General features: G+C 33.3%; 104 protein-coding genes (1 of these 104 running past the window's edge). 48 read left to right on the top strand and 56 right to left on the bottom strand.

Annotated features, from left to right (window positions below):
• Window positions 1-1,190, bottom strand: partial view of a GNAT family N-acyltransferase gene (locus B0A75_RS05935; RefSeq protein ID WP_089053378.1) — the 5' portion only. The gene continues 613 nt to the left of window position 1, outside the view; 1,190 of the gene's 1,803 nt are visible here — the first part of the coding sequence; its start codon is at window positions 1,188-1,190; its stop codon lies off the left edge, out of view.
• A 120-nt stretch (window positions 1,191-1,310) separates the two neighbouring features.
• On the opposite strand from B0A75_RS05935, the gene B0A75_RS05930 reads away from it, so the two are divergent.
• From B0A75_RS05930 to B0A75_RS05920, 3 genes are all read left to right on the top strand, one after another.
• Window positions 1,311-2,072, top strand: a complete 762-nt coding sequence (locus tag B0A75_RS05930; RefSeq protein ID WP_089053377.1) for an exodeoxyribonuclease III — start codon at window positions 1,311-1,313, stop codon at window positions 2,070-2,072.
• 158 nt (window positions 2,073-2,230) lie between these two features.
• A complete protein-coding gene (locus tag B0A75_RS05925) occupies window positions 2,231-3,175 on the top strand; it encodes an OmpA family protein (protein ID WP_089053376.1) in 945 nt (314 codons plus the stop codon).
• Window positions 3,176-3,409: 234 nt separating this feature from the next.
• Window positions 3,410-4,447, top strand: a complete 1,038-nt coding sequence (locus tag B0A75_RS05920) for an aldo/keto reductase (RefSeq protein ID WP_089053375.1) — start codon at window positions 3,410-3,412, stop codon at window positions 4,445-4,447.
• A 96-nt stretch (window positions 4,448-4,543) separates the two neighbouring features.
• Here B0A75_RS05920 and B0A75_RS05915 read toward each other — a convergent pair whose 3' ends face one another.
• The 6 genes from B0A75_RS05915 to panC all read right to left on the bottom strand — a co-directional run bounded on the left by B0A75_RS05915 (window position 4,544) and on the right by panC (window position 11,241).
• Entirely contained in the window at window positions 4,544-4,957 is a 414-nt protein-coding gene (locus B0A75_RS05915; protein ID WP_089053374.1) for an RDD family protein, read from the bottom strand.
• Window positions 4,958-4,959: 2 nt separating this feature from the next.
• Window positions 4,960-6,924 (bottom strand): transglycosylase domain-containing protein, encoded by a 1,965-nt coding sequence (locus B0A75_RS05910; protein ID WP_089053373.1) that lies wholly within the window; start codon window positions 6,922-6,924, stop codon window positions 4,960-4,962.
• A 159-nt stretch (window positions 6,925-7,083) separates the two neighbouring features.
• A complete protein-coding gene (gene radA, locus B0A75_RS05905; protein ID WP_089053372.1) occupies window positions 7,084-8,445 on the bottom strand; it encodes a DNA repair protein RadA in 1,362 nt (453 codons plus the stop codon).
• On the bottom strand, window positions 8,445-9,599 hold the full coding sequence (locus B0A75_RS05900; protein WP_089053371.1) for an alpha/beta hydrolase: 1,155 nt from the start codon (window positions 9,597-9,599) through the stop codon (window positions 8,445-8,447). Before B0A75_RS05900 ends, radA begins: the two co-directional genes overlap by 1 nt.
• Before the next feature lie 398 nt (window positions 9,600-9,997).
• Entirely contained in the window at window positions 9,998-10,348 is a 351-nt protein-coding gene (gene panD / locus B0A75_RS05895; RefSeq protein WP_017495920.1) for an aspartate 1-decarboxylase, read from the bottom strand.
• A 14-nt stretch (window positions 10,349-10,362) separates the two neighbouring features.
• Window positions 10,363-11,241 (bottom strand): pantoate--beta-alanine ligase, encoded by an 879-nt coding sequence (gene panC, locus B0A75_RS05890; protein WP_089053370.1) that lies wholly within the window; start codon window positions 11,239-11,241, stop codon window positions 10,363-10,365.
• A 79-nt stretch (window positions 11,242-11,320) separates the two neighbouring features.
• Between panC and B0A75_RS05885 the strand changes: the two genes are divergently transcribed.
• The 7 genes from B0A75_RS05885 to B0A75_RS05855 all read left to right on the top strand — a co-directional run bounded on the left by B0A75_RS05885 (window position 11,321) and on the right by B0A75_RS05855 (window position 22,506).
• Window positions 11,321-12,127 (top strand): glycogen/starch synthase, encoded by an 807-nt coding sequence (locus B0A75_RS05885; RefSeq protein ID WP_089053369.1) that lies wholly within the window; start codon window positions 11,321-11,323, stop codon window positions 12,125-12,127.
• 21 nt (window positions 12,128-12,148) lie between these two features.
• A complete protein-coding gene (locus B0A75_RS05880; RefSeq protein WP_089053368.1) occupies window positions 12,149-13,750 on the top strand; it encodes a DUF4270 domain-containing protein in 1,602 nt (533 codons plus the stop codon).
• Window positions 13,751-13,759: 9 nt separating this feature from the next.
• Window positions 13,760-15,610, top strand: coding sequence for a glutamine--fructose-6-phosphate transaminase (isomerizing) (gene glmS, locus B0A75_RS05875; protein ID WP_089053367.1), 1,851 nt, complete (start codon window positions 13,760-13,762; stop codon window positions 15,608-15,610).
• A 311-nt stretch (window positions 15,611-15,921) separates the two neighbouring features.
• Window positions 15,922-18,750 carry a TonB-dependent receptor domain-containing protein gene (locus tag B0A75_RS05870; protein ID WP_089053366.1) on the top strand — a complete coding sequence of 943 codons (2,829 nt, stop codon included), beginning with the start codon at window positions 15,922-15,924 and terminating at the stop codon, window positions 18,748-18,750.
• An 85-nt stretch (window positions 18,751-18,835) separates the two neighbouring features.
• Window positions 18,836-20,428 carry an SGNH/GDSL hydrolase family protein gene (locus B0A75_RS05865; protein WP_089053365.1) on the top strand — a complete coding sequence of 531 codons (1,593 nt, stop codon included), beginning with the start codon at window positions 18,836-18,838 and terminating at the stop codon, window positions 20,426-20,428.
• A 233-nt stretch (window positions 20,429-20,661) separates the two neighbouring features.
• Window positions 20,662-22,173 (top strand): F0F1 ATP synthase subunit beta, encoded by a 1,512-nt coding sequence (gene atpD, locus B0A75_RS05860; RefSeq protein WP_089053364.1) that lies wholly within the window; start codon window positions 20,662-20,664, stop codon window positions 22,171-22,173.
• A gap of 51 nt (window positions 22,174-22,224) precedes the next feature.
• Window positions 22,225-22,506 (top strand): F0F1 ATP synthase subunit epsilon, encoded by a 282-nt coding sequence (locus tag B0A75_RS05855; protein WP_089053363.1) that lies wholly within the window; start codon window positions 22,225-22,227, stop codon window positions 22,504-22,506.
• A 281-nt stretch (window positions 22,507-22,787) separates the two neighbouring features.
• Here the strand turns inward: B0A75_RS05855 and B0A75_RS05850 are convergent, their stop codons facing one another.
• Window positions 22,788-23,591: a DUF3667 domain-containing protein gene (locus B0A75_RS05850; RefSeq protein ID WP_089053362.1), complete on the bottom strand. Its 804-nt coding sequence runs from the start codon at window positions 23,589-23,591 to the stop codon at window positions 22,788-22,790.
• 165 nt (window positions 23,592-23,756) lie between these two features.
• Between B0A75_RS05850 and B0A75_RS05845 the strand changes: the two genes are divergently transcribed.
• The 9 genes from B0A75_RS05845 to B0A75_RS05810 all read left to right on the top strand — a co-directional run bounded on the left by B0A75_RS05845 (window position 23,757) and on the right by B0A75_RS05810 (window position 31,046).
• Window positions 23,757-24,893, top strand: a complete 1,137-nt coding sequence (locus B0A75_RS05845; RefSeq protein ID WP_089053361.1) for an aminotransferase class I/II-fold pyridoxal phosphate-dependent enzyme — start codon at window positions 23,757-23,759, stop codon at window positions 24,891-24,893.
• 2 nt (window positions 24,894-24,895) lie between these two features.
• Entirely contained in the window at window positions 24,896-25,303 is a 408-nt protein-coding gene (locus B0A75_RS05840) for a putative signal transducing protein (protein WP_089053360.1), read from the top strand.
• A 134-nt stretch (window positions 25,304-25,437) separates the two neighbouring features.
• Window positions 25,438-25,611, top strand: a complete 174-nt coding sequence (locus tag B0A75_RS20480) for a hypothetical protein (RefSeq protein ID WP_165765095.1) — start codon at window positions 25,438-25,440, stop codon at window positions 25,609-25,611.
• 50 nt (window positions 25,612-25,661) lie between these two features.
• The gene (locus B0A75_RS05835; protein WP_089053359.1) at window positions 25,662-26,525 is read left to right on the top strand and encodes a TraB/GumN family protein; all 864 of its coding nucleotides are present in this window, start codon (window positions 25,662-25,664) and stop codon (window positions 26,523-26,525) included.
• A 7-nt stretch (window positions 26,526-26,532) separates the two neighbouring features.
• A complete protein-coding gene (locus B0A75_RS05830; RefSeq protein ID WP_089053358.1) occupies window positions 26,533-27,036 on the top strand; it encodes an RNA polymerase sigma factor in 504 nt (167 codons plus the stop codon).
• A complete protein-coding gene (locus B0A75_RS05825) occupies window positions 27,026-27,640 on the top strand; it encodes a DUF485 domain-containing protein (protein WP_089053357.1) in 615 nt (204 codons plus the stop codon). The genes B0A75_RS05830 and B0A75_RS05825 overlap by 11 nt, the downstream gene beginning before the upstream one ends.
• Before the next feature lie 118 nt (window positions 27,641-27,758).
• Window positions 27,759-28,376, top strand: a complete 618-nt coding sequence (gene bioD / locus B0A75_RS05820; protein WP_089053356.1) for a dethiobiotin synthase — start codon at window positions 27,759-27,761, stop codon at window positions 28,374-28,376.
• 98 nt (window positions 28,377-28,474) lie between these two features.
• Window positions 28,475-29,746, top strand: coding sequence for an adenosylmethionine--8-amino-7-oxononanoate transaminase (gene bioA, locus B0A75_RS05815; protein ID WP_089053355.1), 1,272 nt, complete (start codon window positions 28,475-28,477; stop codon window positions 29,744-29,746).
• 130 nt (window positions 29,747-29,876) lie between these two features.
• Window positions 29,877-31,046: a beta-ketoacyl synthase N-terminal-like domain-containing protein gene (locus tag B0A75_RS05810; protein WP_089053354.1), complete on the top strand. Its 1,170-nt coding sequence runs from the start codon at window positions 29,877-29,879 to the stop codon at window positions 31,044-31,046.
• An 87-nt stretch (window positions 31,047-31,133) separates the two neighbouring features.
• Here the strand turns inward: B0A75_RS05810 and B0A75_RS05805 are convergent, their stop codons facing one another.
• A complete protein-coding gene (locus B0A75_RS05805; RefSeq protein WP_089053353.1) occupies window positions 31,134-31,604 on the bottom strand; it encodes a regulatory protein RecX in 471 nt (156 codons plus the stop codon).
• Window positions 31,605-31,858: 254 nt separating this feature from the next.
• Here B0A75_RS05805 and B0A75_RS05800 point away from each other — a divergent pair, with 254 nt between their 5' ends.
• Window positions 31,859-35,713: a T9SS sorting signal type C domain-containing protein gene (locus B0A75_RS05800; protein ID WP_244284351.1), complete on the top strand. Its 3,855-nt coding sequence runs from the start codon at window positions 31,859-31,861 to the stop codon at window positions 35,711-35,713.
• A 6-nt stretch (window positions 35,714-35,719) separates the two neighbouring features.
• Here the strand turns inward: B0A75_RS05800 and B0A75_RS05795 are convergent, their stop codons facing one another.
• From B0A75_RS05795 to B0A75_RS05780, 4 genes are all read right to left on the bottom strand, one after another.
• Window positions 35,720-36,586, bottom strand: coding sequence for a cupin-like domain-containing protein (locus tag B0A75_RS05795; RefSeq protein ID WP_089053352.1), 867 nt, complete (start codon window positions 36,584-36,586; stop codon window positions 35,720-35,722).
• 80 nt (window positions 36,587-36,666) lie between these two features.
• On the bottom strand, window positions 36,667-37,755 hold the full coding sequence (gene bioB / locus B0A75_RS05790; RefSeq protein ID WP_089053351.1) for a biotin synthase BioB: 1,089 nt from the start codon (window positions 37,753-37,755) through the stop codon (window positions 36,667-36,669).
• A 175-nt stretch (window positions 37,756-37,930) separates the two neighbouring features.
• Entirely contained in the window at window positions 37,931-38,368 is a 438-nt protein-coding gene (locus tag B0A75_RS05785; protein WP_089053350.1) for a hypothetical protein, read from the bottom strand.
• 119 nt (window positions 38,369-38,487) lie between these two features.
• Complete coding sequence (locus tag B0A75_RS05780) at window positions 38,488-39,417, bottom strand: bifunctional riboflavin kinase/FAD synthetase (protein ID WP_089053349.1); 930 nt, start codon at window positions 39,415-39,417, stop codon at window positions 38,488-38,490.
• A 198-nt stretch (window positions 39,418-39,615) separates the two neighbouring features.
• Between B0A75_RS05780 and B0A75_RS05775 the strand changes: the two genes are divergently transcribed.
• Entirely contained in the window at window positions 39,616-42,291 is a 2,676-nt protein-coding gene (locus tag B0A75_RS05775) for a zinc-dependent metalloprotease (protein ID WP_089053348.1), read from the top strand.
• A 19-nt stretch (window positions 42,292-42,310) separates the two neighbouring features.
• On the opposite strand, the gene B0A75_RS05770 is transcribed toward B0A75_RS05775, so the two are convergent.
• Entirely contained in the window at window positions 42,311-42,931 is a 621-nt protein-coding gene (locus tag B0A75_RS05770; RefSeq protein WP_089053347.1) for a ComF family protein, read from the bottom strand.
• A gap of 161 nt (window positions 42,932-43,092) precedes the next feature.
• Here B0A75_RS05770 and B0A75_RS05765 point away from each other — a divergent pair, with 161 nt between their 5' ends.
• From B0A75_RS05765 to B0A75_RS05745, 5 genes are all read left to right on the top strand, one after another.
• Window positions 43,093-44,634 carry a glycine--tRNA ligase gene (locus tag B0A75_RS05765; protein ID WP_089053346.1) on the top strand — a complete coding sequence of 514 codons (1,542 nt, stop codon included), beginning with the start codon at window positions 43,093-43,095 and terminating at the stop codon, window positions 44,632-44,634.
• Window positions 44,635-44,919: 285 nt separating this feature from the next.
• Window positions 44,920-45,729 (top strand): LytR/AlgR family response regulator transcription factor, encoded by an 810-nt coding sequence (locus B0A75_RS05760; RefSeq protein WP_089053345.1) that lies wholly within the window; start codon window positions 44,920-44,922, stop codon window positions 45,727-45,729.
• A gap of 176 nt (window positions 45,730-45,905) precedes the next feature.
• The gene (locus B0A75_RS05755; RefSeq protein ID WP_089053344.1) at window positions 45,906-46,223 is read left to right on the top strand and encodes a hypothetical protein; all 318 of its coding nucleotides are present in this window, start codon (window positions 45,906-45,908) and stop codon (window positions 46,221-46,223) included.
• Window positions 46,224-46,366: 143 nt separating this feature from the next.
• Window positions 46,367-48,379 (top strand): tetratricopeptide repeat-containing sensor histidine kinase, encoded by a 2,013-nt coding sequence (locus B0A75_RS05750; RefSeq protein ID WP_089053343.1) that lies wholly within the window; start codon window positions 46,367-46,369, stop codon window positions 48,377-48,379.
• Window positions 48,369-49,067, top strand: coding sequence for a response regulator (locus tag B0A75_RS05745; RefSeq protein ID WP_089053342.1), 699 nt, complete (start codon window positions 48,369-48,371; stop codon window positions 49,065-49,067). The genes B0A75_RS05750 and B0A75_RS05745 overlap by 11 nt, the downstream gene beginning before the upstream one ends.
• 87 nt (window positions 49,068-49,154) lie before the next feature.
• Here B0A75_RS05745 and thiL read toward each other — a convergent pair whose 3' ends face one another.
• A complete protein-coding gene (thiL, locus tag B0A75_RS05740; protein ID WP_089053341.1) occupies window positions 49,155-50,201 on the bottom strand; it encodes a thiamine-phosphate kinase in 1,047 nt (348 codons plus the stop codon).
• 273 nt (window positions 50,202-50,474) lie between these two features.
• Here thiL and B0A75_RS05735 point away from each other — a divergent pair, with 273 nt between their 5' ends.
• A complete protein-coding gene (locus tag B0A75_RS05735; protein ID WP_089053340.1) occupies window positions 50,475-50,954 on the top strand; it encodes a DinB family protein in 480 nt (159 codons plus the stop codon).
• 49 nt (window positions 50,955-51,003) lie between these two features.
• Window positions 51,004-51,501 (top strand): DinB family protein, encoded by a 498-nt coding sequence (locus B0A75_RS05730; RefSeq protein ID WP_089053339.1) that lies wholly within the window; start codon window positions 51,004-51,006, stop codon window positions 51,499-51,501.
• 38 nt (window positions 51,502-51,539) lie between these two features.
• On the opposite strand, the gene B0A75_RS05725 is transcribed toward B0A75_RS05730, so the two are convergent.
• From B0A75_RS05725 to B0A75_RS05705, 5 genes are all read right to left on the bottom strand, one after another.
• Window positions 51,540-52,499: a helix-turn-helix transcriptional regulator gene (locus B0A75_RS05725; RefSeq protein ID WP_089053338.1), complete on the bottom strand. Its 960-nt coding sequence runs from the start codon at window positions 52,497-52,499 to the stop codon at window positions 51,540-51,542.
• A gap of 112 nt (window positions 52,500-52,611) precedes the next feature.
• Window positions 52,612-53,226 carry an outer membrane beta-barrel protein gene (locus B0A75_RS05720; RefSeq protein ID WP_089053337.1) on the bottom strand — a complete coding sequence of 205 codons (615 nt, stop codon included), beginning with the start codon at window positions 53,224-53,226 and terminating at the stop codon, window positions 52,612-52,614.
• Between the two features lie 284 nt (window positions 53,227-53,510).
• A complete protein-coding gene (gene lepA, locus B0A75_RS05715) occupies window positions 53,511-55,307 on the bottom strand; it encodes a translation elongation factor 4 (protein WP_089053336.1) in 1,797 nt (598 codons plus the stop codon).
• Between the two features lie 163 nt (window positions 55,308-55,470).
• Window positions 55,471-56,187, bottom strand: a complete 717-nt coding sequence (locus tag B0A75_RS05710) for an NUDIX hydrolase (RefSeq protein ID WP_089053335.1) — start codon at window positions 56,185-56,187, stop codon at window positions 55,471-55,473.
• Window positions 56,188-56,327: 140 nt separating this feature from the next.
• Window positions 56,328-56,873, bottom strand: a complete 546-nt coding sequence (locus B0A75_RS05705; RefSeq protein WP_089053334.1) for a CvpA family protein — start codon at window positions 56,871-56,873, stop codon at window positions 56,328-56,330.
• A gap of 263 nt (window positions 56,874-57,136) precedes the next feature.
• Between B0A75_RS05705 and B0A75_RS05700 the strand changes: the two genes are divergently transcribed.
• The 3 genes from B0A75_RS05700 to B0A75_RS05690 all read left to right on the top strand — a co-directional run bounded on the left by B0A75_RS05700 (window position 57,137) and on the right by B0A75_RS05690 (window position 59,149).
• A complete protein-coding gene (locus B0A75_RS05700) occupies window positions 57,137-57,493 on the top strand; it encodes a hypothetical protein (protein ID WP_089053333.1) in 357 nt (118 codons plus the stop codon).
• 134 nt (window positions 57,494-57,627) lie between these two features.
• Window positions 57,628-58,647 (top strand): phenylalanine--tRNA ligase subunit alpha, encoded by a 1,020-nt coding sequence (locus tag B0A75_RS05695; protein ID WP_089053332.1) that lies wholly within the window; start codon window positions 57,628-57,630, stop codon window positions 58,645-58,647.
• A 94-nt stretch (window positions 58,648-58,741) separates the two neighbouring features.
• Window positions 58,742-59,149, top strand: a complete 408-nt coding sequence (locus tag B0A75_RS05690) for a hypothetical protein (protein ID WP_089053331.1) — start codon at window positions 58,742-58,744, stop codon at window positions 59,147-59,149.
• Window positions 59,150-59,292: 143 nt separating this feature from the next.
• On the opposite strand, the gene B0A75_RS05685 is transcribed toward B0A75_RS05690, so the two are convergent.
• The 3 genes from B0A75_RS05685 to B0A75_RS05675 all read right to left on the bottom strand — a co-directional run bounded on the left by B0A75_RS05685 (window position 59,293) and on the right by B0A75_RS05675 (window position 62,727).
• The gene (locus tag B0A75_RS05685) at window positions 59,293-60,288 is read right to left on the bottom strand and encodes an NAD(P)H-dependent glycerol-3-phosphate dehydrogenase (RefSeq protein WP_089053330.1); all 996 of its coding nucleotides are present in this window, start codon (window positions 60,286-60,288) and stop codon (window positions 59,293-59,295) included.
• A gap of 328 nt (window positions 60,289-60,616) precedes the next feature.
• Window positions 60,617-61,774, bottom strand: a complete 1,158-nt coding sequence (locus B0A75_RS05680) for an iron-containing alcohol dehydrogenase (RefSeq protein ID WP_089053329.1) — start codon at window positions 61,772-61,774, stop codon at window positions 60,617-60,619.
• A 191-nt stretch (window positions 61,775-61,965) separates the two neighbouring features.
• Window positions 61,966-62,727 carry a type 1 glutamine amidotransferase domain-containing protein gene (locus B0A75_RS05675; protein WP_165765094.1) on the bottom strand — a complete coding sequence of 254 codons (762 nt, stop codon included), beginning with the start codon at window positions 62,725-62,727 and terminating at the stop codon, window positions 61,966-61,968.
• A gap of 85 nt (window positions 62,728-62,812) precedes the next feature.
• On the opposite strand from B0A75_RS05675, the gene B0A75_RS05670 reads away from it, so the two are divergent.
• Entirely contained in the window at window positions 62,813-63,718 is a 906-nt protein-coding gene (locus tag B0A75_RS05670) for a LysR family transcriptional regulator (protein ID WP_089053328.1), read from the top strand.
• A 67-nt stretch (window positions 63,719-63,785) separates the two neighbouring features.
• The gene (locus B0A75_RS05665; RefSeq protein ID WP_089053787.1) at window positions 63,786-64,142 is read left to right on the top strand and encodes a PKD domain-containing protein; all 357 of its coding nucleotides are present in this window, start codon (window positions 63,786-63,788) and stop codon (window positions 64,140-64,142) included.
• Window positions 64,143-64,330: 188 nt separating this feature from the next.
• Here B0A75_RS05665 and nadD read toward each other — a convergent pair whose 3' ends face one another.
• The 5 genes from nadD to B0A75_RS05640 all read right to left on the bottom strand — a co-directional run bounded on the left by nadD (window position 64,331) and on the right by B0A75_RS05640 (window position 67,346).
• Window positions 64,331-64,912: a nicotinate (nicotinamide) nucleotide adenylyltransferase gene (gene nadD / locus B0A75_RS05660; RefSeq protein ID WP_089053327.1), complete on the bottom strand. Its 582-nt coding sequence runs from the start codon at window positions 64,910-64,912 to the stop codon at window positions 64,331-64,333.
• 36 nt (window positions 64,913-64,948) lie between these two features.
• Complete coding sequence (locus B0A75_RS05655; RefSeq protein ID WP_089053326.1) at window positions 64,949-65,314, bottom strand: four helix bundle protein; 366 nt, start codon at window positions 65,312-65,314, stop codon at window positions 64,949-64,951.
• 59 nt (window positions 65,315-65,373) lie between these two features.
• On the bottom strand, window positions 65,374-65,946 hold the full coding sequence (gmk, locus tag B0A75_RS05650; protein WP_089053325.1) for a guanylate kinase: 573 nt from the start codon (window positions 65,944-65,946) through the stop codon (window positions 65,374-65,376).
• 94 nt (window positions 65,947-66,040) lie between these two features.
• The gene (locus B0A75_RS05645; RefSeq protein WP_089053324.1) at window positions 66,041-66,901 is read right to left on the bottom strand and encodes a YicC/YloC family endoribonuclease; all 861 of its coding nucleotides are present in this window, start codon (window positions 66,899-66,901) and stop codon (window positions 66,041-66,043) included.
• A gap of 94 nt (window positions 66,902-66,995) precedes the next feature.
• Complete coding sequence (locus B0A75_RS05640) at window positions 66,996-67,346, bottom strand: arsenate reductase family protein (protein ID WP_089053323.1); 351 nt, start codon at window positions 67,344-67,346, stop codon at window positions 66,996-66,998.
• 81 nt (window positions 67,347-67,427) lie between these two features.
• On the opposite strand from B0A75_RS05640, the gene B0A75_RS05635 reads away from it, so the two are divergent.
• Entirely contained in the window at window positions 67,428-67,883 is a 456-nt protein-coding gene (locus B0A75_RS05635; RefSeq protein ID WP_089053322.1) for a DinB family protein, read from the top strand.
• 29 nt (window positions 67,884-67,912) lie between these two features.
• On the opposite strand, the gene B0A75_RS05630 is transcribed toward B0A75_RS05635, so the two are convergent.
• The 14 genes from B0A75_RS05630 to B0A75_RS05565 all read right to left on the bottom strand — a co-directional run bounded on the left by B0A75_RS05630 (window position 67,913) and on the right by B0A75_RS05565 (window position 85,576).
• Window positions 67,913-68,401: a septal ring lytic transglycosylase RlpA family protein gene (locus B0A75_RS05630; RefSeq protein WP_089053321.1), complete on the bottom strand. Its 489-nt coding sequence runs from the start codon at window positions 68,399-68,401 to the stop codon at window positions 67,913-67,915.
• A gap of 91 nt (window positions 68,402-68,492) precedes the next feature.
• Entirely contained in the window at window positions 68,493-68,915 is a 423-nt protein-coding gene (locus tag B0A75_RS05625; RefSeq protein WP_089053320.1) for a hypothetical protein, read from the bottom strand.
• A 103-nt stretch (window positions 68,916-69,018) separates the two neighbouring features.
• On the bottom strand, window positions 69,019-71,673 hold the full coding sequence (locus B0A75_RS05620; protein ID WP_317044184.1) for a TonB-dependent receptor: 2,655 nt from the start codon (window positions 71,671-71,673) through the stop codon (window positions 69,019-69,021).
• A 332-nt stretch (window positions 71,674-72,005) separates the two neighbouring features.
• Window positions 72,006-73,649, bottom strand: coding sequence for a glucose-6-phosphate isomerase (pgi, locus tag B0A75_RS05615; protein WP_089053318.1), 1,644 nt, complete (start codon window positions 73,647-73,649; stop codon window positions 72,006-72,008).
• Window positions 73,650-73,771: 122 nt separating this feature from the next.
• The gene (locus tag B0A75_RS05610; RefSeq protein ID WP_089053317.1) at window positions 73,772-74,104 is read right to left on the bottom strand and encodes a hypothetical protein; all 333 of its coding nucleotides are present in this window, start codon (window positions 74,102-74,104) and stop codon (window positions 73,772-73,774) included.
• 44 nt (window positions 74,105-74,148) lie between these two features.
• Entirely contained in the window at window positions 74,149-74,769 is a 621-nt protein-coding gene (locus B0A75_RS05605; protein ID WP_089053316.1) for a hypothetical protein, read from the bottom strand.
• Window positions 74,770-74,787: 18 nt separating this feature from the next.
• Window positions 74,788-76,008 (bottom strand): M23 family metallopeptidase, encoded by a 1,221-nt coding sequence (locus B0A75_RS05600; protein ID WP_089053315.1) that lies wholly within the window; start codon window positions 76,006-76,008, stop codon window positions 74,788-74,790.
• A gap of 31 nt (window positions 76,009-76,039) precedes the next feature.
• Window positions 76,040-76,972, bottom strand: a complete 933-nt coding sequence (locus tag B0A75_RS05595; protein WP_089053314.1) for a tryptophan 2,3-dioxygenase family protein — start codon at window positions 76,970-76,972, stop codon at window positions 76,040-76,042.
• Entirely contained in the window at window positions 76,969-77,742 is a 774-nt protein-coding gene (locus tag B0A75_RS05590) for a DUF3108 domain-containing protein (RefSeq protein ID WP_089053786.1), read from the bottom strand. Before B0A75_RS05590 ends, B0A75_RS05595 begins: the two co-directional genes overlap by 4 nt.
• Window positions 77,743-78,041: 299 nt before the next feature.
• On the bottom strand, window positions 78,042-79,202 hold the full coding sequence (gene hppD, locus B0A75_RS05585) for a 4-hydroxyphenylpyruvate dioxygenase (protein ID WP_089053313.1): 1,161 nt from the start codon (window positions 79,200-79,202) through the stop codon (window positions 78,042-78,044).
• A gap of 165 nt (window positions 79,203-79,367) precedes the next feature.
• Window positions 79,368-80,525 carry a homogentisate 1,2-dioxygenase gene (locus B0A75_RS05580; protein ID WP_089053312.1) on the bottom strand — a complete coding sequence of 386 codons (1,158 nt, stop codon included), beginning with the start codon at window positions 80,523-80,525 and terminating at the stop codon, window positions 79,368-79,370.
• Window positions 80,526-80,785: 260 nt separating this feature from the next.
• Entirely contained in the window at window positions 80,786-83,140 is a 2,355-nt protein-coding gene (locus B0A75_RS05575; RefSeq protein WP_089053311.1) for a patatin-like phospholipase family protein, read from the bottom strand.
• A 9-nt stretch (window positions 83,141-83,149) separates the two neighbouring features.
• Window positions 83,150-84,940, bottom strand: coding sequence for an excinuclease ABC subunit UvrC (gene uvrC / locus B0A75_RS05570; protein ID WP_089053310.1), 1,791 nt, complete (start codon window positions 84,938-84,940; stop codon window positions 83,150-83,152).
• Between the two features lie 108 nt (window positions 84,941-85,048).
• Entirely contained in the window at window positions 85,049-85,576 is a 528-nt protein-coding gene (locus B0A75_RS05565) for a hypothetical protein (RefSeq protein WP_123872329.1), read from the bottom strand.
• Between the two features lie 105 nt (window positions 85,577-85,681).
• Here B0A75_RS05565 and B0A75_RS05560 point away from each other — a divergent pair, with 105 nt between their 5' ends.
• Window positions 85,682-86,662, top strand: coding sequence for a succinylglutamate desuccinylase/aspartoacylase family protein (locus B0A75_RS05560; protein WP_089053308.1), 981 nt, complete (start codon window positions 85,682-85,684; stop codon window positions 86,660-86,662).
• A complete protein-coding gene (locus B0A75_RS05555; protein ID WP_089053307.1) occupies window positions 86,649-87,218 on the top strand; it encodes a 5-formyltetrahydrofolate cyclo-ligase in 570 nt (189 codons plus the stop codon). The genes B0A75_RS05560 and B0A75_RS05555 overlap by 14 nt, the downstream gene beginning before the upstream one ends.
• A 138-nt stretch (window positions 87,219-87,356) precedes the next feature.
• Here B0A75_RS05555 and B0A75_RS05550 read toward each other — a convergent pair whose 3' ends face one another.
• The 10 genes from B0A75_RS05550 to B0A75_RS05505 form a co-directional block, all read right to left on the bottom strand.
• Complete coding sequence (locus B0A75_RS05550; RefSeq protein ID WP_089053306.1) at window positions 87,357-87,971, bottom strand: hypothetical protein; 615 nt, start codon at window positions 87,969-87,971, stop codon at window positions 87,357-87,359.
• Window positions 87,972-88,018: 47 nt separating this feature from the next.
• Window positions 88,019-88,765 (bottom strand): tetratricopeptide repeat protein, encoded by a 747-nt coding sequence (locus tag B0A75_RS05545; RefSeq protein WP_089053305.1) that lies wholly within the window; start codon window positions 88,763-88,765, stop codon window positions 88,019-88,021.
• Window positions 88,766-88,821: 56 nt separating this feature from the next.
• Window positions 88,822-90,567 (bottom strand): BatD family protein, encoded by a 1,746-nt coding sequence (locus tag B0A75_RS05540; RefSeq protein WP_089053304.1) that lies wholly within the window; start codon window positions 90,565-90,567, stop codon window positions 88,822-88,824.
• 100 nt (window positions 90,568-90,667) lie between these two features.
• Complete coding sequence (locus B0A75_RS05535) at window positions 90,668-91,441, bottom strand: tetratricopeptide repeat protein (protein WP_089053303.1); 774 nt, start codon at window positions 91,439-91,441, stop codon at window positions 90,668-90,670.
• A gap of 42 nt (window positions 91,442-91,483) precedes the next feature.
• The gene (locus B0A75_RS05530; RefSeq protein ID WP_089053302.1) at window positions 91,484-92,518 is read right to left on the bottom strand and encodes a VWA domain-containing protein; all 1,035 of its coding nucleotides are present in this window, start codon (window positions 92,516-92,518) and stop codon (window positions 91,484-91,486) included.
• Between the two features lie 53 nt (window positions 92,519-92,571).
• On the bottom strand, window positions 92,572-93,576 hold the full coding sequence (locus B0A75_RS05525) for a vWA domain-containing protein (protein ID WP_089053301.1): 1,005 nt from the start codon (window positions 93,574-93,576) through the stop codon (window positions 92,572-92,574).
• A complete protein-coding gene (locus tag B0A75_RS05520; RefSeq protein WP_089053300.1) occupies window positions 93,576-95,210 on the bottom strand; it encodes a hypothetical protein in 1,635 nt (544 codons plus the stop codon). Before B0A75_RS05520 ends, B0A75_RS05525 begins: the two co-directional genes overlap by 1 nt.
• Window positions 95,211-95,325: 115 nt before the next feature.
• Window positions 95,326-95,682: a four helix bundle protein gene (locus B0A75_RS05515; protein WP_089053299.1), complete on the bottom strand. Its 357-nt coding sequence runs from the start codon at window positions 95,680-95,682 to the stop codon at window positions 95,326-95,328.
• A gap of 76 nt (window positions 95,683-95,758) precedes the next feature.
• Window positions 95,759-96,622, bottom strand: a complete 864-nt coding sequence (locus B0A75_RS05510; RefSeq protein ID WP_089053298.1) for a DUF58 domain-containing protein — start codon at window positions 96,620-96,622, stop codon at window positions 95,759-95,761.
• A gap of 80 nt (window positions 96,623-96,702) precedes the next feature.
• Entirely contained in the window at window positions 96,703-97,707 is a 1,005-nt protein-coding gene (locus tag B0A75_RS05505; protein ID WP_017497457.1) for an AAA family ATPase, read from the bottom strand.
• A 212-nt stretch (window positions 97,708-97,919) separates the two neighbouring features.
• Between B0A75_RS05505 and B0A75_RS05500 the strand changes: the two genes are divergently transcribed.
• The 4 genes from B0A75_RS05500 (at window position 97,920) to B0A75_RS05485 (ending at window position 101,403) form a co-directional block, all read left to right on the top strand.
• The gene (locus B0A75_RS05500; RefSeq protein ID WP_089053297.1) at window positions 97,920-98,792 is read left to right on the top strand and encodes an aldo/keto reductase; all 873 of its coding nucleotides are present in this window, start codon (window positions 97,920-97,922) and stop codon (window positions 98,790-98,792) included.
• A 15-nt stretch (window positions 98,793-98,807) separates the two neighbouring features.
• Window positions 98,808-99,314, top strand: coding sequence for a GNAT family N-acetyltransferase (locus B0A75_RS05495; protein ID WP_089053296.1), 507 nt, complete (start codon window positions 98,808-98,810; stop codon window positions 99,312-99,314).
• 87 nt (window positions 99,315-99,401) lie between these two features.
• Window positions 99,402-100,154: an SDR family NAD(P)-dependent oxidoreductase gene (locus B0A75_RS05490; protein WP_089053785.1), complete on the top strand. Its 753-nt coding sequence runs from the start codon at window positions 99,402-99,404 to the stop codon at window positions 100,152-100,154.
• A gap of 103 nt (window positions 100,155-100,257) precedes the next feature.
• Window positions 100,258-101,403: an ATP-binding protein gene (locus B0A75_RS05485; protein WP_089053295.1), complete on the top strand. Its 1,146-nt coding sequence runs from the start codon at window positions 100,258-100,260 to the stop codon at window positions 101,401-101,403.
• Window positions 101,404-101,499: 96 nt separating this feature from the next.
• On the opposite strand, the gene B0A75_RS05480 is transcribed toward B0A75_RS05485, so the two are convergent.
• Entirely contained in the window at window positions 101,500-102,243 is a 744-nt protein-coding gene (locus tag B0A75_RS05480) for a DUF3298 and DUF4163 domain-containing protein (RefSeq protein ID WP_089053294.1), read from the bottom strand.
• 104 nt (window positions 102,244-102,347) lie between these two features.
• Here B0A75_RS05480 and B0A75_RS05475 point away from each other — a divergent pair, with 104 nt between their 5' ends.
• Window positions 102,348-103,490 (top strand): cystathionine gamma-synthase, encoded by a 1,143-nt coding sequence (locus B0A75_RS05475; RefSeq protein ID WP_089053293.1) that lies wholly within the window; start codon window positions 102,348-102,350, stop codon window positions 103,488-103,490.
• Window positions 103,491-103,568: 78 nt separating this feature from the next.
• On the opposite strand, the gene B0A75_RS05470 is transcribed toward B0A75_RS05475, so the two are convergent.
• Window positions 103,569-104,360 (bottom strand): THC0290_0291 family protein, encoded by a 792-nt coding sequence (locus B0A75_RS05470; protein ID WP_089053292.1) that lies wholly within the window; start codon window positions 104,358-104,360, stop codon window positions 103,569-103,571.
• A gap of 325 nt (window positions 104,361-104,685) precedes the next feature.
• Here B0A75_RS05470 and gdhA point away from each other — a divergent pair, with 325 nt between their 5' ends.
• The 5 genes from gdhA (at window position 104,686) to B0A75_RS05445 (ending at window position 113,202) form a co-directional block, all read left to right on the top strand.
• A complete protein-coding gene (gene gdhA / locus B0A75_RS05465; RefSeq protein ID WP_089053291.1) occupies window positions 104,686-106,029 on the top strand; it encodes an NADP-specific glutamate dehydrogenase in 1,344 nt (447 codons plus the stop codon).
• Between the two features lie 126 nt (window positions 106,030-106,155).
• The gene (gene porZ, locus B0A75_RS05460; protein WP_089053290.1) at window positions 106,156-108,438 is read left to right on the top strand and encodes a type IX secretion system anionic LPS delivery protein PorZ; all 2,283 of its coding nucleotides are present in this window, start codon (window positions 106,156-106,158) and stop codon (window positions 108,436-108,438) included.
• 127 nt (window positions 108,439-108,565) lie between these two features.
• Window positions 108,566-109,279: a DNA repair protein RecO gene (gene recO / locus B0A75_RS05455; RefSeq protein WP_089053289.1), complete on the top strand. Its 714-nt coding sequence runs from the start codon at window positions 108,566-108,568 to the stop codon at window positions 109,277-109,279.
• Window positions 109,280-109,409: 130 nt separating this feature from the next.
• Entirely contained in the window at window positions 109,410-112,811 is a 3,402-nt protein-coding gene (ileS, locus tag B0A75_RS05450; RefSeq protein WP_089053288.1) for an isoleucine--tRNA ligase, read from the top strand.
• 10 nt (window positions 112,812-112,821) lie between these two features.
• Complete coding sequence (locus B0A75_RS05445; protein WP_089053287.1) at window positions 112,822-113,202, top strand: TraR/DksA family transcriptional regulator; 381 nt, start codon at window positions 112,822-112,824, stop codon at window positions 113,200-113,202.
• A gap of 238 nt (window positions 113,203-113,440) precedes the next feature.
• On the opposite strand, the gene B0A75_RS05440 is transcribed toward B0A75_RS05445, so the two are convergent.
• Together B0A75_RS05440 and B0A75_RS05435 are read right to left on the bottom strand one after the other, a co-directional pair.
• The gene (locus B0A75_RS05440) at window positions 113,441-113,821 is read right to left on the bottom strand and encodes a hypothetical protein (RefSeq protein ID WP_089053286.1); all 381 of its coding nucleotides are present in this window, start codon (window positions 113,819-113,821) and stop codon (window positions 113,441-113,443) included.
• Window positions 113,822-113,852: 31 nt separating this feature from the next.
• Entirely contained in the window at window positions 113,853-114,209 is a 357-nt protein-coding gene (locus B0A75_RS05435; protein WP_089053285.1) for a roadblock/LC7 domain-containing protein, read from the bottom strand.
• A 178-nt stretch (window positions 114,210-114,387) separates the two neighbouring features.
• Between B0A75_RS05435 and B0A75_RS05430 the strand changes: the two genes are divergently transcribed.
• Window positions 114,388-114,588, top strand: coding sequence for a hypothetical protein (locus B0A75_RS05430; RefSeq protein ID WP_089053284.1), 201 nt, complete (start codon window positions 114,388-114,390; stop codon window positions 114,586-114,588).
• A gap of 120 nt (window positions 114,589-114,708) precedes the next feature.
• A complete protein-coding gene (locus B0A75_RS05425) occupies window positions 114,709-115,308 on the top strand; it encodes a lipoprotein signal peptidase (protein ID WP_089053283.1) in 600 nt (199 codons plus the stop codon).
• Window positions 115,309-115,343 lie beyond the last annotated feature (35 nt).

Raw genomic sequence — 115,343 nt, 5'->3', positions numbered from 1 at the left:
CCATATTTCGGATAAATCTCAGAACCTAATCCCATGCGGTATGCACCTGCAATTTTTTTGGTTTCATCGTCCCATAAAAACATATGGTGATAATACTTGTCGTATTCGTCTAAGTCAATAGATTCATTGGTTCCTTCACCAACTTCTCTAAAGGTGATTTCACGCAGACGACCTATTTCATGCAGAATATTCGGGATAGATTTTGCGCGTGCAAAAAATACTTCGTAATTTTTGCTTTGCAGCAGGCGGCAATCGCTATTTCTTAACGCATTAACTTCGTCAATCATTTTTGATTCGTTCGCCGGCGTAACAATTTTTTTAGGTGCCTTTGGTATTTTTAGGCTTGCTGTATCAATCAATTTGGTGTCTTTTTCAAACGGATTAGCCAGCATATAAGTTTTCTTTCTCAAGAACTCAGAATATTCTTCAAACGATTCGATTTCGTTTTGCTCGTTTACTGAAATTGGTTTTCCAATACGAACTTTAATCACGCGATCTTTCTGTGTCAGTAATTCCGAAGGTAATTTTGCAGTACGCAAAGTATCATCAATTTTAGAAAGCCAGTAGAATAATTTACTGTTCTTAGCATGAAAATAAATGGGTACAACTGGAACTTTGGCTTTTCTAATTAATTTTAAAGCGCCTTCTTCCCAAGGTTTGTCAACTACTAATTTTCCGTCTTTATAAGTTGAAACTTCTCCTGCAGGGAAAATCCCTAAAGGTTTTCCGTCGCTTAAATGACGTAAAGTTTCTTTGATTCCGACCACGCTCGATTTGGCGTCCTTATGATTTTCAAAAGGATTAACCGGCATGATATATTTTTTAAGAGGAACAATTCTGTGCAATAAAAAATTAGCGATAATCTTGAAATTTGGTTCTCTTTCGAGCATTAATTTCAAAAGCAAAATACCATCAATTCCTCCAAGCGGATGATTTGAGATGGTAATATAAGCGCCGTCTTTAGGTAAACGTTTTAAATCTTCTTCAGGAATTTCAAATTTGATTTCCATTTCATCCAAAATCCCGTTTAAAAACGCAACATCCTCTAAGTGTTTATTGTGATCGTAAATTTTATTTAGGGTAGAGATCTTAAGGACCTTCATAAGAATCCAGCCTGAAAAAGTACCAAATACTCCGTACTTATCAACATTTATTGCTTTTGCAACTTCTTTCGCGGTAACTAAACCCATGTACTATTTTTAAATTATTAGAGCAGCCAACAAAGATAACAAAAAACTCTACTTTTCGTTTATTCAAACGCAAACTTTCCACTTTTTTATTACATTTGGAATCCTTAAAAATACAATCTGATGAAAATTATTTCTTATAATGTAAACGGAATTCGTGCTGCAATTAACAAAGGTTTTATCGAATGGCTGCAACAGGCAAATCCTGATGTAATCTGCCTTCAAGAAATCAAAGCTACGAAGGATCAAATTCCGGTTGACGATATTACGGCCGCAGGCTATCCGTATCAATATTATTATCCTGCAACAAAAAAAGGTTACAGTGGTGTTGCAATTTTATCCAAAACAAAACCCAATAATGTAGTTTACGGTACAGGAATTCATCATATGGATTTTGAAGGACGTAATCTGCGTGCTGATTTTGATGATGTTTCGGTAATGAGTTTATATCTTCCGTCAGGAACAAATATTGAAAGATTAGATCATAAATTTATGTTTATGGATGATTTTCAAACGTATATTAATGAATTGAAATTAGCTATTCCTAATTTGATTATTTGCGGTGATTATAATATTTGTCACGAAGCGATAGATATTCATGATCCGGTGCGTAATAAAACAGTTTCAGGATTTTTACCTGCTGAACGCGCGTGGCTCGATGGTTTTATGAAATCTGGTTTTATAGACAGTTTCCGTCATTTTAATAAAGATCCGCATCATTATTCGTGGTGGAGCTATCGTGCAGGAGCGAGAGGAAATAACAAAGGCTGGCGTATCGATTATAATTTAGTAAGCGCTCCGATGGAACATCGTTTAAAACGTGCCGTGATTCTTCCAGATGCGGTTCATTCAGATCATTGTCCAGTTTTAGTCGAAATTGAGTAAAATTTGGTATTGTTCTTGTTGAGAGAAATGGGATTCGGAAATTCTGATAAATTGAATTTTGCTTTTATTTTTAAAGAAAAGTTCATTTAGATTTTATTCGAATTATCGTTTAAATCAGGAATTAATAATACGTTTCAAATAAAAAAACAGAAAATAAAATGATTAAGAAAGCTTCGATAGGATTAGTGGTTTTGGCTTTGTCTATGACTTCTTGTGTGTCTAAAAAGATTTATAATGATTTGGAAACAAAGTATTCAGATCTTAAAAAAGAAAATCGTTCGATTGCAGATCAAAATGCCGATTTGCAAAAATCAAAGAATCAGCTGGAATTAGAACGCGATAATTTAACCAAAGATTTAAACAGCACAAAAGATGAATTGGCAAAACAAAAAGCAGATTTAGCTGCTGCGCAAAATAAATATAAAGTTTTACAAGATTCATACAATGCTCTCGAGAAAAACAGCAATGATGCATTGGAGAAAAACATGAATAAAAACCGCGAGTTGTTAGCACAATTAGAAGCGAAATCAAAAAAACTGGCTGAAGAACAAGCAAGTCTTGATAAAACAGCAAGTCGATTAAAAGAGCTTGAAGATATGATTGCTGCAAAAGAGGAATCAATGCGCAAACTGAAAGAAACTTTATCAAAAGCTTTAAATGGTTTTGAAGGTAAAGGTTTGACGGTGGAACAAAAGAACGGAAAAGTGTATGTTTCTATGGAAAACAAACTGCTTTTCAATTCAGGAAGCTGGGCTGTTGGAACAGAGGGAAGAAAAGCTGTTGTAGAATTAGGAAAAGTTCTAGGTGATAATCCTGATCTTTCAGTTCTTATTGAAGGACATACAGATGATGATCCGTATGCTGGTTCTGGACCAATTGCAAATAACTGGGATTTATCTACTAAAAGAGCAACTGCAATTGTGGCTATTTTAAGTGAAAATGCTAAAATCAACAAACAAAAGCTGACTGCGGCTGGAAGAAGTGAATTTTCTCCTTTGGCAAGTAATGCGACTCCAGAAGGAAAGGCTAAAAATCGTAGAATCGAAATTATTTTAACTCCAAGATTAGACGAGATTGCAGAGATGCTTAATAGTATAAATTAAGGAGCTGAGGTTCTGAGGAACTAAGGTGCTAAGATTTTTTAAAAGGTTCAAAGTTTTGCTTTGAGCCTTTTTTATTGCTTTGAATTTAACTTAGCACCTCAGAAAAACTTGTAGTTTTTTTAACTATTCTAAGATTTTCATTTGAAGAATAGCATCGTATCTTTGAAGCTTATTATTCGAAAAAAGAAACCTTAGAATCTTAGTTTCTCAGAACCTTAGTACCTTAGAAAAAAAATGAAATACACTACATTACCCAACACCGATATAAAAGTTAGTAAAATCAATCTTGGAACCATGACTTTTGGCCAACAGAATACAGAGGCAGAAGGTCATGCTCAAATGGATTATGCGCTGGAACAAGGTGTAAACTTTTTTGATACTGCAGAGATGTATTCGGTTCCAGCAAGTGAAGCAACTTACGGAAGTACTGAAAAAATTATTGGAACTTGGTTTAAAAAATCAGGAAACCGTGATAAAGTTGTTTTAGCTTCTAAAATAGCTGGGCCAAATCCGAATTTTGGATATATGCGTGAGAAGTTAGATTTTTCGCCTGCAAGTATTAAATATGCTTTAGAAAACAGTTTAAAGCGTTTGCAGACAGATTATATCGACTTGTATCAAATGCATTGGCCGGAACGAAAAACTAATAACTTTGGGCACCGCGCGTTTACAGGTTTTGAAGATGCATGGGAAGATAACTTCAGAGAAATTTTAGAAACGTTTGATGGATTAATTAAAGAAGGAAAAATTAAACATATTGGTGTTTCAAATGAGAATTCTTGGGGAATGATGCGTCTTTTGGAAGAAAGTAAATATCAAAATCTGCCTAGAATTAAAACCGTTCAAAATCCTTATTCATTATTAAATCGTCTTTTTGAAGTGAATTCAGCCGAAGTTTCAATGCATGAAAATGTTGGATTGCTGGCTTATTCGCCTTTAGCATTTGGAGTTTTAACGGGTAAATTTTTAACAGGAGAAGCGCACCCAAATTCTAGAATAAAACTTTTTCCGCAATACACGCGTTACAATAGTGAGCAATGTACACAAGCAACAAAGTTGTATTTAGAAATTGCTAAAAAACATGGTTTAACTCTGACAGAATTAGCAATGGGATTTGTGTTGCAGCAGCCATTTTTAACTAGTGCAATTATTGGTGCTACAACTTTAGAACAATTAAAAGAAAATATCGCCACAATTGATGTCGTACTTTCAAAAGAAATGATCACTGAAATTAATCAAGTTCAGGCAATAATTCCTGATCCTGCGCCTTAAATTCGATTTTGTAATAAACACAAAAGCCACAAATTAACACAGATTAATCCGTGATAATTTGTGGCTTTTTTTTGAAGTGCGGCTAAAATAGCTGTCTTAATTATTTGGTTTTTGTGTTACCGCTATTTTTGCGATTAAATCACCCAATTTTTGATTCTTCTTTGTCAAAACAATTGGGATTAGGTAAATGAAAGGACAAACTAATTCAAGCAGATCAAAAAGTCGTCTAATAATTATTCTAAAATATTTTTTGTATCCGTTTATTTCCATAGGATTATCAAATGTCATCTGCAGCTTGAAGATGTGCTTTCCAATAGTTTTATTCATAAAAACATCTTGAAAAATAAAAAAGAGATAATAAATTAAAAGACCAATTTCCGTTTTAATGAAGCTCTCGCCACTGCTGTTTTTATAAGAGATATACGGAAATAGTATTTTAACTGTCAGCGCTAAAATGATAAAGTCAATTCCAAAGGCAAAAACTCTTTTAAATAAATAAGTGGGTTTCATAATTACAAATCAAATTCGTCGCTGGTAGATAAAGAGTCCGCAGGAACTGCGGTAGAATCTGGAGCTTTAATTCGTATTAATGAACGCGCATTTCCAGAAATATAAACAGGTAATTGTCCAATTGTATCTTCGGGAACTAAAAGTCCTCTTCTGAACATTAAATTCTTTAAAAATTTCTGGTTTTTAATGGCGAAATCTTTCAGGTTTCCTTCGTCATTAAATTGATACATGAATTTTCTTGGTTTCGGAATAATCGTTGCTAAATATAAACATTCATCTACGCTTAAAGCTGAAGGACTTTTTTGGAAATAAAAATGACTTGCTTCGCCAATTCCGTATACATTTGGTCCCCATTCAATAATGTTGAAATAAACTTCCAGCATTCGTTCCTTACTTACAATTCGGTTATTTTCTAAAATATAAACCAAAAGGATTTCTTCAAGCTTTCGCGAAAGTGTTTTTTCTCTCGTTAAGAATACATTTTTAATCAGTTGCATGCTTATTGTGCTGGCACCGCGCGAGAACTTTTTAGTTCTAATGTTTTTAAGAATAGACTGTTTGAAGGCTTCATTTATAAAACCGCGATGCGAGAAGAAAGAAGGATCTTCAGTTGTTAAAACGCATTTTCGTAAATAAGGCGAAATTTGATCTAATGGCGTATAATTCGGATTTGCATTTCCAACTAAAACAGGTCGCTGCAAGACATTTTGAATAATTGCACGATATACAAATTCACCGTTTAGTTTGTTCAAATCAGCTTCGCCATATTTAGTGATATGTAAATCTTCTTTGTTCATTTTACTGTCAAAAACAAGCGTATTTGGTTTGTTTTTATTGAATTTGAAATCGAGTTTGTAATCGAAATTTCCAGTTGCCTGCATGCCTTGAAAATGCGTGAATAATCCATCTGGAAGCGAAACAATAAAATCTTGCGCTTTCATTTTCGGAATATTCACCTTCAAAGTATAAACGGTATCTTTTTCTGTGCTGTAAGAGATATATGGTTTTACTTTGATCTTATTCAACTGCATTGTTGAAGTGCTGTCAATCGAGATAAAATCATCACCAAGTAAAAATCGGTAATCAAAACGAGCATTTTTTATAATTACATCTTTGCTGGCAATTTTTGGATGATTAATTTTCAGATTAACGATAGAGGTGAAGCCGTCAATGTGCAATTCGCTGCCGCTTTTGTCAATGTTTTGAACATTCAGGCGAATAGAATCAAAGCTTGCTTTTAAATTGTAGCGTTCATCGAGATAAGGAACACGAATGGCTCCAGTATCTAAATTAAAGAATCGAATATCCGCTTTTTGATTTCTTGGATCAGCAAAACCTTTTAAGTTCCAGCGCTGATCAAAATCTTTGCTTTGAACATGAATATTGGTTTCGAGTTGTTTGTTGTTTAAAACCAGTTTGTTGATTGCAACAGCTGTTTTTTTGCCATTATCATCGATTTTGAATTGGAAGTTTTCCAAATTCATGTCCGTAGGAACCAGATTTAATAGTTTTGAAATAATGCGATAAGCAAAAGCGCCGTATTTGCGTTTTTCGTTTTTCTCGGAATCATCACGATTTCTTTTTAGAAAAGCATCAAAATTTCGAATTTTTCCTTTTTTAACCAATTGAATGTAGCCGTTGTTAACCTTTAAAGTACCAACTTGAACATCGCCGATTAATAAGTTGCTTAAGCTGACACTGGTTTCGATGTTTTTGATTTTTAAAAGTGTGTCTGCATTTTTTGGAACCAAAACAACATCCGTTAGTTTTATGCTGGATAATCCGCTGAAAGAAGCTTCTTTTATAGAAAAATCACTGTTGTAATCAACAGCCATTTTGTGGGTAACTTTGGCGACCGCTTGTTTTAGAAGCGAGTTGCGAAAAAAGTACAATCCGATGCAAAGCAAAACCAATATAACGGCAAGTATTTTTAGAGCTTTGTATATTTTTTGTTTTGGAAAATTCATAGCAGCAGTTTTCGAAAGAATTTAGAACTATTAGAATGAAGCGTTGTTTTTTTTGCCACAAATTGCACTAATTTCTCGAATTTAGTAAATGTCTAGATTTAGATTTTAAAATTAAATAAAAATTCGTGTTTAATTTGTGGAATTCGAGGCGAAAAAAAATTACCCAAAAAGAATACTGGCAACATCTTCAATTTTAGCAACAAGTTCAATTTTAATTCCAGTGTTTTTTAAAGTGATTTTATTGTATTTAGAAACAAAAATAGTATCAAAACCTAGTTTTTCGGCTTCCTGAATACGCTGATCAACACGATTTACAGGGCGAATTTCTCCAGAAAGTCCTACTTCGCCGGCAAAGCAAAAACCTTTTCCAACTGGAATGTCTTCGTTTGAAGATAAAATCGCAGCAACAACAGCAAGATCAATTGCAGGATCATCAACAGAAATTCCGCCGGTTACATTTAAGAAAACATCTTTTGCACCCAAACGAAATCCTGCTCTTTTTTCTAAAACTGCTAAAATCATGTTTAATCTTTTAGCATTGTATCCTGTGGTGCTTCTTTGCGGAGTTCCGTAAACCGCTGTACTTACAAGTGATTGAATTTCGATCATAAGCGGACGCATGCCTTCGAGTGTTGTGGCAATTGCAGTTCCTGATAATTCTTCGTCTTTGTGCGAAATCAATATTTCTGACGGATTGCTTACTTCTCGTAAACCGCTTCCAAGCATTTCATAAATTCCCAATTCGGCCGTAGAGCCAAAACGGTTTTTAAGCGAACGCAAAATTCGGTAAACGTGATTTCTGTCGCCTTCAAATTGAAGAACGGTATCAACCATGTGTTCTAGAATTTTTGGTCCGGCAATATTTCCGTCTTTTGTAATATGTCCAATTAAAATAACTGGGGTATTGGTTTCTTTAGCAAATTTTATCAATTCTGCAGTGGTTTCTCTAATTTGAGAAATACTTCCCGCTGTTGATTCGATATAATCGGTGTGTAAAGTCTGAATCGAATCGATGATTACAATTTCTGGCTGAATCGCTTCAATTTGTTTAAAGATATTCTGCGTTTTGGTTTCCGTAAGGATATAACAGTTGTCGCTGTTTGGTGTTATTCTTTCGGCGCGCATTTTTATTTGTTTCTGACTTTCTTCTCCAGAAACATATAAAGTTTTATAGGGTAATTTTAGTGAAATTTGAAGTAAAAGTGTGCTTTTTCCTATTCCAGGCTCGCCGCCCAAAAGCGTTAAAGAACCTGGAACAATTCCGCCGCCCAAAACGCGATTTAATTCGCCGTCAGTAGTATTCATGCGAATTTCCTGAGCCGAGTCGATTTCGTTTATTTTTAAAGGTCTTGGCGCTTTACCTGTTGAAGTTGGTTCGCTTTTCCAAGCCACTTTTTCCTGTTTCTGAATGATTTCTTCAGCAATAGTATTCCATTCTTTGCACGCATTGCATTGGCCTTGCCATTTTGAATATTGGGTGCCGCAATTTTGGCAGAAAAAGGAAGTTTTAACTTTTGACATTATTTACTTTTTTTAGAAAGTGCGTTCATTTCGTCCATCTTCTCATACATTAAATCCTTGTTCAAATCACCTATAGGTTCCATTTGAGAAGCATTTTGATATTTTTTTGAGGCATGTTTTGCATCGCCCATTTTTTCGTACATTAAGCCTAGTTCGTATTCTCCCAGCATTGCTTTTGGATAATTTATATTTCCAATTTCGGCCATCTTTCCTAGTTCGTCGTATGCATTCTTCTTCAAGATTATGTTTTCAATTACTTTGAAGTCGCTCATTCGAACTGGAATTTGAACGCCTAAAACTTCGGACATTGTATTGTATTTTTTTTCTAAATAATCAGCATAACCTGTTTCAAGCACGGCAATTTTATTTGCATATTCAGCCGAGTTTATTGGTCTGTAAACTTCAAAAATTTGATAAAGTGCACTCGGAATCGAATGTAAAACTTCAGTATAATGAGTTGCGTTTTTAAATAATTCGTATTTATAATTTACTAACGGATTATTTGCGATTTTAATATTGTTGTCTAATTTTTCTATTGGTTCTTTAATTTTTTTTATGTCACCTTCTCCCGCAGAAAGATAGTAGAATATTGGTTTTTGTATTTTAGCAAACTTCTCTGCAATACGAACTTCCATTTTTGGAGCCAATTCTGGACTTAGACAAATATACGCACTGAAAAGCGGGTTTTCTTTGTATAAATAAAAATTGGCAAAACTAGCTGTTACATCATGTCCTGCAATAATTCTAAAAGGCGAGGTTCTGTATTTTTTTTCAATGTAAGGAATCAATTCTGCTCCTATAAATTCAAAAAATTTTGCTCCTTTTTCAAAAGGCAAACCTTCATTTTGATCAATTGTTGTGTCGTCATAACGTTCGCCATCTTTGTTTTGATGAATCCCGATTATGATCATTTCTGGAATATCATCCCAATAAGCGCCGTAACTTACAGCTCCAGAAAAAGGGTCGAACAAATAATCGCCGTCTAAAAGATATAAAACCGGATATTTTTTGTCCGGCTTAGCTTCGTATGAAGCCGGAAGTCCAATTGTTATCCTTCTTTCTTCTCCGAGTTTTAGGGATTGAATGTTGTCGAATTTTTTCTGCGAAAAGACAGAAATGGAAATAAATGCAATTAGCAGGTAAACTTTTTTCATGATTTGGGGCGTTTCAGTGAATTAAAAAGTATTGAAAATAGTGTGGCAATATAATACTTTAATTTGCTTTTTTGTTATAGAAAACTTACGGAGAAATATAAAATATTTTGTATTGATTAAATTGTTTTAACCGCAAAATACGCTAAGATTTTTATCTAATTATAAGGTTTAAAAAACACAAAGTTCGTAAAGCTTTGTTTTGATGCAGCTTTGCGAACTTTGTGTTTTCTATATATAAAGTAAAATTAAGCCATAGCGGCCTTTGCAGTTAATTTTATTTGTAATTTTTTGCTCCAAAGATTTTGTATTGATCCTTTTGTTTTGGACCAAAAAAATCCCGTTTGTGCAAAATAAATTTTTGACAAATAGTAAAATAAGATATAATTTGAGGTTGAAACCTAGGTTAATGAATTGTCATTTTCGTTAGGGAAAATAATCCATGGTTTGAAGGTTTTTGCTTCTTCAAATTCTAGGGTTGCATATGAAATAATGATGATAATGTCATCTTTTTGAACTTTTCTAGCTGCAGGACCATTCAGCGTAATTTCGCCTGAATTTTTTTCTCCTTTAATGGCATAAGTTTCAAAACGTTCTCCATTATTAATGTTAACGATAGCTACTTTTTCACCTTCAATGATGTTTGAAGCTTCTAGTAATGTTTCATCAATAGTAATACTGCCAATGTAATTTAAATCGGCTCCAGTTACTTTAACTCGATGAATTTTTGATTTTATAACTTGAATTTGCATGTTGCAAAGGTAATTTAATTAAATGAAATGGTGTCTATTAACCTTATAGAATTAACAAATACTGCTATAAACGCACGGTATTTTTTATCGTTAATTTTATGATCGATTGATAATAATGTAGATTCATCAGCAATGACAAAATATTCGAGTTCGAATTTTTTGTTGTCTTTAAAAGATTCTTCGACAAATTTGATAGTTTCTTCGGGAGTACCGTTCTGGAAGATTTCCTTAGCTTCAGTAAGAACTTTGTAAATTATTGACGCTTCTTTTCTTTCGTCTGCAGTCAGTCGCTCATTTCTAGAACTCATTGCAAGCAGATTATCTTCTCTAAAAATTGGACAGCCTATAACATTTACAGGTAAGTCATTTTTTTCGACTAGTTTTTTAACAATTTGCAGCTGCTGAAAATCTTTTTCTCCAAAATAAGCATTTGTTGGAGTGACGATTTCAAACAAACGTTTCACAATAGTTCCAACTCCGTTAAAATGTCCAGGCCTAAACTTGCCTTCCATTTGATTCTCTAATCCGTCAAAGTCAAATGACTGCGAAATGGTTTGTCCTTCATAAATATCATCAACAGAAGGAGCGTATAAAATTATTTTGTCGCTTAATCCTCGCATTTTTTTTACATCTTCTTCAAGAGTTCGAGGGTATTTTTCGAGATCTTCAGGATTGTTGAATTGGGTTGGATTTACGAAAATGCTTACAACAGTGTCGTCGTTTTCTTTGAGCGATCGCTGCATTAAAGCCAGATGCCCTTGGTGCAAAGCTCCCATTGTTGGTACAAATCCGATAGTTGAATTTGCGGTTTTGATAGTTTTTAAATAGGCTATCAGAGCTACTTTGCCGTAGAAAATATGCATGGCGGTATTATTAAAATTTAGTGCAAACATAATATATTAGTTAATAACTGCATAAATTTTTGTAATTTTGCAACGTTTTTATTACCAAAAATTAAGTAAAATACTATTTATGAAAGATAAGAGGATATTATATGTATCATCTGAAGTCGTGCCTTATTTGGCTGAAAATGAAGTTTCTTTAATGTCTTATGACGTTCCGAAAATGATTAACGATCAAGGAGGTCAGATAAGAATTTTCATGCCAAGATATGGAAATATCAACGAGAGAAGACATCAATTACACGAAGTAATTAGGCTTTCAGGGATGAATTTGGTAGTGAATGATTTAGATATGCCATTGATTATTAAGGTGGCTTCAATTCCTAAAGAGAGAATTCAGGTTTACTTTATCGATAATGATGAATACTTTAAACGCAAAGCAACTTTTGCTGATGAAGAAGGTGTTTTGTATCCTGATAATGACGAAAGAGCCATATTTTTTGCTAAAGGTGTTGTTGAAACAGTAAAAAAATTAAACTGGGTTCCTGATATTATTCATGTACATGGCTGGCTGGCATCTATGCTGCCAATCTATATGAAGCACTATTATAAAAATGAAGCTTTATTCTCTGAAACAAAAATTGTAACATCAGTTTATGGTCAGTCTTTTGATGAGAATCTAGATATGGAGATGATTAACAAAGTAAAATTTGACGGAGTTCCGCATGAATCTGTATCAGATCTAGAAGTTCCTAACTATGAGAACATCTTAAAAGCTAGTATATTGCATTCTGATGCTGTAATTATTGCTTCAGAAAACGTTTCTCCAAGTTTAACAAAATTTATAGAATCTTCAGGAAAACCTTTTTTACCTTTCGCCACGAAAGATGCATTCGCTGAAGCGTATACAAATTTCTATAAAGAAATGGGACTTTAAATTTTAACTTTATTATTAAACATGTACAATACTTCTTTTATTAAGAAAATACTTTTAGCTCTTACGGTTGTTCTTTTATATTCGTGCGATAAAGATTTTAATGCAATTGGAGATGATTTAATTGGTGACGATCATTTTGGACTTGAGTCTGAAAAATATGATGTTGTAGCTTTTAATCAAGAGGTTACGCCTATACAGTCAAATGTTTTAGCGGTTAATGCATTAGGTATTTATGATAATCCTGTTTTTGGAACAACGACAGCTAATTTTGCTACACAGGTAGATTTAAGTACTACGTATCCAGTAATTATTGGTGAAGAGCCCGTAATTACAAGTGTACGATTAAGTATACCTTATTTTAAGAAGCTGAAAACGACTAATAGTGATGGAACTCATACTTATACTTTAGATTCTATTTATGGGCCGGCAGAAGGAAAACTTAAGTTAAGTGTTTATGAATCTGGCGTTCAAATGCGCAGTTCGTACGTGAGCAATGGAGTTTCGTTGCCACAGTTTTATTATACGGATGAAAACAATGTTTTTAATCAATATAAAGTTGGTGCTCGTTTGAATAATTCAAGCAATGTACTGCAAAATGATCAATTCTTTTTTAGTTCAGCAGAATATGTGGATAAGACAACAGATGCGGCAGGAAAAGAAACGACAACTTATACTCCACCAGAAATGCGTTTGGATTTAAATACCGCTTATTTTCAGCAAAAAATATTGAATGCTCCGGCTTCAAAACTGTCTGCTCCAGATTTGTTTCAGGAGTATTTTAGAGGTTTGTACTTTAGCGTTGAAAAAGCAGATGGAAGCCCTGGTAATATGGCTTTGTTAGATTTCTCAGGAGGAAAAATTGTAATTACTTATAAAGCAAAAACAGCAAGTACGACAGATGCTGATACAGAGAAAGAAGATAAAACAATTACAATGACAATTGTAAATCCTGCAAATTCTAGTGCAAATGCCAATTTGCTTCAAGATGTAAAGGCGGCTAATTATCAGAATGCTATTACAACGGCAAACATAAATAAAACTGAAGGAGACGAAAGGCTTTATGTAAAAGGTGGTCAAGGTTCTCTTGCTATTATTAAGCTTAATGATTTTGTCGCAAAACTAGAAGACATCAGAGCTAAAAATTGGAAAGTAAATGAAGCTAATTTGGTGTTTAATATCGATGCCGATAAAATGACAGGAACTAGAGAGCCGAAAAGAGTTTATTTGTATGATTTAACTAATAATGTTCCGGTTGTAGATTACCTTGTTGATGGAAGTGGAAATCTTGTATTATCAGATCCTAAAACAGCTAAGTATATTTATGGAGGCATGATTAACCTTGATGATAATAAACGAGGAAAAAATTATAAAATTAGAATTACAGAACATATCCGTAATCTTATAAAAGATAAAACAGCCAAAAATGTTGATTTAGGATTGGTTGTAACGGAGAGTATAGCGATTTCGACTTCGAATTTTTTAAAGAATAAGAATGAGAATATTTCTCAAGCGCCAAGAGCGTCAGTTATGAATCCGCTCGGAACTATTTTGTATGGAGGGAAATCTTCAGTACCAGAGGATAAACGATTGAGGCTTGAGGTTTACTACACGAAACCAAATTAATAAATATATATGTGTGGAATTGTTGGGTATATCGGTCATAGAGAGGCTTATCCTATTGTTATAAAAGGATTAAAGCGTCTTGAGTACAGAGGATATGATAGTGCCGGCGTTATGTTATACGATGACGAGGCGGGAGTTAAAATTTGTAAAACAAAGGGTAAGGTTTCAGATCTTGAAGCTAAAGCAAAAGAAGGTTTTGCAATCAATGGAAATATTGGAATTGGACACACTCGTTGGGCAACTCACGGTGTTCCAAACGATGTGAACTCACATCCTCATGCTTCTAATTCTGGTGATTTAGTAATCATTCATAATGGTATTATCGAGAATTATGCTCCTCTAAAAGAAGAGCTGATTAAAAGAGGTTATACTTTTAAGTCTGATACAGATACAGAAGTTTTAGTTAACTTAATTGAGGAAGTTCAAAAGAATGAAAATATAAAGCTTGGAAAAGCAGTTCAGGTGGCTTTGAATCAGGTTGTTGGAGCTTATGCAATAGCAGTTTTTGATAAAAAGAACCCAGACGAAATTGTCGCGGCAAGACTAGGAAGTCCATTGGCTATTGGAGTAGGTGAAGGAGAATACTTTATTGCTTCTGATGCTTCTCCGTTTATTGAGTATACTTCAAATGCAGTATATTTAGAAGATGGTGAAATGGCAAATATCAGATTGCACAAGCCACTTAAAATCAGAAAAATTAAAGATGATTCTTTGGTAGATCCTTATATTCAAGAACTTCAAATGAATTTGGAGCAAATTGAAAAAGGAGGTTACGATCATTTCATGCTTAAAGAAATCTACGAACAGCCAAGTGTAATTAAAGATACGTACAGAGGAAGACTTCATGCAAATGAAGGAATCGTTCAGATGGCTGGTGTTGAGGATAACTTGGAGAAATTCCTAAATGCAAAACGTATTTTGATTGTTGCCTGCGGAACTTCATGGCATGCAGGTTTAGTGGCAGAGTATATTTTTGAGGAATTTACAAGAATTCCAGTAGAGGTAGAATATGCTTCTGAATTTAGATACAGAAACCCAATTATCAATAAAGACGATGTAGTAATTGCTATTTCTCAATCAGGAGAAACGGCAGATACGATGGCGGCTATTAAGCTGGCTAAAGAAAACGGAGCTTTTGTATTTGGAGTTTGTAATGTTGTAGGTTCTTCTATTTCAAGAGAAAGCCATGCGGGTGCTTATACACATGCAGGTCCAGAAATTGGAGTAGCTTCTACTAAAGCTTTTACTACGCAAATTACGGTTTTAACAATGATTGCTTTGAAGTTAGGAAAAGCAAAAGGAACATTGTCAAATCCTGATTTCCATGCTTATTTACAAGAATTAGAATTAATTCCTGAAAAAGTGAGCGAAGCTTTAGAAACTAATGATCGTGCAAAAGAAATTGCTGCGGCTTTTAAAGATGCGCCAAATTGTCTTTACTTAGGAAGAGGGTATAATTTTCCAGTAGCACTAGAAGGAGCGTTAAAGCTTAAAGAGATCTCTTATATCCATGCTGAAGGTTATCCTGCAGCCGAAATGAAACACGGGCCAATTGCTTTAATCGATGAGCATATGCCGGTTATTGTAATTGCTCCAAAGCAAGGTCACTACGATAAAATTGTAAGTAACATTCAAGAGATTAAATCTCGAAGCGGTAAAATTATTGCTGTTGTTACTAAAGGTGATACGCAAGTTCGTGAATTAGCCGATTATGTAATCGAAATTCCAGAAACTTCAGATGCATTGTCGCCGCTTATTACTACAATACCATTGCAATTGCTTTCTTATTATATTGCAGTTATGAGAGGTTGTAATGTTGATCAGCCGCGTAACTTGGCAAAATCTGTTACAGTAGAGTAAGTATATTTTTAAAATATCAATAATGTTAAAAAAGCGAGATTTAGGTCTCGCTTTTTTTTATTGTCAGATTTTTTTTTTGAGTCTATGTATTTTTGTGAATTTTTCAATTTTTTGATAAAAATTAATATGTATGCATAGTAAATTGATTTTTCTTTAGGTTTTCTTTGTTTTTATTCTAATAAATTCAATTAGCAAATAGTTAAAATATTGCATAAATACGTGATAAATATTAATTTTTTTTAACGTTTTTTTATGCATATTAAAATATTTGTGTATTTTGGCTATATACTAACAAAAAAAAAACTAACCCAATGAGAGTCTACTTGCTAATTATGTTATTGTTCAGCGGATTATCTTTTGCGCAGAATACAATAACAGGTTCGGTTACAGATGGTAACAAACAATCTATTCCTGGTGCTAATGTTGTTGTTGCTGGAGAAAACAGTGGTGCTTCTACTGATTTTGACGGATCGTTTAAATTGACTACTAAAGCTAAACTGCCTTTTTCTATAAAGGTTTCTGCGGTAGGATTTGAAACAAAAATTATTAGTGTTACATCGGCAAATCAAAAAGTAAATGTAATCTTAAAAGATGAAGAAACTAAACTTGATGAAATAGTTGTTTCTGCTTCTAGAACACCTGAGCGTGTTTTTGAGTCTCCTGTTACTATCGAGAGAATGGGTATTCAGGATATCAAAAAAACGGCTTCACCGTCATTTTATGATGGATTGGAAAATTTAAAAGAGGTGCAGATGAATACTAGTAGTATGACTTTTAAGTCGATTAATACTAGAGGATTTGCTTCGGTTGCTAATACGCGTTTTATGCAATTAGTAGATGGTATGGATAACTCGTCTCCGTTGTTGAATTTTGTGCTGGGAAACATGATTGGAGTTTCTGAAATAGATGTGCAGAGTGTTGAGCTGCTGCCGGGAGCATCTTCTGCTTTGTATGGGGCAAATGCTTTTAATGGGATTTTGTTTATGAATAGTAAAAGTCCATTTACTTATCAAGGTGTTTCGACTTATTTTAAATACGGCGTGACTTCACAAGAAGCCGCAGGTACAAATGGGTATTATGATTTTGGTATTAGATTCGCGCATGCGTTTAATAAATATTTTGCAGCAAAGGCGAACTTTACTTATATGCAGGCTACAGATTGGTATGCAACGAATTATGAAGATAAAACTAGAGCGGGCATCGATAGAACGAATCCTAGTTATGACGGTATTAATGTTTATGGCGATGAGGCTGCGACAAATATAAAAGGAGTTGGTAAAAAATTAGAATCAATGGGTTTGATTCCTGCTGGGGCATCTAATCTTTTGCCAGATTCAATGGTTAGTAGAACGGGATATAATGAAATTGATTTGACTAATAATAAGGCGGCTAATAAAAAAGTTGATTTCTCTTTTCATGGAAGACCTTTTGGGGATGAGAGATTGGAAATTATCTGGCAAAGTAAATTTGGTACTGGTAACGCGGTTTATCAAGGAGGAAATAGATATTACTTGAATGATTTTTTTATGCAGCAGCATAAATTAGAAGTTAAGGGAAAGAACTTTTTTGTGAGAGGTTATACAACATCTGAAGATGGAGGACATTCTTATGATATGGTTTTTACAGGTATTAATGTGAACAGAAAATGGAAAGATGATAATACTTGGTTTGGTCAATATGCTGGAGCTTATATTCAAGGAACGTTGGCTGGTATGACGCCGCAACAGGCGCATGCTGTGGGAAGAGCTACGGCTGATACAGGTCGTTTTATGCCAGGTACGACTGAATTTAATAACGCTTTTAATCAGGTTATAGCGGATCCAGACGTTCGTACTGGCTCAAGATTGGTTGATAATTCTAGAATTTATCATTCTGATGCAAATTATAATTTTAGAGATTTGATAAAATTTGCCGAAATTCAAGTAGGAGGTTCGTTTAGAGCTTATGAGCTTAATTCTCATGGTAGAATTTATACAGATGCAAATGGACCGATTAATTATAACGAGTACGGAGCTTATGCTCAGTTAATGAAGAAATTCTTAGAAGATAGATTGAAGTTTACGGGTTCTCTTCGTTATGATAAATCTAAAAACTTCGACGGTAATTACTCGCCGCGTTTATCTTTAGTGTATTCAGGAGGAGAAAGAAAAAATCATAATATTAGAGCTTCATTTCAAACAGGTTTCAGAAATCCGTCAACTCAAGATCAATATATCGGATTTAATATTGGAAATGCGGTATTGGTTGGGTCTGCGCCAGATAACTTAACAAGATTTAATGAAACGTTTAATTTAAGTGCAGAAGGGCAGCTGTATAACGGAGGTCCAACTAAAGTTATGAGTGGTAATGATGCTTATTATAATTCGTATTTAGCAAGTTCGGTTAGTGCTTTTTCTGCTATGGCAGGTAGTAATCCTATTGCGGCGGCTGCATTGTTAACAAAAACAAGAGCTAATCTTGTTAAGCCTGAAGAAGTAAAAGCTTTTGAGTTAGGATATCGTTCTGTTTTTGAAGGGATGTCAATCGATATTAATGGTTACTATAATATATATAATAACTTTATTGGTAATTTAAATGTGATTTCTCCTTATTACGGAACAGCTCAAGACAATCCAAATCTTGCGGCGGGAGTTACAGATCCGGGAGTTCAATCAGTAAGAGCGATTCAAAATGGAGAGTATAGAGTGTATCAATTGTATACTAATTCAGACGTAGAGATACATTCATTAGGATTTGGAGTTGGACTTACTAAAAAAATAATTTCAAATTTTGAGTTAGGATTGAATTACAATTATGCTCAGTTTGATTTTGATCAAGCAAAAGATCCAAGTTTTGAAGCAGGATTTAATACTCCAAAACATAGAATTAAATTGTCTGTTGGTAATGATAAATTGTTCGAAAATTTTGGGTTTAATGTCAGCGGAAGATGGAATAGTGAGTATGAGTGGCAATCAGGCTTCGCTGATGGCACAATTAAATCTGCTACAGTAATAGATGCACAGATAAATTACGGAATTCCAAAATTGAAATCTGTTGTGAAACTTGGAGCTGCTAATATTGGCGGTAAAGAGTATTATCAAGTAATTGGAGCTGGATTAATCGGGCAGCAATATTTTGTTTCATGGACTATTAATCCATAAATCGATTATTAACTATAGGTCAAATACGTTATTTATGTTTCTAAAAATATGATTTAGAAGCAGGTAATTTTAAAATATAAAAATTATGATAAAAAATTTCAAATGGCTTTTATTGGTTTCTTTGACCTTTATGGCTTGTAATAGTGATGACGATGCAGTAACTGTTGTTGATTCGTCAGACGGATTGCCTCTAACATCTGGTTCTGCTAATTTCTCTAAATATGTTGCGTTAGGAAATTCTTTAACGTCTGGTTTTAGCGATGGAGCTCTTTTTAAAAAGGGACAAGAAGGAGCGTATACCAATATAATGGCACAGCAATTTAAACTTGTTGGAGGAGGAGAATTTAAAATTCCTTATACTAATGATAATATTGGTGGCTTGCTTTTTGGCGGACAACCCAATCCAGCATTTGGTCCAAGGCTTTATTTTAATACTACAGTTTCTCCAACTCATCCTAGTTCGACAGTTGATCCCGTAAGCGGGACTCCAACAACGGAAGTTATGAATCCTGCAATTGCGGCTGCGGGACCTTATAATAATACAGGTGTTCCTGGTGCTAAAAGTTTTCATTTGCTGTCTCCAACTTATGGAGCGGCGGCTGGTTTAGCAAACGGAACGGCAAATCCTTATTATGTACGTTTTGCTCCAAACGGAACAACTTCTGTTCTTGCATATGCAATGAGTCAAACGCCAACATTCTTTTCTTTATGGATTGGTAATAATGATGTTTTAGGTTATGCAACTTCTGGAGGAGATGGTACAAACCCAATTACGCCAGCTTCTGGAGCTGCCGGTGTTGGTTTTGATGGAACATACGCGGCTTTAGTAACTACTTTAACTTCGGGAGGAGCAAAAGGTGTTGTGGCAAATATTCCATACGTAACATCAATTCCGTTTTTTAAGACCGTTCCATATGATCCTTTAACGGCTTCTGCGATAGGTAAGGGTAATGCTGCTCAAGGTCTTGCGCTTATTTCGGCATTGAATACACAATTATATGGTCCGCTAAAACAAGCTTTGACTGCTTTTGGAGCGGGATCAAGAATTAATTTGCTGTCAACAACTGCGGCAAATCCATTATTGATAAAAGACGAATCGCTTCCAAACTTATCTGCACAATTAACAGCTGCTTTTACACCTACGCTTGGAGCTCAGACAGCGGATTTTTACGGTAAGGTATTTGGTCAGGCGCGTCAAGCAACAAAGGCTGATTTAATTCTTTTGACAACGCAATCGGCTATTGGAACAGCACCTACAGCTGAAAATTCAGGATTAGGAATAGCTCCGCCGGCTCCATTGAATAATTTTGGAATTACATATCCTTTGCAAGATAAATATGTTTTGATACCAACTGAAGTTGCAGAACTTGAAGTGGCAACAAATGCGTTTAATGCAACTATAAAATCTATTGCAGAGTCTAAAGGACTTGCTTTTGTAGATGCAAATGCAATTATGAAACAAATTGATCAAGGGGGAATTTCTGCCAATAGTTTTACAATGGCATCGACATTTGTAACTGGAGGGACTTTTTCTTTAGATGGGGTTCATCCTTCGCCGAGAGGGTATGCATTTATAGCAAATAAATTCATTGAAGCAATTAATGCTAAATACGGATCAAATTTAAAAGGAGTAAATGTGGGTAACTATCCAGTTTTATATCCTGCCGTATTGCCATAAAACCATTTTTTTTAATTAAAAAGCCGTTTGTTTTTTAAAAGCAGCGGCTTTTTTTGTTAGTGTAAAAAATGCTTAAAATGGGAGTTTGAAGCTCTCATTTTTAGAATCAAACAAAATCATGCTATTTTTTATGAAAAAAAAATTGATTTTATATTTTAAAAAATTATCTTTGCGCTCTGAAAAAAGAGGTATTTTCGATAAACCTAAATAGCTATTTAATAAACACATAAGTAATGTCAAAAGTAATAGGAAAAGTTGCTCAAATCATTGGACCAGTAGTTGACGTAGTTTTCAACGGTAAGGATGTTGAACTTCCAAAAATTTATGATTCACTAGAAATCACTAAAAAAGACGGAACATTGTTAGTTCTAGAAGTACAATCTCACATCGGTGAAAACACTGTTCGTACCATTTCTATGGACTCAACAGACGGTTTAAGCAGAGGATATGAAGTAGTTGGAACTGGAAATCCAATCCAAATGCCAATCGGTCCAGACGTATATGGAAGATTATTCAATGTAATTGGAGATGCAATTGATGGTTTAGGAAACTTGCCAAAAACAGGAGAAAACGGTTTGTCAATTCACAGACAAGCGCCTAAATTTGAAGATTTATCAACTTCATCTGAAGTTTTATTCACAGGTATTAAAGTAATCGATTTGATCGAGCCTTATGCAAAAGGAGGTAAAATTGGATTGTTTGGTGGTGCAGGTGTTGGTAAAACAGTATTGATTCAGGAGTTGATTAACAATATTGCAAAAGGTCACGGTGGACTTTCAGTATTCGCAGGAGTAGGTGAAAGAACACGTGAAGGAAATGACTTACTTCGTGAGATGTTAGAGTCAGGAATTATTAAATACGGTGATGATTTCATGCACTCTATGGAAAATGGAGGATGGGATTTATCTAAAGTAGATATGCCAGGAATGAGAGAGTCTAAAGCTACTTTCGTTTTCGGACAAATGAATGAGCCACCTGGAGCTCGTGCACGTGTGGCACTTTCAGGATTATCTATCGCTGAGTATTTCCGTGATGGAGCTGGATCTGATCAAGGTAAAGATGTATTATTCTTCGTTGATAATATCTTCCGTTTTACACAAGCAGGTTCTGAGGTATCGGCACTTTTAGGACGTATGCCATCTGCAGTAGGTTACCAACCAACTTTGGCAACAGAGATGGGTGCTATGCAAGAGCGTATTACATCTACAAACAAAGGATCTATTACATCTGTACAAGCGGTTTACGTTCCTGCGGATGACTTAACTGACCCGGCGCCAGCTACAACTTTCGCCCACTTAGATGCTACAACAGTATTGTCTCGTAAAATTGCTGAGCTTGGTATTTATCCAGCGGTTGACCCGTTAGATTCTACTTCAAGAATTTTAACTCCTCAAATTTTAGGAAATGAGCACTACGATTGCGCACAAAGAGTAAAAGAAATTCTTCAAAAATACAAACAACTTCAAGATATTATTGCGATCTTAGGTATGGAAGAGTTATCTGAAGAAGATAAACTTTCTGTATCAAGAGCACGTCGTGTACAACGTTTCTTGTCTCAGCCTTTCCATGTAGCAGAGCAATTTACAGGTATTCCTGGAGTATTAGTAGATATTAAAGATACTATTAAAGGATTCAACATGATTATCGATGGTGAGTTAGATCACCTTCCAGAAGCTGCTTTCAACTTGAAAGGTTCTATTCAAGATGCAATCGAAGCTGGAGAAAAAATGTTAGCTGAAGCATAATTCAATTGATAATTATCAATTGACAATTATCAATTATCAATTATTAAAATTATGATTTTAGAAATAGTATCACCAGAAGCAAAATTATTTTCGGGAGAAGTAACAGCAGTTACTGTACCGGGAGTTGATGGAAGCTTTCAAATATTGAATAATCACGCTCCTATTGTTTCTATTTTAGAAAAGGGAACTGTAAAAATTGCAGCGCCAAGTTTTAACTTTTCTAAAGAAGTAGTGAGTAAATTCACGAAGGTAAACGATCAGACTTATACATTAGAGATCACGTCGGGTACTATCGAGATGAAAGACAATAAAGTAATTGTTTTAGTTGACTAAAGACAATTTTTGAATAAAGAAAAAGCCAAACAGAAATGTTTGGCTTTTTTGTTTTTGTTTAGATTGATGATTTTATATTATTATAACCCGTTGGCTGTAATTATTTTCAACACATAGAAACATAGCTTTTGCAGTTGAAAATTAGGCGTTTCACTTCTTTTTAATACACATAGCTTCACTATGCGAAAGAAACGTGTTTCTTTTTGTCTCCTTTTTTAGATATAAAATCTATGTTTCTATGTGTTAGATTATTTTTTTTTTTGAATACACTCAATGGATTATTATAATATTCCCCAAAAACCAGTAGAAACATAGGCGTTAACAGTAAGACCTGAGATAATCCCCCAAGAGATAATTCCGAAAGCACTTGTAGAAAAGGCTTTTACTAATTGAAGTTTGGTGCTTTTATTTAAAAACTTGTAATAAAAAAGCGTAAAGTAAAAGAGCTGAAAGAGCAGGAAAAGCAAAGCTTGATAATTAGGCGATACATGAAATAATAAAGAAATAGGCAAAATTAAAAGCGTATTAACTAATATACAAAAACCTAGCATATACATTCCGGCAACCAAATGCTCTGTATAGTTGTAGTTTTCTTTTTTGTAAAACAACCAGAAAAAGAATGCCGTAAGAGGTAAAGCCATCATCGCCATTAGATTTGAATATTTTTTCATGAAATGAACCATTTTTTCTTTTCGTTCATAAAGATGTATAATTTTTTCCTTTTGGATAGGATCAGAAATAGCGCTGAGTTCCTTGTTTTCCTGTGAGACATTGATAGCAGGTGTTTCTTTTGGAATATTGGAAATGAAAACAAAGACCGCTGCTACCAGCAGAAAAAAATTAAGCGGTGCGAAGTACTTTTTTCTTTTACCATTTATATATTCTTTAGCTACAACGCCGCTTTTTAATGTAAGATCCCTAATGAGCTGAAAAATACCTTTGTCGGCATGTGTAAAATAATGAACGGCTTCATGAAAAATTTCGTGTGGATTTATGCGATGTAAATTGATTTTCTGACTGCAATTAGGGCAATAATTAAAGTCAGGATAATTTGGTTTTTCACAGTTTTTGCAAATGGTTTTCATTTTTTTCTTTTTAATAAATAATTAAATTAGTGGTAGTTAGTTCGCAGTTTAAAATTAGACAAAAAAAATAATTAACAATTGTTTGAAATTTAAATTATAAACTTTAATCAGTATCAAACCTGCTGATTATTTAAAAGCGACTTCAATTTTTATAACTTTGCTTTTATGAAATTACCTAAAAATCTAGTTCAAAAGCTTGAAAATAGAAGGCTGAATAATTCGTTACGACAATTGCCAAGTTTTAATAATCTTGTCGATTTTTCGTCAAATGATTATATTGGTTTTTCAAAATCAGAGCCGATTTTTAAATTATCGCACCATTATTTAATCGAAAATGAGATTATTCAGAACGGTGCAACGGGTTCAAGATTGATTTCTGGAAATCATTCTTTATATCAAATTACAGAAACTTTTATAGCGCAGTTTCATGAAGCTGAATCGGCTTTAATTTTTAATTCGGGTTACGATGCCAATGTTGGTTTTTTTAGCGCTGTACCGCAGCGAAATGATGTTATTTTATATGATGAATTAAGTCATGCTTCTATAAGAGATGGAATTCTTATGTCGAATGCTAAATCGTATAAATTCAATCATAATGATTTTGAAGATCTGGAGCGCTTAATTTTGAAATTCCCCAATGCGAATATTTATATCGTTACCGAAACGGTTTTTTCTATGGATGGCGACAGTCCAAATCTAGAAGAATTAGTAGAATTGTCTGAAAAATATAATTGTTATTTAGTAGTTGATGAAGCTCATACTTTAGGTGTTTTTGGTGAAAAAGGCGAAGGTTTGATACAGTATTTGCAATTGCATAACCGAATCTTTGCTCGAATTATGACTTTCGGAAAAGGCTTAGGCTGCCACGGTGCCACAGTTTTAGGCAGTATAGATCTTAAAGATTATTTGGTAAACTTCGCCAGAAGTTTTATTTATACAACAGGATTATCTCCACATTCTGTTTCTACCATTTTTACTGCTTATCAGCAATTGAATATTGAAAAAGAAACTATTGAAAAGTTGAGGCAAAATATCATATTTTTTAATCAGCAAAAAAACTTACTAGGTTTAAAACCAATGTTTGTTCGAAGTAAATCGGCAATACAATCGGCAATTGTGCCGGGGAATGAAAATGTAAAAAAATTGGCGCAGCAGCTTCAGGACAAAGGTTATGATGTAAAACCAATACTTTCGCCTACAGTTCCTGAAAGACAAGAGCGCTTGCGTTTTTGTATTCATAGTTATAATTCAGAAGAAGAAATTAATCAAGTTCTGAAATTATTAAACGGTTTTATATTTTAATTATGGAAGAGGATTTTAAATTAGTTAGAAGTTATCAGTATTCATATGAAGCTCAGGTTTTTTGCAGTAAGCTTGAATCAGAAGGTGTAGATGTGTATTTAAGAGACGTTAATACTGTAGACTCAAACCCTATTTGGAGCAATGCAGTGGGTGGTGTTAAGCTTTTTGTAAAAAGTCAGGATTTTGAAAAAGCAAATAAAATTCTATCAGAAATCAGTCCCTATTCTCTAAATGAAAATAATGAATTGATTAAATGTCCGCGTTGCGGAGTCGAAGAAATAGAAATGGTAACTTCAATAAAAGATTTAAAAACACTTTTAGCTTTTGTTCTTTCATTACTTCTTGTTTTGATTCCTATTTATTCAAAACACAGGTATAAATGCAATAAATGTAAGTTTGAATTTGATTGATGGAAATAGGTTTTTAATTTTTTTATGTTCGCAATCCCTTTATTTTATTGATGTTTTAAAAAAAAATAAAATTTTTTGTAACGTTTTAAATGTTTGATTACTTACGAGTCGTAATCAAATAAATCAAAACAATTATGAAAACAACATCAACTTCAATCAGCGGGAAAATCTTTGATTTTATCTTTTTTTCTTCAATAGGATTCATCTTAGGTTTAGTAAGTTTCTTTTTAATAAAAGTACTCAGCATCATTTTGGTAGTTTTTTTAGCTGCGGTTTGGTGGAAGAGATATAAAAATAATAAATATTAAAGAGGAGTTTCAATCATTCAAAATCAATCAAAATTTAAAATCAATCAAAAATGAAAAATTTATTTACATCAGCAATCGCAGTAATCACATTATTTTTTAGCGGAGCAACACAAGCTCAAACAAAATCTGTAAAACTTGAAAACTCTCTTTTATGGGAAGTTTCAGGAAATGGATTATCAAAACCATCATATTTGTACGGAACGATTCATTCTATTTGCCCAACAGATTATTTTTTGACAGAAAAAACGAAGAATGCTTTTCAAAAATCAGATAAATTAATTGTCGAAATCAATTTTTCTGATCCAAATGAAATGGCAGACGCTCAAAAATTAGCAATGTCTCCAGAGTTATTAAGTAAAAAATTAACGTCTGAACAATTGTCAGAATTAGATTCCATTTTGCAAAAAGCTACAGGTATAAAAGTGCAGCAGGTAGACAGTTACAGTTTAGCAACAGTTATGAGTTTAATTACTATTAAAACGTTTGACTGTGAAACCTTAAAATCATACGAATCAGATTTTACAGATTTGGCACAGAAAGAAAAGAAAAGTGTAGGTGGTTTCGAAACGGTAAAAGGACAGTTGAATATGCTTTCTAATGCTTACACAGATTCAGAACTGATCAAATCATTAGGTGATGCGAGTAAAACTCAAACAAAAAAAATGGTAAAGGACTATAAAAATGAAAATATAATGGATCTTTATGGAGATATTGCCAATGAAAAGGTAATGAGTAAAAAAGCTAAAAAATATATTCTTGATGATAGAAATAGAGAATGGGTGAAGAAAATGAAGGATATGATGAAAAATGAAGCACTGTTTGTAGCAGTTGGTTCAGCACATTTGGCTGGAGATGAAGGAGTAATTAATTTGTTAAGAAAGGCAGGATACAAAGTAAAACCAGTAATGAATTAGTATTATTTTGAAAGAAAAAGAACAAGAATTTTTAAATCGGATCGAAAGTCATAAAGGAATACTATACAAAGTTTCTAAAATGTACATGGATAATCATGATGATCAACAAGATTTGTTTCAGGAGATTATTTGTCAGCTTTGGAAATCGTATGATTCTTTTAGAAACGAAAGTCAGTTTTCGACATGGATGTATCGGGTTGCCGTAAATACAGCAATTGTTTTCTTGAAAAAAGAAAAACGAAAAGTGGATAAATATGAAATCGCTTCTGAAAATATCAAAGAAGATGAAGGCGATTCACATATCAAAGAAAGCCAGATAGATCATTTTTATAAAGCAGTTCAAAAACTAGAAAAAATTGATAAAGCAATCATTTTTTATCAGCTCGAAGGTTTCTCTCATAAAGAAATAGGGGAGAATCTAGGAATATCAGAGGGAAATGCAAGAGTGAAATTAAACAGAGCAAAAGAAAAATTAAAAGAAATAATTAAAAATCAAGGATATGGATTTTAACGATATACAAAACGCATGGAATAGCGAAAAGACAGATAATGTTGTTGTTCCTAATAATTTAGAAAAAATACAATCGGCAAGTATGCCCCTGGATAGAATTAGAAAAAGTTTAAGGATAGAATTCTTTATTCAATTTTTGTCCTTGGTGATTATAGGTCTTTTGCCATTGCATAGTAAGTTTCCATCAAATTTAGTGGTGCCATACTATTTTATATTCGGGATATTGGTTGCCATTTGTATTTATTATCTAACACAGCTTTTTTTGTTTTACAGAAGATTAGACAAGGCTGCATTGAAAACTAAAGATAGTTTGTACGAAACGTATCTTGACATCAGGCTGAATATGCAGCTTTATAAGACATTTACTTTTTCGTTATCACCTTTTTTTCTAATTTATTTCTTTGGATTTATTCTTTATGAAATGCCTGACTTTCTGCAGATTTTAAATGAAGGTTTTGCCAACAAGAAATTAGGATTGATTGTGTTTGTTTTTGTAATCACAATTTTACTTATAGGCGTGCTTACAGAGTGGTGGGTACATTACTCCTATGGAAAATACGCTAAGGAAATCCGAAAAGTAATAGACGAATTAAAAGAAGAATAAGAAATAATAAAAACCCATCGCCATGATGGGTTTTGTTTTTATTGGTATTTTTGTTGAAATTATTCAATAGTTTTTTAGAAATAAAATGGCTTTTGGAATAGTTATGAAATAAAAAAGTATGAAAATATTTGTTACCGGAATTTCAACAGATGTTGGAAAAACAATTGCATCGTCTATTATTGTAGAAGCCTTAGAGGCTGATTATTGGAAACCTGTTCAGGCAGGAGATTTAGATAATTCGGACAGTCATAAAATCAAAATAAAAATCTCGAATAATAAGTCTCAAATTTTCGAGAACAGCTACAAATTAAACACGCCCGCAAGTCCGCATTTAGCAGCCGAGATTGATGGTATTACAATTGATTTAAAACAAATACAAGAACCTAAAACCAATAATCATTTAGTAATTGAAGGTGCGGGAGGTATTTTTGTTCCTTTAAACGATAAAGATTCTATTATTGATTTAATTCAACAGGATTATAAAATAGTAATCGTTTCAAGACATTATCTAGGAAGTATCAATCATACTTTACTGACGATTGAAGCAATTAAAAATCGAGGTTTTGAAACTGCTGGAATTATCTTTAGCGGAAGCGAAAACAAAGCAACAGAAAGTATAATTTTAGAAAGAACAGGAATTAAATTAATTGGAAGAATCGACGAAGAGCCTTATTTTGATCAGAATGTAATTCGCGAATACGCTGATTTATTTCGAGAAAATCTACTTCGTTTATAGAGCAAAGATTATAGAAAATAGAATATAGACTTTCCTATCTTTGCTTAAACAATTGAGTTTAGTCTTTTTTCTATTCTCTTTCTTCTATTTTCTTAAAAATGACATTAACAGAAAAAGACAGCCAATATCTTTGGCATCCTTATACACAGCACAAAACATCTCAAACTCCAATTGCAATTTCTAGAGGCGAAGGCGCTTTATTGTGGGATGAAAATGGCAAAGAATATATCGATGCAATTGCGTCGTGGTGGGTAAACCCTTTTGGACACAGTAATAAATTTATTGCCGATGCTGTTTATAAGCAATTGACAACTCTTGAACATGTTTTGTTTGGAGGTTTTACACACGAACCAGCTGTAAAAGTAGCCGAAAAGCTGATTGAAATTTTACCCAAAAACCAACAGAAGATCTTTTTTTCTGATAATGGTTCTACGGCCGTAGAGGTTGCGATAAAAGTAGCTTTGCAATATTTCTTCAATAAAAATGAAAAACGTACCACTATAATTGCTTTTGAAAATGCTTTTCATGGTGATACTTTCGCGGCAATGGCGGCAAGTGGAATCTCTTTTTACACACAAGCTTTTCAAGGAATGTTTATTGATGTTGTTCGAATTCCAGTACCGACAAAAGGACAAGAACAGGCAAGTTTTGATGCATTGACAAATGTAATTCAAAATCATAATTGCGCAGGTTTTATATTTGAACCATTGGTACAAGGTGCAGCCGGAATGGTAATGTACAAACCAGAAGCATTGGCAAAATTAATTCAGATTTGTGCAGCAAATAAGGTGCTCACAATTGCTGATGAAGTTATGACTGGTTTTGGTAAAACTGGAAAAACCTTTGCAATGGATTATGTTTCTGAGGTGCCTGATATGATTTGTTTGTCTAAAGCCTTAACAGGAGGAACTATTCCTATGGCAATTACGACTTTTACACAGGATATTTTCGATGCCTTTTATGATGATGATATTAATAAAGCATTATTTCATGGACATACTTTTACAGCAAATCCAACAGGTTGTGCTGCGGTGCTGGCAAGTATCGATTTATTGCAGACTGCAGAAATGCAGGCTAATATTGAAAGAATTAATGCCAGCCATTTAGAATTTCAAAAGAAAATCGAAAACCATTCAAAAGTAATTACAGCTAGAACATTGGGAGTTATTTTTGCAGTTGAAATTAAATCAGATTCAGAAGAAAGTTATTATGGGGCGATGCGAACAAAGCTTTATAATTTTTTCATAGAAAATGGAGTAGTTCTGCGTCCGGTCGGAAACATTGTTTACATATTACCGCCTTATATCATGACTAATGAACAGCTTCAAAAAGTATATAAAACAATTGAAGAAGCCATTGAAATGGTTTAGCTCTGTAGATCGGTATTAGTAATGCTGTCATTTTTAGTAACATATATTACTTATGTCGTTTTATTTTTTACTCTAAAACCCGTTGAACTTTGCATAAACTTTTGCGAACTTTGCGGTTAAATAAAATAATGTGAATACACAAAAAATTGCCATAACAGCCTTTTCTTCTATTTCTCCTTTAGGAAGCGATAAAGACGAGGTTTGGAATAAATATCTGAACGGAAAACATTGTTTTACTAAACGATTTTTAGATCAGCAAGATACTTTTGTTGCAGCTTTAAGTACAAATTCAAAACAATTGATTGTTCAAATACGGGAATCAGATCCTAAATATAAATTTTTAGACGATTCTGTTTTATTTGCATTAGCAGCTTCACGAAAAGCAGTCCAAAATGCTGGTTGGAATTCCGAAGATGTTTTCGGTATAAATATTGGATCTTCAAGAGGAGCTACAGATTTGTTTGAAAAACATTATGCAGCCTATATTGAAACAGGAAAAGCACAGACTTTAACATCACCTACAACAACTTTAGGAAATATTTCTTCATGGATTGCGCATGATTTGCAAAGTGCGGGACCAGAAATTTCACATTCAATAACTTGTTCAACAGCATTACATTCCCTTTTAAACGGTGTTGCATGGTTAAAATCGGGAATGGCTGATAAGTTTTTGGTAGGAGGCAGCGAAGCACCTTTAACAGATTTTACTATCGGACAAATGCGTGCGTTAAAAATATATTCACGCATTGATCAAGAAAATGATTCTTGGCCCAACCTTGCTTTTGATTTTGAGAAAACACAAAATACCATGATTTTGGGAGAAGGTGCTGCAGTATGTTGCTTAGAATCTGGTGAAAAAGAAAATGCTATTGCCTACGTTACGGGAGTGGGTTATGCAACTGAAATTTTAGAACATAATATCTCAATTTCAGCCGAGGCTGATTGTTTTCAGAAGTCTATGAGAATGGCGTTAAAAGATACCGATTTAGATAGTGTTGATGTTATTGTAATGCATGCACCTGGAACAATTAAAGGAGATTTGACAGAACTTCGTGCAATTGAAAAAGTTTTTGGTTCAAAACAGCCTTTGTTGACCACTAATAAATGGAAAATCGGGCATACTTTTGGGGCTTCTGGAATATTGAGTGTAGAGCTCGCGCTTTTAATGATGGAACATGATATTTTTATCGAAACTCCTTTTTCAAAAGCAATAAATAAAGAAGGATCTATTAAAAAAGTTTTGATTAATGCTGTTGGTTTTGGCGGAAATGCTGTTAGTATTTTAATCGAAAAAGCATAGTTTTAATCTTTAAAGTAAAAATCCATTTACCTACTGATAAATGGATTTTTTGTTTTTTATATCTAGGAACTCTTTGTTTAAAATAGTTTAAAGGTTTTCAAGATCTTTTACTTTTTCATAAACCAGATTACTTTCATACCCTCTTCGAAGCATATAGTCGCAAAATTTTTTGCGCTTTTTTAATATATTTTTCTCCTGTATACCGTTCCAACATCTTTCAGAAAGAGCTTCAAAAGTTTCAATATATTCTTCTTGCGAAATCTCTTTGAGTGCGAGAGTTATATTTGTGCTGGAAATATTTCGAAACTTCAGCTCATTTGTAATTCTCAGTTTTCCCCAATGTTTAATGCGGTGTTTTCCTCTGGCAAAACTGCACGCAAAACGAGTTTCATTCAAGAAGTTACCTTCAATTAATTGAACCAGAATAAGATCTATTTCGTCAGAAGTCATTTTTAAACTGTAAAGCTTTGATACAACTTCATCATGACAACGCTCCTGATAAGCACAAAAGTGTTCTAGTTTCTGTAAGGCTTCTTTCGGAGTACAGGTCGAATTCATGTGTTTTCTTTCTTTATTAACTGTTATTGCTTCAAGTAGTTATTTTCTTGAAAATTCTATCAAACCAAAAGCAAATTTAAATAAATCCCCCAGTTTATAAGATTCAAAATTTACTTTTGAGTGTTCAATTTTTATACCCTCAGTTAAAAAATTGTTTTTAGGCATTATAAAAATCACTAAAAGTGGGTATTGTTTTTAAAATCAGAACAGTTTAATTTCGGTTAATTCTTACAATTTTAAACAATCATCTAGTTTTGATAAAAAAACTACTTTACCAGCTGTTTTTGGTTTCTTTTCTCTCCTGTACTTTCATTAATGCGCAGCAAGGAAAATTGGATACCACTTTTAATACATTTGATGATGGTACAAAGGGGGATGGTTTTGACAGTGCCGTTCGAACTTTACTTTTGCAGCCCAATAATAATTTAATAGTTGGAGGTGATTTTTCCAGTCTAAACGGAATTTCATCTCCCTCTTTAATACGTTTAAAACCAGATGGAACAATCGATGAAAGTTTTACCATCGGTTCAGGGTTCAGTGGTAAAGTTTATGCTGCTTATTTACAGCTCGATGGGAAAATAATAGTGGGTGGGGGATTTACAAGTTATAATGCAGTAAATTCGGGAAGATTAATTCGTTTAAATGCAGATGGTTCCCGTGATTCAACTTTTGACACTTCTGTGGGAGCAGGCAGCGGTATTATTTATAGTATAGCAGAACAACTAGATGGGAAAATTATAATCGTAGGAAGCTTTACAAAATACAATAATGTAACTGTAAACCGCATAGCGCGAATTCTTCCAAATGGTTCCTTAGATCGAACATTTGCGACAGGAACGGGATCTTCTACAAATATTACTAATGTTAGAATCCTTTCAAATGGAAAAATCTTAATTACAGGAAATTTTATTTCGTTTAATGGCACATTAAGCAATAGGATTATTCGTTTGAATTCTGACGGAAGTGTTGATAATAGTTTTAATATTGGTTCTGGATTTAATGATGATGTAAATGCCATTGCGGTTCAACGAGATGGAAAAATTCTTCTAGGGGGTAATTTTACAGTTTATAACGAAAATACCGCAAATAGAATTATTCGTATTTATGAAGATGGATCATTAGATCAAAGTTTTCAAAGATTAGGTTTTAATAACGGTTCAGTACAAATAATCAAAGAAGATTTTTTAGGAAATATAATGGTTGGAGGATCTTTTTCCAGCAAATATGGAAGTGATGATGTAAATAGAACAGTACTATTAAACGCCGATGGAACTATAAAATCTGACTTTGATTTGGGCGCAGGTCCTGGATCAGCTTCTGTTTTTGCATTAGAAGAAGATCAAGAAGGATCATGGTTTATTGGCGGTTCATTTGCTGTTTTTGATGGGCAAAATCAAGGAGGTTTGGCTAAAACAGATTCTAATGGAGAGCAAGATACAGGTTATTTGTCAGCAGCAGTTGGCTTTGATAATTCGGTGTTAAAGATTTTACCATTGGTAAATTTAAAAACAATGGTTTTTGGTAATTTCAGTAAATTCAATAATTTACCAGTTAATCGAATTACACGACTTTTGGAAGATGGTTCGCTTGATCTGGATTTTAATGCAGGTAAATTAGGAGCCGATAAACTAATAAAAGCAGCTGTACTTCAAGAAGGGGAGAAAATTGTTTTTGGAGGAAATTTTACCAAGTACAATGACGCAGCTTCTAATAGAATTGCTAGAATATTACCAAACGGCACTTTAGATAATACTTTCAATATTGGTTCTGGATTTAATAGTCAAGTTTATGCTTTAGCAGTACAGTCAGACAATAAAATTATTGCTGCTGGTAACTTCACTCGGTTCAATAACGATTTATCTGCTGCTAGAATAGTCAGATTATTGCCAGATGGATCACGAGATGTTACTTTTAATGTTGGTACCGGTGCAGATGCTATTATCGAAGATGTTTTGATTCAACCAGATGGGAAAATATTGGCTGCAGGCAGATTTACCACTTTTAATGGACAGTCTTATCCTCATTTAGTTCGCTTAAATGAAGACGGAAGTATCGATTTAAGTTTTAATATAGGTGCTGGTTTTGATAAACACATCTATGCACTTGCAATGCAATCAGACGGAAAAATAATCGCTGGAGGTACATTTTTGACATTTAAAGGCTCTTCCCAAAAAAGAATCATCCGTTTAAATCCCAATGGAAGTCTGGACGATAGTTTTTCTGCGGGAACAGGTTTTAGTAACGGCGACGTAAGGTGTATTTTGGTACAGCCAGATGATAAACTTTTAGTTGGAGGAGCCTTTTCAGGAACTTATAAAAACAGTAAGGCGCTGCGATTAATAAGGCTTTTGAAAACAGGCGATTTTGATAACTCATTTGATGCGAGGCTCAATAAAAATCTTTTAACTTTAAATTTTACCAACGATTATAGACTTTTAATAGGTGGTGATTTTAATTCGGTCAACGGAGTTTCTAAACATCGAGCAGCACGATTAAAACTTTGTGTAGATACTACAATTTGGGATGGCTTTTCTTGGACAAAAGGTTATCCGTCCAGCGGAAAAGAAGTGTTTTTTAAAGAAAGTTATCCAAATCTAATTTCCGCAAATATTTGCAGCTGTACAATTGAATCAGCCAAAACAGTTACACTTTTAAGCGGAAATACTTTAGGTATAGAATTTTCTTATTCAGGTTTAGGAACATTAATCTTAGAAGATACGGCTAGTTTATATCAATCAGACGATAGTGTTGTAAATACTGGGATTATTAACCTTTTTCGAAAAACAAAACCAATTTTAAGATACGATTATACGTTTTGGTCTTCACCTGTCGATAATCAAAAATTAATAGATGTGTCGCCCAATACCTTGTTTGATAAATATTTGTCATTTGATACCGCCGCAGGCTGGAAAGAAGAATCATGGTTAAATAATATGCTGTTAGGTAAAGGATATGCAATAAGAGGACCGCAGGAATTTTCAATAACATCAAGAGCAGTTTATGAAGCAGTTTTTAAAGGAATTCCCAATAATGGAAAAGTAGCAATTGAATTGGGAGAAACAGATAGTTTTAGTTTAGTCGGAAATCCCTATCCATCAGCAATAGATGCCGCCATTTTTTTGAATAGAAACAATCTTAAAACAAAAGGTGCACTTTACTTTTGGACGCATCACACACCAGTAACTAATTTTGAATACAATTCAGATGACTATGCGGCCTATAATCTGGTTGGCGGAGTTGGTACTGAAGCATCATCTTTTGGAATAAATGAAACTATTCCTGACGGGAAAATAGCTTCAGGGCAATCATTTTTTGTTACAAGTAATACTTCAGGTACGATCGAATTTAACAACAGCATGCGGACACAAGGAAATAATAATGCTTTTTTTAAACCTTCTAAAGCAGGAAATTTTCCGAGCCGTAATAAAATAGAGAAACATCGATTGTGGTTGAATTTTGAAAATTCAAAAGGAGCCTATAAACAAATTTTAATTGGATATATGGATGAAGCCACCAATGCTTACGATTTAAACTACGATGCAGAATCATTAGATGGAAATCAATTTGTTGATTTTTATAGTTTAATTGACGATAAAAAACTTGTAATTCAAGGGCGTGCTTTGCCTTTTTCAGAATCAGATTTTGTGGTTTTAGGATATAGTTCAACAATTGCTGGCGAATTTTCAATTGCAATTGATCATACAGATGGAGATCTGAGTGCACAAACTGTTTATTTAGAAGATAAAACCGAAAATGTTATGCATAACCTTCTAGAAAGCAGCTATAAATTTACAACCACAGCAGGAACCTTTTTAGATCGTTTTGCAATTCGGTATAATATTGAAACATTAGGAGCAGATCAATTTAAGAATCAAGAAAGTTCACTTTGCATTTCGGTTAAAGGAAAAAAAATAATATTAAATTCGACAAAAGATGTTATGAAAGAAGTATCAATTTTTGATGTTTCAGGAAAAATGTTATTCAATAACAAAACAATTAATAATACAGAATACCAGATTGTAAACTTCAAATCCAGTGATCAGATATTGTTAATTAATGTAGTTTTTGACAGCGGAGAATCGGCAGCCCAAAAGATTGTTTTTCATTAATTTTTCTCAGAAAGTCTTTTGCAGTTTTTCATGAGTATTTTGAATTGCTTTTTCATTCTTATAATCAATCCATTTTTGTCCTTTTACCTTTCGCATCATGATATCAAAATAGCGCATAATAAAAACGTTATAAGCAGCTTTTGATAAATTGGTTATGTTTTTAGGAAAGGAGCGCAGACTCATAGAAAATCCTGGAGTTAAATATTTCATATAATGCCAATAACCTTCTGGCATATACAGCATTTCGCCATGTTTTAAGTTAGTAATGTAGCCTTTTGCATTTTTAAGAGCAGGAAATTTTTCGTAATCAGGATCATCAAAATTTATATCTTCTCTCGAAATTAAAGCGTGAGGTACTTTATACATGTATTTCGATTGGTCAGGAGCAAATAGCATACATTGTTTTTCTCCATTAAAATGAAAATGAAGAATATTCGAATAGTCAATATCAAAATGCATGAACACCTTAGAGTTTTCTCCTCCAAAAAACAGCATAGGCATTTGTTTTACAAGTTTTAAACCAATATCAGGCCATAAAAAATCTTGATTTAACGCCGGAACTTCTTTCATTAAATTATAAAGAAAGATGCGATAATTTGTTGGTTTTTGCTCCAGAAGATTTATATAATCGCTCATTTTCATTTTAGTGTGAGCTTCATTAAAACCGTCTTCATGATTAACGGGTCTATTATCGTACAAAGGCACAATTAAATCTCCTGCGACTTTCTTTATATAAGAAAGCTTCCAATTTTTATAGGCTGGCCAATCTTCGGTCAGTTCTTCAACAACTACTGGGATTTGTTTTTTTACATACTGGGAAATAAAATCGGCCTTAGAGATTTTTTTTACCCTTTCGATTTGTTTTAACTCCATCATCTAAATAAAAAAATTGCTTATAACATACAAGTTATAAGCAATTTAGAAATATTTATCGAGATTTTGAGCTCTGTTAATTAAATTTTTGATTTAACTGAAGCTTCAATGTTTTTTTCGATAGTATGTCCAGGTCTTGACCATTTAGGTTTTTCACCCAATGAAGTAAATTGAGAATCAGCGGCTTCAACAGTTTTTGGCTGCATCACTTTGATAAAAGGTTTTTGAGGCACCATTCCTAATGTTTCAAACATCTTCATATCTTCGTTTACATCTGGGTTTGGTGTTGTAAGTAATTTGTCACCTGCAAAAATTGAGTTTGCACCTGCAAAAAAGCACATTGCCTGCCCTTCACGAGTCATATTAGTTCTTCCAGCAGATAAACGAACCTGAGTTTCCGGCATTACAATTCGAGTAGTAGCGACCATCCGAATCATTTCCCAAATTTCAACTGGTTTTTCTTCTTCCATTGGAGTTCCTTCAACAGCAACCAAAGCATTAATTGGTACTGATTCTGGCTGCGGGTTTAATGTAGAAAGAGCAACTAGCATTCCAGCTCTGTCATCAATACTTTCTCCCATTCCAATAATTCCCCCGCTGCAAACCGTAACATTGGTTTTACGAACATTCTCGATAGTCTGCAAACGATCTTCAAAACCACGTGTAGAAATCACATCTTTATAATATTCTTCAGAAGTGTCTAAGTTATGATTGTAGGCGTATAAACCAGCTTCAGCCAAACGCTGCGCTTGATTTTCAGTAATCATTCCTAGAGTACAGCAAACTTCCATATCTAGTTTATTAATGGTACGAACCATTTCTAAAACCTGATCAAATTCTTCGCCGTCTTTTACATTTCGCCAAGCCGCTCCCATGCAAACGCGTGAAGATCCGCTTGATTTTGCACGCAAAGCCTGTGCTTTTACCTGACTTACACTCATTAAATCATTTCCTTCAACACCAGTATTATAACGTGCAGCTTGTGGGCAATAGCCGCAATCTTCAGGACAGCCGCCCGTTTTGATCGAAAGTAAGGTAGATACCTGAACTACATTCGGATCATGTTGTTGTCTGTGAATTGTAGCTGCTTCATAAAGCAAATCCATTAAAGGTTTATTATAGATTGCGATTATTTCGTCTTTGGTCCAGTTGTGTTTTGTAATGCTCATCGAATACATTGTTTTTGAAGCTTCAAAAGTAATTAAATTGTCCTAATCGACAATAATGAATGCTGGAAAGAATGTTTGCAGGGTATTTAAAAAAAAAAGAAACACTCTAAAATCATCATATTAAAGCTTTTATGATTTTAGAGTGTTTTTGAATGAATGTTTTTATTCTGATATATTAATCAGCAACATATTTATTATTCCAATATAACATCATCAATAAAGTAACAATTACAGATGAAGCAAGCCCTTCAAAAAGAAGGCAGATGCAATAAGTGGGAACAGAAGGATTTCCTCCAAACATGAAAGTTTTTGAGAGTGTACTCACATAAGCATCACCACCGCGTGCGTAACTATATACTAATAATCCAAATACGCTCAATGCAACACCAACCACTGAAGTTGCCATTGCCGAAACAGCATTAGATACAAAATTCGTTTCTCCCTCGTGAAGATTCATTTGCATAGTTCTGTTTACGCCCCAGAATATAAAAAATACATTTAAAACGCGCAGGTAAAACAAATCAGCTAAACCCAATACATTCATCAATAAAAAGTAAATGCCAATTCCGAGGAATATCAAAAAACCGTTGGTTATTTCTTTAGGTAGTTTCATAGTGGTTATTTTTAAAGAAGTTAATAGTAAAGTTTTGATAAACAGAGTTGTATATCAAATTTACTAAAAAAATAACTACGATGGTTTAAAATTAAAGAAAAGTATATCTTAAGATTTGCTTACAATTGATTTATAAATGCCAGTGCATTTATTCGATCTTGATTTAACTGTTCTTTTAGTAAATCTATCGATCCAAACTTTTGTTCTTCACGTAGGAAATGCAATAATGAAACCTCGATTTCTTTGTCATAAATATCAGCATCGAAATCAAAAAGATTTACCTCGATAGTTTGTTTTTGACCATTTACAGTTGGATTAAAACCAATATTCATCATTCCAAAAATCTCCTTTTGATCGATAAGAGCTTTAACGGCATAAACGCCTGTTTTAGGGATCAATTTATAATCCTCTTCAATTTCTATATTTGCTGTTGGAAAACCAATTGTTCTTCCAAGCTGCTTTCCTTTTACAATTTTACCGGTCAAAAAATAGTCATAACCTAGATATTCATTGGCTAAATCCATTTTTCCTTCGGTAAGAGCTTTTCTAATTTTAGTAGAACTTACAGAGACATCTTGAATTTCTTGTGCTGAAATTTGTTCAACTTCAAAACCATATTCAGCGCCATAAGCAATTAAATTATCAATATTGGCAGTTCGATTCCTTCCAAAACGATGATCGTGACCAATAATTATTTTTTGAATATGAAATTGATCTACCAAAATTGAATGCACAAATTCTTCAGCAGTTAGTCTCGAAAAACTTTCGTCGAAAGGATGAATGATTAAATTTTCGATTCCCGTCGCTTCCAGAAGTTTTGTTTTTTCAGCAATTGTGTTTAAAAGTTTTATTTCTGATTTTTCCTGTAAAACCATTCTTGGATGTGGAAAAAAGGTAAGTACCAAACTTTCGTATTTGCCATTTTCGGTATTTTGAGTAATTCGTTCCAGAATTTTTTTATGACCAATATGCACACCATCAAAAGTACCAAGAGTTAAAATTGTTTTCTTGGTCGAATGAAAATCGTTTATAGAATGAAAGAGCTTCAAAACAAATAATTTAAGATGCTGCAAATTTATACTATCTATTTTAAATTTTAAGCTTAGACGAATTGATTTTTTTAAGAAGATTACGTTTCCCTTGACGACAAAAAGTGAGACTTGTCGATTAAAAAATATTAAATGTCGTTAAAAAGTAAGAATTTGATTTAATTCCTTTAATTTTGATGTAGTAAAGAACAGCTTGCCATGAAAAAAACACTACTCTTTTTATTCTTACTTTTTTGTTGGTCAGGAGTACAAGCTCAAAGTGATGACTTGTGGCAAAAAGTGAATACTGCTTCAGTTTTTAGTAAAAAGATAATTGTTTTAGATTCAGGCAAACTTTATTATAAGCTGAATGCAGGTTTTTTAACCTCAAAATTGGCAAAAACAATCGAAAAATCGGCAGTAATTAATACAGCAGAAATTACAATTCCAAATTCAAATGGAGTTTTAGAGCGGTTTCAAGTTTGGGAATCTTCCAATTTTGAACCTGAATTACAAGCCAAATATCCAGAAATTAGAGCGTATCAAGGAAGAGGATTAGACGATAAGTCGGCTAAAGTACATTTCAGTGTTTCTGAAAGCGGAATACAAACAATGGTTTTAAGAGTAGATAAAGCTACCGAGTTTATAGAAGAAAATCCAGAGAATAAAACAGAATACGTTTTATTTACGGCTAAAGATAAAACTTCAAAAGTTAAGTTGGATTGTAAAACATCAGACGAACTTGCAGTCAATTCTAGTTTTGGTAAAACTGCAAAAACAGCAGCAAACACAAAAGTTTTAAAAACTCTGCGTTTAGCATTGTCTTGTACGGGAGAATATGCAGCCTATTTTGGCGGTACAAAGGCGAAAGCTTTAGAAGGAATGAATGCAACGATGACCAGAGTTAATGGGATTTTGAATAAAGATCTTGCTGTGAAACTGGTTTTAATTGCAAATAACGATGCCGTAATTTATACTGATGCGTCGACAGATCCTTATTCTGTTGCATCAACAGGAGTTAAAGGAGCTTGGAATAAAGAAGTGCAAACTACTTTAACTAGTGTAATAGGTAACAATAATTACGATATAGGACATTTGTTTGGTGCTTCTGGCGGAGGTGGAAATGCGGGTTGTATAGGCTGCGTATGTGCAAATCCAACTTCTAGTGATTCTTTGGCAAAAGGAAGTGCTTATACATCTCCAGGCGATGGGAAACCTCAAGGAGATACTTTTGATGTTGATTTTGTTGTACATGAATTTGGTCATCAATTAGGAGCAAGTCATACTTTTTCATACGATTCTACCGAAAGAACAAATGTAAATGTTGAACCAGGAAGCGGTTCTACAATAATGGGATATGCAGGAGTAAGCGGTGATTATGATATACAAGATAATTCAGATGATTATTTTGCTTATGTAAGTATTTTACAAATTCAAAATAGCCTTGCAGGGAAAAGCTGTCCTGTTACTACAAGTTTGACCAACAATCCGCCGGTAATTGATGCTGGTTTAGATTATACCATTCCAATAAGTACTGCATTTATTTTAAAAGGCAATGGTTCAGACCCAGATGGCGACACCGTTACTTTCAATTGGGAAGAAAATGATAACGCAATAACAACTTCAGGATCAACAAGTATTGCTTATCCAACAAAACCAGATGGGCCTTTGTTTCGATCGGTAATTCCTAATAGTTCTCCAATTCGATATATGCCAAGGTTGAGTTATGTTTTAGACAATAAATTAACTACAACTTGGGAATCAGTTTCTTCTATCCCGAGAACATTAAACTTTACTTTAACAGGCAGAGATAATTCAACTTTAGATTCAGGACAAACCAATACAGATGCTATGGTAGTAAACGTCGTTTCTACTGCAGGACCATTTACGATTTCTTCACATAATGGTACTGATGTGAGCTGGTGGCAGGGCTTAAGTGAAACTGTAACTTGGAATGTTAATAATACAAATACGCTTCAGGGATCATCGCAGGTAAACATTAAATTGTCTACAGATGGAGGTTTAACTTTTCCAATAGTACTTGCGGCAAATACTCCAAATGATGGTTCAGAAACGATTATACTTCCAACAAGTGTTACTTCATCAACTAATTGCCGATTATTGATTGAGCCAACGGCTAATATTTATTATGCGGTAAACAGCAAGCCTTTTGCGGTGGGCTATACGCCATCAACCGCTTGCACTTCTTATAGTTTTGGAAGTTCGTTTAGTATTCCGGGAGGAACAACATTTACAACAAAAGCCGTTAGTGTTCCTGCTTCCACAGGTACAGTATCAGATATAAATGTTTCAGTAAATGTAACACACGAAAGAATGTCAGATCTTGAAATTCAAATCGTAAGTCCAAAGGGAACTGTGGCTCGTTTGTTTAATAGATCCTGCCCAAGTTTGAATTCAACTTTAATTTTCCGATTTGATGATTCCGGTGCTGTTTTAGATTGCAGTAAAACAACAGAACAAATCGTTATTCCTGTAGATCAATTAAGTGTTTTTAATGGAGAAAATCCAGAGGGAAATTGGACATTTGGAGTTCGTGATGCCGTTTCGGGAATGTCTGGAACCATTAATTCAGCTTCTGTAAATATTTGTACACAGAGTTTTACTTTAGGACGTGATGATTTCGAAAATATTGATTTTGCTCTTTATCCAAATCCAAATAAAGGCAGCTTTTCGGTTCAGTTTCAAAGTGAGTCAGCAGCAGGATGTAAAGTATTTGTTCATGATATTTTGGGAAAAAAAGTTTACGAAAATACTTTTGAAAGTTCTGGAATTTTCAATCAAAGTATTCACTTGCCAAACGCAGCAGCTGGAATTTATCTCGTTACTGTAATTGATGGAGACAGAAGAACGGTTAAGAAAATAATCGTCAATTAAAGTATTTAAAATTTCTCTCTTAAGAATTTGCCATTGCCATACATGCAATGCTGATTTTTGCTCCTTGAATTTTTAATAAAGCACGAGAACAAGCCTCCAAAGTTGCTCCAGTTGTGAGCACATCATCAACAATTAAAAAATGCTTATTGTGATTTTCTTCTTTTAAAATCACATCAAATATATTTTCGATATTTTCGGATCGCCCTAAAAGATTCTTTTTTGACTGTGTTTTTGAATACTTAGTTCGATACAAAATAGAATCGTCATATGGTATTTTTAAACCTTCGGCAAGTGCTTTTCCGAAAGAAGCGACTTGATTATAGCCGCGTTCTTTAAATTTCTTTGGATGCAGCGGGACAGGAATAATCATTTCAAAAGGCGTTTTTAATTGCAGTTCTTTTAAATCTTCAACATACCATTCTCCTAACACTACTCCAATTTCTTCATGGCCTTTGTATTTTAAATTGTGAATGAGTTCCTGAACGATTCCTTTTTTGTTGAAGTACACAAATGCTGAAGCATGTTCAATTTCAATTTTGCCGTAAAATTTTTTTACAGCTCCATTATTTGGGTCTAGGTAATACTGAGTTAGAGGTATTTCATGACGACAACGAGTGCATAAAACGGTTTCGTTAGTCATTAAAACAGAGCGGCATCCCGAGCAAACTTTAGGGAAAAAGAGGTCGATTATGAATTTAAACACAAATAGAAAGAATTTAGTTACAAAAATAAAGAAATTTGAACTTCAATCTTTTTAATTTTTCTTTTTTTTATAAGTACTTTTTATATTTTTGCATTACTATGGCAAAACAAGACGATTTATTTAAGAATGTGGTTTCGCACGCAAAAGAGTACGGATTTATATTTCCGTCAAGCGAAGTATACGATGGATTGAGTGCAGTGTATGATTATGCACAAAATGGTGTCGAATTAAAAAAGAATATCCGTGAATATTGGTGGAAATCAATGGTTCAAATGAATGAAAATATTGTTGGTTTAGATGCAGCAATATTAATGCACCCAACTACCTGGAAAGCTTCAGGTCACGTTGATGCCTTCAATGATCCATTAATTGATAATAAAGATTCTAAAAAAAGATATAGAGCCGATGTTTTAGTTGAAGATTATGCTGAAAAGATTAATCTAAAAGCTAAAAAAGAAATCGAAAAAGCGAAAGCTCGCTTTGGAGACGCTTTCAATGAAGAAGAATTTGTAACTACAAATGCTCGAGTAATTGAATATTTGGCTAAAGAAAGAGAAATTAGAGAGCGTTTAGGACGTTCTTTAGGAAATGGTGATCTTGAAGATGTAAAAGCTTTAATCGAAGAACTTGAAATTGCTGATCCTGAAACAGGTTCTAGAAACTGGACAGATGTAAAGCAGTTTAACTTAATGTTTGGAACTAAACTTGGAGCTTCTGCAGAGTCTGCAATGGATTTGTATTTACGTCCAGAAACAGCACAAGGTATTTTTGTAAACTTTTTAAATGTTCAGAAATCCGGTCGTATGAAAGTTCCTTTTGGAATTGCACAAACTGGAAAAGCATTTAGAAACGAAATCGTTGCAAGACAGTTTATCTTCCGTATGCGTGAATTCGAACAAATGGAAATGCAATTTTTTGTGCGTCCAGGAGAAGAAATGCAATGGTACGAACATTGGAAGCAAACACGTTTAAACTGGCATTTATCTTTAGGTTTAGGAAAAGATAATTACCGTTTTCACGATCACGAGAAATTAGCACATTACGCAAATGCTGCTGCAGATATTGAATTTAACTTTCCGTTCGGATTTAAAGAGTTAGAAGGAATTCACTCTCGTACCGATTTTGACTTAAAAGCACACGAACAATATTCTGGTAGAAAACTACAATATTTTGATCCAGAATTGAATGAAAACTATGTGCCATATGTAGTAGAAACTTCAGTTGGTTTAGATCGTATGTTCTTGGCTGTATTTGCAACATCATTACAAGAAGAAACATTAGAAGACGGTTCGTCAAGAACAGTTTTAAAATTACCGGCAGTTTTAGCGCCAACAAAAGCAGCAGTTTTACCATTAGTTAAAAAAGATGGTTTACCAGAAATTTCAAAAAAGATTATAGAAGATCTAAAATGGGATTTCAATGTTTCTTATGATGAAAAAGATGCTGTAGGACGCCGTTATAGAAGACAAGATGCACTTGGTACTCCATTTTGTATTACTGTAGATCACCAAACTCTTGAAGATGAAACGGTAACAATTCGTCATAGAGATACAATGAAACAAGATCGTGTAAAAATCTCTGAATTAAGAGGTATTATTGAAAACGAGGTTTCAATGAAAAATTGGTTGATGAAGATGTAATCTTTGGATGCTTAACAATACAAATCCCAAATTCCTTAGCAGGAGTTTGGGATTTTTTTAATTTTGAATGATGCAATTCATCGGATATTTTTGCATTTCATCAGTATGTGTTAACATTTTGAAGTAATGTATTAACAATGAAATGCTTAAAATATTGAAATTCGTATTTTTAGATGCGGATAAAATGAAAAATAATAATTTTTTCTTAAAGTATTTATGAAACTGTTTTCTAATCTCAAATAGAAAGCGCTGGAAGGGATTAATGAAAAAGCAATATAAACTATCTTGAATAAGTATTCGTATATAATTATTGATGATGATGCTGAGAGTATTTCAAAAACCAAAACAATTGCTGAAGGTTTTTCGGAGTTGTCTTTTGCGGCTTCAGCTTCTAATTATCAAGATGGCTTAAATTTGGTTTTAGAACATAAGCCGTCTATTGTTTTTCTGGAAATTGAACCCCAGGATAGTTCAAGTAATTTATCGTTTGCTTTTATTAATGAATTGCACAGGTTTTTAGATACAATTCCTCACATTGTTATTACCACATTAAAAACAGAACAAGCTTTTAATGCGATCAAATTTGGTGTGTTTGATTATTTAATAAAACCAATAATACCTGTAGACTTGTTGAAAACAGTTTTGAAACTGAACAAAATAACCGAAGATCTAAACTTAAAAGTTTTTAAACAAGAGGTTTCTACGTTAATTACCTCAGATACAAAAACTGGTCAAATATTTGATAGACCACTTATAATCTGTATTAAATCATATGGAGATCATCGTTATATAAATGCCGATGATATTGCATATTTTCAAGCCGATAATAATTCAACAGATATTTATTTAAATTCTGGTGAAATGATAACAGCTTTTAAGACATTAAAGCATTTCGAGAACGTTTTAGTGTATCCGTTTATTCGAATTCACAACAGTTATATTATAAATCGAAATTACATTGCAAGAATTCATAGCGGACACTCAGTATGTTACATAAAAAACTCATTGAAAAAGATCCCTTTTTCAAAAACTTATAAATCAAATGTCGACTTAATTATTGCAGATTTTACTGCTGGAAATTATTTAGAAGTCTAACAATTAAGCGATTACATTGATTTGACGCTCATTGACTATCAATTGGGCATGATCTACCATAAACCTGTTTTTTCGTATAAATTTTTTTTGATTACGGTGTTAGTTTTACACCATGATTCACACTAAGTGAACAACTCCAAAAAAAAAATCATTTAAAAATATTAATACCTCAAATCATGAAAAAAACAGCTTTAACTTTCGGACTATTTTCTTTAGTAATGGTAGCAACTTCTTTTGCAACACCAAAAACAAATTCAGTACTATTGGCACAAAATCAGACAATAGAGAGAGATGGAGAGACAGATGGAACTGGTGCTGTAGGTGGACAGAAGAAAGCTGATTTTCATCAAGTAAGAGAACAATTAATGGATACAGATGGAACTGGTGCTGTAGGAGGACAAAAGAAAGCAGATTTTCATCAAGTAAGAAGTAATTCACATTTAAATTTTGCAAGTGTTAATCAATCTATTGGAACAGATAAAAAATTAGATTAATTAAACTCTGAATAATATGTAGTAAAGCTGTCAATTTTTTGACAGCTTTTTTTTTGTGTCTATAGTTTTACTATTTTTGGTGAAACTCTAAATCGCAATTGAAAAGAAAACGTAAAATAATATTGCTTTTATTTTTTGTTTTAATGGCATGTACCAAGAAAACAGAATTTGCTAAAAATGAAATTCCTCCAGTAGATAGTTTGTCTACATATCTTTCGTTAGCAAATGAGGATAAGCTTCCTTTTAATATTAAGAAGGGTTACAATGAGAAAGCGTTAAATGTAATTCTAAATCAAAAGGACGATTCTCTTAATAAAGTAAATCTTTTTAAAGTAGCCAATCGATATTACAATATAAGCGACTGGAAATCATATCTTCAAGTGACCAAGTTGATCTTAGAAAGAGCGACTAATTCTAGTGATTCTGTCCATATGGCAAAAGCATACAGCTATTTGGGAGATTATTATGCTTCTCAATCCATTTCGGATAGTGCTTTCATGCACTACTATAAAGCAGAAAAAATTTATTTGAAGTTGAATGATAATTTTAATTTGTCAAAAACAATTTTAAACAAAGCAGGTCTGCAATATAACGAGGGGGATTTTTTTGAAAGTGAGATCGCCGTTTTTAAAGCTTTAAGCAGTTTAAAAAAACAGCAAAAGGTAAATGAGTTGTATTATGAAAGTTACAATTTACTAGGAGTATTGTATAATGAAAGAGGAGAATATACAAAAGCTTTAGAGTTTCAAAACAAGGCTTTAAAGACTTTGGAAGATAAATCAATACCAACATTGTTTCAATATAAGGCGGCTTCATTAAATAATATAGGCTTTATATATTTAAATTGGAATAATTACAAAGAAGCAAAAGGATTTTTTGAAAAAGGTTTAAATCAGGAAAACCTTTTTAAAGACAGGGTAAGTCTCTATGCCATTTTACTTGATAATTTAGGTTATTCTAAATTCAAATTAAAAGAATTTGACAACTTGCCGGATTTGTTTTATAAATCATTAAAAATTAGAGATAGTTTAGGTCTTACATCAGGAGTAGTTTCTAGTAAAATACATTTGTCTGAATACTTTGCTTTAAAAAAAGATACTTTAAGAGCCGTTCAATTTGCAAAACAAGCGTTAAATTCATCCCGAGGCACAACAAAATTGATTAGTACGTTAGATGCACTTAAACAATTGGCAGTTGTTGATCCTGCCCGAGCTTCGGTTTATTCAAAGGAATATATCAGGTTAAATGATAAAATGCTGAAAGCAGAGCGAAAAATGGGAGAAAAATTCTCTCGTATCGAATATGAAACGAATGAAATAAAAGACCAGAACTCTAACTTGCAAGAAAAAAACAAAACCCTAGTGTATGTTTTTAGTATTTGTACATTGCTGGGTTTGTTTTTTTATGTTTATAAAACGCAGCAGGCAAGAAATAGAGAGCTGCTTTTTAAACAGCAGCAGCAGATAGCAAATGAAGATATTTATAATCTGATGATTTCGCAGCAAAATGAGATAGAAGCAACTCGAATTCGAGAAAAGAAAAATGTTGCTCAGGAATTGCATGATGGTGTTTTAGGGCGTATGTTTGGAATTCGAATTAGTTTGGATAGTTTAGATAAAGTAGACGAAAGCCTTGCGGCGCCGAAACGAAAAAAATATTTGGCTGAGTTAAAAAGTATTGAAGAAGATATTCGAGAAATATCGCACGATTTAAATCGAGAGAAATCAGAACTAGTAAATAATTTTGTTTTAATTTTGAATAAACTAATTGAAAATCAGAGAAATACATACGATTCTAGATTGATCACTTTTTTTGATTCTCAAATAAAATGGGAACTCGTAAACAATACGGTTAAAATTAATTTGTATAGAATTGTTCAAGAAGCACTTCAAAACTGTAATAAGTATGCAGATGCAGAAACCATTAAAGTCGAGTTTAAAAGCGAAATAGATTATCTCATATTGTCAATTATGGATGATGGAGTTGGATTTAATACCAAACGTAAAAAAAAGGGTATAGGTTTGCATAATATAGAATATAGAGCCGCAGAATGCAAGGGTACAGTCGCCATAAAATCTGCCAAAGGAGAAGGAACACTTCTAGTTGTTAAAGTTCCAATAGATCAAAAAATTAACCTACATAAAAATGACATCTGATAGCAATGCCCCAATTTCGGAATTAATAAAGCCCAATATATTAATTGTCGATGATCATCCTTTTATTATTGAAGGATATAAGAATGCAATAACTCGATATAATCCCAAAGAATACGAGTTTGAAATTGCACAAGCCCACGATTGTAAATCAGCGTACGAGTTATTGCAAGATGAGCATACACCTGAGTTTGACATTGCTTTTTTAGATATAAGTATGCCGGCCTATGAAGAAAAAGATCTTTTTTCTGGCGAAGATCTGGCAAAATTGATCATTAAAAAAATGCCGCATTGTAAAATCGTTTTGCTTACGATGTATACAGAATTACTGAAAATCAAAACCATTATCAGGACAATTAATCCGAATGGATTAGTTATAAAAAATGATTTAACTTTTGATGAATTGCTTTTTGCGTTTGATAAAGTAATGAAATGCGAAAAGTATTATAGCCAATCAGTCGTAAAAATGCTAAATCAATCACCACACAATTCTATAGAAATTGATGAGTTTGATAAGCAGATTTTGTTCCACTTTTCAAAGGGAACAGAACTTTCTGAAATGCCTCATTATATTGCTATTTCTTTAAATGAAATTCAAAGACGCAGGATTGGTTTAATGGAACTGCTGAAAGTAAAATCAGGTTCAAATGATGATTTAGTAAAAGAAGCAAAGAGCAAAGGACTCTTCTAAAAATAAAATTTCAAAATAAAAAAATCCAAATTCCAATGCCTCAAAACACATTAGAATTTGGAATTTTTTTATTAGATTTTTTAAAGTTTATTCGCTCAAAGCATCCCAGCCGCGTGCTTTTAAGGCAATTTTAGTATTGGCGCGAGTTACCAAATGAATTCCTTCGCTTTCATCAGCCATATGACCAATAATTGAAAAGTTCGGATTTCCTTTTATCTTATCAAAATCATTAATATCTATTGTAAAAAGAAGTTCATAATCTTCGCCGCCATTAATCGCAACAGTAGTGCTGTCAATATTAAACTCTTCACAAGTCGAAATAAACTGAGGATCTAGAGGAAGTTTATCTTCATATAAATTACAACCCACTTTAGATTGCTTACAGATGTGAATAATCTCTGAAGATAAGCCGTCAGAAATGTCAATCATCGAAGTTGGTTTTATTTCAAGTGCATGCAAAAGAGTTCGAACATCTTTGCGCGCTTCGGGTTTTAGTTGTCTTTCGACCAAATAAGTATAAGGATCCAAATCTGGCTGACTGTTTGGGTTTACCTGAAAAACCTGTTTTTCACGTTCCAAAACCTGCAATCCCATATATGCTGCGCCAATATCGCCGGTTACAACTAATAAGTCAGTTTGCTTAGCTCCATTACGATAAACGATTTCATCTTCATCAGCTTCGCCAATAGCCGTTATGCTGATAATTAATCCTTTTTGTGATGAGGTAGTGTCACCGCCAATAACGTCTACTTTATATTCTTTTGCGGCATGCGTAATCCCTTCAAATAATTCTTCTAAGGCTTCTAATGGAAAACGATTAGAAACGGCAACAGAAACAGTTATTTGCGTTGGTTTAGCATTCATGGCGCAAATATCAGATACATTTACCACAACAGCTTTGTATCCTAAATGCTTTAAGGGCATATAAGCCAAATCAAAATGCACACCTTCTATTAATAAATCTGTAGAAACGACCACCTTTTTAGCCTTGAAATCAAGAACAGCAGCGTCATCGCCTATACTTTTTAAAGTAGACTCTTGAGTAACATCAAAGTTCTTGGTTAAATGTTCAATTAGGCCAAATTCGCCTAATTGTGCTATACTGGTACGTTGAGGATTTTTATCTTCGATCATTTTTTTTAAGTTCCAAAGTTTGTAAGGTGCAAAGGTACAAAGGTTTTTTCTAAAGACACTAAGATTCTGAGAGGCTAAGGTTCTAAGTTTTTTTCTAGCATGTTTATTTTGTAGAGACGCACTGCTGTGTGTCTATACCTAGTATTTTCTTGTCGATTATCAAAAAAATAAAAGAAAATGTAAAATAATTTTTAATTGTTTTTTCCTACTGACAAACTGTTGTCACCGGCTCATTTTACTTTTGAAGTATAGAAATATTAAAACTTTAAAACCATGAAAACATTAGAAGCACAAGTAATTACTTCAGAAGAATTATTGAAACATTGGCAAGGACATCGCGCGCTTACGCGTCATGTGATTGAGGCTTTTCCTGAAAAAGATTTTTTTGAATTCTCGATTGGAGGTATGCGTCCTTTTGCAAAATTAGCTGATGAACTTTTAGCTATTGCTGCACCAGCACTTAAATCGATAGTTAATCGTGACGTTCAGCCTTATACAGAAGGAACAGAAAAATTGATTTTTAAAGCACAGTACCTTGAAAAATGGGATGAGGCAACAGAGGAAATTAATAAATATTGGGAGAAATTGTCGATCGAAGATTTTAATGAAAACTTTAATCTATTTGGACAATATGAATTTCCAATTATTCAAAATATTTTGTATTTTATTGATAATGAAGTGCATCACCGTGGGCAAGGTTATGTGTATTTGCGAGCTTTAAATATTGAACCTCCATTTTTCTGGGAAAGATAATCAGATTGCTTTTTAATTCGTTTAACTTTAAAAATCTAAATTAACAGCTATGAGTTTAAAAAAGATAATGTCTAATTATGCCGATTATAATTTATGGGTAAATCAACAATTTGTAAATTGGCTTTCGCCGAAATCTGATGAATTGCTTTATGCAGAGGTTTCTTCGAGTTTTTCAAATATTATGAAAACATTGGATCATATTTGGTCTACAGAAGAATATTGGTTTTCGATCATTTCTGAAACTTCTCCAATAGAAAAGAAAGCAGAAAATGAATTGTCGAAAGAAGAAATATTTGCAGGACTATTAAATTCATCTGTAAAGTTGAAGGACATTATCCATTCATTGTCTGAAGAAGATTTGGTTAAAGAAGTTAAAATTAGTAATCCTTGGTTTGAATGCGAACTTCCAGTTTCTGATTATTTGCTTCAGGTGATTAATCACGGAACATATCATAGAGGGCAAATAGTTACAATGGGTAGAAACATTGGAATTACAGACGCTTCAAATACAGATTATAATTTTTACAACGTTGTTAAACAGAAATAAATAAAAAAAACTCCTGAAGATTTCTCTCAGGAGTTTTTTTATAAAAGTCTTAGTCTGTTAATTTCTAGTAATTCTAAAGCTCTTGTTTTTAGTCTTTCAGGTTCTAAGATTTCGGCATAATCACCAAACATTAAAAACCAACGCGGGAACCCGCTTTCAATATCCTTGCACATAAACGTCATTTCTATTTTTCCATCAACTTCTTTTTCTGAAATAAAGCCATGATATTTTTTTTCAGTTCCTAAGTAGCGGGAGATTTTTTTGTCAATCAAGATCCTGACTTTTGTAGTTGGAATAGTTTCGTTTTTAGATAAATAAGTGTCCAAGGAATTATGTTCGATCGTAAAACTAGTTTCCGTTTTCTGAATTTTTTGAATTCTGTCTGTTCTAAATTGGCGATAATCTTTTCGTAGATGACAATATCCTAAAAAGTACCAATTGTTATGATCGTGAAAAACACCAACAGGCTCAATATTTCGTTCATTAGTTTGATCGCTTTCAAAAGTTTTGTACGAAAGCAAGATTTGTTTTTTCTCAGCAATACTTTCAAAAAGAACCGCTAAAGTATTTGGAGAATTGTCGTTAAACATTGGTTCTGCAGTCTGCATTACAACTTTAGATTCAATATTAGAAAGCCAGTCTTTATCAGTACTTCGAAGGACTGATTTCAGCTTATACATTGCCGATGCGTAATGATTTCCAAGAGCAGGATCAGTAAACTTCTGCATTAGTTTTTCGGCAGCAATAAAACTGCTTACTTCTTCGCGCGTAAACATAACCGGCGGAAGTCTGTAGCCTTCCATTAAAGCGTAGCCTACGCCAGCTTCACTGTAGATTGGAACTCCAGAAGCTTCAAGAGTTCTGATGTCTCTATAAATAGTTCGTAAACTCACATCAAATCGATCTGCCAATTCTTGTGCTTTTACAATTTTTTTTGATTGTAATTGAATTAGAATAGCCACAATTCGGTCAAATCTTTTAGGAGTTTCGTCGAGCATTTTTTTTGGTTCAAAGGTTAAGAGGCTCAAAGTTACAAAGGTTTGATGTTTAAAGAAATAAAAAAGCTGTCCCAAATTGAGACAGCTTTTATAGGTAAATCGTAGAAACGAATTAAAATTTATACAAAAGTCCAAACTTTGGTTGATCAAAAATGTTTTCAAATAAGTTGATGTTTAGTTGAAAAGTATCTGATGATGGACCATTTTCCGGCGAAACACTATTGTAAGATAAAATGTTAGCAAGGGTAAATGTAACGGCAATATTTTTGGTTAAAAAATAGTTTAAACCAACATTAATATTAGCAGTAAGACTGTTGCTGTCGTCAGAACCTGCACTTGTTTCAACTTTGTTTCGGCCATAGCCAAGGCCGGCTTCACTATATGCTTTGAAACGTTTCTTATCTAATTCAAGCACATAATATCTTGCAAATCCTCCAATACCAAAAATGTTTGTTTTAGTATTTGTTGATTCAAATTTGTTGCTTGAATAATTTAATTGACCTCCAACAGCAAATTTGTTATTAAGGAAGTATCCAAATTTAGGATTGAAAGCATAGTAATCCTGGTCGCCGCCAGTGCTAATTTGTATAGAACCTTCTACAAACATATCCCCATGCGCAAAAGTGATTCCTTTTGCAGTTTTCATTTCTGACTCAACTTCTTCTTGTTGAGCATTAACGAATGAGAAAGTTAACATCGATAAAATAATAAAAAATTTAGTTTTCATAATTATCTGGTTTTAAAGTTGTAAGATTACAAGTTATAATTTTTGTGTTAAATTCTGTGTTAATTTCGACGAACTGCATCAAAATTCTGCGAAGGGTGTTAATATTTTTATTTTTGTAGCTTTTTACATATGTTTATTTGGATTGGATTTAATTGCTTTTTTTGTAATGAATTGATTACTAGTTTTTAATAATGACTTTGCTAAAAAAGAAAAACCCGATAACATAAGTCATCGGGTTTTTATCTATATTCTATTCTCTTTATTCTTTTTTCTAAATAAAAGATCTAGTCGTTAAGTTTTAAAACAGCCATAAACGCTTCTTGTGGAATCTCAACGTTTCCTACTTGGCGCATACGTTTTTTACCTTTTTTCTGTTTTTCAAGAAGTTTACGCTTACGCGAAATATCTCCACCGTAACATTTTGCGGTAACGTCTTTACGAAGTGCTTTAATGGTTTCACGAGCGATAATTTTAGCTCCAATTGCAGCCTGAATCGGAATATCAAACTGTTGTCTTGGAATCAGCTCACGTAATTTTTCGGTCATTTTTTTACCAATATTGTAAGCGTTGTCTTCGTGAATTAAAGCAGAAAGAGCATCAACCGTTTGTGCATTTAAAAGAACATCCAGTTTTACTAGTTTCGAAGTTCTCATTCCAATAGGAGAATAATCAAAAGAAGCATAACCTTTTGAAACTGTTTTTAAACGATCGTAAAAATCAAATACGATTTCTGCCAAAGGCATATCAAAATTCAATTCAACACGTTCCGTAGTTAAATACGTTTGATTGGTAATTTGGCCGCGTTTCTCAATACATAAACTCATTACGTTACCTACGAAATCAGCTTTTGTAATGATAGTTGCTTTAATATATGGTTCTTCAACTCTGTCTAAACGAGATGGTTCAGGTAAGTCTGAAGGATTATTTACAACAAATGCAGTTTCCGGATCTTTTTTAGTATAAGCCAAATACGAAACGTTAGGAACCGTAGTAATTACAGTCATATCGAACTCACGCTCTAAACGTTCCTGGATAATTTCCATGTGAAGCATTCCTAAGAATCCGCAACGGAAACCAAAACCTAATGCAGCAGAGCTTTCAGGAGTAAAAACTAACGAAGCATCATTCAATTGCAATTTCTCCATAGAAGAACGCAAATCTTCGTAATCTTCAGTATCAACAGGATAAATTCCCGCAAATACCATTGGTTTTACATCCTCAAAACCAGTAATCATATTAGTAGTCGGTGTTTTTGCATCAGTTAGAGTATCTCCAACTTTTACTTCTTTGGCTTCTTTAATTCCAGAAATTAAATAACCAACATCACCTGAAGAAATTACATTTTTAGGAACTTGATTTAATTTTAAAGTTCCAATTTCGTCCGCAAAATATTCATTGCCGGTAGCCATGAATTTAATTTTTTGCCCTTTTTTAATTTCACCATTTACAACTCTAAAGATAACTTCGATTCCACGAAACGGATTGTAAACCGAGTCAAAAATCAAAGCTTGTAAAGGTTCTTCAGGATTTCCTTTTGGAGCTGGAATTTTTTCGATAATTGCAGCTAAGATATTTTCAACACCAAAACCTGTTTTTCCAGAAGCATGAATAATATCTTCCAATTTACATCCCAGCAAATCGATGATATCATCACTAACTTCTTCAGGATTTGCACTTGGTAAATCTACCTTGTTTAAAACCGGAATAATTTCTAAGTCATTTTCTAATGCTAAGTACAAATTAGAAATAGTTTGTGCTTGAATACTTTGCGCAGCATCAACAATTAAAAGTGCACCTTCGCAGGCAGCAATCGAACGTGAAACTTCGTATGAGAAATCGACGTGTCCAGGAGTATCAATCAAATTCAAAATGTATTCTTCACCTTTGTAAGTGTATTCCATTTGAATAGCGTGACTTTTTATGGTAATACCACGTTCACGCTCCAGATCCATGTTGTCAAGCAATTGAGCTTTTTCTTCACGGGCTGTAACGGTTTGAGTAGCACCCAATAATCTATCTGCCAGTGTGCTTTTACCGTGGTCAATGTGTGCAATAATGCAAAAATTACGAATCTTCTTCATTGTAATATATAAGTTCTCTAATCGAGTTTAAGTATTTCTTTTAATGTAAACTGCGCTCTAACAATTGCTTTAGCGTATGTTACTAAGCCGCAAAGATAGCGCAAAGTTTTGGATTCTGGAATTCAGAAGCCCGATAGTTAAAAGCTAAGATTTAAAAAGTGCTTTAAAATTCAAAATTAAACCCTTTTTGAGTTAATTTCTTGTAGATTTCGTCATCAAACTTATAAAGTTTTGCAGCTCTATGCGAAACATCTTGTTCTTTTTCATCCAGTTCAAGCAGTAGTTTCATATGAAGAATTTTTCTTCTAAAATTTGATTTTTCTAAAGCAGTACCTAGAATTTCTTCGTAAAGATGCATCAACTGCAATAAAGTAAATTTTTCAGGAAGAAGATTAAAGCCAATAGGAGCATGGCGAACTCTGCTGCGAAGGTGTTGTAAACTGTAAGACAGGATTTCGTTATGATCGTAGATTAAATCAGGAATACTGTTTATTTTGTACCATTTTGCATCAGATGCGGTGAAGCCAACTTTAATATTATAATCTTCTCTTTTTACAAGAGCATAATATCCTATAGTAATAACCCGCCGAAGCGGAAAACGATCTGGATCGCTAAACACTTTTAACTGTTCCAAATAAATGTTATCAAGACCTGTAAGTTCACTTAATAAACGTTGAGCAGCAGTATCAGTGCTTTCGGTTTTATTGATCCATCCGCCTGGAAGTCCCCATTTTCCTTTACTGATTCCTTCCGCGTGTTGTACTAAAAGAACTTCTAGACTTCCTTCTTCAAAACCAAATACAACACAGTCAATTGTAATCGCTTTCATTGCATTTTGTTCACTTTTTGGAACAGAGCAGGCTTCTACGTTTTTATTCATTTGCGAAGTAAATTTTTACAAATTAAATAAATAAAAAGCACAACTCTTCTTGTTGATCATTTAATATTTTTAATGGCTTAAAAATTTGACAACCAATAATTTAAAAATAGAAAGAAAAGAAAATTAAAGCAGTAATTGTATTAGTTAGGTGGTGTATTGCTGTTTTTTGAGGAATTATCTGACTGATTGTCTTTGAAATTCTCGTACCATTTCTCAATTGACGGATATACAAAAGCGGCCACTTTTTTTACAGGATTATAAAAAATAGACTTGTCCAGAGTTTCCTTTTTAGCGAAAGTATTATTGAAATTGATTTTTTCAAATAAGGCAATAAAAATGCTTAAAATAAGAATTGATTTTAAAACCCTAAAAAAGCCTCCACCTAATTTATTTGCCCATCCTAAAAAGGCAAAATCGGCAATTCCCGTAAGGATTTTGGCTAAAAAATAAACACCTATTACAACTAAAATAAAAGTTAGTATAAAAGCTGTAATTTGAATTGTGCTTGGATTCCACGACACATGTTTGCTGATTATATCTTTAATTAAAGAAGAAAATTTAATTGCTAAATAAATTCCTAACAACAACGAAATAAAAGAGGCAACTTCTACAAAAAGCCCATTTTTAATGCCTTTGTATAAGCTAAAACCTAAAAGTGCACCAACAATAATATCAAAAAAACTCATGTTTTCTGTGGATTTAATAAAGGCGCAAATATAGATCTTTTTTTAGGTTCAAAGGAGCAAAGCTTCAAAGGGGTAAAGTTTTTAATTTTCAAAATCAATTAGTATACTTGAGATTTTGATATCGTAAAAACGGAAGTTTTCGTTTTTTGAGGTCTTTGGATTTGAAGTTCTTATCTTTGCAACTCTAATTTTAGAATTCAGATTGCTGATTTTAGATTTTTAAATCAGCAATCTAAGATCTAAGATCTAAAATCATAAATAAAATGTCAAGAGATACACAATTAAAAGAGCGCTGGGAAAAGCTCGTCGATATACTTTCAAATCAATTTTCGCAAGGTGAAGACCTAGATTTAGATGCAATTATTTATTTAATTGGAGTTCAGGAACTCGGAAAAGTTCATCGAGAGTTCAAGAAAGATGAAAAATTAAATTTGATGCACATTGCAATCTGCAGATTATTGGAGCCTTATGGGTTTTATGAATTTGATTTTTTTGATGCTGAAGGGTGGCCTCATTACAAAGTAAAAGAACAATTACCGGCTTTAAAAGCTGGCGAACAATCGGTTTTAATGAAAGAGGCAATCGTTAATTATTTTTTAGAAAGGGAAGTAATAGAATAGAAAATTTAAATTTTAGAATATAGATTTTAGATTTTAGATTGAAATTATGACAGAAGTTTAGAAAATACTTCAAACATCTCACTCTTAACATCTCACTTTTTTACTAAATTTGTATTCTCAATTATTGAAGGAAAATGATAGACAAGATAAAAGAACATATAGAGGAAGCTAAAGCCTTTAATGACAAAAATAAAGAATCCTTAGAGCAATTCCGTATTAAATATTTAGGTAGTAAAGGATTGTTGAAAGAACTTTTTACAGAGTTCAAGAACATTCCAAACGACCAGAAAAAAGATTTTGGACAGGTAATTAACACTCTAAAAGCTGTTGCTGAAGAAAAAGTTCGCGTTATTCAGGAAGAACTGGAAAGCAAACAAGAAACAAAAGGAGTTTTTGGTGATTTAACACGTGCGGCAGAGCCGGTAATTATTGGTTCTCGCCATCCGATTTCAATTGTTAAAAATCAGATTATTGATATTTTTGCTAATATTGGTTTCAATGTTTCCGAAGGTCCGGAAATAGAAGATGATTGGCATAATTTTACCGCATTGAATTTGCCAGAATATCATCCGGCACGTGATATGCAGGATACATTTTTTATCCAAACAAATCCTGATGTGTTGCTGCGTACGCATACATCATCTGTTCAGGTGCGTTATATGGAAAATCATAAACCGCCAATTCGTACGATTTCTCCAGGACGTGTTTTTCGTAATGAAGCAATTTCGTCTCGTTCGCACTGTATTTTTCACCAGGTAGAAGGATTGTACATTGACAAAGATGTTTCTTTTGCCGATTTGAAACAGACGTTACTTTATTTTACAAAAGAAATGTTTGGAAAATCTAAAATTCGTCTTCGTCCGTCATACTTTCCATTTACAGAACCAAGTGCTGAAATTGATATCTATTGGGGTTTAAAAACCGAAACGGATTATCGTATTACAAAAGGTACAGGATGGTTAGAAATTGGAGGATGTGGAATGGTTGATCCTAACGTTTTGAAAAACTGTGACATCAATCCAGATGAATATAACGGTTTTGCATTTGGAATGGGAGTAGAGCGTATTGCGATGCTTTTATACCAAATTGGTGATATCCGTATGTTTTATGAAAACGATGTTCGTTTCTTAGAGCAATTCAAAGCAAATATATAATTCTAAGTCTAAAAGTCATAAAGTCGAAAGTCATAAAGTCATAACTTTGAGGTTTTCGACTTTATGACTTTCGACTTTTAAACTTTTGACTAAAATGAAAAAAGATATAATAATCCCAATAGTTGAAAACGTGTTTCTAGCTGCCGTGCAGGAATGGAGCGATGATTTTATGGAAAAAGTATGGTATGCTTATCTTGTAAATGACAGCGATTTTAATCTAGACAGTGTAATGGTGGTTTCAAAAGCATTTGGAACAATTGATGGGGAAATGAAAAAAACTTCAATTTTGCGTCACGCTTTTGTTGAAGTTCCTGCAGTTTCTGTAGTAAAGATTGAGATGATAGAGAAAAGTCTTCTGGTTATGAACAATGAATTTATGGTAACTTTTTTCATCGGAAATACTTTGTATGATAAGAAATTTACTTTCAAATCTAATTTAATCAACGAAAATGATACTGAAGAAGTGCCAATTTTGTTTGTTGAAGGAATTATGGTGAAGTAAAGAGAATAGAAGAAAGAGGCAAGAAAAAAGACTTGCACTGAAATAAAAAAGAGTCAAACTGATTGTCCAGTCTTGACTCTTTTTTATTTATTCTATTTTTAAAAATCTTGTCTCTTGCTTCTTGCCTCTTTTAACTAAAAACTTTAATCCAGCGACTCAGTCAATTTTTTAAATACAGATTTTGCATCTTTTCCTTCGTATAAAACAGCATAAACAGCGTCTATAATAGGTGTTTTTGCTCCGTAACCTTGGTTTAGTTTGTAAGCACTTTTTGTGGCGTAATAACCTTCGGCAACCATGCTCATTTCCATCATGGCGCTTTTTACTGTGTATCCTTTTCCAATCATATTTCCGAACATTCTGTTTCTTGAAAAAATAGAATATCCTGTAACTAATAAATCGCCCAAATAAGCAGAATCATTAATGTTACGTTTCATTTTGTGAACTTTACGAATGAATTTTTTCATTTCGCGAATTCCGTTACTCATCATAACCGATTGGAAATTATCTCCATAGCCTAAACCATGTGCAATTCCGGCAGCAATTGCGTAAATGTTTTTAAGCATTGCTGCGTATTCAGTTCCGATAATGTCGTCTGAAATTTTAGCTTTAATATAATTTCCTGAAAGAGATTTTGCTACAGTAGAAGCTTTTTCGGGATCACCGCAAGCAATTGTTAGGTAAGAAAGTCTTTCTAATGCCACTTCTTCAGCATGACAAGGACCTGTAATAACTCCTATGTTGTAGTATGGAATATCGTATTGAATATGAAAATGCTCGCCAACAATTAAACTAGTTTCTGGAACGATACCTTTAATTGCTGAGAAAATAATTTTATCTGATAAAGAAACCGTCATGTTTTTTAATTCGGCATCTAAAAAAGCAGATGGGATAGCAAAAATGATGTAATCTGCATATTCGATCGCTTCATTTATATTGCTGGTTAGTTTAAGCTTGTTAGTGTCAAACTCAACCGAGCTTAGATAATTTGGGTTGTGTTTGTATTTCTGAATATGTTCGATCGCAGATTCATTACGCATATACCACGCAATTTCTGAAAGGTTTACGCACAACATTTTTGCAATTGCCGTTGCCCAGCTTCCTCCTCCAATTACTGCAAATTTTAACTTTTCACTCATTATTTTAATAATTTAAAACAAAAGTACTTAATAAAGTAGTAATAATACAAAAACTGATTTAAGAAATTTATTTGTGTGTATATAATAGCAATGGTTTTCAGCAGTTTTTCAATTAAAGTAAAAAATATTTTTTGACAAACACAATAAAAATAAAATCCTTACGTTGTAACTGTTTATAAATTAGAATTTAATGAGTTTAGCAAGAATTGAGTTAGTTAGTTTTGTTTTAGTATTTTAAAAAGGCGCTCTTAAACTAGTTAAGAACGCCTTTTTTCATTAGTTGCCAGTACTCACTTTTTAGTACTCACGGTTAATTTTTACTGATCACTTAATAACTAAGTTCAACAATAGATTTTACTTTGTCTAAAGTTATTAATTGATTTTCTCCGAGACCTTTCCAGCCTCTTTCGTCAAAGCGGTTTACTATGAAATCGGCAGTATTGCTGTAATTTTCTGTGTATTGAGATAGTTTTGTGTCCATTCCCATTGTATGGAAAAATTCCACTGTTTTATTAATTGCTTCTTTTGCCACTTCATCGTCAGATCCTGAAATATTAAAAATACGACGGCCATATTGTGCCAGTTTGCCTTTTTTAGTCTCAAACATTACCTTGTATAAACTTGGGCCAATAATAGCTAAAGTTCTTGCATGATCAATTCCGTAAAGTGCAGTTAATTCATGTCCTATCATATGAGTTGCCCAATCTTGAGGAACGCCTTTTTGAATTAATCCATTCAATGCCATAGTACAACTCCACATAAAGTTTGAAGCTAAAGCATAATCGGTTGGATTTTCAACAACTTTTGGACCTATTTCAATTAAAGTTTGTAAAATTCCCTCAGCAATTCGGTCTTGTAAAAAACCTTCATGCGGATAGGTTAGGTATTGTTCCATTACGTGCGTGTAAGCATCAACAACACCATTTTGGATTTGTCTTTTTGGTAAAGAAGCAATAACCGTTGGGTCGCAAATAGAGAATTTAGGAAACATTGCGCTCCCGCCAAAAGCAAGTTTTTCTTGAGTAGATTCGATGGTTACAACAGAACCAGAATTCATTTCGCTTCCTGTTGCAGGCAGCGTCAAAACCGTTCCAAAAGGCATTGCATTTTCTGTAATTAAGATTCTTTTTTGCAGAATATCAATCGGATTTCCTTCAAAATTTACAGCTGCCGAAATAAATTTCACACCATCAATTACTGATCCTCCACCAACGGCAAGAATAAAATTGATTTTTTCGGCTTTGATAACGTCAACTGCCTTCATTAAAGTTTCAAATCTTGGATTTGGTTCAATTCCGCCAAATTCTACAATTTCAAAACCTTTTAAGTTTGCGATTACTTGATCGTAAACACCGTTTTTGAAAATACTTCCGCCTCCATAAGCCAAAAGAATTTTAGCCTCTTTTGGAACTAGAGTTGATAGTTTTTCAATTTGTCCTTTTCCGAAAATTAAATTTGTCGGATTGTATAATTCAAAGTTTAGCATTTTTTTTTAGGGTTCTAAGATGCTAAGATTCTGAGGTTCTAAGGTTTTTTTCTTTGAACTTATCTAATCGACTTAGCATGGTTGTTTGTTTAATTTTGTTATTTATCAATTTGCTTATGGGACGTTAGCTTTTTTTAGTTCCTAAGAGAAGAACCTTAGAATCTTAGCGTCTCAGTCCCTCAGCATCTTATTTATTTAATTTTTTGCAATAATTTGCCGGCTACTAGCTTAGACGATGCTGGATTTTGACCTGTAATTAAAAGTCCGTCTTCAACAGCATATGGCTGCCAGTTTGGTCCTTTTGAAAAAATCCCTCCATTTGATGATAAAGCGTCTTCTAATAAAAAAGGAACGACTTTAGTTAAACCAACCGCTTCTTCTTCATCATTGGTAAATCCAGTTACCTTTTTGCCTTTCACGAGATATTCACCGTTGACTTTTACGTTTTTCAAAACTGCTGGTGCATGACATACAAAAGCAATAGGTTTGTTATGCGTATAAAATGATTCGATTAAGGAAATGGAATTTTTATCTTGAACTAAATCCCAAAGCGGTCCATGACCTCCAGGGTAAAAAACGGCATCATAATCTTTTTGACTAACAGCCGAAAGTTTTAAAGTGTTTTTTAGTTTTTCTTGTAAAACCTTATCAGCATCAAAACGTTTTGTGTCTTCTGTAGCTGAAGACGGATCGGCACTTTTTGGATCAATTGGTGGTTGTCCGCCAAGAGGAGAAGCAATTGTAATTTCGACTCCCTGATCTAATAACTCGTAATATGGTGCAGCAAATTCTTCTGACCAAAACCCAGTTTTTTCTCCAGTATTGCCCAGCTTATCATTACTGGTAACAACAAATAATACTTTTTTCATCCCTTTTTTATTTGATTTTTGTGCAACAGCCGAAATGTTTGTGACAGCGAATGCAATTATTGAAAGTAATGCTATTTTCTTCATAATATTAAATTTTGAACAAATTTACAGGTTAAGTGATATTAGTAAAAATAAAATAAACTATGTTTGTTATAAATAAATTTATGTCATGGTAAATCTAGAATGGTACAGAACTTTTAAGGCTGTTTATAAAAACGGCAATTTTTCGGTAGCTGCAAAGGAATTATTTATGAGTCAGCCAGCCGTTAGTCAGCAAATTTCTATGCTCGAAGCTCATGTTGGGAATAAATTATTTAATCGAAAATCAAAAGGAGTAGAGCCAACGGAATATGCTAAGTTACTGAATAATTTGATTATAGATGCGTTGGACAGGCTCGAAAGTGTCGAGGCTGGTTTTAGAACTAAAGCTGAAGATGCTAATCGATTAATTTCTGTTGGAATTTCAAAACATCTTTTTGAATGTATAGGGAATCTTTTGATTTCAAAATTTGATTTGATCGATTTTACCTTTGCCGAAAACGATGAGCTTTTTGCATTAGTCGATTCTAAAAAACTTGATTTTGCAATAACCACAAAAAGGTTTGATACTTTTGATACCACTTATGAAATTGTTGGAAAAATTAAATTAATAGTGGTTGCTCCAACAACTTTAGATATAACAGAATTTCGTCAAAGACTAAAAGCAGACAATTTTGTTGAGATAGAACAATGGTTGAATGGGCAAAAATGGTATAGCCATGATGCCCGAATTCCGCACATAAAATTATTTTGGCTCCATGCTTTTAATAAAAAAAGACCATCAATGGTGCCTAATTACATTATTCCTTCAGAATCTGAGATGCTGCGACTTCTGTCCAAAAATGAAGGAGTGGCGGTAACTTGGAATTGTAACGCGAGAAGTTTTATTAAAGAGAATAAACTGCAGTTAGTGTGGAATAGTTTTCACGTGCCAGAGGAATTTGTGTACTTATTAGCACCCAAAAACAATAATTTAAATGCGCTTTTTGAGATTATTTCTAAAGAATTAAAGTTGTTTTTTGGTAACAGATTATGATTTAAATCATTTGTTTTTGTTATTTAAAAGAATAATTTTGATTCATAAACCACTAAAATTTTCAAAAATGAAAAAGTTTGTATCAGTGTTAGTTCTTATTGCAACTGTGTTTATGAGTAATTCTTGCAGTAAGAGTGATAGCGAGGCAATTGTAGATTGCTTAGCAGAGTCAATTTTTGTTAAATTACATAATTCGACAGATGCTAATAATCCTAAGATAATGAATTATTCAGTTGGTTACAGCGGAACAGGAACTTTGGTTTCTGTAAAATGGACATTTGGCGATGGTAGTACAGCAACTGGAAAAGATGTTTCTCATACTTATGCTGCTGCAGGAACGTATGAAGCTAAGGCTGAGGTTACGGTTAAAAAAGATGGTCAAGAATGTACATCTGTTCCAAAGCGAACTGTAACGGTTAACTAGTAACTGACAAATAAAAAGAAAGCCTGAATTTTAAATTCAGGCTTTCTTACTTTTAGGTGTTTTTTTGTCATTCCGACGAAGGAGGGATCTCCGCAAGAAACTCCGTAAAGATTAATCATATACTTTGTCGATTTAGCAACGAAGATTTCTCCTTCGTCGAAATGACAATATTGTGTATAATTGTTTATTTACTTCTTATATAAATTATTGTGATCGATATATTCCCAAACTTTTGGCGGCAATAATGGCTGAATGTTTTTGCCTTCTTTGATATTGTTTCGAATAAAAGTTGAAGAGATTTCCACAATTGGCGCATCGATTACATGAATTTTTGGATGCGATTTTAGTTCTGTGTTTTCTGGTTCATCAGAGATACGCGGGTAAACATAAATATCATGGTTTTCGAGAATCACCTCGTAGTTTCTCCATTTATGAAGCGTTTTTAGATTGTCTTCACCCATAATCAAAGAAAATTCATGACTTGGATATTTTTCTTGTAAATGCGCTAACGTAACAACTGTATAATTAGGCTGCGGCAGTTTAAACTCAATATCCGAGGGCTTGATCTTCGGATAATCTTCTGTTGCAAGAAAGACCATTTGCAAACGGTGATGATCATCGAGTAAGGTTGCTTTCTTTTTTAACGGATTATGAGGAGTAACAACCATCCAAATCTGATCTAAATCTGCAAACTCAGCCATGTGATTGGCAATGATCAAATGACCAACATGAATGGGGTTATACGTTCCGAAGTAAAGTCCTATTTTCATTTTTTTTTAGAGTACTTAGTTTTTAGTACTTAGTTCTTAGTCTTTAAGATTTTTGGAAAAAGCACTTATCATTTTACTTTCTTCTTCAATTAAAAACATAATTTCATTAAATAGATTATCATCAGAGATAAATTTTAATTCCTTTGCAATAATTAATTGTGTTTCTATTTCATTTAAAGAGCCTCGGGAAATATTCAAAAAGTGATTAAAAGATTTGTCAGTTTGACGTCCAAAGCCTTCTGCGATATTCGAAGGAACAGATACACTTGCTCTTTTTAATTGACTTGCTAGCGCATATATTTCTTCTTTAGGAAAGCTTTTTGTGAGTTTATAAACTAGAAGAACTATTTTTATTCCTTTTTGCCAAATAAATAACTCTTTATAGGATTTAATACCACTCATATAAACTTTTTAATTTAACTCTTTTCAAACTAAGGACTAGCAACTAGGGACTAAAAAAATCACTTAGAAATAAATTCTTTTACCAATTGATAAGCTTCTTCTTTTGCAGTATCTAAATCGTAGTTTTTTATAATAGTGTCAAATTGAGGTGCTGTGGCTAATTCGACAGATGCTTTTGCAATTCGCATATTAATTTTATCGTCACTTTCTGTAGAACGTTGTTTTAATCTGCGTTTTAGTTCGTCGACACTAGGTGGTTTTACGAAAACGGCTAAAGTCTGTTCTGGAAATTTGTGCTTTATACGTAATCCGCCGGCAACATCAATATCAAAGATTACATTTTTTCCTAAAGCCCAAATACGTTCAATTTCCGACTTTAATGTGCCGTAAAAATTATCGCGATAAACCTCTTCCCATTCTAGGAATTCTTCGGCCTTAATGTGTTTTTTGAATTGTTCTAACGAAATAAAATAATAATCTTTTCCGTGTTCTTCTTCTCCGCGTGGTTCGCGAGAAGCTGCTGAGATCGAAAATTCTAAGTTTAAATCTTCTTTCCCTAGTAAATGTTTTACTATAGTTGTTTTTCCCGATCCTGAAGGTGCTGAAAAAACAATTAATTTTCCTTTGTTCATTATTGTTATGCTTTAAGCTTTAGGCTTTAGGCCTTAGGCTTTAATTTGATTTCGTTTTTAGCTTATTGCCTATAGCTTAAAGCTTACAGCGTTTTTACAAAACATTCAAAACCTGTTCTTTAATCTTTTCTAATTCATCTTTCATCATCACAACCAATTTCTGCATTTGAGCATGATTTGATTTTGAACCCATAGTGTTGATTTCACGACCCATTTCTTGAGTAATAAAGCCTAATTTTCGACCGTTTGCTTCATTTCCATTTAAAGTTTCTAAGAAATAGTCTAAATGGTTCGTTAAACGCACTTTTTCTTCGGTTATATCCAACTTTTCTAAGTAGTAGATTAATTCCTGCTCAAAACGATTTTCGTCAACATTAACTTGTAATTCTGAGATTGCAGTTTGTAAACGATCTTTAATGGCTTGAACACGTTCTGGATCTAATGCCAAAGCGTCGTTCATATATTGACGAATATTACCAATTCTTAAGTTGAATTCTTTTTCTAGAGATTCTCCTTCGTCTTTTCTGAAACCTAGAATGTTTTGAAGTGCTTCGTCAATAATAACTTGAATTTGTTCCCAGTCGTTTTCGTCGATTTCTTCGCGTTCAGTTTTTAATGTGTCAGGCATACGAACAGCCATTTTCATTAATTCAGTTTCATCTGCGTCTGGATAAACCTCTTTTAATTGGGCAATGTAGTTTTTTACGACAGGTACATTTACTTTTGTTGAAGTTTGTTCAGAAGTGCTTTCGATATAAATTCCGAAATCAATTTTTCCTCTTTCCAGTTTTGCAGCGATTTGAGTTCTTAAACCTAGTTCCATTTCGCGATAAAGCGACGGCATTCTTACGTTTAAATCTAAACCTTTGCTATTTAAGGACTTTACTTCAACGGTAATTTTTTTTGTAGGCAATTGCAAAGAAGCTTTGCCAAACCCTGTCATAGATTGTATCATATAATTGAGTATAAAGGCGCAAAGATAACTAAAAGTTTGTAGTCTTGCGCTGTAATTCAATAATCTGTGTAATTGTAAAATCGAGGAAAAAATCCTAACTCAAAACTTTTATAACTTCTGCAATGTTTTTTTGGCTGTTGCCGATGTAAATTTTTCCGTCAATAATAAAAACGGGACGACTTAAGAAAGTGTAGTGTTCTAAAATGTACTTTTTAAAATCAGCTTCAGTCAAAGATTTGTTTTTTAAATCCATTGACTTGTACAATTGTGCTTTTTTACTGAATAGTGCTTCATAGCTTCCAGAAAGTTTATACATTTCATCGAGTTCTGTTTCCGTAATCGGGTTTTGTCGGATGTCTTGAAAAACTAAATTATGATTTTCAGGTAAACTTTTAATGATTTTTCGACAAGTGTCGCAAGATGCTAAATAGTATATTTTGTTCATTTTTTTACAAATTTGTTAGACTGCAAAGAAAAATCATTTAAAACTTAAAAATGACTAATTTTATAAAAAAAATACATATTTATGAAATCAGTTTTTAATGTACAGACTACTATTAGAGAAGTTATTTTGAAGATTTTAGATAATTATTCATTAGAACAATTAAATAAAATTCCAGAAGGATTTAGTAATAATTTAATTTGGAATGCGGGTCACTGTATATCTGTTCAGCAGGCCTTGGTTTATAAATTGTCAGGTTTGCCAGCAAATGTTTCTGAAGAATTTATGGCAAAGTATAAAAAAGGAACCAAGCCGGAAGGTGATGTTTCGCAAGAAGAGGTTGGTGAGATTAAAAGGCTTCTTTTGTCCACTTTAAAGCAAGTAGAAAGTGATTTTGAGAAAGGTATTTTTGTTAACTATATGGAGTATAGTACAAGTATAGGTTATACTTTAAAGAATATTGAAGGAGCTTTAGATTTTAATAATTATCATGAAGGACTTCACACTGGAGTTATGATGAGTATTAAAAAGTTTGTATAAAAAAATCCCGCTAGAGCGGGATTTTTTTTTTATTCTATTATTGTCTCGATTGTAACTTTCATCGCACCGGCACCTTTATTTTTGGTGATTTCCATAAAGGCTCTTTTTGAAAGGTCGATTTCACGGGTTTTTACAAATGGACCGCGATCTGTGATTTTTACAATTACAAATTTTCCGTTGGCTTCATTAGTTACTTTAACTCTTGTTCCAAAAGGAAGTTTTTTATGAGCAGCGGTATATTTACTGTTGCTGAATCTGCTTCCGTCAGCTGTTTTTCTACCGTTAAAACGATCTGCATAGTAGGATGCGTGAGCTGTTTTTTTGTATAATTTTAGTTTTAAGCCTTTGTCTGTAAAAACAGAGTCAGTTGGCATGGCAATTATGCTCGGTCTATTGTTTTTTACAGTGTCTTGAGTTGATTTTTGTTCAATTACTGGTTTTGTTTGGCTTATAATGTAGGTAAAGCAACTTAAAAAAGTTAATGCAAATGTGGTAAGTATGATATTCTTTTTACTCATGATTTATTTTTTTTCAGACTTGGGGGAGTTTGTACAAATAATATGCCGAGATAAAAAAAGCCCTATTTTTCTAGGGCTTTAATTGGTGTTTTTAGAACCAAAGGTTCCATGGAATTCTACTTAAAATAAGTAATAATCCTAATCCGTAAAATATAGCAAATGTTTTAAATTTTGCTTCGCTGTTGATTAGCTTTTTATGTTTTGACCATCCAATAGTAATTAAAACGATGGCGATAATATTGATCAGCGGGTGTTCTAAAGAAGTTAATCTAAGTTCAGTATTAGACATTTGTCCAAAAGCTGCTTTTCCTAACGGAGACACAAAATAAAGGATTAAACCAATCAACAATTGTGTATGAGTTCCAATTAAAGCAAATAAAGAAATCTTGCGATCTTTTGCTGTAAACTCTTTTTTAGAAGAGAAGCCGATAATAGCATTTATTACTGCAATTGCTAAAAGCAAAAGTGCTAAATAGGCCCAACCTGAGTGAAATTTTTGTAAAAAATGGTACATAAATTAAATTTTTATTGAAACAAATATAACAAAAATGGGCAATAAAAAACGGCATTAAACTTAAAAGTCAATGCCGTTTTTTCTTATTTAGTTTGGTTCTTTATTAGAAATTGTAGCGTAAGCTAAAGTTCCAAGTTCTTCCTAAACCAAAGTATCCTGTGTTTGCAACGTTAATTCCTTTGTAGTTGTTTGAAGTTGGTGTTACAGCTGTAGCTGTAGTCAATTCAGATAAATAAACTTCATCAAATACATTGTTAACATTTACTCTGAATCCGATAGAATCATGTTTTCCTTTTCCAATAAACAATTTGTATGAGATACCTGAGTCAACTAAATCGTAGCTTGGTAATTCTAAGTTGTTTTTTACAGCACCAACATTTGAGTATAATTTGTCATAATATCTCCAGTCAGCATCGATAGAAAGGTTTTTAACGAATTCATATCTGAAACCTAAGCCGTAAGTTACTTGAGCACCATCTCCAACTTTTCCACCGTCAACATCTTGTTGAACTTTGTCTAAAGTAGATAAGCTTTCGTCTCTAGTTGTAGTTACTGTATTACCTTTATATTGCCAGTCTCCAACAGATAAGAATCCTGTTAAGTTAAGATTGTGAGTTGGTTTTGCAACGAAATCTAACTCTACACCAGTGTGAACCTGCTCAACACCTTCGTTAGTTTTGTAAATTAAATCACCTAATTGTAAAGATGGATATTTAGCAACATCAGCAGCTGTAGCAGTAGTAGATGTAGTTGTAACTCTGTCTTTCCAAGAAGTTCTGTAAGCATTAACACTTGCAGTTACTATTTTTGAAGCGAAAGTATATCCAGCTTCAAGACCAAATATTTTTTCGTTTTTAGTTAATGGGTTTACCGCATTTGTAAAGTTCAAATAGATGTTATCGTGGTATGGTTGACGGCTGTAGTAACCAGCATTTGCATAAATTGTATGTTGTTCAGCAATTTTGTAGCTAGTTCCTCCTTTTACGTTGTATCCTACGTTGTCAACTTTTTTAGAATCTTGGTATTGTGGTAAGTAATCGAATCTATCAACTCTACTGTGAGATTGGTTTGAAAGCGATCCTTGGAAGAATGCAGAAAAGTTATCTTTTGAATATTCTAACTGACTAAATACACCACCGTAAGAAATAGTTTCTCCGTAATCGTAATCAATTCTTTGATCTTCTGCAATTGTGTTGAAAGTTGCAGGCCAAGGCAATGCTCTTCCAGATTCTGTAACATAGTTACTTTTCATAGTACCGCTTGGGTTACTATTACCATCTTTAAGGTTTCTTGTGTCAGTCCAGCTTGACAATCCCATGAAGTCAGAAACTTGTCTGAAGTGAGTTCCTTTGTAAGTTCTTAAGTCAAGACCAACATTTAAAGCTAAATTATCAGTAAGTTGGTTTTTTAAGTTAGATACTAAACCGTACCAAGCGTGGTTATTAACACTAGCTCTAATTACGTAAGCACCATTTGTACTTCTACCGTCAGCATTTCCTTTACCGTTAATAATAGCTTGATTGCTTGCAAAGATACCATCAAAATTTATTTGACCTCCTGCAGCAGTAGCTGGTTTAGTACCGTAGCTTCCAGTTCCTCCACCTCTTCCCCAAGATCCGTATAATACGGTAGAAAGCTGTGTTTTGTCACTAATATCATAATCCCAGTTTATGTTAGCAACTGGTTTGTGGTAATAGTTTGTTCTTTCAGATTTGTATTCTCCGTTTTGAGTACCCCAGTTATTGTTGTACTTTCTTCCGTATTTTAAATAGCTGTCAATAGACTTTGTAAAGTTTTGATCGTGCCATTGTGGAGCACCAGTTAACAAGAAGTTAAAACTGTGTTTGTCATTAGCTTTATATCCAACAGAAATAAAGTAAGTTTGTCCTTCACCTTTTGTTCCGTCATTGTATCCATCACCTTGCCAGTGAGATAACATTACACTTGTTCCCCATCCGCTTTTGCTCATACCTGTGTTGTAAGCAGCAGTAGTTTTGAAGTAATTATCGTTTGCAACTCCTAAAGAAACAAAACCACCTTCATTTTTTTCAGTAGCTTTTGTAATAAAGTTTACAGTACCTCCTACAGAAGAGATTGCTAATTTTGAAGATCCTAAACCTCTTTGGATTTGTACAGCATTTGCGATATCAGATAAACCAGACCAGTTAGACCAGTATACTTTACCATCTTCCATACCGTTGATTGGTTGACCGTTTAATAAGAAAGCGGTGTTATCTTGAGCAAATCCACGAACACTGATTCTTGAATCTCCGTAACCTCCAGATTGACCAGCAACATAAACAGATGGAGTGTTTACCATTGTTTGTGTAATGTCTGCAGTACCTATTTTCGCTTGAATTTCAGCAGCTTTAATAGTAGAAACTGCAATAGGAGTTTTTCTGTCTTTAGCTAAATCGATAATTCCTTTACCCATTACTACAATTTCTTCTAATTGATTAGAATCAGATTCTAAAACAATTTTTCCTAAGTTTGTTGTAGCTCCTTTAGAAACTGTGAATTTTACTGTTAAGTTGTTGTAACCTAAGTAAGTGATGTATAATTCTCCAGCAGCTGTAGGTGAATCAATAGTAAATTTTCCATCAAAATCAGTAGATGTTGATGTTGTAGAACCTTTGATAACTACATTAGCTCCTGGTAATGAAACTATACCATCAGTAATAGTACCAGTAATTTTTCCCTGAGAGAATACAGTTGAAACTACCATAAAAAATAGTCCTGTAAGTAACCAATTTTTCATTTTCTTCATTTGTTGTTTTTGTTATTTGTTTTTGGCAAAATTATAACAATTAAATCAGATAGTGTTATCAAAATGTTAAGAAAAGTAAGTTTTATAAAATTTGTTGCGCATTAAAATGATTTTTTCTTTTTTGTTTGCATAAAACAACGTTTTTTTGATTTTACACACTTGTTTTTTGTTAAAATCGTAAGAATGTGCTCGGTCATGTAGTGTTAAACTTGCAAATTTTTACGACAAACTGCCGTTTTACTGGTTGTTTATGCGAAAAAACGCCTTAAATTTTGTTAATTTAAGGCGTTTCAGGAGGTTATAAAACTCTATTTTTTAAGGTTTTATTTATTCTTCAAAAAATGGTTCAATAAAAATGTAGTTGAACTGTCGTGATTTTTTACTGTTTTAGAGTTAATTTCATCTAAAATAGAATTTGCCAGTTGTTTTCCTAATTCAACTCCCCATTGGTCAAAGCTGAAAATATTCCAGATTACACCCTGAACAAAAATTTTGTGTTCATATAATGCAATTAATGAACCTAAACTTTTTGGTGTTAATTTTTCAATCAAAATAGTATTCGTTGGTTTGTTACCCGTAAATACCTTGAATGGTAATAAATAAGAAGCTTTTTCTGCAGAAAGTCCTTGTTTGTCAAATTCTGCTTGAACTTGTGCCGGAGTTTTTCCGTTCATTAAAGCTTCTGTTTGGGCGAAAAAGTTTGACATCAATTTATCATGATGATCTTCGTTTCCGTAAAGTGGTTTTATGAATCCAATAAAATCTGTTGGGATTCTTTTTGTTCCTTGGTGAATTAGTTGAAAGAAAGCATGCTGTGAGTTTGTTCCTGGTTCTCCCCAAATAATAGTTCCTGTTTGGTAGTTTACAGGTTTTCCATCACGGCCAACACTTTTTCCGTTGCTTTCCATAGTTGCCTGCTGCAAGTAAGGAGCTAGTTTAGATAAATATTGTGTATATGGAATCAAAGCTTCGCTTTCGGCACCATAAAAATTATTGTACCAAACACTTAATAAAGCTAAAATTACAGGAATGTTTTCATCAAATTCTGTTGATTTGAAATGTTCATCCATTTCATTTGCGCCAACTAATAATTGGTTGTAATTGTCAAAGCCAATTGCTAGCGCGATACTTAAACCAACTGCACTCCAAAGAGAAAATCTTCCGCCAACCCAATCCCACATTGGGAAAATGTTGTCAGGATTAATTCCAAATTCAGTTACTTTTTGAATATTTGTTGAAACTGCCACGAAGTGTTTTGCAATATCTTCTTGTGAAGCTGATTTTAAAAACCATTCTTTGATAGTTTCAGAATTTGATAAAGTCTCTTGAGTAGTAAAAGTTTTAGAAACGATTAAAAAAAGTGTAGTTTCTGGGTTTAACTTTTTGATTATTTCATTTACATGATCACCGTCAACATTTGAAACGAAATGCGTTTTTAGATGATTTTTGTAAAACTGTAAAGCTTCAACAGCCATAACAGGCCCAAGATCTGAACCTCCAATTCCAATATTTACAATATCAGTAAAAGCTTTTCCGGTAAAACCTTTTCTTTCTCCAGAAATTATTTCTTCTGTAAAGTTTTTGATTTTGTTTTTTACCTCGTAAACTTCAGGAATTACATTTTCTCCATCAACTTTTATAACTGCAGATTCTGGAGCGCGTAAAGCAGTATGTAAAACAGCTCTGTTCTCCGTTTGATTGATAATTGCTCCGCCAAAATATTGTGCGATTGCATCTTTTAATCCAATAGAATTTGCTAATTCTAATAATAGCGAAATGGTTTCTTGGCTGATATTATTTTTTGAATAATCAACTAAAAAGTCATTCCATTGTAAGTTGAATTTTTCAGCACGAGCATTATCTTGCTGAAAAAGTTCTTGTATTGTAGTTTCGTGAATTGCGTTATAGTGGTTTTGCAGATTTTTCCACGCTTCAGTCCCGGTTGGGTTTGTTGTGTTTAAAGCCATTTGTATTTTTATTGAAGTTTAGTTTTTTTAGAAATACAAAAATACTGAAATAACTTTTAAAAGGGCAGTGGTTCGGGATTATATAACAAATAGTTACGAAAACGATTTATGAGATTGGGGCTTCAATTTTTGATTTTTGCTGTTATTATGACGGCACCATCATTTTCTTTTTCGTTATATATTATGCGGCTGCTGTTCTTGTTTAAAAAATCCAGATTTATGATCTCTGATTTTTTCAACGGCAATAAAATAGTGTCTTGCTGTTTGTTGTATTTAAATGGAATTCCGTTTATTACGATTAGGGGAGATTGATCAATTTGATCTTTTACAAAAGCATTATTGATTAATTCTGATGCGTAATATTTGTTTGCATTTGAATCCTTTAAAATGAAAATCTTTGGATTAGAACATCCGAGTATTATTGTCGATGAGAATGCAAATAGTATTTTTTTCATTAATTAATTTGTGATTTGATAAAAGATGTTTTTGAATTAAAGTTTTACCAAATCTTCCACCAAGGCTTTTTATTAATGGTAATAGTTTTTTCGGCTGTATTAATTTCTATTCTTTTTAAAGGCTCTGTTTTAATCTTAGAATCATCAAAGAATAATTCGCCATTATCACTCATTCCAATTGGAGACTTCGTTCTTTCTTTCCAGTTTTCGGTTTGTAACTCTGGGATTAAAGATGAATTAATTTTGGTGCTGAATTTTTTTCTTGCCTTTTCGATAATTTCTTCTTCAAGATTTGAGGAAGAATTTTTAAAAAGCGAAATTGAGGTATCGGGAATATTTAAAAGAAAAACCTGTGTTTTATCATCAATTTTTTGAATATCTAGAACTTTAAAATAAGCAATCGAATCTAATAGAAAATGTCCAATTTTTGCTGAATCAGGATTGAATTTTGATAAATCTTTAGGATGAGCGCTGGCAATCAAATATCTAAAATTTCCAAAAAGACCACCGCCAATTGAAGTCATATCGGTAAAACCTTTTTCTTGAATGATTTGTCCGATTTTGTAATTCAAAATTAAGTTCTCGGGCAAATTAGTGTCTCTGTAAAATAGTTTTAAACCTGAAAAAGTTTCATTGTAAATTGCTTTAATCCGAGCGTTTTTCATGTCCTCTAATTGATAAGGTTACAAATTCCCAATACTGTCCAATTCTCTTTTCAAAGGTTCGATTTGTTTCATGAAACGCGTTCTGTCATTTCCAGTCAAAGATTCGCCAGTTGGTAAATTAAGTCGAAGTGCATCTACCTGAACGCCGTTTTTCCAGAATCGGTAACAAACGTGAGGTCCAGTTGCAAGTCCTGTACTTCCTACTAATCCTATAGTTTGTCCTTGTGTAACACGTTGCCCGCGTCGAACTAAAATTCGTGACATGTGTAAGTATTGAGTAGAGTAAGTTCCGTTGTGTTTTACTTTTACAAAGTTTCCGTTTCCTGCTGTGTATCCTGTAGCTTCAACAACTCCAGATGCAGTTGTTGAAATTGGAGTTCCTGTTGGTGCTGCATAATCGGTTCCTTTGTGTGCTTTCCAAGTATGTTGTACAGGATGGAATCTATTCGCAGTAAAGCGAGAAGTGATTCGGCTGAATTTGATTGGTGTTTTTAAGAAAAAGTTTTTTAATGTTTTTCCTTCGTCATCATAATATTCAATTTTTCCTGAAGTGGTATCTCTTTCAAATGGAAATGCATAAACGATTTTACCTTTATATTCAAAAAAAGCTGCTTCTAGTTCTTCAACACCATCATAAGTTTTGCCATTGATAAAACGCTCGGTGAAAATTAACCCGTAACGATCTCCTTTTTTTAGTTTAAAGAAGTCAATAGACCATGAGAATACTTTTGTAATTCTGCTGGCAAGTGCAGTTTCGACGCTCTCGTTTCCAAGAGTTTCAGATAGTGAGCTTTTTAAAACTCCGCCAATAATTTTACGCTTTAAAGTAACAGGTTTTACTTTTTTGTATGCTTTTGCGATGCTGTCTCTTAAGTCAATTACATAATAAGACAATGCATCTGGCTGGTAAATAAATACTTGTAATTTGTTGGTTTTGTTTTTAGCTCTAAGTAAAGTAAAGGGTTTGTTGTAACGAATTGATCTTACGTTAAAAGAATCTTTTACTTGTTCGACAATATTGTGAACTTGTTTGTCGCCAATATTTTGACCTTGAATTATTGAACCAAAAGAATCTCCTTTTTCGATAGTATCGTTAACAACATTGAAGTCAGCATAATTAAAACCAAATTCTACTTTTTTGGTTTTTGGTTTAATAGTTTTTGTTTCAACCTTTTCGGCGGTTTTATTGCATGAAAATATTGAAAATAATACTATTATAATTACGAATGCTTTTTTCAAACTTTTATATTTTTTGGGAAACTAAAGTAGTTTATTCGTTCCCCCAGTTAGACAATTCATCTTCGGTCCACAATTTAGGAAAAAAGATGCGTCGTTGGTATTTTGGGTGCATATATTTTTGCCAGTCGCTTCCGCCTGTTGCTTCTCCCGTTCCTTTTCCGCTTTCTAAGATGTATTTTCTTGCAGTATTTAAATGCTGCATTACCCAAGTAATATTTACGGTTTTATCATAGTGACGCATTGCTGCGATTAAATCACTATTTTGCTGGTCTTCAACTGGTAATTGAGAGAATTTCTGCCAAATGTTTTTCGTCTTAAATGAAGTCATTTGTCTTAAAAACTGATCTTTATATTTTTTTTCAAACTCATTTAGCAAATAAGATTTTTCGCCAGTTTGGTAATCTTTTCCTGCGGCTTGCCAGTATAAATGCTCAAAACTTGTTTCAAGATCTGTGTTTTCGTTAAAATTTGCTTTGTATCTGCGGTCTGTTAAATTAATAACATCTGTAGATGCAAATTCGATTAATCTGTATTGTGCACTTTGAAAACCGCTGGCAGGAGTAAGTGTGTTTCTGAATTTCATGTATTGATCTACTTCCATACCGTTCTCCATAATACTGAACGAATTGGTAAGCATGTCAAAATATCTTGTAATTCTTGAAAGTCTTTCGCTGAAAAAATCGGACTGAATGTTTTCTGTGTCAGCAATTTGATCGATTTCCCATAAAATCATTTTAAAGATTAATTCGTTTACCTGATGATACATAATGAAAACCATTTCGTCAGGAAGTGTGGTGCGTTGTATTTGTAAATTTAAAAGAGCATCAGTTTGTATGTAGTCCCAATATGTAATTGGTTTTGACCAAAGCAAACCTTCTAACTGAACATCAGTTTTTTGATTTATGGCTTGAAATTTAAGGTCAATTTCTTTTAAAATTGATTCTGAATGATCAGTTAGGTTCATTTCTTTTTAACTTTAAGCGGATTTTTTAATCCTTTATATTCATCAAGATCTGCTTTTAGAGATCCAACGGCAAGATCTGCTTTGATTCTGATTGGTACTTTGTTGTCGTCGTCTGTAATCCAGAGTGTTAAGCTTTCTTTTTCTTTAAAGACTCTTCCTGTTTGCACAAGAGGTTTGAAAACCATTGTTGAAACGGTTCCAAATTTAGTCGTAATATCTTGACGGCCTACATATTTTAACTTAAATTTTGTGATTTCATCATCAAAAAACATATCAATAGTAATGGATTCACCTGATTTTAGTTTATCGATATTGGGATGATTTCTTAAATAATAAAAAGACGAAACAATATCTTGAACATTGTCAGTAACTACAATTGTTTTTTCGGTTTTTCGTTTGTAATCTTTTACTAAAACTTTGTTCTCGGAGAGATTAAAAAAACCTTCTTGATTTTTAGTGTAGCCGCCTTCGTCAATTTTACGAACATAACGATAAGGACTTCCAGTTTCTTTATCGAAATAACTTTCGTATAAGTCTTCGACTTTAAAAAAGAATTTTGACATTCCGGTTGTATAGCCTTTTCCTATGGCGTGATGAACTTTTTTGTTGTTTATTGTAGCGTCTTTAATTTCAAGAGTTGCGTATCCGGCATTTACAATCCCGTAATGAATTCTGAATTTGAAGTATTCTCCAGTATCAAAAGCGTCTTCTTTTTGAGTGTCAAAACTAAATGTTGTTAGAATTAATATAATGAGGACGAACTTTTTCATAGTACAATTTTTACATTTCATAATAAAGGTAAATAAATGCAAATTCTATTCCAAATGTACCAAAACAAAAAAACTCAGTCAAGGAATGACTGAGTTTTTATGCTATTAACTAACCAAAAAACTATAAATTATGAAATTTATATCAAATTAGAAGGAAACCACCCCTTCTTGATTTGCGAGTGCAAAGATAGATACAAAGTGCATAAAAAAAATAGCAAATAGTAAGTTTAACATAACATTTGCATAAAAATCATCATTTTACAGAGATTTTTTTTGCATAATGTAAAAATAATGCAATTTTACAAAGTTCCTCTCAATTCCTGCTCTCTCTCAATTGACTCAAACAGAGCTTTAAAGTTGCCTGCACCAAACCCTTTTGCACCCATTCTTTGAATAATTTCAAAGAAAAGAGTAGGTCTGTCTTGAACTGGCTTCGTAAATATTTGTAAAAGGTAACCATCTTCATCGGCATCGACCATGATCGCTAACTTTTCAATTTCATTGATATCTTCTTTCATCATGTCCATATGAACTCCTAATCTTTCAGGAATTGCTTGATAATAGGTATGAGGAGGAGCTGATAAAAATTCAACCCCGCGTGCTCTTAGTTGTGATACTGTTTTGATGATGTCATCTGTAGCAATAGCGATATGTTGAATTCCAGGCCCGCCATAAAAATCTAAATATTCTTCAATTTGGGATTTTTTCTTTCCTTCGGCAGGTTCGTTGATTGGAAATTTGATTCTTCCGTTTCCGTTAGACATTACTTTACTCATCAACGCAGAATATTCTGTAGTAATTTGTTTGTCATCAAATGATAAGAAATTCACGAATCCCATAACGTCTTCGTAGAATTTTACCCAAGTATTCATTTCATTCCATCCTACATTTCCAACCATGTGATCAATATATTTTAATCCCGTTGGTTCTGGGTTGTAATCTGATTTCCATTCTTTATAACCGGGCAAGAAAACACCGTTGTAGTTTTTTCTTTCTACAAAAATGTGAACTGTTTCGCCATAAGTATAAATTCCTGAACGAACTACTTGACCAAATTCATCTTCTTCGACAGTTGGTTCCATAAAAGAACGCGCACCGCGTTTCATCGTTTCTTTGTAAGATTTTGTTGCATCTTCAACCCAAAGAGCTGCCACTTTTACTCCGTCGCCGTGTTTTTTCAAATGTTCGTTTATTGGAGAATCTGCCGTTAAAGGCGTTGTCAAAACAATTCTGATTTTATCTTGCTTTAAAACGTAAGATGCTTTGTCTTTAACTCCAGTTTCTAATCCGGCATAAGCCAAAGACTGGTATCCGAAGGCTGTTTTATAATAATGTGCAGATTGTTTTGCATTCCCTACATAAAATTCTACATAATCTGTTCCTAATAATGGAAGGAAATCTTGCGCTCCTTCAAATATTTTCTCTAATCCGTATTCTACTGATTTTACTTCTTTTGACATGATGTTTATTTGTTTAATCGGTTAATCGTTTATCTGATTAAACCGAAATGTTGTTTAAGATTTTTTCTAACCGCAAAGTTCGCAAAGATTTTTCGCAAGGTTCGCAAAGTGATCATAGCGTTCTTTGTGAAAAATCTTTGTGAACTTTGCGGTTAAGTAGGTTAACTATTCCGTCCAGGATTTGTAATATTGACCATCATCAAGACCCATAGCTTCTTCGGTTACCATTAATGGTCTGAAAGTGTCAACCATAACAGCTAATTCCTGAGTTTCTTTATGACCAATACTGCGTTCCATTGCGCCAGGTGCTGGTCCGTGTGGAATTCCTTTTGGGTGTAAAGTAATATGACCCTGCTCAATATTATTACGGCTCATAAAATCGCCATCAACATAATACAGTACTTCGTCTGAATCTATATTGCTGTGATTGTAAGGTGCCGGAATTGCTTTTGGGTGATAATCGTAAAGTCTTGGGCAGAATGAACAAACAACAAAAGTTGCCGTTTCAAAAGTTTGATGTACCGGAGGCGGTTGGTGAACACGCCCGGTTATAGGTTCGAAATTGTGAATTGAAAATCCGTATGGGAAATTGTATCCATCCCAACCGACAACATCAAATGGATGTGTAGCATAAACCACTTCGTGAATCATGCCTTCTTTTTTAATCTTAATTAAAAAATCTCCTTTTTCGTCGTAGGTTTCCAATTCGTTTGGCAAAATAAAATCACGTTCACAAAATGGAGAATGTTCTAAATGCTGACCTGATTGATTTTTGTATCGTTTTGGAGTATAAAATGGAGAATACGATTCTAAATAAAATAGTCGGTTGTCTTCTGTTTCAAAATCGATTTGATAAATTATACCTCTCGGAATAATTAAATAGTCACCATATTCAAACGGAATATTTCCTAACATGGTTCTTAATTTTCCTTTTCCTTTATGGATGAAAAGCATTTCGTCGGCATCGGCATTTTTATAGAAATAATTTCGAAGCGATTCTTTCGGTGCAGCCAAGCCAATGATACAGTCTTTATTGACTAACATTGCTTTTCGGCTGTCAAGAAAATCATTTTCAGATTTTAATTCAAACCCTTTAAAAAGAAGTGATTTTATGTTTTTTCCAATTGCGATTTTTGGTTCAACCGAATAGGAGTTTAAAATTTCTTTTACCTGCGTTGGTCTGTGAACATGATAAGATAGTGACGAATGTCCGTGAAAACCTTCGGTTCCAAATAATTGTTCATAGTAAAACCCTCCGTTTGGTTTTTCGAATTGGGTATGTCTCTTTTGAGGAAAATCTCCAAGTTTATGGTATAATGGCATGGCTTTTCAATTAGATAATTTTTAAATTAATTAGATAATTCGAAAATTTTGAATTGTGTGAACAGATAATCAAGTCAACTTTAGTTTTGACTAATTATCTCAATTCGATAGCTTCATTCAGGATTTCTCTTGATGAGGAATTGAAGATATTCTAATAAACCTGTCCATTTAGTTTTCATTATAACAAATGTCGTAATTTTTATTGATCAAAATTACATATTATATTATTTATAACATAAAATATTTCGAAAAAATCGAAATTAAAATAAAAAACCTATACTAAACCAAGTGAAGCTCTTTGACATTTCTGGCGACCAAGATTGTTTAATTTCGATTGGGCCAATAATCGTTTCGAGTCCGTAGCCTACTGCATAACCAGAATATTTTGGCATTGAAATCCAATCGACCGTACTAAATATATCATCGCCCAAATTGGCATAATTGGCCGAAAGATTTACGTGATTTTTCTTGAAAATCTCGTAATCAAGTGTGATTCCCGTTTTTATAAAACTGTTTCCAGCAATACTCAGAAAATCATAACCGTAAAAATAATTGAAGTTATTTATCTTATTATATCCATAACCTCCTAGAATATAATCGAAAAAAGGTACGCTGTCATTTCCAAATGTTAAACCAGCATCAGCATCTATTTTAAAAGTAAGTTTTTTAAATATCGTGTTTACATAGGAAACCTCTGCTTTTGCCATTGAAAATGGTTTAAACAAATTGGTATAATTTGAAGATGCTAAATAAGTTTGGAGATCTGTCGAGAAATACAATCCTGAATTTGGGTAATATTTGTCATCAAATGAATCGTATTTTAGGTAGGCAAATGCACTTAGATAACTGCTTTTGTCAATTACATTGTCAATATTGGCAAGTGTTGGGGAGCTTATTTTAAGATATTTATATTCAAGTCCACCGCCCATTAAAAATTTCTGTACAAAAATGGTTTGAAAATAAGCCTGATTGCTTAAATCCATAAAATCGACATTGATAAGGTTTACATTCGGATTTTGAGCTGTTAAAGTACTTATATTGGTCGTTACATTTCTATTAAATTGATTTAATCGAGAGCGAAATCCAAAACTAATATTAAAACCATTTTCGACATAATAGTTAAAATCATATCTAAAATTGTCTCCTAGAATGATATCCATTGAAGTAACATCATTTTTTAAGAATGTTTTTTTATGTGTAAGATTCAATAGTATGCCGCTTTTATACAAGCCGTCATAATGAAGACCAAGTTTTAAATAGGTCTGTGTTGGGTTTTCTTTAAGCACAAGATCTAAGTCGTCGCTTTCTCCATCTGGTTCTAAACAGTAGGATATTGTACTAAAGTTTTGAGTTGCATTTAAGTTGTTGATTCCAGTTTTAAGATCGGCATATGTAATCGTGCTTTCTGGTTTGAAGCGAAGTTTTCCTCGAATATATTCTTTGGTGTAATTTTCGAGATTGTCACTGTTTATTTTTGCGATTTTAAGTGTATCCGAAGCAATTTTTAGTTTTGGTTTTTTATAAAAATTATCTTCGTTTACAAGCGATTTTAGTTTCTCATAAACAGCAAAAGAAGCTTCTTCTCCTTTTCGAATAATTTCTTCTCCTTTGTCAAAAGAGATTACGCCATAATCACGAATGTCGGGTTTGATGTAAATGTCAGTATCTTTTACTTTACTTTTCATTTTCTCAATAGATTGCAGATTGGTGATCTGAACCAAAATTCGAGTTGCGTTTTTTAGGTTTTTTCTATTCAATAAATCATCCTGAACATCGACACCAATAATAATGTCTGCGCCAAGATTACGAACTTCTTTTATAGGATAATTGTTTACAACGCCTCCGTCTACTAATAAATTTCCGTCGATTTCAACAGGTGTAAATAAAGATGGAAAAGCGGCACTCGCCATCATGGCTTGCACTAGATTTCCTTTGTTAAGTAATACTTCTTCGCCGGTTTCAATATTCGTTCCAATGCATAAAAACGGAGTTGGAAGTTTGTTGAAATCGCGAACATGACGAACATTACGTGTTAGACTGCTCAGTAAATTGTAGTTGTACATTCCTTTTGAAAGTGCCTCAGGAATACCTATTTTAAAATTACTGAAAGGTAAAACAATAGCATACAATTCATCATTTTTCTTTCCGTAGAAATTTTTTGATGAACGCGGAATATAATCGTTTATTAATTCGTCGAAATTTGTTTTCTTGAAAATAGAATCAATTTGAGAAGCATTGTAACCAGAAGCATAAAGTCCGCCAATTACAGATCCCATACTGGTTCCGCCAATATAATCAATTTTGATTCCAGCTTCTTCCAGTACTTTTAAAACACCAATATGTGCAAAACCTTTGGCACCGCCGCCGCTTAATACCAATCCAATTTTTGGTTTTTTAATACTGTCTCTTTTATTTTCCTGTGAAAAAGATTTTTGGGGAGTCAGTAATAAAAGTGTAAAAAGTAATCCTGTACTCCAGAAGGAAATAGAAAACTGCGAAAACGAAAAGATTGTTTTTTCCTGCCAAATAAGAGCGGCCCAAGAAGCTCCCTTTCTGGAATCGGAGAAAAATCCTTTTAACCGAGTATTTAAAATTGACAGCTGGTTTGGGCGCATAAGAATTTACTAGTTCGTTTTGTAAAAGTCGACAATTTTTTTGGCTTTAGAAACCCCTACAACGGCAGATATTTCTTTTTCTGATGCTAATTTCAATCTTTTAACACTTTTAAAATGTTGTATTAACGTAAGCATAGTTTTTTCGCCAATTCCCGGAATACTTTCTACTGAGGAATTAAGAGCTGCTTTGCTGCGTTTGTCTCTGTGAAAAGTAATTCCAAATCGGTGCGCTTCGTTTCGTAATTGCTGAATCACTTTGAGCGTTTCTGATTTTTTATCAAGATATAACGGAATTGAATCTCCGGGATAAAATAGTTCTTCTAAACGTTTTGCGATCCCGATAATGGCAACTTTTCCGCGTAAACCTAATTCGTCAATGCTTTTTAACGCTGCTGATAACTGACCTTTTCCGCCGTCAATAATAATTAATTGCGGCAGCGGTTCATTTTCCTCTAACACTCTTTTGTAACGACGATATACAATTTCGGTCATTGAGGCAAAATCATCTGGACCTTCGACTGTTTTTACATTAAAATGACGATAATCTTTCTTGCTTGGTTTTCCATCCTTAAATACTACACAGGCAGCAACAGGATTTGTTCCTTGAATATTCGAGTTATCAAAACATTCGATATGACGCGGCTCTGACGGAAGTCGTAAATCTTTTTGCATTTGCGCCATGATTCGATTTGTATGTCGGTCAGGATCTACAATTTGTAATTGTTTTAATTGTTCAATTCGGTAAAATTTTGCATTTCGAATCGATAGATCTAAAATCTGTTTTTTATCACCAAGCTGCGGAACTGTTGTTTTGATGTTTTCGCCTAAATCTATTTCAAACGGAACAATTACTTCCTTAGATAAAAGCTGAAAACGTTCCCGAAGTTCAATAATAGCAAGTTCTAAAAGCTCTTCGTCACTTTCGTCAAGCTTCTTTTTCATTTCTAAAGTGTGCGAACGAATAATCGATCCATGTGAAATTTGCAGAAAGTTGACAAAAGCGGCACTTTCATCAGACACAATCGAAAATACATCGATATTGGTAATCTTTGGATTTACAATTGTCGATTTTGATTGATAGTTTTCTAGAACTTCTATTTTCTCTTTTATTTTCTGTGCTTCTTCAAAACGCAATTCCTGCGCATATTCAATCATTAATCGTTTAAAGCCTTTGATACTTTCTTTGAAATTTCCTTTAAGAATTTCGCGAATTGCATCGACTTGTTTTTGATATTCTTCTAATGATTCTAAACCTTCACACGGTCCTTTGCAATTGCCAATATGATATTCAAGGCAGACTTTAAATTTACCAGAATCAATATTTGATTTGCTTAAGTCGTAATTGCAGGTTCGAAGCGGATACAATTCTTTGATAAGATCAAGAATAGTGTGTACTGTTTTGAAACTGGTATAAGGACCAAAATATTCGGATCCGTCTTTGACCATTCTTCTGGTCGAAAATATTCTCGAAAAAGGTTCTCTTTTTATACAAATCCAAGGATAACTTTTATCATCACGAAGCAGAACGTTATATCTTGGCTGTAGTGTTTTTATTAGATTATTTTCTAACAAAAGAGCATCCGTTTCAGTAGGAACCACAATGTGTTTTATGGTAACGATTTTTTTTACTAAAACATTTGTTTTAGCTGTATCGTGAGTTTTATTGAAATAGGATGAAACTCTTTTTTTTAAGTTTTTGGCTTTGCCAACATATAGAATCTTTCCGTCTTTATCATAATATTGATAAACGCCCGGATTATCTGGTAAAGTTAGAATTTGAAGTTCGAGAGGAGTCTGCATAGAACAAATTTAAACTTTTGCGCTCAAATTAAATAATTCTTTTAGTTTTCTTAAAGAAAAAACGCCCGTTTTCTCTAAGAAACGGACGCTTTTTTTATGGTGTTATTTTTACTTAATTGTAAAATATTCTGTTTGCAGTAAATGTGTTCTTTCATCAAATGAAAAGTCTACGTATTTTGCATCATCTTTTTTGATAGAAACTTCTAATTTACTTCTGCCGATTTCTTTTTTATCAGCATCAAAAGCTTTTAGTAAAATATCGCCTTTAAAGTCTTTTTTAGCAATCAGATAAATTGTTACTTTCTTTTGTTTATCATTGTCAGAGGCGTAAATTTTCTCCGCTTTACATTCTTCAAAACTGGTTTTAAAAGCAGGATCAGAAATTACTTTTGAAGTGTTGATACTTTCGCTCATTCCTGAATTGATGCCTTTAATCACATCACCAATTCCTTTTGATGCACTTTTAGCAGCAGCTTTTCCTTCTTCTTGAAGTGCTTTTCCCGCACCGTCAATTAATTTTGATTTAACAGCAACAGCTTCATTTCCATCCGCTTCAGCTTCTTTCATTTTCTCTTCTTTACTCTGGCAGGAAACCAATATGGCTAATGCACTAAATAAAACTAATACTTTTTTCATTTCTTTTTTAGGTTTTGAATAGATTGTATGTTAGGAATTTAAGTGTTAAAAACCAAAGATATAAATTTAAAATATAATTTCTATATTTAGCTTTTATTATTAAATATGAAAAATAGTAAGCCTTTGGTGATTTTTGGTGAAGCAATTCTACCCGGAGAAAGCAGAACCATAAATGTTGAGATTGCTCGATTACATACTACCACAAAACTTAATATTCCTGTTATTGTTCGTCGTTCAAAACAAGAAGGGCCTGTTGTTTTATTTTCGGCAGGAATTCATGGCGATGAAATAAATGGAGTTGAAGTTGTTCGTCAGATTATCAGTAAAAAAATTAATCGTCCAGCAAGAGGCACCATCATTTGTATTCCGATTATCAATATGTATGGTTTTGTAAATAAATCTCGTGAGTTTCCTGACGGAAGGGATTTAAACAGGGTTTTCCCCGGAAGTAAAAAAGGATCGCTCGCAAGCCGATTTGCCTATCATATTGTAGCCGAAATTTTGCCTATCATTGATTATGCTGTCGATTTTCATGCAGGCGGCGCCAGTCGTTTTAATGCGCCTCAAATTAGAGTTACAGAGAATAATCCCGAGTTGAAAATTCTGGCTGATGTTTTTAATGCGCCTTTTACTTTATATTCTAAAAATATCAATGGTTCTTTTAGAAATACCTGTGAGAAAGCCAATATTAAAATGCTGCTTTTTGAAGGCGGAAAATCGCTGGATATAAACGATGCAATTGCAAATGAAGGTGTAATGGGAGTGAAGCGTCTTTTGCATTATCTTAAAATGCTTGATCCTAAACACATTGTTGAAAAAGCCGAAGAGCCATCCATCTACATTAAAAATTCAGTTTGGCTTAGAGCTAAATGCTCAGGTTTGCTTCATGATTATAACCTGATTGGAAAGTTTGTGACTAAGGGAACAATTTTGGCGATAATTACAGATCCGTTTGGTAAATTTGAGCAAAAGGTAAAAGCGCCCCATGAAGGATTTGTTATAAACGCTAATCATTCGCCAATTGTATACGAGGGTGATGCTATTTATCATATGTCTAAAACTTTACCTGAAAATGCCGACGAATAAAAAGGAATTACGCATACATTATAAAAATCTTCGAAAAGAACTTTCGGCAGATAATATTGAAGAAAAAAGTCTGGCTATTGCCAATAATTTAATCCAATTGCCTATTTGGGATAAAACATATTATCATGTTTTTCTTCCAATAGTAGAACATAAAGAAGTTGATACTGAATTTATTCTGCATTTGCTTTCAGGAAAAGACAAGGAAATCGTGATTTCTAAAAGCGATTTTGAAACTCGTGGAATGACTCATTTTTTATTGACGGATAATACCAAAATCAAAAAGAATGAATATAATATTCCTGAACCTTTAAACGGACTTGAGGTTCCAACTCAAACTATCGATGTGGTTTTTGTACCGCTTTTAGCTTTTGATCATTTTGGAAACCGAATAGGTTACGGAAAAGGTTTTTATGATAAATTCCTTGCCGATTGTAAACCTGATACTATTAAAATTGGACTTTCGTTTTTTGAAGCATCAGATCAGATTGATGATGTTTTTGAATCTGATGTGAGATTGGATTACTGCGTTACACCTGAGAAAGTTTATACTTTTTAATTGTAAACCCTATAAGTGATATAATAAAATTTGACTTTGTTTTTTGAACAAGCTTAAGTTTACTTATATCACTTATAGGATGGAATAAAGCTCCAATTGTTCATCTTGGAATTTGGGATTCTTTTATTTTAGTAAAAGTTATTGCAATTTAAAGTATTCTATTTTTGTATTGCCGCAAACTATTTCTGAAATACCAGTATCATGCTCTTGTCCGATGAAATACGCAATTAATCCCCCAGAAGGTGTATCTATGTAATAAGTCCAAACATCTTTGTTTGAATAAGATATGTATAGAGGATCAGAAGACATGTTTGCTTTATCTGTAAAAACTAGTTTTTCGGTTTTAATCAAACTCCATTTTTTAGTTTTGGGATATAGTTCATAAAACAGTATTTCATGAGGATTTATAGTAATCATTTTTGCAACTACGCTGTCTGAAGGTTCTCTCATAGCCCATGTTTCAGCAGTTATCATTTTCCAATTACCAGTAATTTCTTTGATTAAATTTGTTCGTAAAATAACTTTTAACGAATCTGATTTTTTTAAAGAAAGATCCTTTATCTTTTTATTAGAACCGAAATTTTGGGCTAAAGAAAAAAAGGCATGCGCTCGGTTGAGTTCTTGATCTTTTAAAGCTGTTTCAGCCTTTAAAAACACTTCTTTTTGACGATTATCTATATCAAATACTTCTTCTTGAGCAAAGAGGTTAAGTGAGAAAGTAAGTAATAGTGTTAAAACAAGTTTTTTGAGCATTCGAATGTAATTTAAAATGAGATTATAATTTGCATTCTGTTGAGAGTCTACTTCACCTCCTTGATCGTCGAAGCATCAATCCAGCCTTCTTGACCGTCTGTTAATTCGATTTTTTTCCATTTTCCAACAGTCTCGATTACATAAACTTTTGCTCCTTCATGCAGTAAAATTACTGGAGAACCTGCTTTTTGAGGTTCGCTTCGAACTTCACTTAATTCCGCAAAAACAATTGCGGGACGATCGTTGTCAAAGTGATTCTTCTCAGACATTCCTGCTGAAACGCTTAGAAGTAATGCAACTAAAAGAATAAACATTCCGATAAAATAAATTCTTTTGCTAATTGTAAGCTGCGAAAAGTAGTATCCAATAAAACATAGCAGGAATACAAATGAAATGACAACAGAAATTTTTGCCCAAGTATCATAGTCAAAAATTCCGGTAAAGTTTTGAATTAGTTTTGCGAAACCTACTTTTGGGACTTCTTTAATTTCATCAATTGTTCTTTTTTTAGCAAACTTTAAGTTGTTTAAAGCTTCAGGATGATGAGGATTTAATGATAATGCTTTCTCATAATTATAAATAGAAGGAGCAACTTTATTTAGTTTATAATAACAATTTGCAAGGTTATAATAAACCTCTGCCGATTCTTGTTTGTCTTCTTTAGCTATATTTTCGAAAACCTCTGCAGCCTGTTGATACTCTCCCTTTTGGTACAAAGCATTTCCTTTGTCAAAGGCGCTTTGAGCAAAAAAGACCTGCGTGATTAATAAAAAGAGATATACTATATTTTTCATTTTTATTTTCTTTGAACCTGAGTTGGTTTTAAAACCTCTCGAGTTTGATGTTATATTTAAACAATCTGCTTTTCTAGTGCCGAAATAATTAAAACAGCTTTATCATAATCCTGTTGGATAGAAGCGCTTGATGCTGGCGCATAACGTGCAAATTCACAGTTTTCGGTCAAGTTAATAAAATCTTGAACCGCTTCTGGATTTGCATTTCTAGACAACAATAATTCTTGAATATTGGCTTTGCTCATTTCTGAAGTTTCAATATGCAGTTTCGCCTTTAAGAAATTATGCATTGCTTTCTCTAATGCGATATAGAAAGCTTCTTTATTGTTAAGCTGTTTTTTGGCTTGCGATAAGTATTTTTTAGCAAGCTTATTGTTCATTCTAATTCTATTTCCTGTTACGTCGCCGTCTATTGCTTCTTTTCTTTTCTTAGCAAGAATAATAATTGGTATAATAGCAAAAGGCAGGAACAACAAAGTATAATACAAGTTTGAACCGTAAAAATCATTTTTAGCAATTGGTACTAATATGGTTTTTGTTTTGTTGTATTTAAATTGCTCTTTTTCTGCAATAACATTTTTAGAAGCTGTCGATGGATTTGCTTCGGCTAATGTTGGACCGTCTAAAACATCAATCATAATCTCTTTTGTAGTTATTGTTCTATACGAACCAGAACTAAGATCAAAATAAGAGAATGTCATTGGTTTAATCGCATACTTTCCTTTGTATTGAGGAACGATGGTGTATTTGTCGGATATTTTTCCAGACATGCCAGATAATGCTGTTGAAACATTTTCATCATGAACTGGGTCGTACATCTCTAATGCGTTTGGCACAACTGGTTTTGGCAGGGTAAATAATTTCATGTTTCCGTTTCCGGTTGCACTTACCATTAAATCAAGACTTTCACCGCTTTTTAAAGTTGTCTTTGTTGGCGTAACTGTAAAATTAAATTTACCAACTGCACCAGTAAAGCTTTCGGGTTTTCCAGTTTCAGGAAGTGGTTTTACATTAATAGTTCTTGCTCCCGCAGATACAATTTTATTATCTTCAGTTATAATCATCTGACCAAACATGTCACGACGATTTGTTGGTAATTGAACACCAATATCTAGTGAAAAAGGTTCGATCGTTAATTTCCCAGATTTTTGAGGATATAAAATGGTTTTCTTTAAAACAACATAATAGCATCTTTGCCCTTGAAAATTACCTTCTTCAATTGCCAATTGTTTAACTTCGATATTCTGATTCCAGAAATCATTGTATTTAGGTTTTGCAACTTCTTTAAAACCAGTAACACCAATTCCGTTAAAATATAGTTTATAAACTACAGTTATTGGTTCGTTTAAGTACGGATTTGTTTTAGAAACTTCTGCGACTAATTGCAATAATTCGTTTCCAGAACCTTGAGGTCTGTCGTTAGGATCTCTTTCTTGTGCAACTGCATTGGTTACAGTAACTTTTATGGGGTTAGTTTTATAAATCTGCCCATTGTATTCGATCGCGGCCTGCTTGATTATAACTGATCCTTTTTGAGCTGGCTGTAAAATGTAAGAGTATATTTTTTGAAAAGAGCTTCGTCCGTTTACCCATGATTGGCTTATTTGCTGACTAGGTCCTGCAACTAGTTTAAAACCGTCAAAAGAAGGCTGGTCGAAATTATCTCCGTCAACATTCATGATGAAATCAACGCGAAGTCTTTCGTTTAGTCCAAGTGTATTTTTGCTTACTCTGGCTTCAAATTGAACTTGAGCCAAAAGCCCTTGAAAAGTGAATAGTAATAGAATTAAATATCTTTTCATTTAATTTTTTAATCGTTGTTGGTTTAACTGTTAAATCGTTTATTCGTTTGCCCGTTTTATTATTAAACGATTCGACGATTAAACGATTGAACTAAAAATTTTACCAGTCTTTCTCTGGTTTTTTAGGATTTGATTTTACTTTTTGTGCGTTAACTTTATCTTGAATTTTCTTCTCTTCATTGTTTACAGCATCTAATAAGTTTTGAACGCGTTCTTTTGAGATTCCCCCAGGCATTGGTTTTGGCTCTCCGTTATTGTCGGACTTGTCGTCTTTCTTCGGATCGTTTTTGCCGTCTTTTTTATCCTTGTCTTTATCTCCTTTATCGTCTTTTTTCTGATCGTCTTTACCGTCTTTTTTATCTTTATTATCGCCGTCTTTCTTTTGATCGTCTTTCTTGTCGTTCTTTTTATCCTTATCCTTGTCTTTGTTCTTGTCGTTTTTAGGAGGATTTTCTTTTAATTTTTGTTTCGCCAATGCATAATTATAACGCGTTTCATCATCTGTAGGATCGTTGCGTAAAGCTTCTTTGTAAGCTTCAACGGCCTGCGTATAATTTTTCTCTTTCATAAAAACGTTTCCAAGATTATGAAAAGCTTTATGTTTTTCTGGTCTCGTTTTAGCATTTTTTATAGCATTCGCAAAAGCATATTTAGCTTCAGAAACTTGATTTTGTTTGTAAATCGAGTTTCCAAGATTATAAGGAGCTGCTGCGCGCTTAGGAAATTTTGAGGCAGAGATTCTATAATTAGCTTCGGCATCAACAAATTTATTCTGCTTATATTCCTCATTGGCACTAGGCAATGTCTTATCTTTTTCCTGAGCAGAAACTGCCAAAGAAAACGTTAGTAAAATATAAAGAAGTAAATTTTTCATTCTAATGTTTTTATTTTTTATTCCGAGTTTTAAGCGGAATCTTTATTTTTTCTCGTTAAATAAATTCAACTCTTTAATCCAATTGGTTTTTCTTTCTAAAAGGAAAATGTCTACAAACAACAGCAAGAAAGCAAATCCGATGAACCATTGAAACTGTGATTGAAAATCGGCCATTTGCGTAGATTCAAACTCTGTTTTTTGAATGTTATTTAAAGCATTTTTGATATATTCTAAAACCTCTTTAGTATTACCGCCGTAAACATAACCTCCTTTTGTTGCTTTTGCAATAGTTTTTAAGCCTTCTTGATTAAGTTTAGTAATAACAGTTTCTCCGTTTTGATCTTTTTGATAACTGCGAACTACGCCGTTTTCTTTTAACGGAATTGTTCCTCCTTTTTCTGTTCCAACACCAACAGTAATAATTTTCATTCCTATTTTGTTGGCTTCTTCAGCAGCAAGCGACGCTCCTTCTGAATGATCTTCACCATCAGAAATTAAAATTAAAAGCTTGCTTGTTTTGCTTTTTTCATCAAAATATTTAGCTGATAATCGAATTGCTTCGTCAAGTGATGTTCCTTGCGATGAAACCATATCAGGACTCATGCTTTGCAAGAACATTTTTGCAACGCTGTAATCAGATGTGATAGGTAAAACAGGGAAGGCGCTTCCGGCATAAGCAACAATCCCGATTCTATCGTTTCCTAGAGAATTAATAATCTGCGAAACGAGCTGCTTACTTTTGTCTAAACGATTTGGCGCAACGTCTTCTGCAAGCATACTTTTAGAAACGTCAACAGCAAAAACAATATCAATACCTTCGCGTTTTACGGTTTCCATTTTGGTTCCTATTTTTGGATTTACCAAACCGATAATTAAAAACGCTAATGCCAAAAGCAAGATCGATATTTTTAATACAGGTTTAAAAACAGATCGCTCCGGGCTTAGTTTTTTTACCATTTCTAAATCACCGAACTCAAGTTGTTTTTTTCTTTTCCAATACATATTGAAAAGAAATATACACGCCACAATTGGGAGTAGTAATAAGAGATATAAATATTTTTTTTCGTCTAATTCCATATAATTTTTAAAATTCCAATCCCTGTGTTATCGAGATCTTTATTCGAATTTCTTTAAATAAAGCTTCTATAAACCGTGTTTCTTAAGCCAACTTCTAACAATAGTAAGAAAGCTGCAAGTAAAACAAAACCTCTGTATTTTTCGTCGTAATCGTAGAATTTCAATTCTTGGATTTCTGTTGTTTCTAGTTTGTTAATTGCATTGTATATTTCGGCTAACTTGTCGTTGCTTGTTGCTCTAAAATAAGTTCCATCCGTTTTTCGAGCGATATTTTTCATTAATCTTTCGTCGATTTCAACCTTCTGCATTTTGAATAAAAAACCTCCGTTTGGGGCATATGCGTAAGGAGATTCCGCCATTCCGTTTGTTCCAATACCAATCGTGTATACTTTTATGCCATATTGTTTGGCAATATCAGCAGCAGTTTCTGGTTCAATAAAACCGGCATTATTAACACCATCGGTCATTAAAATAACAACTCTGCTTTTTGCTTTACTATCTTTAAGACGATTTACGGCAGTTGCTAAACCCATTCCAATTCCAGTTCCGTCTTGCAGAACAGTATCATATCGAATTCCTTTTATTGCTTCAAGAATAATTGGTTTGTCGCTTGTAACAGGTGTTTTAGTATACGCTTCAGAAGCATATAAAACTAAGCCAATTCTGTCGTTTGGTCTTTCTTCAACAAAATCTGCAGCCACTCTTTTTAAAGCTTCCATACGGTTTGGCTTTAAATCTTTTGCAAGCATACTTCCAGATACGTCAATTGCCATTACAATATCAATTCCTTTTGTTGTTTTAGTTTGATTGCTAATATCTACCGTTCTTGGTCTTGCAAGTGCAATAATTAAAGAACATAAAGCAATGATTCTAAAAACGTATAGAAAAGGTTTTAATTTTGTTAATAACGATTCGCTGTTTTTAAAACCTGCCGTCGAGCTCATTTTTAATGTAGCCGACTGCTGATTTCTTTTCCAAAAAAACCAAGCAATAGCGATTGGAATTAATAGAAACAACCAAAAAAATTCTGGATTTAAAAAAGTGATCTTATTATTCATTAGTTACTTGCCTTTTTAAGTTCAACAGAATTTAAAATTCGGGTTGTGATATCGTTAGCATATGTATCGCCCTCCTCGTGTAAAATAACTATCTGTTGTAATCCTTGATCTTGTTTAAACAACAAGATTTCGTAATATGCTTTTGTACTTGTTTTAGTCGACGGATTTAAAATACTCATCGTTCCGTAACCTTTTATGCCTTGTATTCCCTGATTAGTCTGGAAATCTTCTTGCTTAACGATTATATTTTGACCTCCTTGAAGTTCGATTACTTTTAGACTTCCTTCTAAAGCTTTTGATAAATCAATCTCAGTTGGTGTTTTAAATTGAGTTGTAGAAACGGCAACATAAAAATTATCAATCATACTGCCATAAGCAAAAAGCTGCATTTCCTTTATCAAAGCCATCGTTTCCTTCGGAAGTGCTTTTAAAGCGTCCATACGTTTTAAAACCTTTGGAGTTTCAATAATAACGCCAGGATTTCCGTATTCACTTTTTACCCATTCTCCTTCTAACAATTCTTTAGACGGATGTCCAATAATGTTGTCTTTTACGTATGCGAACCCTTTTGTTGCAATAAAGAAAGTAGTTGTTGCGAATAGTAAAAAAACAACTGAACCAGCAGCAATTGCAATGCGTTTGTTTCTTTGTTTTTTTAATTGAAGCTGAATTTGTTTTTGTTTTTGAGCTTCATTTAATAATTGATCTTCTTCTTCAGCAGGAACTTCTGTTGGAATAGCATTATCCAGCGTTAGAATTACTTTTTGAATTTTATTTCGGTCATCTGTAATTTCAAAATCCAGCGGTTTAGATTTTGCAAATTTTACTAAATCGGCCTGACGTAATACACGTTCTAGATTTTCAACCGTTTCTGGCGTTAAAGCCATTTTCTTTTTAGTAGAAGCGGTTCTAATGGCCTGAATTAATTCAGAAGTTGTACTTTCCATTGCAGGAATATGAATGGCTTCTTCAATATAATTACGAGCAATATCAGTTAGTTCACTATAATATTCTTTAATCTCTCCTTTTTGAACTAATTCCTTTTGCTCTAGATTGTTTAATAAACTAGTCGCTTTTTCGATTGGAGTTTTATAAACTTCTTCTTCGATTTTCTTTTTCTGATGTTTTTTAACATACCAGTATACAAAAGCACCAATTCCTAAAATGATAATCAATGCTAAAATATACTTCCACCAATCGCCAATACCATTGTCAACAGTCGAGATGTCTTTGATGTCATACATTTTTTGCTGCAGCGTATCGACTTTTACATTGGCAACTTCTACTTTAATAGAATCGGATAAATAAGGCTTTTTGTCGATTAGAATCTGAACACTCGGAATTACATATTTTCCTGAATCAAATTGTGTTAAGCCATATTTTTTGATTAACTCGTAAGTGTCGTTTTTCTTAACAGTATCAATTGGGTACGATTGAATTACTTCTAAAGCGCCAATTCTTTTCAGTTTAGGAAAAACTACTTTCGAACTCGAATTAACAGTTGTTTTAAGAGTCAGCTTAAATTCGGCTCCAATTTTATTTTTTGTAGTATCAATGCTTGTTTCAACTTGTTTTTGCTGAGCGAAAACAGTCGAAGTAAGTAAAAATAAAAATATGTAAAACTTTAATTTCATTTGATTAACGATTGAAGGTTTTTGATTAACGATTGAAGATTAACGATTTTTGATTTCAGATTTTTTGTTAAAATCATATTTAGATGTTTTTCTTCCAATTTTAATCCTTCATTATTTATGAATTATTTTTTGATGTTTTTATACTTGAAACAAAGATTGAAATTAATTCATTTACTTCTTTTTTTGCTTTTGATAGATTTTCTAAATTGGATGTCAAGTTTGCTTTTCCAATTATTTTTAGACAAACAAAAGTCTCTCTTAATTCTTTTAAGCAAATCCCCATTTTATGAATAAAATCTTTTTTGCTCTCAGCACTCTGAGCTTCTCCATAATTTAAAGCTGGTGAAGTGCCTGAGCGAATTATTTGACCTGATAAATGATTTCCGGCGTAATTTTTTTCAAAATTACTTGCTACTACTATTATAGTTGCAGCAAATTCAATTAATCTATCTTCTAATTCTTGTTTAGTCATTCCTTAAATTCTTCCTTTTAACCATAAATCATTACACATCATAAATCAAAAATCGTTAATCAAAAATCTTAAATCTTTACCTCGATTTAAAATAGCCTAATAATTTGGTTACATAATTTTCGTCAACCCTTGTGTTTACAACGCCAGCTCCAGATTTACTGAAAATTTCTTTGAAATAATTAACTCTTTCAAGGTAATGTTTCTCGTAATTCATTCGCACGGTTTTTGAACCTGTATCGACCAGTTGAATTTTACCAGTTTCGGCATCAAGCATTGTGACCATTCCTAAATTTGGAATTTTTTCTTCACGCAGGTCGTATACTCTAACTCCTGTAATGTCGTGTTTTTTAGAAGCAATTTTTAAAGTCTGCTCATAATTTTCAGACATGAAATCAGAAATCATAAAAACAATTGCTTTCTTTTTCTGAGTTCCCGATAAAAATTTTAAGGCTTGAGCGATATCAGTTTTTTGACTTTTTGGTTCAAACTCGATCAATTCACGAATGATTCTCAATACGTGTGAGCGTCCTTTTTTTGGCGGAATATACAATTCTACGTTATCAGAAAAAAGGATTAAACCAATTTTATCATTATTTTGTGTAGCCGAAAAAGCCATCGTTGCCGCAATTTCGGTGACGATGTCTTTTTTAAACTGACTTTTAGATCCAAAACCTTCAGAGCCCGAAATATCAACCATTAGAACCATGGTTAATTCGCGTTCTTCTTCAAAAACTTTTACGTGGGCTTCATTGTAGCGTGCGGTAACATTCCAATCTATATTACGAATATCATCGCCATATTGGTATTGGCGCACCTCGCTAAAAGTCATTCCGCGCCCTTTAAATGAAGAATGGTACTCTCCCGAAAAGATATGATTACTCAGTCTTTTGGTTTTGATTTCTATTTTCCGTACTTTTTTTAAAAGCTCTTTTGTATCCATTATGATTGTTGATTGTTGATTAACGATTACTGATTTTAGATCTGAAATCTAAAATCTGCAATCTAAAATCTAAAATCTTTTTAAGGTACTTCAATCTCGTTTACGATTTTGTTGATAATGTCTACAGAAGTAATGTTTTCAGCTTCAGCTTCATACGTTATTCCAACTCTATGACGTAAAACATCATGTACAACTGCACGAACATCTTCCGGAATTACATATCCGCGACGTTTGATGAAAGCGTAACATTTAGCAGCATTTGCTAAATTGATACTTCCACGTGGAGATGCTCCAAAACTGATAAGAGGTTTTAAGTCGGCTAATTTGTACTTCTCTGGATAACGAGTAGCAAAGATGATATCTAAGATATATTTTTCGATTTTTTCATCCATATAAACTTCACGAACTGCTTCTTGCGCACGTAAAATTTGTTCTACAGAAACTACAGGATTTACTTTTTCGTAAGATCCTTTTAAGTTTTGACGAATTACAAAACGCTCTTCGTCGATTTTTGGATAATCAATTACAGTTTTAAGCATAAAACGGTCAACCTGTGCTTCAGGAAGCTGATAAGTTCCTTCTTGCTCAACAGGGTTTTGAGTCGCTAATACTAAAAACGGACGGTCTAGTTTGAAAGTAGTGTCACCAATAGTAACTTGTTTTTCCTGCATCGCCTCTAAAAGAGCAGATTGCACTTTTGCAGGAGCACGGTTAATCTCATCGGCAAGTACGAAATTAGCAAAGATTGGTCCTTTTTTAATAGAAAATTCGTTTGCTTTGATGTTGTAAATCATTGTTCCAATAACATCGGCAGGCAATAAGTCAGGGGTAAATTGGATACGGCTGAAAGATCCTTGAACTGCTTGAGACAAAGTATTTATTGCTAATGTCTTTGCTAATCCAGGTACTCCTTCAAGCAAAATATGTCCTTGACCTAAAAGACCAATCAACAAACGCTCGACCATATGTTTCTGTCCCACAATAACTTTGTTCATTTCCATTGTAAGAAGGTCTATAAAAGCGCTTTCTCTCTCAATTTTTTCATTTATCGCTCTAATGTCTAAAGTCGTTGTATTTTCTTCCATATAAATATTTTTAAAACCTTGATTTTTATGCCTGAATTTTGAGAGTGCAAATTGACTATTTTTTGAGAAGTAAGATGTTAAAGAATGGTTAAAACTTCGACCAAAGTTCTAATTTTAAGGACGAATTGTGAATCTATTTTTATATTTTTAAGAACTTTGATGATTATGCTTTTAAAAAGCATACATATTAGCAAAAATAATACAATAAAACCATGAGTAAAACAGCATTATCGCCTATTATTTCGGGCACTATGAATTGGGGAGTTTGGGATAAAAACCTAACAACTAAAGAGATGGAGAATATGATACAAATTTGTGTCGAAAATAAAATCACCACTTTTGATCATGCCGATATTTATGGAGGCTACACCACTGAAGCCGATTTTGGAAAAGCATTTAAAGCAAGCAAAATTTCGCGCGAAAAACTACAATTAATTACTAAATGCGGTATTCAGATGATTGCTGAAAGCCGTACTAACAAAATTAAGCATTACGATTATTCTAAAGAATATATTATTTGGTCTGTCGAAGAATCTCTTAAAAAATTAAAAACAGATTTTGTTGATGTGTTTTTATTGCACAGACCAAGCCCATTAATGCAGGCTGACGAAATTGCGGAAGCTGTTGAAAAATTAAAAGCAGAAGGGAAAATTGTTGATTTTGGACTTTCAAACTTCACCAGCTCTCAAACAGAATTGATCCGTCAGAAAACAGAAGTAAGCTATAATCAGGTTCAATTTTCTGCGACTCATTATGAAGCAATGGTTGATGGAAGTTTAGATTATATGCAAACGCACGGAATCCGTCCGTTGTCATGGAATCCACTTGGAACGGTATTTAGAGAAGACACGAAAAAAACGCGTCGTTTGAAAAAATTACTGGCAGATTTAGTTCAAAAATACGGTTTTGGTTCTGATACACTTTTGCTTGCTTGGATTTTAAAACATCCATCAGGAGTTATTCCAATTGCAGGAACAGTAAACATTGCTAGAATTCAAGCGTTAATGAAAGCGGTTGAACTGGAAATGGATAAAGAAGACTGGTTTGCGATCTGGACAGAAAGTATGGGCGACGATGTGCCTTAAATACAATATTCTAAAATGATACAACTAGAAAAGTTTGCTAAAGAGTTTTATCCAGAATTGATTAATTCCATCAAAAATGCAAAAGAATTAATGCAGTTTGGCGGACCAGAATTTAGTTTTCCGTTAACGGAAGAGCAAATAGATAAAACACTTTCTGATGAAAACAGAATTGCTTTTAGAGTTGTAAATACTTCTGATGATACTACAATAGGACATTCTGAAATTTATTTTAAAGAGGATTCTGCAAAACTGGGACGAATTCTTATCATTGATGAAAATCAAAGAGGGAAAGGTGTTGGTGAGCAAATGTTGATTTTATTGTTGAAGTTTATTTTTGAAAACCGAAAAGAGCGACATATCGAATTGAATGTTTTTGATTTTAATATTGGCGCTATAAAATGTTACAAAAAAGTAGGATTCAGTATAAATCCAGATAAAAAGCTAATAAGAGAAGTAGAAGGTGAAACTTGGACGGCGCTTAATATGGTGTTGAATTTGGAAATTTGGAAAAATAGGAATTAAAATATTTTGCGACAGATTAAAAGGATTCTCACAGATTAAAACATCATTTAAATCCTTTTAATCTGTAGTAAAATGAAAAAACATAAAATGAAAAAAACAGCCCTAATTACTGGAGCGACAAGCGGAATAGGAAAAGCAACCGCTCAAATTTTAGCAAAAAATAACTATAAAATTATTCTTTGCGGAAGGCGTAAAGAACGTTTAGAAGAATTAGAAAAAGAACTTTCTGCTTTTACCGAAGTGCATTCGCTTTCGTTTGATGTTCGTGATAAAAATGATGTTCTTGAAAAAATAGAATCCCTTCCTGCAGGTTTTTCAGACATTGATGTTTTGATTAACAATGCAGGAAATGCGCACGGTTTAGATCCAATTCAAACAGGAGATTTAGACGATTGGGATGCCATGATTGATATTAATGTAAAAGGACTTTTGTACGTTTCAAAAGCTGTAATTCCTAAAATGACAGCAAAACAATCTGGACATATCATTAATATTGGCTCAACTGCTGCAAAAGAAGTTTATCCGAACGGGAATGTGTATTGCGGAACGAAACATGCTGTCGATGCTATTACTGCAGGAATGCGAATTGATTTAAATCCGTTTGGAATTAGAGTTGGAGCCATTCATCCCGGGATGGTAGAAACAGAATTTAGTGAAGTGCGTTTTAAAGGAGATGCCGAAAGAGCTTCAAATGTTTACAAAGGTTTTGATCCGCTGCAGGCAGAAGATATCGCAGATATTATTCATTTTGTAGTTTCAAGACCATATCATGTAAATATTGCCGATTTAGTTGTGATGAGTACAGCACAAGCATCTTCGACTATTGTTAAAAGAGACTAATTTAGATTTTTTAGATTAACTTAGACTTCTTAGATTTGAAGTTTATTACGGTAAAAATCTGAGGAGTCTAAAAGTCTAAGCTAGTCTAATAATCTAAAAAAGAATGATCAATAAACGCCTTTTAATAAAAAACCTACTTGCTCACAATGACGAGAGCAGTTTTTATGATAAAAAAAGGCAGTTGAATTTGCATTCCAGAGAAGGAAAGGGCAAGTTTTTGAAGCACATTTGTGCATTATCAAACTCAAATCCAACCAATAATTCTTATATCGTTGTTGGTGTTGAAGATCATGATAATGAGATTGTAGGAGACGATTTTTTTGATGACAGCCGTATTCAAAATCTTGTAAATGCTTTCCTTGAAAACCCTCCTAAAATTCAATATGAAAATGTACCGTTTCCAAATCTGCCAAAAGATAAAGTAGTTGGATTAGTTACGATTAAACCTAAAAGCAAAATTTCCTATTTCAAAAAAGGAATTCACACCATTCTTGCTAACAGTATTTTTGTGAGACGAGGTAGTAATTCGATTCCTTTAGAAATTAGTGAAGAAGTTGAAAAAAATTATCAAAATACAGAAACGGTAATTGGTATCGAAAATAGTTCCCGAAACAGTATTCAATATACACTGGACGGCGTAATTGATTTTATGAATTTCAGGCACAAAGATATGTCGCCCAAATATTACGTTTTTAAAGAATTATTTGTGATTTGCTGGGCTGGAGTTCCTAAAAAATCTCGCGATAAAACATTCTTGTCTCGAGTTGATATTGAATTAATCAACGAGCAAATTAAACTGTTTTATTCGGCACAAGATGTTGTTACGATTGTTTACGACGATGATAGTTTTACGATAACAGAATATGTGCCGCTTGGGTTAAACGATAAAACAAGTTATTATCCTTTAGAAAAACAAACGATACATTTTTTTGATAATGGCTACTATAAAATTGATCGCGAAATACTTTTTCAGCCGCCAGAATTCAATCGAAAAATGCTTTACCATATTTACAATTCGAATATGGCATTACTTCAAAAATTGCAAAAGGGGATTGCTTTATCGGAACGGGAATTAAAAGATTTGGAGAACCTTCCTTCGACTTTTATGATTTGTTATTTGAATGGTTTCGAAGAAGCTAAGCAAAAGCTGATAGATGCTAAGTTATTGTTGAAACCTTTTGGGCAAGTGTATTTGTCTTTTAAAGAAGCTTTACGTGTTTTGCGCAAAATGAAATATGATGTTCAGTAGGTAAGGTGCTGAGGTTCTTAGGTACTGAGGCTCTAAGTTTTTTTCTGTAGAGACGCACTGCAGTGCGTCTAACTTAATAAGGTGTATCTGTGTAAATCATTGAAAATTTAAATATTTACTGACTTTATCATAAGGAAACAAAATCTTTTTTGGACCATCGGCGTAAGATGCAGCTTCGTAGGAATTATAGTAAAGAAGCAAGCCTTTGTCTGTATAGAAAATGTTCTGAGGCAAATGAAATTTATCATTTTCAAACATTAATCCTGTTGCGTTTATATTTGATTTTTGCGGAATTTTATATTGAGTTCTGAATTCCTTTTCGGCGAAAGCCAGAAAAGCTGCTTCATTTTTAAAAAGCTGATTGTTAAAAATGGTTTTGCCTGTTTTTAAATTAAAAAGTAAAGATCGAAATCCTTGGTAACCATGTGCTCCTCCAGTAAAAGTATAATGATCAATCTTAATATTTAAAATTTGATCTGATTCAAATTCTACATTTCCAGTTATTTTTCCTTCCCAGCCAAAAGTGTCATTTGGGAATTTTTGATGCATTTCTTCATAGGATGTAATAAAAGATTTTGACAATGATTTATAGTCATTCACTTTTATAGAGTCTTCTCCAAAATAAATGATTTCTTTTACCACCGCAAAAACTTTTTTGTTGATACTATCAGCTGCAAGCGAACTATTTTTTGCTATCGGAATATCGATGCTGATTTTTGGGCAGTCATTTTTGCACGGAATAGTTGATTTTTCTTCAAACGTTTCATTTTCAAATGAAAGTCCTTTATTGCAGCTTATAAAAATCAAACACAAAAAGATTAAAAAAGAACAATGTTTCATATCAATAAGTGTTAATTAAATACAAAGGTAAGAAGTTGTGTCACGATAAAATAAATTAAACGGTAAATTTGTGCTGTAAATAAAGATCTAAAATTTATAACGATATGAAATTCAATACTAAGGTAATACACGGTGGTCAGCATCATGATCCAAGTACGGGAGCTGTTATGCCTCCGGTGTATCAAACTTCAACTTTTATTCAAACAAGCCCAGGGAAACCTTTGGCTGATTACGAATATAGCCGAGCGTCAAACCCAACTCGAAGCGCTTTAGAAAATGCATTAGCAAGTATTGAAAACGGTACTCGCGGTTTAGCTTTTTCATCTGGTTTAGCAGCGACAGATTGTATTTTAAGATCGTTTAAAGCTGGCGATGAAATTATAGCAATGGATGATTTATATGGAGGAACATACAGAATGTTTTCTCGTATTTATAAAGATTCTGGAATTAAATTTCATTTTGTAGATATGACAGATATTGAAAAATTGAAGTCATTAATTAATGAAAACACGAAACTGGTTTGGGTAGAAACGCCTACAAATCCGTTGATGAAATTGGCAGATATTGAGGAAGTAGCCAAAATCACAAAAGAGAATAAAATTTTGTTTGCCGTTGATAATACTTTTGCAACACCTTATTTGCAAAAACCTCTTGATTTAGGAGCAGATATTGTGATGCACTCCGCTACAAAATATTTAGGCGGACATTCTGATGTTATAGCCGGTGCTTTAATTGTAAAAGATGAGGCTTTGGGAGATCAACTGCATTTTCAACAATTTGCAACTGGTGCTACACTTGGACCAATGGATAGTTTTTTGGTTTTAAGAGGAATCAAAACACTTTCGTTAAGAGTGCAGAGACATTGTGAAAACGGAGAAAAAGTGGTGGAGTTTTTAAGCAATCATCCAAAAATTGATACTGTTTATTATCCGGGATTAAAAAGCCATCCGTTTCACGAAATTGCTAAGAAACAAATGAAGGCTTTTGGCGGAATGGTTTCTTTTACTTTTAAATCAGGTAAAAAAGAAGATTCTATTGCATTTCTAGAGAAATTAAAAGTTTTTACTCTGGCCGAATCTTTGGGAGGAGTAGAGTCTTTGGCGAATCATCCAGCTTTAATGACACACGCTTCTATTCCAGCTGATAAAAGAGCCGAAGTTGGTATTACTGATGATTTAGTTCGATTAAGTGTAGGTATTGAAGATGCCGAAGATTTAATTGCAGATCTAGAACAAGCTTTAGCATAAAGGTTAAATTTTCAAATAAAAAATCCCAAATTCCAATCTTAACTATTTTGGAATTTGGGATTTTTTTTGCCTATTTTTTTAGAAATCTAAATAATAAATGTATCCCAGATTAAACCAGATTTGCGAATCGTTTGATTTGTTTTCTTTGTAAATGTCTTTGTTTGGATTTAAACCATCAACCCAGTCAGAATTAAAGACTTGAAAACGCGCTTCAAACATTAAGTCACTCATATTGGTTAATTTATAGTGAACACCTGCGCCCGCAGTTGCTGATAAAACTAAATTACTTTCGGTTGAATAGCCATGTTCATGACCATCAGAAGGAGTTAGGTATTTTAATGGCGTTGTTTCTATAGTTCCTAATTCACCTAAACTAGATTTTGTTTTAGTTGAATAATAACTTACGAGAAAGCCCAAACTTATATATGGACTTAAACTTCCCGGACTATTTTCGTAATCGTGTATTTTCATAAAAGGAGAAAACTCTAATTGCGGCCCTAGATTTATCGTGCTTGTGCTTCCGCTCATGGCTTTAAGTCTTTGGACTCCTAATGTTGGAGGATTTTTACTAACCCATTTACCAAAATGATGAAGATTGGTTTTGGTGAATGAAAACTCAGTGCGTATTTTGAAGTGTTCTGAAAAAAAATGCTCTTTGTTATTATTTGAAGAAAAGTTGAGAAAGTGAATGATTCCTACGCCAAAACCTGTGTTGGCAACATTTGTGTCAAAGTTATTTCTTTCACCATAATCTGATTGAAAAGTTACGGGACCAAACATAATTCCTATTTCATGTGCAAGAGATGACTGCGCATTTATTGTTGAAATTCCAAACAAGGCGAAAATAATGAAATATAGGCGTTTACACATTTTTAAGGCTTTGAAATATTGGGTAAATATATAAAAAACGTGATCTATTCAAAATATTATGATCTTCTATTAGAAAATTGGTAACAAAACACTTAATTTTCTAACTTTAAGTACTGCAATTGGATGTAAATTCGAAAGGGAAAAATTGTATTTGATTGTTTGTTTAGAAATAACACAATTCTTCTTCAAAAACGAAAAAAAATAACAATGCATGATCATTTTGATGTATCTTTGTCAGTTGTAACGAAAACGTTTTCTTAAAACGTATTTTCTTATTTTAAAGGGTTAAAAGTTAAACTATTATTTGAATAATTTATTTAAAAAAATGGAACAAAAAATAAATGAATTTATGGCTCAAGTTGAGTCAAAAAATCCAAATGAGCCAGAATTTCTTCAAGCGGTTAGAGAATTTGCAGAAACCGTAATCCCATTTATCGCAGAACGTAAGAAGTATGATGGAAAAAATTTACTTCTTAGAATTGCTGAGCCGGAAAGATCTATAATCTTTAGAGTTCCGTGGGTTGACGACAAAGGAGAAATAATTGTAAATAGAGGTTTTAGAATTCAAATGAATTCTGCAATTGGACCTTACAAAGGAGGAATTAGATTTCATCACACAGTAAACTTATCTGTTTTGAAATTCTTGGCCTTCGAACAGGTTTTTAAAAATAGTTTGACAACACTGCCAATGGGTGGTGGAAAAGGAGGTTCTGATTTTGATCCTGAAGGAAAATCTGATGGAGAAATCATGCGTTTCTGTCAATCATTTATGACGGAATTATGCCGTCATATTGGTCCAGACTTAGATGTTCCTGCTGGTGATATTGGTGTTGGAGCAAGAGAAATTGGTTACCTTTTTGGTCAATACAAAAGAATTAGAAATGAGTTTACTGGAGTTTTAACTGGAAAAGGAATTGCTTACGGTGGTTCTTTGATTAGACCAGAAGCTACAGGTTACGGAGTTGTTTACTTTACAGATCAAATGCTTCGTACTATTGGACACGATATTAAAGGTAAAAGAGTTGCTATTTCTGGATTTGGAAATGTAGCTTGGGGAGTTGCCTTAAAAATAAACGAATTAGGAGGTAAACTGGTTACTATTTCTGGTCCTGATGGTTATATTTATGATGAAGAAGGAATCTCTGGCGAAAAAATCGATCATATGGTCGAAATGAGAGCAAGTGGAGATAACAGAGCCGAAAGATATTTAGAGAAATATCCAAATGCTGTTTTCCATAAAGGAAAAAGCCCTTGGGAAGTAAAAGTGGATATTGCTATTCCTTGTGCTACTCAAAATGAATTAAATGGAGATGATGCTCAGAAACTTATTGATAATGGCGTTTTATGTGTAACTGAAGCGGCAAACATGCCTTCGACTTTAGATGCTATTAAATTGTTCTTAGACAATAAAGTGCTTTTTGCTCCAGGAAAAGCAGCTAATGCTGGTGGAGTTGCAGCGTCTGGATTAGAAATGACACAAAACTCAATTCGTTTGAACTGGACAAGTGAAGAAGTAGATTTGAGATTAAAAGATATCATGGTTGGAATTCACAACCAATGTAAAAAATACGGTGCAGAAGAAGATGGTTATGTAAACTACGTAAAAGGAGCTAACATTGCCGGATTTGTTAAAGTTGCCGATGCTATGCTTGCTCAAGGTGTAGTGTAAGATTAATTACAATTGAAAAATGCTCTCATTTGTCTTTCAGGATGAATCGAGAGCATTTTTTTTGTGCAGCAACAAAAATTAAATGTACTTGTTTATAGTATATTTGTCTATCTGAATATAGTAATAATGACAAGAAAGGCGCTGTACATTTTGTTTTTGACTTTGTTTCAATTTGGTTTTGCTCAAAGTCAATTGTCATGGCAGGGTTATTTTTCTTTAAATGAAATTAAAGATATTTCAGAGTCTCCAAATACAGTTTTTGCTGCATCAGAAAATGCATTGTTTTTTAAAAACGCCGCATCAAATGTATTGAAGACAAAAACAACCGTCGATGGTCTTTCTGGGCAGACAATTTCTGCCGTTTATCATAGTGAAGCTTTCAAAAAAACAATCCTTGGTTACGAAAATGGTTTGATGATTATTATTAATGATGCTGACGGAAGTATAACCAAGAAAGTCGATATTATAAATAAACAGCTTCCTTCAAATTTAAAAAAGATCAATCATATAATGGAGCATAACGGATTGCTCTATGTTGCGTGCGATTTTGGAATTGTACAGTTCAATTTGGCGACATTGCAGTTTGGTGATACTTATTTTATAGGAGATAATGGTGCTGAAATAAGCGTAAAGCAAACCGCTTTTTTTAACGGTTTTATTTTTGCGGCCACCTCGTCAGGAATGAGAAAAGCAGATGCAGCAAGTGTTAACCTAAACGATTTTAGTCAATGGACTGTTGTAAATGCTGGGGATTGGTCAAGTGTTGAGGCTTTAGATTCAGAGCTGATAGCAATTAACGCTTCGGGTTATGTTCATCGTTATAATTCAATTAATTTTATTGGGTTTTTACAACTTCCCCAGTCTTCTTCTGATATGCGGGCAGTAAACCACAATTTGTTTATTACAATCCCTAATACAGTATATGTTTATAATAATCAGATGATTTTAAGTCGTCAGATTTCAAATACCCAGGTTCTAGATAACAGCTTAGTTTTTACCTGCGCCACAGTAGTTGGAGATTTATTATATATTGGAACAAAAGACAAAGGATTGATGACTTCTTCGCTCAGCAGTACTGGAGTTTTTGTAAATAGTACGCCGGCAGGACCTTTTAGAAATAATATTTTTTCATTAGATGTTACGCCAAATGTGCTTTGGGCAGTTTACGGAGATTATGATACTTATTACAATCCGTATGATTTGGATAGTTATGGAATTAGTAAATACGCATCTTCCAGCTGGTCGAATATTCCATATTCTGACGTGCTTGATGCAAAATCAATAACAAGAATTATTGTAAATCCTAAAAATGAAAAACAAGTTTATGTAAGTTCTTTTTTCTCAGGTTTGCTTCGAGTAGAGAATGATGTTCCTAGCTTTTTGTATAACGAAAAAAACAGCGGTTTAGAAAGCATAACTTATGAAGGACCAAATTATAAAGATGTTCGTATAAATGGAACCGCATTTGATAAAACTGGAAACCTCTGGATAACAAACAGCAGGATTAAAAACGGACTGAAAGTTTTGAAAGCAAACGGACAATGGCAGAGTTACGCAACCAGCTCAATTTTGAATAATGCAGAAACAACCAGTTATGCTAATATTGTTATTGATAGAAATAATACCAAATGGATTTCGACAAGTAACGAAGGTGTGATTGCTTTTAACGAAACTACAAATACATTCAAGAAAATGACATTTGGAGTTGATGCAGGAAATTTACCAGCTGCAGATGTGAGATCTGTGATAATAGATACTAAAAATCAACTTTGGATAGGAACTACAAAAGGATTAAGAGTTTTGTCAAACGTGGGAAGTTTTCAATCTGACAGCCAGTTAAAAGCAAATCCGATCATTATCATGGAAGATAATTTGGCTCAAGAATTAATGTACGAACAGTTTATTACTTCTATAGCGGTAGACGGATCAAATAATAAATGGATTGGAACGGCTGATTCTGGAGTTTTTATGGTTTCGCCTAACGGGCAGGAAACAAAATATCATTTTACTATAAATAACTCGCCAATGCCAAGTAATATGGTGAATGATATTAAGATTAATAGCGTAACTGGTGAAGTTTTTATAGCAACCAACAAAGGAATGATTTCGTTTAAAGGAGTTGCAACTGGAGCCAATGATGATTTGAGCAATGTTTATGTGTATCCAAATCCAGTTCGCCCAACCTATTCAGGAACCGTAAAAGTGGCTGGATTGTTAGATAAAGCCAATGTTAAAATTACTGATATTGAAGGAAATCTTGTTTTCGAAACTACTTCAGAAGGCGGTACAATAGAATGGGATACAACCGCTTTTGGTAAATATAAAGTAGCCTCTGGTGTGTATATGGTTTTTATCTCAGCGCAAGACGGAGGAGAAACAAAAGTTAAAAAAGTGATGATAATTAGATAATGTGAAAATTGAGATAATTAGATAATTGCTAAATAACTAAGAAGATATAGGCAAAAGTTTATAGTCAAAATTCTAACAATCTAAGACGTCTAAAGTCTAAGAAGTCTCATAATCTAAAAATATAAAAGTGCTCGTTAAAACAAAAGCCATAGTAATTTCCTCTTTAAAATTTCAAGAAAAAAGCCTGATCGTAAAATGTTTTACGCTTTCAAGCGGCTTGAAGTCTTATTTTGTGCGTGATGCGTTTTCCAGTAGAAAAGCGAGTCAGAAAATTGCTTATTTTCAGCCATTGTCTATTTTAGAAATTGAAGCTGTGCATAAAAACAAAGGCACTTTAGAAAATTTTAAAGAGATAAAAACCGCAGTTCCTTTTCAAAGCATTCATACAGATCTTGTAAAAAGTACAATGGTAATGTTTCTTTCAGAAGTGCTTCATTATTCTATTCAGGAAGAAGAAAAAAACGAATCACTTTTTGTGTTTTTAGAAACTGCATTGACTTGGCTGGATCATCATGATGAAATCTCGAATTTTCATTTAATTTTACTTTTAGAAATTACAAAATATCTAGGCTTTTATCCAGATGTTTTAGAAATAGATCTGCCACATTTTGAGATGAATGATGGAGTTTTTACACTTTTTTCAGGTGGAAATACACTTTCCGAGCACGAAACCAATTTGCTGAAAAAATTACTCGATTTAAAATTTGATAACGATCAAAAAGTTTTTCATGTTTTAGAAAGACAAATTCTGCTAAAAATTATTATTGATTACTATAGTTTTCATTTAGATGGATTCAAAAAGCCGAAATCTTTAGAGATTTTAAAGGAAGTTTTCTCTTAAATCAGCCAAAAGGCTGTTTTTTTTTGCGGAATCCACGTGAAATTACCTGTTATTAGTCTTTTTTCCGTCATCTTTTCTCTATTTCCCTCAAAATTCCTTACTTTCGCACCTCGTTTAAGAAAAGGATAAAATGAGCACAAAATTTACTGAATACAAAGGACTTGACTTGCCAACTGTAGCGTCTGAAGTTCTTGATTTTTGGAAGAAAGAAAATATATTTGAAAAGAGTGTAACTACTCGCGAAGGTGCAGAACCTTACGTATTTTTTGAAGGTCCGCCTTCAGCAAATGGATTACCAGGAATTCACCACGTAATGGCACGTGCGATTAAAGATATTTTTTGCAGATATAAAACTCAAAAAGGTTTTCAGGTAAAAAGAAAAGCTGGATGGGATACTCACGGTTTGCCTGTAGAATTAGGTACGGAGAAAGAACTAGGAATTACAAAAGAAGATATTGGTAAAACAATTTCTATCGAAGAATATAACGAAGCGTGTAAAAAAACCGTTATGCGTTATACCGACGTATGGAATGATTTGACCGAGAAAATGGGTTATTGGGTAGATATGGAAGATCCATATGTAACTTATAAACCAAAATACATGGAATCTGTTTGGTGGCTTTTGAAGCAAATCTACGATAAAGGTTTGTTGTACAAGGGATACACGATTCAGCCATATTCTCCAAAAGCAGGAACTGGATTGTCTTCTCACGAAGTAAATCAGCCTGGAGCTTATAGAGATGTTACAGATACTACAATTGTAGCGCAATTCAAGACTTTGCCAGAAACGCTTCCGAGCTTTTTACAAGGTTTTGGAGATATTCACATTTTGGCTTGGACGACAACGCCTTGGACATTGCCATCAAATACAGCTTTGACAGTTGGACCAAAAATCGATTATGTTTTAGTAAAAACTTTCAATCAATATACTTTTGAGCCAATCAATGTTGTTTTGGCTAAAAACTTAGTTGGAAAACAATTCGGAAAAGGATTTTTCTTAAGTGAAGACGATGCTGATTTTGATAACGTTAAAAACGGCGATAAAAAACTTCCTTATAAAATCTTAACTGAAGCAAAAGGGGCTGATTTAGTAGAAATCCGTTACGAGCAATTATTGCCTTACGTATTGCCATATCAGAATCCTGAAAATGCATTTAGAGTAATTGCCGGAGATTTCGTTACTACCGAAGACGGAACAGGAGTTGTACATACAGCCCCAACTTTTGGTGCAGATGATGCTAAAGTAGCAAAAGAAGCAAAACCAGAAGTTCCGCCAATGTTGGTTTTAGACGAAAACGGAACTGCTGTTCCTTTAGTAGATTTGCAAGGAAAATTCACTTCGCATGTAGGTGAACTTGCTGGTAAATACGTGAAAAACGAATATTATGATGCAGGTCAGGCGCCAGAGCGTTCTGTTGATGTTGAAATTGCTATTCGATTAAAAGAAGAAAATAAAGCCTTTAAGGTTGAAAAATACGTACACAGTTATCCACACAGCTGGAGAACTGATGAACCGTTATTATATTATCCTCTAGACTCTTGGTTCATTAAAGTAACCGATGTAAAAGATAGAATGTTCGACCTGAACGAAACTATCAATTGGAAACCTAAGTCTACTGGTGAAGGACGTTTTGGAAATTGGCTTAAAAATGCTAACGACTGGAACTTATCTCGTTCTAGATATTGGGGAATTCCGTTGCCAATTTGGAGAACTGAAGACAAAAAAGAAGAAGTTCTTATTGGTTCTGTAGAAGAATTGTACAATGCGATCGAGAAATCTATCGAAGCAGGTTTTCAAAAAGAAAATCCATTCAAAGGTTTTGAAATCGGAAATATGTCTGAATCTAATTATGATTTAATTGACTTGCATAAAAATGTAGTTGATCAGATTACTTTAGTTTCAGCTTCAGGACAGCCAATGAAACGCGAAAGCGATTTGATTGATGTTTGGTTCGATTCTGGAGCAATGCCTTATGCACAATGGCATTATCCTTTTGAAAACAAAGATAAAATTGATGATAATAAAGATTTTCCAGCGAATTTCATTGCTGAAGGTGTTGATCAAACGCGTGGATGGTTTTATACTTTGCATGCTATCGGAACCTTGGTTTTTGATAAAGTTGCCTATAAAAATGTAGTTTCGAATGGTCTTGTTTTAGATAAAAACGGACAAAAAATGTCGAAACGTTTAGGGAATGCAACAGATCCTTTTGAAACCATTGCAGAATATGGTCCTGATGCTACACGTTGGTACATGATTTCAAACGCAAATCCTTGGGATAACTTGAAATTTGACATCGAAGGAATTGCTGAGGTTCGTCGTAAATTCTTCGGAACTTTATATAACACGTATTCATTCTTCTCATTATATGCTAATATCGATGGATTTAAATACGCTGAAGCGGAAATTCCGTTAAACGAAAGACCAGAAATCGATCAGTGGATCATATCTGAACTGAATACTTTAGTAAAGTTTGTTGATGAATGTTATGAGGATTATGAGCCGACAAAAGCTACAAGAGCTATCTCTGAATTCGTTCAGGAAAACTTAAGTAACTGGTATGTTCGTTTATGCCGTCGTCGTTTCTGGAAAGGAGAATATGCTAAAGATAAAATTGCAGCTTACCAAACGCTTTATACTTGTTTATTAACGATAAGCAAATTAAGCGCTCCGGTCGCTCCTTTTTTCATGGATAAATTGTACAGAGATTTGACCGCTTCGACGGGAACCGAGGATTTTGCTAGTGTTCACTTGGCTGAATTCCCAAAATTTGTCGAAAACTTTGTTAATAAAACGTTAGAGAGCAAAATGCAGAAGGCGCAAACGATCTCATCTTTGGTTTTATCTCTTCGTAAAAAGGAAATGATCAAGGTGCGTCAACCGCTGCAAAAGGTAATGATACCAGTACTTGACGAGAATCAGAGAGCTGAAATTGAGGCTATTTCTGAGCTTGTAAAAGCCGAAGTAAACGTGAAAGAAATCGTGCTTTTAGATGATGATTCAGGTATTTTGGTAAAACAAATTAAACCTAATTTTAAAGCATTGGGACCTCGTTTTGGAAAAGATATGGGTCTGATTTCTAAAGAGATACAAGCTTTTTCAGCAGAACAGATTAATCAGTTAGATAAGCAGGGAACGCTGGATATTGTTATTTCTGGAAATAATGTAACTTTATCATTAGAAGACGTCGAAATAACATCGCAAGATATCGAAGGATGGCTGGTTGCAAATTCAAATGGAATTACAGTTGCGCTTGACATTACAATATCTGAAGAATTGAAAAATGAAGGGATTGCGAGAGAATTAGTAAACAGAATTCAGAATATCCGTAAAGATTCAGGATTTGAAGTTACTGATAAGATCAAAGTTCAAATTAAACGAAATGGACTTTTAGAAGAAGCTATTTTGAAAAATGAAGACTATATTAAGTCTGAGACATTAACAGATGATTTGGTTTTTGTAGACGCTTTAGAAAACGGCACAGAAATTGAGTTTGATGATATTAAAACAGTGATATTAATTTCAAAATAAGATAAATACTATGATAGATGAAATTACAAGATACTCTGACGCTGATTTGGCGGAGTTCAAAGAAATAATACAAAGCAAAATAAAAAAAGCACAAGAAGATCTTGATTTGATCAAGAGTGCTTATATGAATGATTTGAATAACGGAACTGACGATACTTCTCCAACTTTTAAAGCTTTTGAAGAAGGAAGCGAAACAATGTCTAAAGAGGCAAACTCTCAGTTGGCTATCAGACAAGAAAAGTTTATTCGCGATTTAAAGAACGCGCTATTCCGTGTTGAAAATAAAACATATGGTATTTGCAAAGTAACAGGTAAATTAATCAGCAAAGAAAGGCTTAAAATCGTTCCTCATGCAACAATGAGTATCGAAGCTAAAAATTTGCAGAGATAATAAATATCTATCCAAAAAATAACGCTCCTTTTAGGGGCGTTTTTTTTTGTTTAATGTTTTTGAGAAATAGTAATACTGTTGTTTAGATCTATTTGAAAGAATTTATTTTCAAAGTAAAAGATAGCTGCTGTTTTTTTGATTTACTTTTTGTAGGAATCGTAATTGCAGAGGCAAAATAAGTATGTTTAAATTAGAACTGCCCAATTTCAGACAGTTCTAATTTTAAGAATAATGAAAATTAAGCAAGATTTTTTTCTAAGTCTGCTTTGTGTTTTCTTAAAACTGCTCTTGTCATTCCAAGATTTGCTTTTTGTGCATCAGCAGCTAAATAAATCATGAATTTTTTGTTAGGAGAAATGTCGATAACGTGAATTTGATTTGAAAGCGTAATTAAAATATCCTCAATGTCTTGATTTAAGTTTAAAGCTTTCACAGCATTTAGTTTAGCCTTTACGACTTCAAGGTTGTAAGCTGCTGCTAATTCTGGATCAAAAGCGGGATCAATAGTTAAATTACCAAAGCTTAATCCTGACTCAATTTCAGTTACAGATACAGCAATAAAGCCATTTACATTAGTTTTCATTTCATTTAAAAACACGTTTAAAAAATCGTTGCTCATAGTTTTTGGGTTTGTGGTTAATAGATTTATGTTATTTCAATAGGGAATTTTTGCTAAGTTCTGATGATAGTTCGTCAGTTGAACGCATTAATAAGGCAAGGTTGCTTCCTTCTTTTGAAAACACAATGACGAAATTCGTACCGCTTATTTTGTTTCCAATAACTACACCTTCAGAGGTTTTTAGATAAAGTTGTTTAAGTAGTCCTTTTTCTAGATCAAGGAGAAACTTTTCGCTCATTGATAAAATTGCTGCACTCATAGCAGCAACACTGTCTCCATAATCTAAATTCAGAGAGGTGATCAGTTTTCCTTTTCCGTTTAAAATTAAAGCCGCAGTTGCTTTGGTAGTGGTTAAAAAGTCATTTAGTGCAGAAGTGATTTCGTTCATATTTTTGTAGGATTAAGGATGTTGTTAAAAATAGGTGGTATTTCACATCGGTTCGGCAATTTTTTTATTGTAATAACTAAACAATTGTTAATTTTATTAACAAATATAAATTAAAATATGTATCATTGTAATATCAAATCGTTATTATTTTATTTTTTTTACTTATAAAACTTACAGTATGGCTAAAGTATTGAAATTCAAAGATGTAAATTCTGATGTTGAAAGCAGAATGAAGGAATTTGAGAAGTTAAGAACAAAATTTAAATCTGATTTGAACAAAGCTGCGACAAAAAAAAGTACCGCAGGAGCAGAAGGAAAAGGGCTGCTTAAATCTATTTCTAATTTTTTTGCTGATAGTCCTGCAACAGCAAAAAAGTAGATTTTCGGGTTGCGTTTAATGAAAACTGATGAGGTTTAGATTTATGGCAAAGAATTAACGTTCCTTTAGGGACGTTTTTTTTGATTTAATTACTATTTTTGCCCATCAAAATTCCTTAAAATGTCATTACGAAAAGCGTATTTCCTTATATTTTTAGTTTTAATTGTCGATCAGCTTTCAAAAATCTATGTAAAAACAAACTTTGTTTTAGGTGAAGAAGTTGTAATTTTTGATTGGTTTAGAATTCATTTTATAGAAAATGAAGGAATGGCATGGGGGACAAAAATACCAGGAGAATACGGAAAACTAATCCTTACAGTTTTTAGAATTTTTGCCGTATTCGGAATTGGATGGTGGCTTTCGGATGCTATAAAAAAACGTCATTCTACTTATTTGATTGTTTCTATCGCATTAATATTTGCTGGAGCAGCGGGTAATATTATAGATTCTGTTTTTTATGGAGTAATTTTTGACGACAGTACGCATAGTTTGGCAACAATTTTTTCGCCTGAGCCATACGGAACATGGTTTCATGGTTTGGTGGTTGATATGTTTTATTTTCCAATTTGGGAAGGTAATCTGCCTTCTTGGATACCTGTTTTTGGCGGAAAACATTTTATGTTTTTTAATGCTATTTTTAATGTTGCCGATATGGCTATCTCTACAGGAGTTGGAATATTATTAGTTTTTAATAAAAGAGCATTTCCAAAACACGCATAAATATTTCAAAATAGTAAAATTCCAAATTCCAATAT

The organism is Flavobacterium oncorhynchi (assembly GCF_002217355.1).
GTDB classification, from domain to species: Bacteria; Bacteroidota; Bacteroidia; order Flavobacteriales; family Flavobacteriaceae; genus Flavobacterium; species Flavobacterium oncorhynchi.
The sequence above is the reverse complement of the archived record's forward strand: the minus strand, read 5'-3'. Positions and strand labels throughout refer to the sequence as shown.

Coding starts and splice junctions, on each gene's coding strand:
- B0A75_RS05725 (WP_089053338.1), bottom strand. CDS start 52,499: ATGCTCGACGAAACTCCTAAAAGATTTGACCGAATTGTGGCTATTCTA.
- B0A75_RS05500 (WP_089053297.1), top strand. CDS start 97,920: ATGAGTAAAACAGCATTATCGCCTATTATTTCGGGCACTATGAATTGG.
- B0A75_RS05435 (WP_089053285.1), bottom strand. CDS start 114,209: ATGAACGAAATCACTTCTGCACTAAATGACTTTTTAACCACTACCAAA.
- B0A75_RS05870 (WP_089053366.1), top strand. CDS start 15,922: ATGAGAGTCTACTTGCTAATTATGTTATTGTTCAGCGGATTATCTTTT.
- B0A75_RS05795 (WP_089053352.1), bottom strand. CDS start 36,586: ATGGAGTTAAAACAAATCGAAAGGGTAAAAAAAATCTCTAAGGCCGAT.
- uvrC (WP_089053310.1), bottom strand. CDS start 84,940: ATGCAGACTCCTCTCGAACTTCAAATTCTAACTTTACCAGATAATCCG.
- B0A75_RS05655 (WP_089053326.1), bottom strand. CDS start 65,314: ATGAGTGGTATTAAATCCTATAAAGAGTTATTTATTTGGCAAAAAGGA.
- B0A75_RS05850 (WP_089053362.1), bottom strand. CDS start 23,591: ATGAAAACCATTTGCAAAAACTGTGAAAAACCAAATTATCCTGACTTT.
- B0A75_RS05855 (WP_089053363.1), top strand. CDS start 22,225: ATGATTTTAGAAATAGTATCACCAGAAGCAAAATTATTTTCGGGAGAA.
- gmk (WP_089053325.1), bottom strand. CDS start 65,946: ATGAACAAAGGAAAATTAATTGTTTTTTCAGCACCTTCAGGATCGGGA.
- B0A75_RS05745 (WP_089053342.1), top strand. CDS start 48,369: ATGACATCTGATAGCAATGCCCCAATTTCGGAATTAATAAAGCCCAAT.
- pgi (WP_089053318.1), bottom strand. CDS start 73,649: ATGGCTTTAAACACAACAAACCCAACCGGGACTGAAGCGTGGAAAAAT.
- B0A75_RS05670 (WP_089053328.1), top strand. CDS start 62,813: ATGGTAAATCTAGAATGGTACAGAACTTTTAAGGCTGTTTATAAAAAC.
- bioA (WP_089053355.1), top strand. CDS start 28,475: ATGACATTAACAGAAAAAGACAGCCAATATCTTTGGCATCCTTATACA.
- B0A75_RS05575 (WP_089053311.1), bottom strand. CDS start 83,140: ATGCGCCCAAACCAGCTGTCAATTTTAAATACTCGGTTAAAAGGATTT.
- B0A75_RS05425 (WP_089053283.1), top strand. CDS start 114,709: ATGTCATTACGAAAAGCGTATTTCCTTATATTTTTAGTTTTAATTGTC.
- B0A75_RS05900 (WP_089053371.1), bottom strand. CDS start 9,599: ATGAAAAAAGTTTACCTGCTAATTGCATTTATTTCCATTTCTGTCTTT.
- B0A75_RS05915 (WP_089053374.1), bottom strand. CDS start 4,957: ATGAAACCCACTTATTTATTTAAAAGAGTTTTTGCCTTTGGAATTGAC.
- B0A75_RS05480 (WP_089053294.1), bottom strand. CDS start 102,243: ATGAAACATTGTTCTTTTTTAATCTTTTTGTGTTTGATTTTTATAAGC.
- B0A75_RS05595 (WP_089053314.1), bottom strand. CDS start 76,972: ATGAACCTAACTGATCATTCAGAATCAATTTTAAAAGAAATTGACCTT.
- glmS (WP_089053367.1), top strand. CDS start 13,760: ATGTGTGGAATTGTTGGGTATATCGGTCATAGAGAGGCTTATCCTATT.
- thiL (WP_089053341.1), bottom strand. CDS start 50,201: ATGATCGAAGATAAAAATCCTCAACGTACCAGTATAGCACAATTAGGC.
- B0A75_RS05755 (WP_089053344.1), top strand. CDS start 45,906: ATGAAAAAAACAGCTTTAACTTTCGGACTATTTTCTTTAGTAATGGTA.
- B0A75_RS05640 (WP_089053323.1), bottom strand. CDS start 67,346: ATGAACAAAATATACTATTTAGCATCTTGCGACACTTGTCGAAAAATC.
- B0A75_RS05685 (WP_089053330.1), bottom strand. CDS start 60,288: ATGAGTGAAAAGTTAAAATTTGCAGTAATTGGAGGAGGAAGCTGGGCA.
- B0A75_RS05825 (WP_089053357.1), top strand. CDS start 27,026: ATGGATTTTAACGATATACAAAACGCATGGAATAGCGAAAAGACAGAT.
- B0A75_RS20480 (WP_165765095.1), top strand. CDS start 25,438: ATGAAAACAACATCAACTTCAATCAGCGGGAAAATCTTTGATTTTATC.
- B0A75_RS05620 (WP_317044184.1), bottom strand. CDS start 71,673: ATGAAAAATTGGTTACTTACAGGACTATTTTTTATGGTAGTTTCAACT.
- B0A75_RS05700 (WP_089053333.1), top strand. CDS start 57,137: ATGTCAAGAGATACACAATTAAAAGAGCGCTGGGAAAAGCTCGTCGAT.
- B0A75_RS05770 (WP_089053347.1), bottom strand. CDS start 42,931: ATGACTAACGAAACCGTTTTATGCACTCGTTGTCGTCATGAAATACCT.
- B0A75_RS05910 (WP_089053373.1), bottom strand. CDS start 6,924: ATGAATTTTCCAAAACAAAAAATATACAAAGCTCTAAAAATACTTGCC.
- B0A75_RS05485 (WP_089053295.1), top strand. CDS start 100,258: ATGATCAATAAACGCCTTTTAATAAAAAACCTACTTGCTCACAATGAC.
- B0A75_RS05635 (WP_089053322.1), top strand. CDS start 67,428: ATGAAATCAGTTTTTAATGTACAGACTACTATTAGAGAAGTTATTTTG.
- B0A75_RS05440 (WP_089053286.1), bottom strand. CDS start 113,821: ATGAGCAACGATTTTTTAAACGTGTTTTTAAATGAAATGAAAACTAAT.
- bioB (WP_089053351.1), bottom strand. CDS start 37,755: ATGAGCATTACAAAACACAACTGGACCAAAGACGAAATAATCGCAATC.
- B0A75_RS05555 (WP_089053307.1), top strand. CDS start 86,649: ATGCCGACGAATAAAAAGGAATTACGCATACATTATAAAAATCTTCGA.
- B0A75_RS05605 (WP_089053316.1), bottom strand. CDS start 74,769: ATGAAAAACGCTCGGATTAAAGCAATTTACAATGAAACTTTTTCAGGT.
- B0A75_RS05530 (WP_089053302.1), bottom strand. CDS start 92,518: ATGGAATTAGACGAAAAAAAATATTTATATCTCTTATTACTACTCCCA.
- B0A75_RS05645 (WP_089053324.1), bottom strand. CDS start 66,901: ATGATACAATCTATGACAGGGTTTGGCAAAGCTTCTTTGCAATTGCCT.
- B0A75_RS05750 (WP_089053343.1), top strand. CDS start 46,367: ATGGCATGTACCAAGAAAACAGAATTTGCTAAAAATGAAATTCCTCCA.
- B0A75_RS05565 (WP_123872329.1), bottom strand. CDS start 85,576: ATGAAAAAAGTATTAGTTTTATTTAGTGCATTAGCCATATTGGTTTCC.
- B0A75_RS05840 (WP_089053360.1), top strand. CDS start 24,896: ATGGAAGAGGATTTTAAATTAGTTAGAAGTTATCAGTATTCATATGAA.
- nadD (WP_089053327.1), bottom strand. CDS start 64,912: ATGAAAATAGGACTTTACTTCGGAACGTATAACCCCATTCATGTTGGT.
- B0A75_RS05625 (WP_089053320.1), bottom strand. CDS start 68,915: ATGTACCATTTTTTACAAAAATTTCACTCAGGTTGGGCCTATTTAGCA.
- B0A75_RS05525 (WP_089053301.1), bottom strand. CDS start 93,576: ATGAATAATAAGATCACTTTTTTAAATCCAGAATTTTTTTGGTTGTTT.
- B0A75_RS05545 (WP_089053305.1), bottom strand. CDS start 88,765: ATGAAAAATATAGTATATCTCTTTTTATTAATCACGCAGGTCTTTTTT.
- B0A75_RS05695 (WP_089053332.1), top strand. CDS start 57,628: ATGATAGACAAGATAAAAGAACATATAGAGGAAGCTAAAGCCTTTAAT.
- B0A75_RS05730 (WP_089053339.1), top strand. CDS start 51,004: ATGAGTTTAAAAAAGATAATGTCTAATTATGCCGATTATAATTTATGG.
- B0A75_RS05495 (WP_089053296.1), top strand. CDS start 98,808: ATGATACAACTAGAAAAGTTTGCTAAAGAGTTTTATCCAGAATTGATT.
- B0A75_RS05520 (WP_089053300.1), bottom strand. CDS start 95,210: ATGAAATTAAAGTTTTACATATTTTTATTTTTACTTACTTCGACTGTT.
- B0A75_RS05865 (WP_089053365.1), top strand. CDS start 18,836: ATGATAAAAAATTTCAAATGGCTTTTATTGGTTTCTTTGACCTTTATG.
- B0A75_RS05710 (WP_089053335.1), bottom strand. CDS start 56,187: ATGAATAAAAACGTAGAAGCCTGCTCTGTTCCAAAAAGTGAACAAAAT.
- B0A75_RS05550 (WP_089053306.1), bottom strand. CDS start 87,971: ATGCTCAAAAAACTTGTTTTAACACTATTACTTACTTTCTCACTTAAC.
- B0A75_RS05925 (WP_089053376.1), top strand. CDS start 2,231: ATGATTAAGAAAGCTTCGATAGGATTAGTGGTTTTGGCTTTGTCTATG.
- B0A75_RS05805 (WP_089053353.1), bottom strand. CDS start 31,604: ATGAATTCGACCTGTACTCCGAAAGAAGCCTTACAGAAACTAGAACAC.
- panD (WP_017495920.1), bottom strand. CDS start 10,348: ATGCAAATTCAAGTTATAAAATCAAAAATTCATCGAGTTAAAGTAACT.
- B0A75_RS05580 (WP_089053312.1), bottom strand. CDS start 80,525: ATGCCATTATACCATAAACTTGGAGATTTTCCTCAAAAGAGACATACC.
- atpD (WP_089053364.1), top strand. CDS start 20,662: ATGTCAAAAGTAATAGGAAAAGTTGCTCAAATCATTGGACCAGTAGTT.
- radA (WP_089053372.1), bottom strand. CDS start 8,445: ATGTCAAAAGTTAAAACTTCCTTTTTCTGCCAAAATTGCGGCACCCAA.
- B0A75_RS05510 (WP_089053298.1), bottom strand. CDS start 96,622: ATGGATACAAAAGAGCTTTTAAAAAAAGTACGGAAAATAGAAATCAAA.
- B0A75_RS05785 (WP_089053350.1), bottom strand. CDS start 38,368: ATGAAACTACCTAAAGAAATAACCAACGGTTTTTTGATATTCCTCGGA.
- B0A75_RS05720 (WP_089053337.1), bottom strand. CDS start 53,226: ATGAAAACTAAATTTTTTATTATTTTATCGATGTTAACTTTCTCATTC.
- B0A75_RS05505 (WP_017497457.1), bottom strand. CDS start 97,707: ATGGAAGAAAATACAACGACTTTAGACATTAGAGCGATAAATGAAAAA.
- panC (WP_089053370.1), bottom strand. CDS start 11,241: ATGTTTGCACTAAATTTTAATAATACCGCCATGCATATTTTCTACGGC.
- B0A75_RS05735 (WP_089053340.1), top strand. CDS start 50,475: ATGAAAACATTAGAAGCACAAGTAATTACTTCAGAAGAATTATTGAAA.
- B0A75_RS05680 (WP_089053329.1), bottom strand. CDS start 61,774: ATGCTAAACTTTGAATTATACAATCCGACAAATTTAATTTTCGGAAAA.
- ileS (WP_089053288.1), top strand. CDS start 109,410: ATGAGCACAAAATTTACTGAATACAAAGGACTTGACTTGCCAACTGTA.
- B0A75_RS05835 (WP_089053359.1), top strand. CDS start 25,662: ATGAAAAATTTATTTACATCAGCAATCGCAGTAATCACATTATTTTTT.
- B0A75_RS05430 (WP_089053284.1), top strand. CDS start 114,388: ATGGCTAAAGTATTGAAATTCAAAGATGTAAATTCTGATGTTGAAAGC.
- B0A75_RS05610 (WP_089053317.1), bottom strand. CDS start 74,104: ATGAAAAAAATACTATTTGCATTCTCATCGACAATAATACTCGGATGT.
- B0A75_RS05690 (WP_089053331.1), top strand. CDS start 58,742: ATGAAAAAAGATATAATAATCCCAATAGTTGAAAACGTGTTTCTAGCT.
- B0A75_RS05845 (WP_089053361.1), top strand. CDS start 23,757: ATGAAATTACCTAAAAATCTAGTTCAAAAGCTTGAAAATAGAAGGCTG.
- porZ (WP_089053290.1), top strand. CDS start 106,156: ATGACAAGAAAGGCGCTGTACATTTTGTTTTTGACTTTGTTTCAATTT.
- B0A75_RS05765 (WP_089053346.1), top strand. CDS start 43,093: ATGGCAAAACAAGACGATTTATTTAAGAATGTGGTTTCGCACGCAAAA.
- B0A75_RS05885 (WP_089053369.1), top strand. CDS start 11,321: ATGAAAGATAAGAGGATATTATATGTATCATCTGAAGTCGTGCCTTAT.
- bioD (WP_089053356.1), top strand. CDS start 27,759: ATGAAAATATTTGTTACCGGAATTTCAACAGATGTTGGAAAAACAATT.
- B0A75_RS05535 (WP_089053303.1), bottom strand. CDS start 91,441: ATGAAAAATTTACTTCTTTATATTTTACTAACGTTTTCTTTGGCAGTT.
- B0A75_RS05930 (WP_089053377.1), top strand. CDS start 1,311: ATGAAAATTATTTCTTATAATGTAAACGGAATTCGTGCTGCAATTAAC.
- B0A75_RS05675 (WP_165765094.1), bottom strand. CDS start 62,727: ATGAAGAAAATAGCATTACTTTCAATAATTGCATTCGCTGTCACAAAC.
- B0A75_RS05560 (WP_089053308.1), top strand. CDS start 85,682: ATGAAAAATAGTAAGCCTTTGGTGATTTTTGGTGAAGCAATTCTACCC.
- B0A75_RS05540 (WP_089053304.1), bottom strand. CDS start 90,567: ATGAAAAGATATTTAATTCTATTACTATTCACTTTTCAAGGGCTTTTG.
- B0A75_RS05665 (WP_089053787.1), top strand. CDS start 63,786: ATGAAAAAGTTTGTATCAGTGTTAGTTCTTATTGCAACTGTGTTTATG.
- lepA (WP_089053336.1), bottom strand. CDS start 55,307: ATGAAGAAGATTCGTAATTTTTGCATTATTGCACACATTGACCACGGT.
- B0A75_RS05920 (WP_089053375.1), top strand. CDS start 3,410: ATGAAATACACTACATTACCCAACACCGATATAAAAGTTAGTAAAATC.
- hppD (WP_089053313.1), bottom strand. CDS start 79,202: ATGTCAAAAGAAGTAAAATCAGTAGAATACGGATTAGAGAAAATATTT.
- B0A75_RS05515 (WP_089053299.1), bottom strand. CDS start 95,682: ATGACTAAACAAGAATTAGAAGATAGATTAATTGAATTTGCTGCAACT.
- B0A75_RS05775 (WP_089053348.1), top strand. CDS start 39,616: ATGAAAAAAACACTACTCTTTTTATTCTTACTTTTTTGTTGGTCAGGA.
- B0A75_RS05445 (WP_089053287.1), top strand. CDS start 112,822: ATGATAGATGAAATTACAAGATACTCTGACGCTGATTTGGCGGAGTTC.
- B0A75_RS05475 (WP_089053293.1), top strand. CDS start 102,348: ATGAAATTCAATACTAAGGTAATACACGGTGGTCAGCATCATGATCCA.
- B0A75_RS05880 (WP_089053368.1), top strand. CDS start 12,149: ATGTACAATACTTCTTTTATTAAGAAAATACTTTTAGCTCTTACGGTT.
- B0A75_RS05590 (WP_089053786.1), bottom strand. CDS start 77,742: ATGAAAAAGTTCGTCCTCATTATATTAATTCTAACAACATTTAGTTTT.
- gdhA (WP_089053291.1), top strand. CDS start 104,686: ATGGAACAAAAAATAAATGAATTTATGGCTCAAGTTGAGTCAAAAAAT.
- B0A75_RS05490 (WP_089053785.1), top strand. CDS start 99,402: ATGAAAAAAACAGCCCTAATTACTGGAGCGACAAGCGGAATAGGAAAA.
- B0A75_RS05470 (WP_089053292.1), bottom strand. CDS start 104,360: ATGTGTAAACGCCTATATTTCATTATTTTCGCCTTGTTTGGAATTTCA.
- B0A75_RS05630 (WP_089053321.1), bottom strand. CDS start 68,401: ATGAGTAAAAAGAATATCATACTTACCACATTTGCATTAACTTTTTTA.
- B0A75_RS05705 (WP_089053334.1), bottom strand. CDS start 56,873: ATGAGTTTTTTTGATATTATTGTTGGTGCACTTTTAGGTTTTAGCTTA.